The sequence below is a fragment of the Oscillibacter sp. PEA192 genome, from assembly GCF_003574015.1.
GTDB lineage: Bacteria > Bacillota > Clostridia > Oscillospirales > Oscillospiraceae > Oscillibacter > Oscillibacter welbionis.
In genome coordinates this window covers 739190-853649 of the sequence record NZ_AP018532.1, presented here as the reverse complement: position 1 = coordinate 853649, position 114460 = coordinate 739190, and the positions used below count along the sequence as shown (strand labels likewise).

Here is a 114460-nt window from a genome sequence, read left to right as displayed (position 1 = left end):
GGGGATTGCCGGTGGGGGTGCCGCGGCCGGTGGAGAACACCACAATCTGGGCGCCGCCGGCCACCATGGCCGCCACAGAGGAGGGGTCGTTGCCCGGGGTATCCATGATGACCAGGCCCTGCTTGGCCTCCACCTGCTTGGCGTAGTCATAGACCGCCATGACAGGGCTATGGCCGCCCTTGTGGATGCAGCCCAGGGACTTCTCCTCCAGGCAGGTCAGGCCGCCGGCCTTGTTGCCGGGAGAGGGGTTGCCCTCACGGACTTCCTCGCCCACCAGGCGCAGGGAGTCCTCATAGCGGTGGACGATCTCAAAGATGCGGTCGTGAACCTCCTTGTTGATGGCGCGGCGGGCCAGCAGGTGCTCGGCGCCGATGAACTCAGTGGTCTCAGACAGGATGGAGGTGCCGCCCTCCTTGACAATCAGGTCGCTGAGCTGGCCGATCAGGGGGTTGGCCGCCAGGCCGCTGGTGGGGTCAGAGCCGCCGCACTCCGTGCCGATAATCAGCTCGGACATGGGGAACTCCTCCTTCTGCAGCAGGGAGGCCTCCTCCACCATCTCCTTGGCGTAGCGGACGGCCATGTCGATGGCCTTCAGGGTGCCGCCGGCCTCCTGGATGATGACCTGCTTCAGGGGCTTGTTGGTGCGCTCCTGGATGGCCTTCACCACCAGGTCCATCTGGCAGTTCTCGCAGCCCAGGGACACCACCACGGTGCCGTAGACATTGGGGTTGGCGGCATAGCCGGCCATAACGTCCATGGTGAACTGCTGGTCGGGAGCCACCTGGGAGCAGCCCAACTGGTTGTTGAAGGTGACGGAGCCCACCACCTGCTGGGAGATGATACGGGTGGTATCAGAGGCGCAGACACTGGCAGGCAGGATCAGGACCTTGTTGCGGACGCCCACGCGGCCGTCCGGACGCTTGTAACCGTAGAAATTCATACTCGTATCCTCCTTCTCAGCCCTTGCTGTCCAGGTTTTCCCGGTGCTCTTCCAGGTTGTGGCAGTGCACGTGCTCGCCGGCCTTGATGTCCCGGGCCGCCAGGCCGATGTGCTCGCCGTACTTGACGATGGGCTGGCCTTTGGCGATGTCGCAGGCAGCCAGCTTGTGATAGATGGTGATGTCCTCCGCCGCAGTCAGGCGCTTCTCCTCGCCCGCGCACATGTAGGTGACGGTCTCGCCCTTCTTCACGGGCTCGATGGCGACCACCACGTTGTCCACGGGCTCAACGATCATGCCGTTCAACATAATGTAATACTCCTTTCGTTCCTCAACGAATATGTGTAATGGGGATCAGTGCTTCTCAAACAGGGCTTTCTGTGCCTCGTCTTTCGGGAACTTGGGGCAGCCGAACTTCTTGGCCCACCAAGAGGTAATGATGGGGACCAGAATGGCGGTCAGGATGGCAGACGCCGCCACCTGAGAGGTGGCCACATCCGCCCACTGCGCCCAAGAGGGATCCGCCTCGGCGATAACGGCGGGCACTGCCACGGCGTTGCCTGCGGTGGTTGCCACAGCCCAGCCGGCATAGCCGGGACGGCGGCTGATGAAGCGGTCGCACAGCACAATGAAGGCGCCGCCGATGAGGCAGGTGACAAGGCCCAGCAGAATGCCCTGCGCGCCGCCCTTGGCGATGTTGGTCAGGTTCATGCCAGCGCCCAGGCAGAAGCCCACAAAGGGCAGCAGGATGGTGCCGGCGGGGGCCAGGAAGTCAGACAGGTCCTTGTCGATGTTGCCCAGGATCATACCCACCAGGATGGGGCCGATAGCAGCCACAAGGGCCATGAAGGGGATATCGGCCAGGCCGCCGATGCCCATAGCGATCATGGTCAGCATGGGGCCGTCGTTGATGGCCAGCAGAGGCATGGCCGCCTGGTCCACGGTGTCACCGTAGGAGTTCATCAGGGCCAGATAGATGGAGCCGTTGGAGTTCGTGACGGCGGAGATGATGGCCAGAGAGCTCAGGCCCAGCACACCGGTGGGGCCGAACACCTTGCCCACCACAATGCCGATGGCGGCGCCGATGACGAACTTGGAGATCAGCAGCACACCGCCCCGCTTGACAACGCCGCCCATGTCCCGGACCCGCAGCGTGGTGCCCAGGCAGAACAGCTGGATACCGATGGCGGTGTTGGCGCCGGCACTGGTGAAGACGGCGGTGGTGAAGGAGCCGATGTTGGTGACCTCCGGAAGGAAGGTATTGATAATCGCGCCGAGCAGCATCGGGACGACCATCATACCTGCGGGGATCTTTTTCAGGAATCGCATGATCATGGTCTTTCTTCCTCCTCAATTTGTTTGCTGGGGGGGCAGAGGGCCTCTCCCCTGGCCATTTGCGAGCATTCCCCGCATGAGCGGCCGATCATGCGGGCCGTCACACCAAAGGGATTTATCTTAAAAAAGCCCCGTTGTCAGGGACTCTGGCCACGGATCCTGTCCCAGCCGCCGGACGGCTCTGGGACCGCACACAGATCTCCGTGCAAGAGGGACACCAAGACAGACTCTTGTCAGCGCGGCGCCCTTTTCTGTTCCTTATGTCGAACTCAGTTCTTATTTTGGAATTTTCGGTCGCATTATATCATGCCGTTCCCAGTTTGTCAATTCTCAGACAAGCCAAAGTTTCGCGTTTCGGCCAGCTTTTCGATCTCCGCCTGGGCAGTCAGGAGACTGCGGCGGACCAGCTCGATCTTCTCTTCCCGGCAGCGGAACAGCGGTACGGAGATGCTGAGAGCCGCGAACACCGTTCCCTTCCGCCGCAGCGGCGCGGCCCAGCAGGCCAGCTGGTCCGTGGATTCCTCCCGCTCCATAGCCAGTTCCCCGCGCCGGACCGCCTCCAACTGGGCCAGCAGGGTCTCTACATCCGTGATGGTCTGCTCTGTCAGCCGGGGCAGGCCCCCGGCATACAGCGCCCGCACCTCCTCGTTCGTCAGGCCGCTGAGCAGAGCCTTACCGACGGCAGTGGCGTTGGCCGGCAGGCGGGTCCCCACCCAGGAAATCAGCCGGATGGGCTGGGGAGAATCCTCCCGCGCCACATACAGCACCCTGTCTTGGTCCAGAATGCCCATCTGGCATGTCTCCTGGCATTTGGAAGCCACCTCCTTCATCACCTGGGTAATGGGTGCCAGCCCCCGGTCCGCCGAGAAGGCCGCTCCCAGCACCAGCGCCCGGGGACCCATAGTATACCGGCCCGTCCCATCGTCCTGCCGGAGGTAGCGCCGCTCCTCCAGCGTATGTACGATGGGAAACAGGCTGCTCTTCGGGGCATCCAGGGCCTGTGACAATTCTGTCAGCGTCAACCCCTCCTCTGAGCCGGACAGGCTCTCCAGAATATCCAAAACCCGGGCTGTGGCCCGATGCTGTCCCTGTGTCATATCATGCTCCTTCCACGCCGGCGCTCTCCGCCGCCGATTGATTTCTCCAGGCCGATCATATCAGATGCCGCTTCGTTTGACAAGCGGGCATGCGCCGCCGCCCTGTTTTCCAACCGGCGGGATTTTACCAGATCTTCTCTTGACATTCAGCGCCGTTTTGTTATACTAAAGCCTGTTTTTCGCGCCCCGCCCGTGCGTTTTCAAAATCTTACCCCGCAGGTTTGGAGCCAGCGGTCCCGGGGCCGTATGAAGGAGGACTTTTCTATGAACGCAGCATATCTGACGCCGGCCATCACACTCTTCAACGAGGATGGCACGCTGGACCTGGCCAGCCAGGAGCGTCTGTTCAACAATCTCATCGACCAGGGCGTAGACGGCATCCTGGTGGAGGGCAGCAGCAGCGAGTTTTTCGCCATGCCCATGAACCAGCGCCGGGAGATGGCCAAATTCGCCATCGAGAAGATCGACCACCGGGTGAAGCTGATCATCGGCACCAGCCACATGGTAGCGGACGAGATCATCAGCTTTTCCAACTTCTGCCTGGACGCAGGAGCCGACGCCGTTATGATCCTGCCGCCCTACTACTTCCACTTCGGCCCCTCCGCTCTGCTGCAATACTATGACCGCCTGGCCGAGCAGATTCACGGCGATATCTACATCTACAACTTCCCTGACAACACCGGCTACACGATCCCGCCTGAGACGGTGCTGGCTTTGGCCAAGATGCACCCCAACATCGTGGGCATGAAAGACACCGTTCCCGGCATGGACCACACCCGGGAGCTCATCAAGGTCGTCAAGTCCCAGATCCCCCAGTTCGAGATCTACTCCGGCTTTGACGACAACTTCGCCCACAATGTACTCTCCGGCGGCAACGGCTGCATCGGCGCCCTCAGCAACGTGGTGCCGGAGATCTGCGCCGCCTGGGTCCGCGCCTTCCGGGAGAACGACCTGGCCGGCATCGCCAGAGGCCAGCAGACCATCGACCGTCTGATGGACCTGTATGCCATCCGCAGCCCCTTCCTGCCCGTCATCAAGGAGGCCTGCCGCCTGCGGGGCATCGCCGCCACCAGTGCGGGCACCTTCCCCATGCCCAGCGCCACGGTGGAAGATGACGCCAGAATCCTGGAGCTGCTGAACCGGGAGGGCGTGCAGTAATCTGCTCCCCCCCTGAAGCCGCACCGCCCCAGCCGCCGTTTTCAAAACGGCGGCTGGGGCGGTCTCTTTTTTATCAGAGAACTCCTCATGGCAGCTCTATATGGACGGACGTGTGGAACACCGGCTCCACCAGGCCGGGGATCTCCACCGCATCGGTGAAATGGACATCTTCCGTGAATTCCTTCAGCAGGGAGACGATATAAGGATGGGGCCGCTCGTCCGGACGTCCGGCGGCCACGCAGACCACGGCGGCTTTCGGCTGGAGCAGCCGCAGCAGCTTCCGGGTGGTGGAGGACAGGGAGGCATGGTGGGGCACCTTCAGGATGTCGCAGGGGGTGGCGGTCTGCGTCTCCCACATGTGGGCGTAGGCGTCGCCCCCCAGAACGATCTCCTTCCCATGGTAGTACAGCCGCTGGCGCAGGCTGGAGACGTTCATGGACTTTCCCCAGTGAATCAGGTCATAGCCGTTCCGCTCCCCCCGGAAGGCGGCGTCGTACACCGCTCTCTGCCGGGGGTACAGGGCGGGCTCGCCGAACAGGATGTCCATGGTGAGGTCGTCCGTCAGCCGGAGACACTCCATCCGGTCCCCCGGCAGCTCCTTGATCCGGCCGATCCGGTCTCCGTACCGCCGCAGGGGGCCGGCGTACAGGTCCATACACCGCAGCACGTTCCGCGCTGCCTTGGGCAGGCCGTTGTCTCCGTCCGGGTCCAGCGGGCCGGAATCGGCGGGGGGCGCATAGGGGGTCAGCAGCTCGCCCACAGTGACGGTCTCCAGCACCCGGCCCAGACCACCGATGTGGTCCCGGTGGAAGTGGGTGACCAGCAGGATATCCAGATGCGCCACACCTTGACTTCGCAGGAAATCCCCGGCAAAGATCCGGCAGGAGCGGGGGTCCTCCACCGGCGGGTGGTCGTCCCGCTCCAGGCTGTCGTGGCCGCAGTCCACCAGCATGGAAAAACGCAGTCGTTCCCCCTCCATCTCCCGGACCAGGATGGAGTCGCCGTTGCCCACGTTGATGAAGTCCAATACCAGCATGTCCAGCCCCCCTGTTCGATTGTTGCTATTACAATATCACAAGGCGCCGCCCCAGGCAATCGAAACCGCAAACGATTGCCGCCAAATTTTTGTCTTAAATTTTGACGTTCTGATAAAAGGGACCCTGCGGCACAACGCCGCAGGGCCGCTTCTTCTCCAGTTCACAGGCTCCGCAAGGCGTCCACCAGGGCGGTCTTTCCCTCCGTCCGGGCGTCCTTCATCTTGATGATCCTGGCGGGGGTTCCGGCCACCACCGCGTTGGGAGGGACGTTCTCCGTCACAACAGCGCCCGCGGCCACCACAGCCCCGGCGCCGATCCGCACCCCCTCGATCACCACGGCGTTGGCGCCCACCAGGACGCCGTCCTCCACCACTACCGGGGTGGCGGAGGCGGGCTCCACCACCCCGGCCAGCACGGCTCCGGCGCCGATGTGGCAGTCGTCTCCCACCGTGGCCCGTCCGCCCAGGACAGCCCCCATGTCGATCATGGTGCGTTTGCCCACCACAGCACCGATATTGAGGATGGCCCCCATCATGATGACGGCACCCTCGCCGATCTCCACCTTCTCCCGAATGATGGCCCCGGGTTCGATCCGGGCCTTGAGATCTTTCAGGTCCAGCAGGGGCACGCCGGAGTTCCGGCGGTCGTTCTCCACCACGCAGTCGGTGATCTTCTCCCGGTTGTCCTCCAGGATGGGCGCCAGCTCGGCCCAGTCCCCAAAGACGATGCGGCTCTTTCCCTCACCGAACACTTCAGCGGATCCGAAGTCCACCGGAGCCGACAGGTTGACGTAAATCTTTACTGGGGTCTTCTTGGGGGAATCTGCGATATAGTTGATGATTTCCTGTGCATTCAAAGCCATCACGCTCCAAACAAGATTTTTTGCAGGTCATAGACCCCTTTGGGCCGCCCAGGCAGCAGCCGGGCGATGTGCAGGGCCCCGTTCACAAAGATCTGGCGGCTGGCAGCCCGGTGGGTCAGCTCCAGTTCCTCATCCGGCCCAAAGAAATGGACCGTGTGGGTCCCGGCCACGGTGCCGCCCCGGAGTGCGTGGATGCCTACCTCATCCTTCTCCCGGCGGCCGCAGTTCCCCTCCCGGCCATACACCGGCCGCAGGCGGTGCTGGGGATCGACAGCTTCCAGCAGCAGCTTTGCGGTGCCGCTGGGGGCGTCCGCCTTCTGGCTGTGGTGGGTCTCGGTGATCTCGATGTCAAAATCCGGCCCCAGCACCGGGGCGATGACCTGCAGGGCCCGGGCCAGCACCGCCACCCCCAGGGAGTAGTTGGCGCTCCACAGCACCGGGGCCGCAGAGCCCAGGGCAAAGAGACTCCCCTTCTCCGCCTCCGTATACCCGGTGGTTCCAGAGAGGAGTGGCGTCCCCGTCCGGCGGACATAGGAGGCGACCTCCGGCAGAGCCTCCGGGCGGGAAAAATCCATCACCACGTCCGCTACACGCCCCAGTCTGCCCAGCTGGCCCAGATCGTCCCGGCCGAAGACGGCCTCAATCTCATCCCCGGCGGCCGCAGCGGTCTCCCGGATCAGCGTCCCCATTTTGCCCCGGCCGATCAAAATGATCCTCACAGCAGTCCCGCCTCCTCCAGCGTCCGGCGGAGTGTGGCGGCGTTGGCCTCCCCCATCTCGCACAGGGGCAGCCGCATGGGACCCACGTCCAGCCCCATCATATTCATGGCGGCCTTCACCGGGATGGGGTTCACCTCCAGGAACAGGTCGTTCATCAACTGCAGGTACCGCAGGTGGTTCTCCAGGGCCCGGGCATGGTTCCCGTCCAGCCAGTCCGCCACGATCTGGCGGCACATGGCGGGCATCACGTTGGCGTAGACGGAGATGACGCCGCTGCCGCCGATGCTGAGGATGGGCACAGTGATGTCGTCGTTGCCGGAGTACAGGGCGAAATCCGGTCCCACGCAGCGAGCGATCTTCATGGCGTAGGACATATCGCCGCTGGCTTCTTTGATGCCGGCGATGTTGGGGTGCCGGGCCAGCCGTTCCACCACGGAAACCGGGATGGAGCAGCCTGTACGGCCCGGCACATTATAGAGGATGCAGGGAATGTCCACCGCGTCCGCCGTCTCGGCGAAGTGGCGGTACATCCCCTCCGCGTTAGCCTTGTTGTAGTAGGGGGAGATCAGCAGCAGGGCATCCGCCCCCATGGACTGGTACAGCCGGCTCTTCTCGATCTGGGTGACAGTGCAGTTGGAGCCGCTGCCCACCATCACCGGCACCCGGCCGTCCACCACCCGGATGGTGTGCTCCACCACAGCGGCATCCTCCTCATGGCTCATCGTGGAGTATTCGCCGGTGGTGCCCAGGGTCAGGATGCCGTCGGTACCGGCGGCGATCTGCCGCTCCAGCAGCTCTGTCAGCATATCGAAGTTGACGCTGCCGTCCTGGCGGAACGGGGTGACCATGGCGACAATGGAACCTTGCAGATGTTCAAATTTCATGTGAGTGTCCTCCGTCTTTCTTTTTGTCCGTTGGTTGAAGCAACAAAAAAGTCGGTAGAGACACGCCCCTACCGACAGCTCTTTCACACCTCTGCACCCATGCAAAAAGCGGAGTTCCCTGTAAGCGGATAGCGCCCCCGCGGAAAATTCCGCGGACAGTCCCGTGGGTATTCCCCACGGACCCACCCCCTGCCCATACCTGACCAGGGAGTTCGGCGGACTTGCCTCCCCCACGATCCTCGCCCGTCGGCTCCCATGGTCTCGTCGCATCCGCGCCTCTATCTCATTTTCTGGTATCATACCATTACATTCTCCCTTTTGGCAAGGGAAAAAACGGAAAAAAGCGCGTCTGGCAGTCCCGTTTCCTTGTCAAAAGGGACGAAAAATCCCGGTTCCTCTGGTCACCCGACCGTGTCTGTGGTATGATATGATTATTAATGTCATCTCAGAAGGGGAGGTCCTGTCCATGTCCGCCGTCGATTACCGCCGTGCCCTGCACCGCATCCCGGAGCTGGATAACCAGCTGCCGGAGACGGTTCAGCTGGTCCAGCGCATTTTGGCCCCGCTGCCCTGCCGGGTGTTCTCTCCCATCACCGGCAGCGTCTGCGCCTGGTTCGACGCAGGGAAGAGCGATGCCGTGGCATTTCGGGCGGAGCTGGACGCGCTTCCGGTGACGGAGGCCACGGACCTGCCCTACGCCTCTGTCCATCCCGGGCGGATGCATGCCTGCGGCCACGATGCCCACACCGCCATGGTCCTGACCCTGGCGGAGTATGCGGCGGAGCATCTGGCCGAGCTGCCCCGGAACGTGCTCTTCCTCTTCCAGCCGTCGGAGGAGACCACCGGCGGCGCCGGAAAGCTGTGTGAGAGCGGCGTGCTGGAGCGCTACCGGGTCCGCCGGATCTTCGGCCTGCACCTGTGGCCCGGCCTGGAGGCCGGGACCATCGCCTCCCGCCCCGGCCCGCTGATGGCACGGTCCAACGAGGTCACCGTCACCGTAGAAGGCCGCAGCGTCCACATGTCCCGGGCGGACGAGGGGCTGGACGCCCTGACGGCGGGCATCTCCTACCTCCAGCGGGCCTATGACATGATGGAACAGCTGCCCCCGGACCAGCCCCGGGTGCTGCGGTTCGGCAAGATGGTCTCCGGCACAGTCCGGAACGCCATCAGCGGCCGCACCGTGCTGGAGGGGAGCCTGCGCACCTACCGGGAGGACACCTTCCGTTTCTGCCGTCAGCAGCTGAAGGACATCGGCCGGTCCGTGGCAGCGGAGACCGGCTGCAGCCTGGACGTCCACCTCAGCGAGGGTTACCCCGCCGTGTGGAACCACGAAGAGCTCTATCAGAAGATCGCCGCCCAGCTGGGCGATAACGCGCCGACCCTCATGGAAAAGCCGGTGCTGGCGGCGGAGGACTTCTCCTTCTACCAGCAGTATGTGCCGGGGCTGTTCTTCTTCCTGGGCACCGGGGATACCCCCCAGCTTCACGCCCCGGACTTCACCTTTGATGACGAGGCCGTTCTGCCCAGGGGCGTGGAATTTTTGAAAAAGCTGCTGATGCTGCCGTGAGGACAGGCTCATACGCAAAAGGCCGCCGGAGGGGATCCCCTCCGGCGGCCCTGCTTTCTCTTTCCGCCCGCGGTCAGTTTGTTGTCTCCGCCTCGTAGCGGACATAGGCCATATAGGTGGTTCCGGTCCCCTCATCCCAGCAGCTCTGATAGACATAGATCTGCCCCGGCCGCTCCGGGTCGGCATAGTAGGGACAAAGCTCCCCGGTGTCCGGCAGCTCCGCCTCTCCAGCGTAGGAGAATCCCTCCGGGCACGCCTCTGGATGGCGGCCCACGCCGCCTGCCTGCACATACACCGTGCCATCCACCGTGACAGTGATCGCCGCTGTCTCCGGCTCAGAATCGTCTGTGCCGTCTGCTGCACCGTTCACCGTTCCGCCGGACTCACCGACCTCCGCCGTGTCCTCCGTGACGGCAGAGGCGCCGCCGCTTCCAGTGGCTCCGTCCCCCATGTTCATCTGTGACAGGAAGAATGTGGAGCCCACGATCATCAGCGCCAGGCAGGCCGCCACCGCGCCGGTCCAGGGGAATTCCCGCTGCTTGCGGTACGAGGCGGGCGGCGGCGCGGCCTCCCGGATGAACGCATCCCGGATATCTCCCACAGCATCCAGCAGCTGTTCCCTTGTCATAGGGTGAATCCCTCCCTCTCCAAGTGTTCCTGCAGGTCCTGCCGCAGGCGGAACAGCGCCGCGGAGACCGTCCCCCGCCGCCTGCCGCTCCAGGCGGCCAGCTCCTCCACGGAGCAGAGATACCAGTACCGACGGACAAACAGCACCCGTTTCTCCTGGGGCAGGGATTCCAAAAAGCGGTTCAGGCTCTCCGCCAGGGCGGCGGCCTCCACCTCCTGTTCCACGCCGCCGGAGGCGGGCAGGCAGTCCCCCAGCTCCGTCAGCGCCAGTTCCGCCTGTCCCTGCCACCGCTTCTGGGCCCGCAGGGCCCGCCAGCGGTCCAGGGACAGGTTCCGGGTGATCTTCCCCAGGAACGTATCCAGCCTGCCGGGGCGGCTGGGCGGCATGGCCTCCCAGGCCCGCAGCCAGGTGTCTCCCACGCACTCCTCCGCGTCCTCCCGCAGGGCCAGGATGCGGAAGGCGATCTGGTAGCAGTAGCCGCCGTACTTGGCGCTGCTCTCCGCAATGGCCGCCTCGTCCCGCTCCCAGTACAGCTCCACGATCCGGGCATCCTCCAATGCCGTCCCTCCTCTCCACTTCTCTACACGCAGTTTCCGCACAGAGCTTACATGTTGTTTTGATTTTACCATAATCTTTTCGGAATCGGAATGGTGTTCTGACGGGAAACCTTGATTTGTTCACACTTTTCCTGTATCATGGGTTTCAATTCGGCCCATCTGAAAAAGGAGGAATTGGGTTTTTATGCCATTTTCATTTGACTTCGGAGGCTTTGACCCCAGTGCTTTCGGCGGTTTCAGCGGCGGGGACGCCTCCCAGCCCCAGCGTCCCAAGCGGGAGCGGAAGCCCCGCAAGGCCATTGGCAACGCCTTCACGCGGACGCTCATCAATCTGGGCGTGACGCTGCTGTTCGGCCTGGGGTACTTTTACTTCGAGCTGCCCGCCCTGAACTTCCACGCGGAGGAGTTCTATGTCTTCGTGTTCCTGCTGTGCGCGGTGTACTGCGTGTGCGCCGTGCTCACCTCCGGCTTTCAGGGGGAGGGCGTGAAGGGGTACTTCGGCTTTGTGAAAAAGCAGTGCACCATCCCCTTCCTGGTCCTGGTGGCTCTGATCGCCGCCATCATCATCGGCGGCCTTACCTCTTGGGTGGTAATCCGGGCCGGAAGCTACAGCAAGCTGCTTTCCATCAAAGATGGTGATTTTGCTTCCGAGGTGGAGGAGATCTCCTACAATCAGATCCCCATGCTGGACGAAGACTCCGCCGCGCGCCTGGGCAGCCGCAAACTGGGCGAACTGGCGGATATGGTCTCCCAGTTTGAGATCCTGCCCTCCTACACCCAGATCAACTACCAGGGTCGCCCGGTGCGCGTGACTTCCCTGGCCTATGGAGATCTGGTCAAGTGGTTCACCAACCGCTCCGCGGGCCTGCCCGCTTATCTGATTATCGACATGGTGACCCAGGAGGCGGAAGTGGTCCGCCTGGACGAGGGGATGAAATATACCACCGCCGAGCATTTCGGGCGGTATCTGCCCCGCCACCTGCGGTTCCACTATCCCACATATATGTTTGCCGATCCGGTGTTTGAGATCAATGAAGAGGGCGAGCCCTACTGGGTCTGCCCCCGCATGGTGAAGACCATCGGCCTCTTCGGCGGCGCGGACATCCAGGGGGCCGTTCTGGTGAACGCCGTTACCGGGGAGAGCCAGTATTATGAGGAGGTCCCCAACTGGGTGGACCACGTCTATGACGCGAATCTGATTATGGAGCAGTACGATTATTACGGAATGTACCACAACGGCTTTATCAACTCCATTTTCGGCCAGCGGGATGTGACGCACACCACAGAAGGCTACAATTATATTGCCATCGGGGATGACGTGTATATGTATACCGGTGTCACCTCTGTGACATCCGACCAGTCCAACATCGGATTCATCCTCTCCAACCAGCGGACCAAGGAGACGCACTTCTATTCTGTCGCCGGTGCCACAGAGGCGTCCGCGCAGGCCAGCGCCATGAGTCAGGTCCAGCAGATGCGTTACGTGGCCACCTTCCCGTTGCTGCTGAACATCGCCGACCAGCCCACCTACTTCATGTCCCTCAAGGGTGAAGACGGTCTGGTGAAGATGTACGCCATGGTGAACGTCCAGCAGTACAACATTGTAGAGACCGGCAGCACCGTAGCGGAGTGCGAGGCCAATTACCGCCGGGCACTGGCCGACAGCGGCCTCATCTCCGACGGGGATGCGGAGGCTGTTCCCTCTGACCAGGAGGAGATCAGCGGCGCCATCGCTGAGATCCGCACCGCTGTGCTGGACGGCAATTCCTACTACTTCCTGCGGCTGGAGGGACAGGACACCTTCTACGCCGTCAACGCCGCGGAGAACCCCCTGGCGGTGATCCTGAATGCCGGGGATCAGGTGACTATCGCCTACACCGCAGGGGAGGGCGGCGGCATTCTCTCCGGCACCTCCGTCGCCCGGGCCGGAGAGACCCCCGTGACCTTCACCCCGGAGGAGGCGCCAGCTGATGCCCCCGCCGAAACGGGCCAGCCGGCAGAAGATGCTGCCTCTTCCAATCAGCCCACCTGAAAATGCAGTCTCCCAGCAGGCCCCGCCGCAGATTGCGGCGGGGCCGCTTTCTTTTCGGTGCCTCCCTTTTTGTGGAAACTGCCGTTGACATCCCTTTTTTATCCGGATATACTGAATTTCATGAACAAAAAGGAGCGTGAAAATCCATGGACCTGACTCTGAACAATGCCGTTATGGGCGTGGAGCTGTCCGGCATCCGGCAGTTCACCTATCTGGTGCGGGATACCCCCGGCGCCTGCGCCCTGACCATCGGCGAGCCGGATCTGAACACCCCCGACGTCATCAAGGAGGCCGCCAAGGCCGCTCTGGACGCCAACGATACCCACTATCCCCCCGGCAACGGCTATCCCTACGCGCTGGAGGCCATCTCCAAATTCGAGGCTGAGGCCCATGGCCTCCACTACGCCCCCAGTGAGGTCATCCTGACGGTGGGCGCCACGGAGGCGCTGTTCGCCTCCTTCTCCACCATCCTGAACCCAGGGGACGAGGTCATCATCCCCACCCCTGCCTTCGGCCTGTATGAGGCGCTGGTCCAGCTGCAGGGCGGTGTGCCCGTCTCCCTGCCCACAGAGCACAACCACTTCCAGATCGTGCCGGAGGAACTGAAGGCCGCCATCACCGACAGGACCAAGGCCATCATCCTGACCTCCCCCAACAATCCCACCGGCTGCGTCTACACCAAGGAGACCCTGGACGCCGTCCACGCCATCCTCCGGGACAAGCCCATCTTTGTCCTGTGCGACGATGTATACCGCACTCTGACCTACTGTGAGGACTACCACAGCTTTGCTGAGTACCAGGACATGCGGGACCGGATCATTGTGGTCCAGAGCTTCTCCAAGCCTTATGCCATGACCGGCTGGCGCCTGGGCTACTGCATGGCGGACGCCAAGCTGATGGACCGGATCCAGGTGTTCCACCAGTACTGTGTCACCTCCGTGCCCTCCTTTGTCCAGCGGGCTTGCGTCACGGCCCTGGAGACGGACACCAGCGATGTGGTGGAGATCTTCCGCAGGCGCCGGGACTACGTCTACCAGCGCCTGGTGGACATGGGCCTGGACGTGGAGAAGCCGGAGGGCGCCTTCTACATGTTTGTGGACATCCGGAAGTTCGGCATGGACTCCAACACCTTCTGCACCCGGATGCTGAAGGAGGGCCTGGTGGGCGTCATCCCCGGCATCCACTTCGGCACCGAGGGGTTCATGCGCCTGAGCTACTGCTACTCCGACGCGGACCTGAAAGAGGGATTGGACCGGATCGAGAAGTTCATCAAGAGCCTGTAAACGCGCAAGAAGAGCCGCGGGATCAAACTCCCGCGGCTCTTTTGATTGGTCAGAGCATCCAAGCCTCTCAGCCGGACTGAGCGCAAATCGCTCACTTCCGTTTCTTTTTCGCGTGGTGCATATTGTACAGGGACACGCAGATGGCGATGACACCGGCCATCAGTCCAACCCATACATTTTGCAGGCCGTGGCCCACAAGCCAGTTATACAGGAACGACAGAGGCGGAAAAGCCCCCAGGATCGTCATAATCACTCCGGCCGCACAGGCCAGTGCCACCACTTTGATTATATACAGAACATTCTTCATCTGAGCCTGCCCCCCAGTCTGTATCCGTCAGTTCCCTCCTGATTTCTGTATGGTATTATGCGCAGCGGATGTTGGCAAACGTTCCGCGGATTTTCCCTCCGGCCGCATTTCGCCTCCCCCATACACCCGGAGCACACACAGGATGGGAGATCACGATCCCCCGCCCCTTTCGCCGCCGCACATCACTTCTGCCGATTCGCCAGCTCTTTCCGGATGGCCTTGGTCAGGAGCTCCTGGCCCTCCGGCGTGCGGAGAGTATCCAGCACCGCGGTGCGCAGTGCCTCCTGGAATTTCTTGCTGGTGAGGAACGCGTCGAACATGGTGCCGCCCTCCCCGCCGGAGGACGCCGCCACCGCCGGCTTCACTGCCGCCCGCCTGGGGGCCGGAACCGGGGCGGGCTCGTCCAGAAACGCCCCGTCCATCCAGTCGGACATCTGGGTGGTGTCGTTGGTCTCTCCCCGGAGATAGAAGAGGGACACGCCGAAGTAGGACGCCAGCTTGTTCTGCTGGTCCTGGGTGGGGGTCTGGCGGCCCGTCTCAAACTTTTCAATCGCCGTGCGGGGGAAGCCCAGGGCGGCGGCAAGAGCCGGACGGCTCAGGCCCCTGGCGGTCCGCAGCTCCTCAATGCGCTGTGCCAAAGTTACCATAAAAATCTGCCTCCTTGCTGAATGTCTATTGTATCCGGTCCCCGCCGCTCTGTCAATGCGGCGGGACTTTTCTTTTGGCTGCGGCTGTGATATGATAGCGGTTCAGAGAAGGAGTTGATCCCATGGAGCAGGAGCACAAGCGCCGCCCCCGGTACAAGGGCACCCACCCCCGCACCTTTCAGGAGAAGTACAAAGAGCATGACCCGGAGAACTACCGCTCTGATGTAGAAAAGATCATCGAGAGCGGCAAGACCCCGGCAGGGATGCACATCCCCATTCTGGTAGACGAGATCCTGGAGGTCCTTCAGATCCAGCCGGGCCAGACCGGCTACGACGCCACGCTGGGCTACGGCGGCCACACCCGCCGGATGCTGGCACAGCTTCAGGGGCAAGGACACCTATATGCCACGGACGTGGACCCCATCGAGATGGAAAAGACCCGCGCCCGGCTGGCATCTGCGGGCTTCGGGCCGGAGCTCCTCACCATCCAGCATCGGAATTTCGCCGACGTGGACCAGGTGGCCCCCGGCGTGCTCTTCGACTTCGTGCTGGCGGATTTAGGCGTCTCCTCCATGCAGATCGACGACCCGACCCGGGGCTTTACCTTCAAGCAGGACGGTCCCCTGGACCTGCGGCTGGACCCCTCCTCCGGCGTCACCGCGGCGGAGCGGCTGCGGCAGCTGGACCAGGAGGAGCTGGAGAACCTGCTGGTGGAAAATTCCGACGAGCCCTACGCGGACCGCATCGCAAAGGCCGTCATTCAGGTGTTCCGCCGGGGCGGCACTGTGGATACCACCCGCCAGCTGTACGCCCTCATTGAGGGGGCGCTGTCTTTCCTCCCCGCCGGGGAGCGGAAGGAGGCGGTGAAGAAGTCCTGTCAGCGGACCTTCCAGGCGCTGCGGATCGACGTGAACAGTGAGTTCGAGGTGCTGTACGCCTTTCTGGAAAAGCTCCCCCATGTGCTGAAGCCCGGCGGGCGGGCGGCCATCCTCACCTTCCACTCCGGCGAGGACCGGCTGGTGAAGCAGGCCTTCCGCCAGCAGTACCGGGATGGGCTGTACAGCGACATCGCCCAGGAGGTCACCCGCCCCTCTCCCCAGGAGTGCCGCCGGAACCCCCGGGCCCACTCCACCAAGCTGCGCTGGGCTGTCCGGGCGGAGTGAATGCTGATTTTATGGAAAAGGAGTTGACATCCATGCTGCGGGATGAGACGATCCGTCGGGTGATCCAGTTCCGGGACGACCGGGAGTGGCGGCAGTTCCACACCCCCAAGGACCTGGCCATCTCCCTGTCCCTGGAGGCGGCGGAGCTGCTGGAGATATTCCAGTGGAGCGGCGCGGACCTGGAATGCCGGGACAAGCTGGGCCGCATCCGGGAGGAGCTGGCGGATGTGCTGAGCTACTGCGTCCTGATGGCCGATGTGTGCGGCCTGGATCTGGATGAGATCCTGAACGCCAAGGTGGATCAGAACGCCGCCAAGTACCCGGTGGAAAAGGCCCGGGGCAGCGCCGCCAAATACACAGAGCTGACCTGACTGTTCTCCGGATCCCGACCGCTCCGCGCCCTGCCGCACGGGGCGGTTTTTCCGCATCGACAGCTTTTCTCCGGAACGCACAAATTTCCTCGCCGAATTTTGGAAGACACTATGGTAAATGCAACTTTTCATCCCATATCTAGTGTGGTATGATAACAATGCTTACTAGATATATTACAATTGAGATTGATTCTACAAGAGAGGCGGAGAGTCCCATGAAAGTCATGAAGCGGAACGGCACGGAGGTCATCTTCGACATCACGAAGATCATCGCCGCCATCACCAAGGCCAACAACACTATCGAGGAGGACGCCCGGATGACCCCGGTCCAGATCCAGCGGATCGCGGAGTCCGTGGAACTCAGCTGTCAGAAGATGAACCGCTCCCCCTCTGTGGAGGAGATTCAGGACCTGGTGGAGTCCCAGATCATGGCTCACGGGGCCTATGAGGTGGCCAAGAACTACATCACCTACCGCTATGTCCGCTCTCTGGTCCGCAAGAGCAATACCACCGACGAGAAGATCCTCAGCCTCATCGAGTGCTGCAACGAGGAGGCCAAGCAGGAGAACTCCAACAAGAACCCGGTGGTGAACTCCACCCAGCGGGACTACATGGCCGGCGAGGTCTCCCGGGACCTGAGCGAGCGGCTGCTGCTGCCCGCCGACATCGTGGAGGCCCATCGGGAGGGCATCATCCACTTCCATGACTCGGACTACTACGCCCAGCACATGCACAACTGTGACCTGGTGAATCTGGAGGATATGCTTCAGAACGGCACCGTCATCACGGACACCCTGATCGAGCGGCCCCACAGCTTCTCCACCGCCTGCAACATTGCCACTCAGATCATCGCTCAGGTGGCTTCCAACCAGTACGGCGGGCAGTCTATCTCCCTGGCCCACCTGGCCCCCTTCGTGGATGTGAGCCGGAAGAAGATCCGCCGGCTGGTGGAGCAGGAGATGGAGGCCCTGGGCATCCGGCCCACCCGGGAGAAGATCGAGGAGCTGGTGGAGACCCGTCTGCGGGATGAGGTCCGCCGCGGCGTCCAGACCATCCAGTACCAAGTGCTGACCCTGCTGACCACCAATGGCCAGGCCCCCTTCGTGACGGTGTTCATGTACCTGGGTGAGGCCAAGAATGAGCAGGAGAAAAAGGATCTGGCCCTCATCATTGAGGAAACCCTGGAGCAGCGCTACCAGGGCGTGAAGAACGAAAAGGGCGTGTGGATCACTCCCGCCTTCCCCAAGCTGATCTATGTGCTGGAGGAGGATAACGTCCACGAGGATTCCCCCTATTATTACCTGACCAAGCTGGCGGCCAAGTGCACCGCCCGCCGGATGGTGCCCGACTACATCTCTGCCAAGAAAATGCTGGAGCTGAAGGGCGATGTGTATACCTGCATGGGCTGCCGCTCCTTCCTGACGCCGGACCGCTTCACAGATGCCGGCATCGGCAACATCGCAAACGCCGGCAATTATGAGCCTGGCAAGCACAAGTACTACGGCCGCTTCAATCAGGGCGTGGTGACCATCAATCTGCCCGATGTGGCCCTGTCCTCCGGCGGCGACCTGGACAAGTTCTGGAAGATCTTTGACGAACGCCTGGAGCTGTGCCACCGTGCCCTGATGTGCCGGCACAATCGGCTGAAGGGCACTCTCTCCGACGTGGCCCCGATTCTGTGGCAGTACGGCGCCTGCGCCCGGCTGAAGAAGGGCGAGACCATCGACAAGCTGCTCTACCACGGCTACTCCACCATCTCCCTGGGCTACGCCGGCCTCTACGAGTGCGTGAAGTACATGACCGGCAAGAGCCATACGGACCCCTCCGCCACCCCCTTCGCCCTGCAGGTGATGCAGTACATGAACGACGCCTGCAGGAAGTGGAAGGAGGAGAGCGATATCGATTTCTCCCTCTACGGTACGCCTCTGGAGTCCACCACCTATAAATTTGCCAAGAGCCTGCAGCGCCGCTTCGGCATCATCGAGGGCGTCACTGACAAGAGCTACATCACCAACAGCTACCACGTCCATGTGACAGAAGATATCAACGCTTTCGACAAGCTGAAGTTTGAGGCCCAGTTCCAGGCCCTGTCTCCCGGCGGCGCCATCAGCTACGTGGAGGTGCCGGACATGCAGAACAACCTGGAGGCGGTGCTCCAGGTGATGAAGTTCATCTATGAAAACATCATCTACGCCGAACTGAACACCAAGTCCGACTATTGCCAGGTGTGCGGCTGGGACGGCGAGATCCAGATCGCGGAGGAGAACGGCAAGCTGATCTGGAAGTGCCCCCAGTGCGGCAACACAGACCAGGACAAGATGAATGTGGCCCGCCGGACCTGCGGCTACATCGGAACCCAGTTCTGGAACCAGGGCCGGACTCAGGAGATCCGGGACCGGGTGCTGCACCTGTAAAATATTTCGTTCAAAAGGCAAAGCCTTTTGAACGAAGAGATTGCAGTTTGTGCGCGCACTCGCTTCGCTCGCACACTTACAAACTGAGCGGTGTTTTTCCCGAGGCGCATGTCCCCGGGAAAAACGATCAAACTCAAATGGGCGCCTGCGGGCGCCCATTTTGAGGAATAGCAGGAGGGCTGTCATGTACTACGGTGAGATCAAAAACTGCGACATTGCCAATGGCGAGGGAGTGCGGGTCACCCTGTTCGTCTCCGGCTGCACCAATCACTGCAAGAACTGCTTTCAGCCCCAAACCTGGGACTTCTGCTACGGCCAGCCCTTTACCACCGAGACGGAGGATTATTTGCTCTCCCTGCTCTCCCCTGTCTACATCAACGGCCTGACACTGCTGGGGGGCGAGCCCTTTGAACCGGAGAACCAGCGGGCCCTGGTGCCCTTTCTCCGGCGGGTCCGGCAGATGTATCCGGACAAGACCATCTGGGGCTTCTCCGGCTTCACCTATGAGGAGCTTACCTCGGACGGCACTCATCCCCGCTGCGAGGTGACAGACGAGATGCTCTCCCTGTTGGATGTGCTGGTGGACGGCCGCTTCGTAGAGGAGCTGAAGGACCTGACCCTCCGGTTCCGGGGCAGCTCCAACCAGCGGCTCATCGACCTGAACGCCAGCCGTCAGGCCGGTTGCCTCTGTTTCCTGCCGGACCGCCCCCGGGGCGGCCGCTGAACAGCAGCCTCCAACCCGTTTTTTCAGAGGCGCCCCGCCCTTCGGTGTGGGGCGCCTCCTTCTCTTTCGGTGCCTGCCGAATTTTAAAGGAAGACCCGTAGAAATTTTGGCAGATTGCTTCTTGACATTTGCTAGTTTGCTAACTAAAATATAATCCTGTTCAGTTGGAGGAGGTGTTTCCATGCAGCATGAGCGGTACGTCGGGTATGAGATCAAGGCACTGTCCAATCTCCTGCGCAGACGGCTTTGGGGGCCTGCCGACCATCCCCAGAGCATGCTGACGGAGATCGAGGGCGTTTTGATCGGTTATCTCTGCCACAGCCAGGGCCGGGAAATCTATCAAAAGGATCTGGAGCGCGCCCTCTGCATCCGCAGCTCCACCGCCTCCCGGCTGCTGAAGCGGCTGGAGGACGAGGGCCTCGTCCAGCGCTCTATGGGGGTCAGGGACGCCCGGATGAAGCGGATCACGCCCACACTCCGGGCGCAGGCGCTGAATCAGGAGGCAGAGCGGCGGATCGCCGCCACAGAGGCGACGCTGACCAGAGGCATCTCTCAGGAGGAGATTGACCAGTTCCTGGCCATCGCGGAAAAGCTGAAGCAAAATCTCATTTGACCAACCGGGCCCCGCCGGGAAGCGGCTCAATCGCTTCCCCCCGGCACAGCAAAGACACAAGGAGGTATTCTATGAAGAAAAAAAGGAGCCTGGCCAGCTGTATTCAGGAGTTCTGGCCAGCCACCATCCTGACGCCCATCTTCGTCATCGGCGAAGTGGCGTTTGACGTGTTGATCCCCCTGATGACCGGCAAGCTGCTGGACGAGGGGGTCAAGGCCGGCAGCATGCACCATATTGCCGCCTACGGCCTCACCGTGGTGGGAATGGCTGTTCTGGCGCTGATCTGCGGCGGACTGTCCGGCCGTTTCGGCGCCAAGGCCTCTACGGGCTTCGCGCGGAATCTGCGGCGGGAGATGTATCGGAATGTCCAGAAGTTCTCCTTTGCCAACATTGACAAGTTCTCCACCAGCGGCATCATCACCCGCCTGACCACAGACGTGACCAACGTCCAGATGGCTTTTATGATGGTCATCCGTATCGCGGTCCGGTCCCCCATCATGTTGATCTGCGCCTGGGTACTCACCCTGCGCATCAACCCCAAGCTGGCACTGATCTTCCTGGTGGTCATCCCGATCCTGGGCATCGGCCTGGCGCTCATCATGACCAGGGCCCACCCCATTTTTGAACGGGTCTTCAAGCGCTATGACCACCTGAACAACGTGGTGCAGGAGAACCTGCTGGGCATCCGGGTGGTGAAGTCCTTTGTTCGGGAGGACCATGAAGTAGAGAAGTTCGGCAAGGTCTCCCAGGAGATCTACATGGACTTCTCCAAGGCGGAGCGCATCCTGGCCTTCAATATGCCTCTGATGCAGATCTGTGTGTATGCCTGCATGATCTCCGTGTCCTGGATCGGCGCCAACCTGATCGTGGGCGGCAGCATGACCACCGGCCAGCTGACCAGTATGTTCAGCTACATCATGATGATGCTGATGAGCCTGATGATGCTCTCCATGGTACTGACTATGATCATCATGGCCCGGGCCTCCGCAGAGCGGATCACAGAGATCCTGAACGAGGAGAGCGATCTGAAGAACGGCTCCCAGCCCATCGAAGAGGTCAAGGACGGCTCCGTGGTGTTTGAGAACGTCAGCTTCTCCTACGCCAAGGACCCCAGCAAGGAGTGCCTGAAGAACGTGAACCTCACGGTGAAGTCCGGTGAGACCGTAGGTATCCTGGGCGGCACCGGCACCTCCAAGACCACCCTGGTCCAGCTGATCCCCCGTCTGTACGACGCCACTGAGGGCCGCGTCCTGGTGGGCGGCGCGGACGTCCGGGACTACGATATGGACGCCCTGCGGGACCAGGTGGCCATGGTGCTGCAGAAGAACGTGCTGTTCTCCGGCACCATCAAGGATAATCTCCGCTGGGGCAAAAAGGACGCCACTGACGAGGAGATGGTCCGGATGTGCCAGCTGGCCCAGGCGGACTCCTTTATCCAGGAGTTCCCCGACAAGTACGACACCTATATCGAGCAGGGCGGCTCCAACGTCTCCGGCGGGCAGAAGCAGCGGCTTTGCATCGCCCGGGCCCTGCTGAAGCACCCCAAGATCCTGATCCTGGACGACTCCACCTCCGCCGTGGACACCAAGACCGACGCCCTGATCCGCAAAGCGTTTCTGGAGGAGATCCCGGATACCACCAAGTTCATCATCGCCCAGCGGGTCTCCTCCATCGAGGACGCCGACAAGATCCTGGTGATGGACGGCGGACAGATCGTGGCCATGGGTACCCACGACGAATTGCTGAAAACCTGTGATATCTACCGCGAGACCTATGAGTCCCAAATGAAAGGAGGCAGTGACAATGAGCAGTAAGCAGATCCGCAGCGGCGCCAAGGCGCCCGGCCATCGCCGGCACATTGTCGGCCGCCTGATGGGCTATATCAAACGGGGGTACAAGGCCCGCTTCATCATTGTTCTGGTGTGCATTCTGGTCAGTGCCATCGCCAACGTGGCGGGCTCTCTGTTTCTGGGCAGTCTGATCGACGACTATATCACCCCCCTGCTGGGTGCGGCGGATCCAGACTTTTCCGGCCTGGTGCGGGCCCTGGTGATGATGGGTTGCCTGTTCCTGGTGGGTGCCCTGTGCGCTTACGCCTATAACCGGAACATGATCGTGGTGTCCCAGGGCGTACAGAAAACCATTCGGGACGACCTGTTCGGCCACATGCAGACCCTGCCTATCAAGTATTTTGACACCCACGCCCACGGCGACGTGATGAGCGTCTACACCAACGATGTGGACACCCTGCGGCAGATGTTCGCCCAGAGCATCCCCCAGGTCATCAACTCCTCTATGACCATCCTGGTCACCTTCCTGGGTATGCTGTTCACCAACGCCCTGCTCACGGTTGTGGTCCTGGTGTGCGTCTGCTTCGCCCTGGTGGTGACACGGTTCCTGGCCGGCCGCAGCGGCCGCTATTTCCTCCGCCAGCAGAGCACCCTGGGCGCCCTCAACGGTTATATCGAGGAGATGATCAACGGTCAGAAAGTGGTCAAGGTCTTCTGCCATGAGCAGGAGGCCCAGGACGGCTTTGACCGGGTCAACGACGAAATGTTCCACAGCGCGGACAAAGCCCACACCTACGCCAGCATCCTGATGCCTATCATGGTGAACATCGGCAATGTCCAGTACGTGATCGTGGCTATGGTGGGCGGCGCTCTGGCCCTCAGCGGGGTGGACACCACCATCACCCTGGGCGTTATTGCCAGCTTCCTGCAGCTGTCCAAGAGCTTTTCCAACCCCATCAACCAGATCTCCCAGCAGTTCAACTCCATCATCATGGCCCTGGCCGGCGCGGAGCGGATCTTCGCCCTGATGGACGAGGAGCCGGAGGAGGACCACGGCACTGTGACGCTGGTAAACGTGTCCTATGACAAAGAGGGCCACCAACTGGAGGAGTCCGAGAAGCGCACCAACCTCTGGGCCTGGAGGGTCCCCCACAGCACTGACATGGTGATGGTCCCTGTGCGGGAAGAGGCGGACGGCTCCTTCACGGAGCTGAAGGCCCCCGAGGCTGGAAAAGACGAGGCCTGGGCCTGGAAATACCAGGAGCACGGCAAGGCCTTCTACCGCCCCATCCTGGGCCCGGTCCGGAATGTCGAGAGCGAGGACTACTACCTCATCAAGCTCTCCGGCGACGTGCGGTTCGACCATGTGGACTTCGCCTATGAGGAGGGCAAGACCATCCTCCACGACATCAGCCTCTTTGCCAAGCCTGGCCAGAAGCTGGCCTTCGTGGGTGCCACCGGCGCCGGCAAGACCACCATCACCAACCTGATCAACCGGTTCTACGACATTGCCGACGGCAAGATCCGTTACGACGGCATCTCCATCAACAACATCCGCAAGCCGGACCTGCGGCGCAGCCTGGGCATCGTGCTGCAGGACACCAACCTCTTCACCGGCACCGTCCGGGAGAACATCCGCTACGGCAATCTGGATGCCACGGATGAAGAGGTGGAGGCGGCCGCCGCCCTGGCCAATGCCGACGACTTCATCCGCCGCCTGCCCCAGGGGTACGACACCATGCTCACCGGCAACGGCGCCAATCTGTCCCAAGGCCAGCGGCAGCTGCTGGCCATTGCCCGGGCAGCCGTGGCAGACCCGCCGGTGATGATCCTGGATGAGGCCACCAGCTCTATCGACACCCGGACGGAGGCCATCGTTCAGCAGGGCATGGACTCCCTGATGTATGGCCGGACGGTGTTCGTCATCGCCCACCGGCTCTCCACCGTCCGCAACTCCAACGCCATCATGGTGCTGGACCACGGCCGGATCGTGGAGCGGGGCGACCACGACGATCTGATCCGCCAGCACGGACTGTACTATCAGCTGTACACTGGTGCCTTCGAGCTGGAATAAGCGAACATCAAAGCCACCGGAGCATTTGCTCCGGTGGCTTTTTTTCTGTTCAGCGCCCCGCTCACGATTCCAGCATCTCCCCCACCAGCGCCTGGAAGGCCCGGCCCAGCTCCTTGGAATCCGCTCCTTCCAATGCCTCCGCCCGGGCCATGATCCGCCGCAGGGTGTCCAGGTCCTGCTGCAGGAACAGCTCGCAGAGATACCGCTTCATCCTGCCGTTGTTGTACCGCTCCAGCGCCACCGTCAGCAGGTCCGCCTTTTCCTCATACTCCGCCAGCCAGGCGGGCAGGCCCTCCGCCGCCACGGCCCGGCAGGTCCGCTCCTTCACGCGGCCCGTATCCAGGTCCCGGAAATCCCCCATCTTCCCCAGCTTCGGGCAGGGGAAGTCCCCGCACTGTCCGCAGTGGTCCAGTCCCTTTTCCCGGACGCAGCGGTGGACCTTGCAGGGCACGGTGTAGTATCCGTCGCAGGAGCAGCCGGGACACCGGCTGCTTCCCTCTGTCCGGCAGCGGGTACAGAGGGCGCAGGGCATCCCGCAGTATCCGTAGGCATAGTGGCTCATAGGTCCTCCTTCCCTTCCGGACCGGGAATCTCCGTCCCGTCCATCTCCCGGTCGATCAGCGCCAAGGCGATCCGGAACGCCCGGATGCGCCGTACCGTCAGCGTGTGGGGCGACGTGCCCGGTCGCAGCTTCTCCAGCGCCTTCTCACACTTGCGCAGGGTGGAGTCGATGGATCGCCGGGCCTCCGCCAGCTCTTCCCGTGTGTATCTCATCGCTTGCTCTCCGCAAAGTCCCATGCCTCCCGCAGCCAGCCCATCAGCTCTTCGTCGATCTGGTCCGCCTCTGTCACCAAGACATGGTGGGTCCAGCGGCCGGGATACGGCTCCGAGGCCGCCACCACCCGGGGCGAGTCCAGCCGGTACGGCAGTCCAACGGTCACCATCAGGCACATCTTCGGCCAGTCCTTCCGCCGCCGCACCGGCAGAGATGCCGCAGCGAACAGATGCCGGCCGTAAAAGCTGATCTGGCTTTTCTGCACCTTGACGGTTCCCTCCGGAAACGCCCCGTCCATCCGCCGGAACAGCGCTTCATACAGCGCCAGCTCCGCCGGATGGCCGTCGAAGAACATCCCCGCATCCGCTGTGCAGTGCTCTGGTACGCGCATAGTGCCTCTCCTCTTCCGGCCTCTTAATCTCCATCAGCGCCAGTTACAGGCCGTTGACCACCCGTTCCGGACGCTTGCCGTCCATCAGCTTTTCCAGATCCGCAAACACCATCCGCGCGGCCTCCCGGAACGCCGCATGGCTGATCCCGCCCTGGTGGGGGCAGAGGATCAGCCGGTCCGGGCACTCCGCCGCCAGCCGCACCAGCGGGTGCTCCGCCGTCACAGGCTCCGGGTCATAGGCGTCCAGCGCCGCCCCCGCCAGACGGCCGGAGCGGATAGCCTCGCACAGGGCCGCATCGTCGATCACCGCGCCCCGAGCGGTGTTCACCAGATAGCTCCCCGGCCGCATCCGGCCGAAGAACGCCCGGTCCAGCAGGTGGGTGCTCTCCGGCGTGGCGGGCAGATGGAGGCTGATGATGTCACAGGTCTCCGCCAGCTCGTACAGGGGCAGATACCGGGCGCCGTACGCCTCCTCCACAGCCGGATCCTGCCGGTGCCGGGCGTAGTAAAACACCTCGCTGCCGTTGGCCCGCAGCCGCTGCGCCGTAGCCTGGCCGATGGCGCCGAAGCCCACCAGCCCCACCCGGCAGGTGGACAGATCTTCCGGCACATGGGCTGCCAGCTCGTTCACCGCCTCATGCTGCTGCCCGGCCCGCACCATCCGGTCTCCCCACAGCGTCCGGTGCAGCAGCATGCTCATCAGCGTCACCGCCAGCTCCGCCACGGGGCCTGCGTTGCACCCGGCGCAGTTGCACACATAGATGCCCCCCTCCCGGGCCGCCGCCAGGTCAATCCGGTCGTAGCCCACCCCGTCGCTGTGGATCAGCTTGAGATGCGGCATCCGGGCGATCAGTTCCTCTGTCACCGGCGTCACCGGTGCGGCCACCAAAGCCTCCGCATCGCCGCCGGCTGCCAGCCAGCGCTCCTCCGGCCCCTCCCGGTCCGTGAACACCAGCTCCATCCGCCCCGCAGCGGGAATATCGGGCAGATACCGGTCATATCGGCTGCTGGGATGTAAGATCAAAACCTTCAACGCTCTTTCGCCTCCAAATCATTTGCCCGGCCCACTGCCTCCACATCTGCGGCGGTGATCCGCGTCAGGTCCTCCCGGTTGACGGACGCCTGTCCCGCCAGACGGCCCGCCTGCCGGACCAGGATCTGCTCAAACAGGTTTCGCACGCCCCGGGCGTTGCCGAAGGAGGCCGCATCCGCCATCCGCCTTTCCAGCAGGGAGCGCAGCGGCGCCTCCGCCTCCGGCTCCAGAATGTAGCACCCTTTTTCACACTGCATCCGGAAGATGGCCAGCAGTTCCTCCGCCGTGTAATCTGCAAAGTGGAGGAAGCGGTTGAACCTGGACTCCAGTCCCGGATTGGAGTGGATGAACTCGTCCATCAGCCCGTCGTAGCCCGCGACGATCACCACCAGGTCGTCCCGGTGGTCCTCCATGGCCTTCAGCAGCGTGTCGATGGCCTCCTGGCCGAAGTCGTTGGCCCCGCCGCCGTTGAGGGCGTATGCCTCGTCGATGAACAGCACACCCCCCAGAGCGGAGTCGATGACCTTCCGGGTCTTGATGGCTGTCTGTCCCACGTAGCCCGCCACCAGCCCGCTGCGGTCTACCTCCACCAGCTGCCCCTTGGACAAGATGCCCAGGCTGTGGTAAACCCGTGCCATCAGCCGGGCGATGGTGGTCTTTCCCGTGCCGGGATTGCCGGAAAACACCATGTGGAGACTCATGTCCGCTGTGGGCAGGCCGTGCTGCCGGCGCAGACGCTCCACCGCCGCCAGATTGATGAGGTCTTTCACCTCCCGCTTCACCGCACTGAGGCCCACATAGCTGTCCAGCTCCTTCTGCAGATCCTCGATGTTCTCTTTGGGGGGAGCTTTGGCGGTGTCTTCCTGTTTCTGTTCTGCCGCCTCTGGCGCCTTTTTCTCCCCGCCGTCTGCCGGCGGGATCCTTTTTTCTTTCTCCGGCAGCGGAGCCACAGGCACATGCTTCTCCGGTGTCGGAGTGCCCCAGAAGTCCGCGCCCATGCGGCTGAGGTTGTGCTCCGTCATAGAGCGGATCACCTCCAGCTGCCGCAGGATGATCTCGTCCTTTTTGCTCTGATCCCGCTTGTCCATCCGCTCACACCCCCCACAGTCTTGTATGTGCCAGCGCCCGGAACAGGCAGGCGGCGATCAGCCCCGTCAATGCCCCGGTAAAGAGGGACACCCCCAGCAGCACCGGCAGGTAGTACAGCGGCGCCGTGTTGCCCAGCGTCAGCACAGCTGCGGCCACCTGGCCGCAGTTGTGGGCCGCTGCTCCGCCCACAGACACTCCGTAGACGGAGAGGCGCTTCAGCCGGGAGAGGGCGATCATCACCCCCATGGCCGTCACGCCCCCCAGCAGGGAAAAAATCAGCGCGTTCATGTTTCCTGCAAAGACCGCCCCCAGCAGGCACCGGGCCAGCAGGATCAGCAGCGCCTGCCCCGGTCCCAGGGCGTACAGGGCGAACAGCGTCACGATGTTGGCCAGTCCCAGCTTGATCCCCGGAATGGGGATGGCCAGGGACAAGGGGAAGAAGTTCTCCAGATAGCTGAGCGCCAGCGCCATGGCCGTCAGCACCGCGCACAGCGTCAACTGTCTCGTCGTCAGTTTCATGGCGCCTCCTTATCCGATCACCAGATCCACGCCGTCATCCGCCGCCGCGCCGCCCTCCAGCTGCACGACGATCCGGGCGGGCAGGCACACGATGCTCTGTCCCCCGCGGGTGATCTCCCCCATGTGGACGCAGTCCTGGGTGGGGCAGTCGGACACCGTCACCTGGGCAGACTCTGGCCCAAAGGCCACCCGGAGGGTGTAGCCGTTGGACGTATAGGTCCGCTCCTCCGGTCCCGACAGGTCCGCCAGCACCACCCGATCCACCGGCTCGCCGTTCGCAGACACTACCGCCGTCAGCGGGCCTATTTCCTCTCCCCCAGTCCAGAACAGAGCCGCGCAGGCCACCGCCAGCGCCAGCACAGCGGCCGCCGCCAACGCATCCCAGCCGTTTGGCCGCAGCTTAGGAGACGATTTCATACGCATACCCCGCCGAATCGTCCGGACGGAACCGGTCCGCGATGCCCGCAGTCGCCAGCAGCCGGCCGTCCTCTGTCACCAAGATCAGGTCAAAGTCATAGACGCCGCTGCGCCAGAGCTCCAGCGCCCGGTCCTCCCCCATGACGAACAGGGCCGTGGAGAGGGCGTCGCACATCGTGCCGTTGCCCGCGGCCCCATCCGCCACCACGGTGACGGAGGTAAGTCCGCTCTCCGCCGGGCGGCCGGTGGCAGGATCAATGATATGGTGATAGAGCTGTCCATTTTCCTCAAAATACCGCTGATAGCCGCCGGAGGTGACGGCAAAGGCGTCCGACGCCTCCAGGATCCCCGCCAAAGCCCCCGCGGACCGGGCCGGGTCCTGAATGCCGATCTGCCAGGGCTCCCCCTCCAAGTTCCCGCCGCAGACCCAGGTGTTCCCACCCAGGTCCACGATGCCGTGGGTGATGCCGTGCTCCTGGTAAATCGCAGCCATCCAGTCGCTGGCATACCCCTTGGCAATGGCTCCCAGGTCAATCCGGGTGCCCTGGTCCAGCGAGACAGCAGTCCCCTCCTCCAGGTGGACATGCTCCGCCCCCACGCAGGGCAGCAGCAACGCCAGTTCAGCGTCCTCCGGCACCCGGTAGGTGTCCTCCGTAAAGCCCCAGGCAGAGGACACCGGCGCCAGGGTGATGTCAAAGGCCCCGTCTGTGGCAGCGCTGAAATCCAGGGCCCGGGCAATCAGGTCGCGGAGTTCCTCCCCCACATCCACCGGCGTCCCCCCCGCCGCGCTGTTCAACCGGGACACTGCGCTGTCCTCCCGGGTGCGGGAGAGCGCCTCATCCAGGCGGTAGATCTCGTCTTCCGCCGCCGCAAGCGCCGCCTCCGTCTCCCCGCCGCAGGCCCGCAGGCCCATCACCGTGTCCATGGCGAAGACCTGTATGCTCTGCATCTCCTGCGCCGCAGTGCCGCCGCAGGCGGTCAGGCTCCCCGCCAGCAGCAGTGACGCCAGCAGTGCGCCCAAACGTTTCATAAGCAAATTCCTCTTGTCATCAGTATTTTTCGCAAAAAATCTCATAATAGAGGAGTATACCACGCCCCCGGGCAAATCTCAACCGGCAATCCTGACTCCTGTTGGAAAAAAGGGAAAAGTCTGGCTCCTTCCCCTTGCAAAGGCACGAAATATCTGCTATACTATCATAGTATGCCAGCGGAAGCGCATGTTTTCCCGCGGCTATTTTCGGAACAAACACCCTGGAGGTTGTCCTATATGTCCAAAAATCCTGTCAGTAAATCCAAGCCGGTAAAGCGGAACGAGCCCATGCACAACGCGCTCAAGTTTTTTCTGGCCGGCTGCGTGGCGGAGATCTATCTGTTGGTCATCCGCCGCTTCTATGTGAACGGCACCGCCAATGAGCTTCTCGCATGCGACGCCGCACTGCCCTATCTGATGGCCGCGGGTGCGGCAGTGGCTGTGATCGGTCTGGTCCTGGGCATCGTCTGGCGCCAGCAAACCAAGCGCCGCTGGATCGGCTGGTCGGTGTTTGCCGCCGGCGTTTTCCTGGGCGGTTCCGCCTGGATGATCCGCACCTTCTACGACTCCGCTCTCACCTTCCTGTGCGTGGTGGTTCCGGTGGTCATGCTGCTGGGCATTCTGTGGAATCTGTACGATCGGGAGTGCTCCTGGTCCCTGACCATCCTGGGTGCCTCCCTGATCGCCCTGTGGGTCTGCCGGCGGGTGCTGGACAGCATCTTCCTGGGTACCTATGTCCGGATCGCTGCGGTAGTCTATATCGTGGTACTGATCGTAGCGGCTTTCCTCACCAACAAGGCGGACAAGAATGGCGGCAAGCTGGGCAATCTTCAGGTGTTGACTGCCGGCGCGGATCCCATGCCCATCTATGCGGCCTGCGGCCTGTCCGTCGTGGCGCTGGCCATCGCTCTGTTCAGCAGCACCATCGCCTATTACGCCATGTGGGCCCTGGCCATAGTGGTCTTTGCCCTGGCGGTGTATTACACGGTCAAGCAGCTCTGATAGATCCGCAGCCCCCCTTCGGGCATTCCGAAGGGGGGGCTGTTTTGTTCTCTCGCGTCCCGACAAAGGGAACCCCTTTCCGCCGCCTTGCAGCGCAGTATGTCCCGCAAGGCAAAAGCCGCTTTTCGTGGGAAGAAACCGCTCTGCCGCCCTAAACGGCTCAATACGCACGGCGGAAGAGGCGTATGGTATTTCTTATAAGAGCCAGCCGCCAAGGCAGACGGTTGTTCTTCCGGCGGGAGGGTCCGGACTTTGCGGCATGAAAACTGCGCATCGGTGAGCGGAAAATTCGTTATCAGCGATCCGAATCCCAAAGCAGCAGGCCACTCTTCCACCAACCGCCGCTGGGCACTGCCGGAATTATAAAAAGCTTCTTCTCTGGCTTGACGTCCCTTCCAGGTCAAGCTGGAACAGTCCGCCGCCCCGGCACATGTCTGTGAGCAGATTCCAGCCATTGGGGACTGGACAGGATGCTGAAGAGTGCGGCCCCATGATCTGCGCTGCAATAAACAAAAGAGGATTCCCCGTACGAGGAATCCTTCCGATAATCAAAGCAAAATCCGTCTGTGGTCAAGCCATAACCGCCGGTTAAGCCGGAGGCTTGCGTAGGCCCTATAAGAGCCTATTACCGGCAAGCGTCTCAAGATACATGGAAATTTATTCCGCTTGCATCACTTGCCATACAGCCCGTAAACGGGCAATCACCGTTCTAATAGCAGATTTCTATTAGTGGAAGGTTCATGTTAGCGGCTCACTTCACTCGATGTTTGATATTAAAGCTCTTTTTACGGGCCGCCCCACCGGCAGAGCTGATGGGGCGATCCAATGAGAAATCGCCGCAGTAAAAACTGCAGCGATTTCTAGTTTTGTATTGTGTGGACAAAAAAGATGCAGTTGCAAAGCATTTACCCCAAAATTCCATATCTTCATTATTGACCAAATCTTATAAATTTATTCAAAGCATTAGGAACAGTACACAGTTCATCACCTCCACTTTCAAAGGCGCAAGGATGTAACTCAATTCTGAACTTGAACTTCTGTTCTACAATGGTTAGGGGCACAATATGCCTTCCATCGTTTCTGGCAGTTACTTTATGAGCATGCAATGGTACAGTCATTTTCTATCTCTGTAACCCCCATAACAATGCAGTCGCCAAATCATTTTTCGCATCGTTCAAAACGGAATAACTTTATCGAAGGGATATGCCTCTGAAACAGGATTCAAGAGAGATTGACTCTTCCATCAAATCCTATATACAGGGCAACCTCATCGCATATTGAAAAACCGGATACCATATCAAATGGCGAAAGTGTATTAAAGGTGAGCCATGTATTCATGCTACATAGGGGTTCGGATTCCGAAAATTTCAGTTTTGAAAGCTGATTTCAAACTTTTTGTGCCTTTATATTTCATTTCCATCGTAAATATGAAAATGGCCGAAAACCTTGCTATGATAAATCTTTCAGTCATAAAACGCCCCACCTAATCCGTCAGTTTCATGGGAACTGTTCGGATTAGGTGGGGGTGTTCATAATCGCAGCCATTGGGTTACAAAATCAATATGCTCCTCCAATCCGCGGTAAAGTGCGGACTGCCATGAATTTAAGAACAACTGTTCCCTGCTAACCGCCTCGTCATGAAAGGATGCCGCAAGGAAATCTTCACCACATCTATCGAGAAAGACATGCCATATACCCGATCGGCCTGTAATTTCTTCGGCGGCATGCACTGCGTAGGATGTGTATAGATTATATAAAACCATATGATTCTCAACCCGCCTGAACAGCAAGTCGTTCCACGCTACAGGTTTCCGCACAAAATAGGTAGGAACTAACTCTTTGCCCGCAACTTCAAATCTCACGGACAGCCAGATATCCTGTTCAACATCGTCAAAATACGGATGTAACGGTTCCTCCTCTGAGTTCTGAGGAGAAAATGTCCTTTTCTTTCCCAAATTACAGTCCCGACAGGCCGGGATCATATTTTTAGGTGTGATTGCCAGTGCAGGATATTTGGATTTCGGCAAATAGTGATCCAACGTGCTCACAGTGCCAATCCCACAGAATGGACATTTTCCATTCGTGGGGAGCGACATATATTTATCGTAATATGGCCGGCCAGTCCCCTTTACAAACTTGGATTCATAAATGTCCAACATCTCAGCCTTGCTAACCACCCCGCCTACATTGTCCGCCGTTGGAATAGTATGGGTCTTTGATGTTAATACACAGTCTTCAAAGCGCGATGCCTCATCAGAGAGAACAGGAACTATCGATCTGAGCCGGTTTTTTAACGCGGCATCCCGATAGCTTTCAATACACGTCGAAAATACATCTTGAACCGAATCGCCGGGAGCGTTCAGTTTTCTCATTCGGTACCTCCATACTCTCTATTTGCAAGCAGGATGCGCAAAATCGATCTCGCTTCCATACCGACCCGAAAATCGAATTTATTTAATATTTCCTCGTATGTTAAGCCCGCTTCAACCATCTGAAGTAACATACCATGAAAGCCAGAATGGGTCACTTCAAGCCCAAAGACATCGTTTATGAGGACTCCAACATTCTCACCGAATGTTTCTCGCTCTGGTCGTACCGCACGCAGTATTGTGTTGTTTCTGTAAAGCTGCCAGATGCAGTTTTTAGGTACTTCCTGCAAAATAACAGGCGAGTGCGTAGAAATAATAGCCAGTCCGTTTTTTTGAATCAGCAACGCAGATAACGCCCGAACAAATGCAGAGAGCAACGGTGGGTGCAGATGATTTTCCGGCTCATCCATGAGCACAAGAGTGCGTTCCATCGTAATCACTACCAGACAGGTCAAGGTCAGCAAAATCACCTTATGGCCAGAGCTTAGACGGCTAAATAGCTCTTGCGCAGAGACAACCAGTTCACCTTCCTCTGTTCCTTGTGGAGACAGCAGCGCGGAGGCACCATTGTTCGCAAAAATGGGGTCTGAGTTCAGTAGCGTCATAGTAGCAATCCATAATGTGCGCTTTTCTTTATATTTATTACATGACCGCAGCGCCGCAATAAACTGCTCCTCCAGCCGCTGCATCCGTATCTCCTGCCCGCTGCCTAAACCAATGTATGTGTATTTTCCACTATATTCATCCTCTTCTATGTCATCCGGCATTGGGTAGGTATCAAACGGGCTAAAAGCTACACATACAAAATTTGAAAATTTTGTGCGATGCTCAAAGCTGAATTTTCCATATTGCCCATCCTGGTTGCCTGTTGAAAGGCAACGTATCATTGACGTAAGCATATGGGTCTTTCCGACGCCGTTTCTCCCAATCAATACATGGATGTTAGTCGGTGGGTTGGAATCCGGGACTACATGAAACTCCAGTTGGTAATCGGTTCCGACCTGACCTGGGAGCTTGTAGGATATATCAAAAGGGGTCAATTTCGCGCCCCCGTTAGCGATTCGATGAAATTGTTCCCTGATGATTCTGGAGCCAAGATCGCGCATAAGAGATTCACGCGTGACATTTTCCTGTTTCACTGCCTCAAAAATTGTCAGATTATACGCAATATCTCTTAACGCAGTTAAAATATCCTCTCGTAGTTCTCCGTGTTCCAGTTTTTTGACATTTTCATAATAATCTTCACTTTGCCCCAGTGTAAAAAACGAATCGGTTAACGTTTCAAAAGTTTTCGGCAAATCAGGGGTCCTCTGCTCCATTCCTATCTGACCGATCTTAATGCTCCCCAACTCCACTGTATTCCCTTTTTCATCAGAATAGGAAAGATAAAACATCGTCTCATATTTAAACCAGTCATTCCAACCGTCTTTGTGGAGGTATATCACATTTTTTGTAAAAACACGTTCGATTTGTCCTCGTTGAACTACTTCAAATCTCATATTCAACACCACTCCACTAAACTATCTGTCAAACTCTGGCACATACTGAGATTTCCAAATTTAGTTGTTTAAAATCGTTTTGTAATGATTTCTTTCACATTGGTAGATGGAGCAGCTGCTCCCTCCATAATTAACAAATAAGTAATGTATCAGCTTTTAGTATTTGAGACGTTCCTTTTATGTGATACTCTAATATCTTGTTCACTTGATAGTAGCGCGAAAATTATCTCAGCGTCTTCCAGTATAATGCGAATGGAAATACGCCGTTCTAATTCAGAGATATTACCCATATTTCACGCCTCAGTAATCCTGCGGATATGCATACCGGGCAATCGAATACTCACTGCTTAAGAAAAGTGCATTGTGGAAAAGAAGCAAATCGTACCCATACTCATAAGCAGGTGGAAGGAGTAAACTGGTTTGATACGAAACATACCATTCTCCATCCACTCATGCACTTTAATCAATTTCTGTTTTACATATGTTTCCTAACGATTGCCAACCGAACCTTCGGATCTATCCATAGCTGGAAGCCTGCAGCAATTTCAGGGTAAGCACTCACGCCTCCACCTTTACCTTGCTTTACCTGTATCCCAACAGCGTGAGTCTTTCGAATCCACAGAGATGGTGTAATGGTCAGTGATGTCGTATGTCCCTGATGAATCAGTTCCTCACAGGCCCTATCATCAAAACCTTCATTCATGTCATTTTCCCATTGGCGGAGAAACTCTAATGTGTTGCGGCTGCGCATCCAGCTTTGGATTACATATCCCGGCGACTCATCGGAATACTGCCTTGCCAATTCTGTCAGGGAGACCATGCCATCATAGGCCAGCATCCTCATATACAGGCTGATGGTCTCATGATAGTCCCTGATTTTTTGTGTGGTCCGCAGCTTTTCCTCATTCAATGTATCATAGAATCTCTCTTTTGCGGCGTCGGCCGCTTCTATATCGACCAATCCTTTTGTCAGAAGGGCATCAATGGCAGACTCATATTGAAATGCCAAGCGTATGTATCGCTCATGTAGTTCATTCTCGTTCATGGCCCATTCTCCTTTTTATTTAGTATAACAAGAGAAATGGGTTCTGTATAGTCTCATTTTGTATCAAAAACTGGAGACTGATACCTGACTGCCTTTCGTGGATACCCGGCTTTATCATAGTCTACATTGCAACGTCGAGCTTTCTCAAACTGAGTATCCATGTATATCTTAATACCAACCAGGGGGATATATTTTTTGTTCGCCAGAAGTTTATCCACGGCCGCCCTCGTCCATTTTACTTTTCCAGTTGGAGAAACCACCCCTTTTTTGAAAAGCAGATCAACAATCTTGCCTAAGCTGGCTCCGGCAAGGTAATCATCAAAAATGCTACGGACAACATCCGCCTTTTCTTCATGAATAACGATTTCCTTGCCAATCAAAACATAGCCATATGGAAGTTTCATAGTTGCCTCACTTTTTAAAACATAAATAAAAGCAGGTTTAAGGAAGATACCTTTTCCTTAAACCTGCTTGTTGACACATGTGATATGTAATTATAACTAATTTGTATCTCGCCATTTTGTGCTATATCGCCAAGTAAAAACAAAACCTGCGTATAACTATCGTTAAACGCAGGCTTTGTCTACAATGGAATGTGTAGACAAAAAAGATGCAGTCTGCACCAACTCCAAACTAGGGCCTAGCGTAGCGGGGCCGGTGTGGAAGTGAGGCGTAGTCACCTTTTCCCCCAAAAATAATATGATATGAAAAGCTAGCGCAAGGGGCGATCTAATATAGTGAGTCAATACTTTTTATACCCCATTTAAATCTCAATCGAAAGGTCATTCAACAATGCAACAAAGGATTCTACAAAAGCACCATCAAGGATCTTGCTTGGAGTATGAGATTGATAATTTATATGATTCACATCTGGAAGGTCGTCATATTTTCCTATCTCTTCATGCTTTAATGTTGTTGTCAGTATTACTTGCTTATCAATTGATTTTGAGATTTCAAGCACCGTATTTTCTTTTCCAGTCGATAAGTCTTCTGCTCGGAAGGAGTCAATTACTATTGGGAAACTGTGCCGCAACACAAATTGTAAGGCAAACAATTTCACCACATGAAAAATAGTCGCCTCGCTTCCAGAATACACCTCATTTCGCTGAGTAAATAAGCTTGAATATATTATATTACCATCCGGATCAATCTGATGGTAAAGTTCATTCATTTTGCCTATAATTGCTGATAACAAAGCTACTCTTTGCTCTTGCGTTTCAATCGATGCATTTTCACTGGCTAACAGTTGACTCTTTAATGTAGCGACTTCCATGTCTATCTCTTTAATTCTGGCTTCTGCATCTGAAGCCGAAAAAATATCTTTCTTGTAAGCGACAATAGATTCAAGAGAGACGCTTTCATCATCCATTAAAGATTGCAAACGTTCTTGCTCTATAATTATTTCTGCAGAAAGCCGTTCAATTTCTTCGCTATAAGCAGAAATTTTTTCTGAAATAGAATGAATGATTTCATTTCGCATTTCAACTGTAGACACATCAAACGAGTAGGATGTTTGAACTGACTCTCCAGTACTAAACGAGATATTTGTAGAGTTGCAATCCATGCATCGTAATTCTCCACACGATATTGTGCGATTTAAAGAGCGAAGTTCGTTAATCGTATGCTCCCATTTACTCTTACGAGTAGATACACTATTACGAGCCTTCCGTAATTCCGCAATTTTATTTTGGACTCTTTCAAGACTCTCTATTTTTTTACCAAATGCGAGGCGGTCACTCTCCGCGCTAAGATATGAAACAGGTGTTTTTTTCGATTTAAGTATTTTATGTTGTTGTAGCAATAGCTTTTTCTCGTCAGAAAGAGTTATTATATGACTCTTTATCTCATCAATCCTCTCTTGTGGAAGTTGCTCTCCAATTAAACCAGCATATGCGTAAAGCATATCGATAAAATCTTGTTTATTATAGAAGCCGTGATTGGCGATATTGGACGTGTCCTTCTTATCTTGTCCAATAAAGAAAAGCTGGACATATAGTACTGGATCTACAATCCTTAAAAGTTGATTTTTTGCTATTGACGGAAGTGGAAATATATTCCTGTTCCAATATCTTTTAAGTTCAGAAACATTATCAAAAATAAGTACAGTAGATTCACGCTTTAATACAAATCCATCGCCAGATCGGCAAAGTTTGAATATAATCCCAGCTTCTTCAAATTCGATATAGTAATAATACTTCTGAAATTCAAATGATGTAGGGAATGTTGGTTCATTTCCTAAAGCATACATCATTGATTGGATTACAATCGTCTTTCCCTTATTATTATCGTCGCTCGAAATGATGTTCACACCATTTGTGAAATTTCCTTCAATAAATGCTTCAGCAGCATTTCCTACAGCTACTTTCCGTATCTTCATTGTTGAACACCATCCTTGACTACAGAGATAAAGTACTTAAGTGATAGGGCGTCAAAGTCAGGACACCGAACAATACAATTAGGTATTGCCTGAATTTTTGTAAATAGAGACTGCACAGAGTCATCTGGATGTTCGACAATCAGTTGATATGTATTCTCAAATAGATACCAAAAACCATCTGCCGCATTTTTATTGAATAATGCCCTACATAAGGCACCTTGGCAATCTTCGAGCATTTCCCTCTGCCTTTCTGGTGGCCAAGTATTATAGATACTTACAAAAGATGGTGGTATTCCTTGACCCAGCGGATCTCTATTGATAATACGCTGTAAAGTCATTAAACGAATTTCATTATTAGTTAAGTGCCTGCAATAGTTTAACGCTTCATCAGTCGTTTCAATCACAATCCCCTCGACTGAAGAAATATTTTTTTTGCTTGCCTGTTTATCTCTTATCTCATTAAAAATAGCGTTAAGTATTTTTTCTTCTGGAATAATATTCGGATGTTGCCTTATAATTGCTTTTACATATTCACTTGGTTTTTTACCATCATCAATGACAAAAAACACTTTTCTCAGGAAACCATTAATGTTCTCATCGGTCAAGTCGGTGCTATCAATATATTCTTTTGCGGAACCTTCTTCATGTAAGCCTAACTTAATCTGTTCTATCGCTGCATCCTTTACATTTTCAATCCCAAAAGTTGTAAGAGAAGAATCTTTGCGAAGAGATCCGGTCACACTGCCAATAAATAGAATATATGCCTCAAAGGTTAATGGGCTCATATAATTCTTGAACAATGTGACAAGTTCTTTCCCGATAGCTTTGGGACTAACATGATGTGCGCCTTTTGATTGCACATCCCACAATCTGGATGCCATGTTGTCCATCCCAGTTAAGTCATTAAAGAAATCTACAACAAAGTAGTATATGTCATCACTATCGGGTCTGAAATTCATTAAATAAAGCAATGCCTTGGTTTCTGCCTCTGAACCAGATTTCCTTAATCTTTCAGATGATTTTACAGTGTATGACATATTCTCATCTCGCATTCATTTTCAGCTCATGCCAATCTAATGTTCTTTTATTTTTATATTATATCACAATTTTTCCACTTCTCAACAAAAAAGCAGGCACAGAGAGACACAGGCAGCACCCAAGCTGTCCACATTTTTCTGTGCCTGCTTCTTAGTAAGGAGATGGGTGATTTCAAAACTACAGACGAATCGGATGAAAATTTTTCTTTGGAGAGCATGCTTACTCGCTGAATCACCCTATATAACATGGATTCCAAATACTCCATAAGGTCGATATTTTTTGTAGAAATGAGTTCCATGATTTCCGTGACTTTGTTTTCTCGGCCTATATCGTGCCGGGCATCCAGTTCTGTACGCTTTTTATTTATCACAACAGGGCGTATTTCATTGATGATATCCTTGATTTGCAGGTTCACAACTTCACTCCCTGACACCAAAGCAGTCAGTCCAATTCCTTGACCAGTTCTTGAAGTTTGCTTTTTATAAAATAGACTGATTATAATAATTCCTTTGTCAATACCAGGCTCAAGTATTGTTAGCAGGGCAGGCGGCCTCTCTTCGTGTTAATCTTTTTCTACATGCTACACTAGTAGCATATTACAAGAAAGGGGCAAACATCATGACCTACACAGATCAAGAGAAAACCGATATCATCGCACAGTACAGGCAGGGCAAGCCAATCCAGGAATTATGCGCAGAATACAGTGTCTGCGTACGGACGATCTATCGCTGGGCAAAACTATACTGCCCAGCGGTTCCCGATGAAAGACGCACCTGCACCGTCAAAGAGTATGATGCACTTCTACACAAAGTCTCTAAATTGGAAAACATGGTCGCCGTTTTGCAAACCGTCGGCTGCACCGTCCATGCTCCGTTGAAGGAGCGACTGACGGAGCTAGAATTACTGTACGGCCAATATGATGTCCATACACTTTGTGAAGCTCTGAATGTTCCCCGCGGGACTTTCTATAACCACATTCTCCGAAATAAACGGAGCAACGCTTGGTTCGAAAAGCGGCGGGAGGAATATCGTATTCTGATTCAGAAGATATTTGATGAGTACCGCCAGGTGCTGGGTGCTGAAAAGATCCGCACAATACTTGTCCAACATGGCCATCAAGTCAGCACAGAATATGTGGCAAAACTGATGAGAGAGATGGGCCTAGCTAGTATCCGCAGCACTGCAAAACAGGACTACATGAAACTTCATGAACCGGAAAAGAAACGGAACATCCTCCAGCAGCAGTTTCAGGCGGACAAGCCCAACCAAATCTGGGTCAGCGATGTTACTTGTTTTAAGCTGGGGGAGTTCTATCTTTACACCTGTGTGATTTTGGATTTGTTTTCCCGCAAAATTGTCGCATACAAAGTATCCAGAAAGAACAGCACCCAGTTGATCACATCTACTTTCAAAATGGCATGGGCACAAAGAAACCCAGAAACAAAACTCATCTTTCACAGTGACCGAGGTGCTCAATACACCTCGCATCGATTCAAACAGCTACTACATGAGCACGCTGTGGTACAATCTTTCTCCAATTCAGGGCGGCCTCATGACAACGCTGTTGCTGAATCGTTCTTCGCTACACTCAAAAAGGAGGAGCTTTACAGGAAGGACTACACTTCCGAAACAGATTTCAAACGATGCCTTGCATCTTATATCGAGTTTTACAACACACAGCGGCCACATCGCACATTGAAAAACCGAACACCTTGTCAGGTAGAAGAGTTGTTCATGAACGGCAAATGAGGAGAGCAACTTACTGACATAACAGGGGTTCGAATCTCGTCGATTACACGTTTTGTGTTTTGATTTTACCCTGTTTGTATTTTTCAGGTGACACAAGACATGAAATACAGAAAGGCCTGAACCCCTTGCAATGCAAGGAGTTCAGGCATAAAATGACCCCACCCGTTCTGAACAACGACAAGCGTTTGTTCAAATTGGGTGGGGTCATTCATTTGGTGGACCCAATCGGGATCGAACCGACGACCTTACGGATGCGAACCGTACGCTCTCCCAGCTGAGCTATGGGCCCATATTGGCCATTTTCCATCGAAAAAAGTTATGAAAAACGGATTTTCAGGATATTCGATTTTGAGGGAAAATCATGGAAAACCAGACTAGTGAATGGGAAGAGAACCAGCGCTGCGGGATGTAGTTTTATATGGCTGCAAACGCAGCGCCCTCCCCGTTGAACTATGAGTCCATCATTCCTGTCATGCAACGGCAGATAATATTATACCATAATTTTCTCTGTTGTAAAGACTATTTTTTTCAGAAAGCGGAAAATTTTTTGTTGCCAATTTGCAGAGGATATAGTAAAATAAATAAGCTATAACGTTACAGTCCTCCGCATGCAGCTGCGGAGCCGGTCTCGCGCAATGGATGCCCGCGAATCATGTCAGGCGGGGAACCGAGCAGCATTAAGCGGGATGTTCCATGTGCCGCGAGGGCGCCGGTTCCGCAGCTGCATGCGGAGGACTTTTTTCGCTTGGAGGTGATTTCTTGTATCAGGCCCTGTACCGCAAATGGCGGCCCAAAACGTTTTCGGATGTCATCGGCCAGTCCCACATCACCCAGACTCTGCGTAAGCAGGTGGCGGAGGGCCGCACCTCCCATGCGTACCTCTTCACAGGCACCCGGGGCACCGGCAAGACCACCTGTGCCAAAATCTTGGCCAAGGCCGTCAACTGCGAGCACCCGATGGACGGCGATCCCTGCTGCCAGTGCCCCTCCTGCGTGGGCATCGAAAACGGCAGTTTTCTGGATGTACTGGAGCTGGACGCTGCCTCCAACAACGGTGTCGACCAGGTGCGGGCCTTGCGGGACGAAGCCATCTACGCCCCGGCCAATGTGAAGAAGCGGGTGTACATCGTGGACGAGGTCCACATGCTCTCCACCCCGGCCTTCAATGCTCTGCTGAAGATTCTGGAGGAGCCGCCGGAGCACCTGATGTTCATTCTGGCCACTACGGAGCTCCACAAGGTGCCCGCCACCATCCTCTCCCGGTGCCAGCGGTTTTCCTTCAAGCGCATCACGCCTCAGGACATCGCGGCGCGGCTGCTGTATGTGGCCGGACAGGAGCAGATCGACCTGACGGCGGATGGCGCGGAGCTGTTGAGCCGTCTGGCGGACGGCGCTCTGCGGGACGGCCTGAGCCTTTTGGACCAGTGTGCCGCCGTAGGCGGAACCGTGGACAGCCGGGCCGTGCTGGAGGCGCTGGGCCTGGCGGGAAACCTGCAGACGGCCCAGCTGATGGAGTTTATTCTGAGCCGGGACGCCAAGGGCGCCCTGCTGCAGCTGGACCAGCTGTACCAGGGTGGCAAGGATGTAGGCGCGGTGCTGGGTGAGCTCAGCACGCTGGTCCGGGACCTGCTGCTGCGACGTACAGCGCCGGAGGGGGGGGCAGCCCTGCTCTCCGGCGGCTATGACAGCGCCACGCTGGACAGGCTGGGCAGGGAGATTCCCGCTACCCGGCTGATCTACCTGGCCACTACGCTGCAAAGGGCCACGGCGGACCTCTATTACAGCTCCAACCGCCGCACGGATGCGGAGCTCTGCCTCCTGCGGCTGTGCGACGAGTCCCTCTCTGGGGACCTGACGGCCCTGGAGGCCCGGGTCCAGCGGCTGGAAGACAGTGCCCAACGGGGGCAGCTTCTGCGGGCGGCCGCCGCAGAAAGCGGCGGCACGGTGAAGCTGTCCTCCGGCCCCGTACCGCCCCCGGCACCTGCGCCGGAGGATGCCCCGCCTCGGGAAGAACCGCCGGCACGGGAGGAGCGCCCTCCGCTTCCCGAGGAGCCGCCTCTGCCGGAGGAGCCCGGAGCGCGGGTGTTCGACGTACCGGAGGCGCAGCCCGCCGCCCCCTCCCCTGCTGCGGCATCCGCTGTGGGGGGCAGTTGGTGGCGGGCGCTGGCAGAGGGTTGCAAGGGCCGCCTGCCGCCTATGTACCGGGTGTTTCTGGATATGTGCACAGGTGTTCTGGAGGGCGGCCTGCTGACGGTTTATGCCCCGGATGACATTACCTTGGGACGTCTGGACAATGACCGGGTGCGAAATGCCCTGATGGAGGAAGCCGCCAGCGGCGGCGTGACGGTGCGCCTGGTCTTTCAGGTGGGAGAGCCCCCCAAGGCCACGCCCCGGGAAAATCTGCAGAACCTGCTGAAATTCGGCAGTCAGTTCGATAATATCGAGATCAAGTAATACAAAGGAGAGACCAGTTATGGGATACAGCGCACGCCGTGGATTTACCAACGGCAGCATGAAGATGACCGGCGCTCAGCGCCAGGCGGAGATGCAGGCCCGCATCCAGCAGATGCAGGAGCAGGTGAATGCGGCCCAGGAGGCCGTAGAGGCCCAGGAGTTCACCGCCAGCGTGGGAGGCGGCGTGGTAGAGGCCAAGGTCAACGGCAAAAAGGAAGTGCTGGCCGTTACCATCAAACCGGAGGCCGTGGACCCGGAGGATGTGGAGATGCTCCAGGACCTGGTGGTATCCGCTGTAAATGAGGCCCTGCGCCAGGCCGGGGAGGCCATGGACAAGAGCATCGAGCAGGCCACCGGTGGGTTGGACCTGGGAGCATTCGGACTGTGAGGGAATTCGGAGGGGAGCAGGCTCCCCTCCGAGCCACCACGGCGGTCACTGGAGACGCCGCCCAAGGCGGCTGAGTCCATGTATTTTCGGCAGGCGCATATCCTGCCGAAAATGGTTTCAGATTCTTGAGCTGCCGGAGGCAGATCAACTGGGGAAAACCGAAGGTTTTCCCCTGCCCCTTTTCCCGTCCCGAGAGTGTGGGGCAGGACAGAACAGATGGAGCGGAGCCGATGGCTCCGCTCTTTTGGAAACAGGAGAACATACCATGAGAAGACGGATGTTGGCAGCGGCGCTGGCCTGTACGCTTCTGGCAGGGTGCGGGCCGGTGCGGACGGAGCCTGTGGAACAGGAGACCCCCCGGGCCGGTGCGCCGGTGATCGCCTACGTACCTCTGGATGACCGGCCAGACAACGCCGAGCGGGTGGTATACCTGGCGGAATCCTTGGGCTACGAGTTGGCCATGCCGGAGCGGGACCTGTACCGCACCCGGCTGGACGGCCAGCCCCCGAATGAGAACGGGACCCAGTACGGGGACCGGGGAGCACTGTACGAGTGGGTGGCTAAGCAGGAGGCCGCCGGGTGTGACCGGTACATCCTGTCCCTGGATCAGCTGCTCTCCGGCGGGCTGGTCAGCTCCCGGGCTATGACTGGGGAGAACCCGGTGACGCTTTCCTCCGGAGAGACACTGGTGGAAGCGGAGCTGCTGACGGCGGTGATCGACCTGCTGGCAGCGGATGAGAACAACCGGATCTGGTTGCTGGACACAGTCATGCGGCTGGCGGCCACCACCGGCTACGGCGGGTTCGGCCTCAACGAGTACAATGCCCTGCGGACTTACGGCATGGCACCCCGTCCCCACCTGGAGGGCACGGATCTGACCATCGGGAACATTGTGGCGGACTACCCCCTGGGGGCGGACGGAACCCCCGTCCCGGTGGAGGCGGAGGAGCCGCTGCCGGAGGGAGCCGTGGAGAACTATCTGGCCTCCCGGGAGCGGAAGCTGCGGCTTAGCGACGCCATGTTCCAAGCTCTGGAGGAGACGGCGGACGGGCAGTTCCGGGTATTGATCGGCATCGACGACTCCTCGGAGGAGGACAGCATCCAGAAAAACGAGATCGCCTATCTCCGGGCGCAGCTGCGCCAAGGGGACGCCCTGCTCTCCGGTGTGGACGACCTGGCCTTTAAGGCGGTGACGAAGCTCTGCCTGGAGGAGTGGGGCTGGGAGGGTGCCGCGGTATCCGTCCAGTATTTCGGCGGTACTGAGGACCGGCCTGCCTGCGCCTATGACTACCAGCCTCTGGAGGCCATCGTGGCAGAGCACTTCGACTTTTTCGACCTGACGATGGCGGAACCCGGCGGCGAGGAACTGGCAATGCTGGTGCTGACCCAGCCGGCAGACCCGGCAGCCCAGGAGACGTATATCAACGCACTGGTCCAGTGTCTGAACGACAACCGGGCTGCCGGGCTGCCTACCATCCTCATCGACGCGGGAAACGGCACCTACGGGACCGCCTTCCATAAGGCGCTGACAGATCAGGCAGAGCTTGGCTGGCTTTTGAGCTATGCGGGTTTTCTGGATATGGCCATCGTCACCGGCACGGCCCTGAGCCATGGTGTGGCCCGGTATGCCTTCCTCCAGCACGGTGAGCAAACAGATGCCACAGAACAGGCATTTCTCCGGACCTTGGCGGACAGCATTCTGAAGGACTTCTGCTACAAGAACATCGTGCGCAACGACATTCTGAGCTTTGTCCGGAACGACCTGTCGGGCAATGCCGACAACTTCTGGATGCCGGACATCGACCGGGTGTCCATCCTGGAGCGGCTGGAGGCCGGCATGGCAGCGGCCGTGGCCCCGGTGATCGAAAACCTGGAGCGGAGCAACTTCATCTCTTCCCTTTCCGCCACCCGGGAGTATGCCGAGCGGGGCTGGGGCGGCGTGGAGCTGACGGGATACGGCTTCCCCTGGGACCGGGCCTTCGAGATCAGCATGGAGATCCGGCTGGGGGCATTCACAGAGCCTCATAAGGCGCTATTGGGAATTTATTATAAGTAAGGTGCATGGATTCCCGGCGGAGCGCGGCAGGAAGCACGCGCAAAGCCGTGGAGCTTCCGGTCGAAACGGACATTGAGAACCTCATGGGCCCCGGTGCAGATTCCGCACCGGGGCCCTCTTTCGCTCGAAGGAAGCCACACGGTCTTCCGTCTCCTCTTTGCGTTTTGAATTTCTCTGCTCCAGCCGCTCACAGGGGCATCCTCCCTCCGAGAGGCCCTCTGGCAGTATGCAGGCCGCACATGGTCGGGGTTCTCGTTCACCAGCCCCGGCCTGCCGCCAGTGCGCGCAGATGCCTTAGGCAGCACAGGTTCTGCGCTCATCAATAACAACGATCCGGGCCGCCTCCAGCCGGAGATGCACAAGCTAAATGACAGTTGCTACCACATTACCACCGTTATACAACATTTCCAGAAAAAGAGAAGCCCCAAGGCCGTTGGACCTCAGGGCTTCTTTTGGAGCTAATGATGTGACTCGAACACACGACCTGCTGATTACGAATCAGCTGCTCTACCGACTGAGCTACATTAGCTTATCAATTCATGACATGGTGTTTTTGGAAAGGCACATCCAGAACAGGATATATTTTATCATATTTTTTGACCGACGTCAACAGATTCTTTTGATTTCCTGCCACACTCTCTGCATGGCAATTCCTGTATATTACATTTTGTATTTTGAAGGAATTCCTTCAAAATATTTTCAGGCGATTAGCCTATTTCCTACGCTTTTCCCCCGAATTCCGCCCATTACAACAGGAAATTCTGTTGTGATTTTCCCAAGAAACTTCGACAAATTCTGTCATTATTTTCTGTTGACTCCCTTCTTTTTGCAGTCTTCCGTTCTTTTCAGCATTTACATAATTTATTTGATAATTTCTTTTTACAAAGAGTTATTCACATTTTCCACATGATTTTCCACACGCGAATTTTCTATTTATTTTCAATATTTTTTTGTAAATTGTATAAATTTACCATCTTCTCTTTTTGCGCTTTTCCACCGCCCAAAAAAGCGTCTAAACTTTACATAATGTTTTGCCTTCAAAAACTTCTCCGTCTCTCCTGCCTGTTTTTCCAAAAGTGAACGGCAAATGAAGACCACCCGAGCTGCGCCTTCACAAAAAGCAAGGTATCTGGCTTTACAGATGCAGCCTGCATAAGCTCGTTATGCATTTTCCAATAAATCAGGCGGCCGCTGACGCGGCCGCCTGATTCAGTCTGCAATGTCCCGTGTAGCATAGGCGTTCAGCTCCATGCCAGCCGTATGCCCTGCCAGATATTCATAATACCCCTGGGCGCCGATCATGGCACCGTTGTCGCCGCAGAGTTTCAGCGGCGGCAGGTATAACCGGATGTCTGCCGCCTCGCAGGCCCGACGAAGATCCTCCCGGATGACGGAGTTGGCCGCTACGCCGCCGGCGGCGCAAAGCACAGTGCGGCCAGTCTGCTTTGCCGCCTCCATGGCCCGGGGCACCAGTGTATCGCTGACAGCCTGGGCGAAGTCCCGAGCCAGCGCTGCCCGGTCCAGAGACTCCCCCACCTGCTGAGCATGGTGGGCCAGGTTCACCACCGCCGTCTTGAGGCCGGAGAAGCTCATGTCCAGCTCTGCCCCGTCCACATGGGCGTGAGGCAGGGTGTACACCCCGCCCGGGGACTGCCGGGCCAGGGCGTCCATGGGGGCGCCGCCGGGATAGGGCAGGCCCAGCACCCGGGCCGCCTTGTCGAAGCACTCCCCTGCTGCGTCATCCCGGGTGGCGCCCAGAATCTCCATATCCGTGTAGTCCCGGACGTCCACGATCATTGTGTTGCCTCCGGAGATGGCCAGGGCCAGGAAGGGCGGCTCCAGTTCCGGAAAGGCCAGGTAATTGGCGGCGATGTGGCCCCGGATGTGGTGCACCGGGATCAGGGGCACCCCCAGGGCAAAGGCCACCGACTTGGCGAAGCTGAGGCCCACCAGCACCGCGCCGATGAGCCCCGGGGCATAGGTCACTGCCACCGCGTCGATGTCGGACTTCTCACAGCCCGCCTGCCGCAGAGCCTGGTCCGTCAGGGCGGCAATGGCCTCCACATGCTTGCGGGAGGCGATCTCCGGCACCACGCCGCCGTACAGGGCGTGGAGGTCCGCCTGGGAGGCGATGGCATCGGACAGGACCGTGCGCCCGTCCTCCACCACGGCCACCGCTGTCTCGTCGCAGGAGGACTCAAAGGCCAAAATTTTCATGATCTGTCCCTCTCTTTTCCGTCACTGCTGCCAGGATACTCTCTCGCCCGGCGTCCCATTTGGATCAAAGGGGATGCGGACATATCTGCGGAATTTATCCGGCGCAAAGGTACTGGCATAGACAAAGCGGTGCTCCTCCATCAGGGCGGACTCGTCCACTTTCCCCTCCGCCCAGTACAGGGTCTTGTAGGGTACGCCGAACATCTCCGTGTCATACCCGGCGGTCCGGGCGCCGTTGCGGGCATAGAAGCCCAGCCGCCGCTCTGCCATGGCCGGGTCCGGGGCGTAGCAAGGGATCTCACTCTCTCCGAAGATCACATTGCCCCGCTCCGCCTCCCGGAGCTTCTCCAGGATCACGGAGCCCAGGCCGCCGTTCCGGCGGTCTGCGGCCACGCACAGATAGTCCAGCAGGGCCCAGCCGGGGTGGCCCAGCCATAAAAATGCCTCGCCGGCGATGTCGTCCCCGTCAAAGAGGCACCAGGGGCGGTACCGCCCCTCGGCCCACATCTCCTCCATATTCTTCAGGGGCTTCAGCTCCGCTGCGGGAAATGCTGTCCGCAGGTCCCGGTCATAGACCGTCCGCAGCTGCTCCAGTGTCGGGATCCTCAGTTCCATCGGTAAACTCCTTTGTCATGATAATGGCATCCTCCTTCGGATGCTCGTAATAGTTTTTCCGCCTGCCCACGCTGCGGAAGCCCCGGCTGCCGTACAGGGCGATGGCCCCGTAGTTGGAGGCCCGGACCTCCAGCGTCAGAAACGCCAGCTTGTGGGCCTGGGCAAAGTCCAGGAACACTTGCAGCAGCTTCTGGGCGATGCCGTTGCGGCGGCACTCCGGCCGCACGGCCACATTGGTGATGTACCCCTCGTCCAGCACCACCAGCAGGCCGGCGTAGCCCGCCACGTGGTCCTCGTCATCCAGGGCCACCAGGAAGGCGGCGCAGTCGTTCTGCAGCTCCTCCACCAGCATGTTCCGGGACCAGGGGGTGGTGAAGCAGATCCGTTCCAGCTCCGCCACCTCGTCCAGATGGTCCCCGGTCATGGGGACGATGCGCACGTGCATCTGTTCTCTCATGGTTCTCTCTCCTCTCGTTTTCCGGCATCCCCGCCGATGGTACGGGCATACAGCCCCACGCCCAGAAGGACCGCCGCGCCTCCGGCAACCGTCAGCCAGCCCGGCCGCTCGCCAAAGAGCAGGAGTCCCCAGACAGAGGCGAACACCGGCTCCATCAGCTTGACCGTGGCGATGAAAGCCGGCGGCAGATATTTCAGCCCCCAGCTGAACACATTGTGTCCCAGCAGGGTGCAGCATACCGCCATGCCCAGGGCCGTCAGCCCGTTCACCGGACCGTAGCCGGCCAGCGGCGTTCCGCTCAGCAGGGCCGCAGCCAGCAGCGTGGCCGCGGCGGACGTATACACCAGAAAGGTGTACACTGACGTGGAGAGCCGCTGCCGGCAGACCGTTCCGATCATGGTATAGACCGCCATGGCGGCGGCGCCGGCCAGGGCAATCAAATCTCCCAGCAGCGCATTCGTCCCGGCGGCGCTGTCTGCCAGCGCCACCACCGCGCTGCCTGCAAAGGCAAGCAGGACCGCGGGCCAGGTCCGGCGGGGCAGCCGCTGCCCCAGAAACAACGCCGAGGCCGCTGCCACAAAGAATACCTCCGTATCCACCAGCACCACCGCCGAGGCGATGGAGGTGGCCCGCAGGGCCCCAAAATACGCCGCGAAGTGGATGCCCAGAAACAAGCCGCTGGCAAGGCACAGCAGCACGTCCCGCCGGGTCAGGGATTTCAGCTCCCGCCTTCGTCCCGCCAGTACCGGGACCGCCATCAGCGCCGCCGAAAAGGCCATCCGGTACAGCGCCAGGATCAGGGACGGCGCCGTGGACCACCGGACAAACACCGCCGACAGGGACACCCCAGCCACGCCCAGCAGGACGATCAGCCGCTTCATGCGCCGCCCTCCCTTCGGATGCACTCCGCCGTCTCCCGGGGCGTCAAAGCCGTCACATCCAGGTGCCGGATGTCCAGGGCATCATACAGCGGCAGGTAGGCCAGGCTCCGGTCCAACACATCCGGTATTCGCTTTCCGGCGCGGATATCTCCCTCCAGCCGGGACCGCAGGGTCTCCGGTGTGCAGACCAGGGAGACGGCCCGCAGGACATACGGCTCCGTCAGGCGGCGGAGCAGGTCTTCCCAGATTTCCCGCCGGTGCAGGACCCAGCAGAAAATCACATGGTCATAGGCAGAGCAGCGGAGGAAGCTGTTCAGGAGAAAAGAGATGTTCTCCAACACCATCTCCCGGGTCTCCTCCGTCACCTGGAAGGGGTGGGCATCCCAGCACCAGTCCCCGTCCAGGAACACGCTCCGGTCCAGCAGCTGCTGCAGCTGGCGGCAGGCGGCGGTCTTTCCCACGCCCATAGGACCGCCGATCATATACAGGCGCTTCATGCGCCCATCTCCGGCGCACTGTCCGCCCAGGCCTGGAGGCGGTTGAAGAACCGCCCCACGTGAAAGCCGTCCGTGACGCCGTGGTGGACCTGCATGGCCAGGGGCAGCAGGGTGCGGCCGTTCTCCTTCCGGTAGCGGCCCAGGGTAAAGATGGGCAGCAGGTAGTCGTTGGCCTCCGGCAGCTCCAGGTGCAAACTTCGGAAGGAGGCCCAGGGCACGGCGGAGATGTTGAAGAGTCCCTGTCCCGCCTCCGGCGGGCGGGCTTCAAAGGTGTGGATGTCCCCATAGCGGGCCCGGTCCGCCTCCCAGTCCTGGCAGAAGGCCCGCAGATCCGGCTGGTAGGCGGTCCAGAGGACGGAGAAGGTCTCATCGTCCTTGTGAAAAATCGTATAAGTGGGGTCCACCCGGTCGTAGACGCCGATGGCCCCCGTCTCGTCCATAGCCATGCGGAGGGCCGGGTCCGCGTTGACCATCCGGGAGATGCCGTGGATCACCGACGGATAGAACCGGAGTCCCGACCCCCGCAGGCGGGGCAGCAGGGCGGAGATGTCCACGTCCACCGTCATGCTGTACCAACAGGGCACGTCCCGGTGATAATGCTCAAAATACGGACGGCGGGGCCACGCGGCGTAGTCGATCTTCTGAAATCCCATCAGCCCTTGGCCTCCAGCCAGTTTCTGCCCCAGTGGGCGTCCGCCGTTAGGGGGACGGAGAGGGACACCACGTTCTCCATCTCCTCCTTCAGCAGCGCCGCGGCGGTCTCCGCCTGGGCCTCCGGGCACTCCACGATCAGCTCGTCGTGGACTTGCAGCACCAGACGGGCCTCCGGCAGTTCCTGCCGCAGGCGTTTCCGCACCGCCACCATAGCCAGCTTCATGATGTCCGCCGCGGTGCCCTGGATGGGCATGTTCAGGGCCACTCGCTCCCCGAAGGAGCGGAGGTTGAAGTTGGAGGACTTCAGCTCCGGCAGGTCCCGCCGCCGGTGGAACAGCGTCTCCACATAGCCCTGCTCCCTGGCCCGCTCCACAATGGCGTCCATATACGTCCGGACGCCTGGGAAGGTGGCGAAGTAGGCCTCCATATACGCCTTGGCCTCCGCCACGCTCACGCCGATGTCCTGGCTCAGGGAGAAGGCGGAGATGCCGTAGACGATGCCGAAGTTCACTGCCTTGGCCTGGCGGCGCATCTCATGAGTTACCTGGTCCGGCGCCACGTGGAACACCTTGGCCGCCGTCTCCGCGTGGAAGTCCCCGCCGGAGCGGAAGGCGGCGATCATGGCCTCGTCCCCAGCCATGTGGGCCAGCAGCCGCAGCTCGATCTGGGAGTAGTCGGCGTCCACTAGGACGCAGCCCTCCGCCGGGATGAACATCCGCCGGATCTCGCTGCCCAGGTCCGTGCGGGTGGGGATGTTCTGGAGATTAGGCTCTGTGGAGGAGAGGCGGCCCGTGGCCGTCACCGTCATCTGGAAGCTGGTCCGCACCCGGCCGTCCGGGTCCATGGCCTTCAAAAGGCCGTCGGCATAGGTGGATTTCAGCTTGGCGTACTGGCGATACTCCAGCACCGCCCCCACGATGGGGGCCTCGTACCGGAGCTTTTCCAGCACATCGGCGTTGGTGGACCAGCCGGTCTTGGTCTTTTTGCCATGGGGCAGGCCCAGCTTGCCGAAGAGGATCTCCCCCAGCTGCTTGGGGGAGTTGATGTTGAATTCCTCCCCCGCCATGGCGTAGATCTGCTGTTCCAGCTCGGCGCTCCGCCGGGCCAGCAGATCCCCGAAAGCACCGAGGGCCTTGGCGTCTACCCTGCATCCGGCGGTCTCCATCTCCGCCAGCACGGCGCAGAGGGGCATCTCGATCTCATGCAGCAGGTCCATCTGGCCCCGCTCCGCCAGTCTTTCCGCCAGGGCGCCGTACAGGGCGTCCACGGCGGCGGCGTAGCTGTCGAAGCTGGCCTCCGCCGCGGCGGCGTCCCCCAGCAGGGAGAATGCGTCCGGTTCCAGGTAGAGGGCCTTTGGCAGCTCCTCGTTGAAATAGGCGACGAACAGGCGGGCAAGGTCATAGCTTCCCGCCGTGGCGTCCAGCAGGTAGGCAGCCAGGGCGGTGTCGAAGACGAAGCCCTCCGCCCGCAGGCCGTTTTCCAGCAGCGTCCGCGTCAGGTCCTTGACATTGTGGGAGACCTTGCGGACGTCCGCCGCGAACAGGGCGTTCAAAAGGGCGTTCCAGTCCCCCTGATACTTGTCGAAGAACAGCTCCGCCGTGACGCCGGTGTCCGCCCCGGTCCGGCAGACCACAGAGAGGCCCGTCAGGTCCGGCAGGGCCAGCACCGATACATGGTCCGCCGCTCGCCAGAGGGCCAGCAGCCGCTCCGTCTGAGCAGGCTCTGTGACCTGCTCCACGGTCATGGTGAAGTCCGCCCTTTCCGCCGCTGGCTGCTCCGCCGGGGACAGGCCGAACTTCTCGATCAGCTTGGTGAACTCCAGCTTCAAAAACAGCGGGTAGGCGTCCGGGCCGGGCTTCCGGCACAGGTTCTCCTCGGGATGGAAGTCCAGAGGCGCGTCGGTAACGATGGTGGCCAGCCAGTAAGACTCCCGGGCGCTCTCCTCCCCCTCCGCCAGCTTGCGGATGGCGGCAGGCTTGGCCTCGATGTCCGGCATTTTGGCGTACAGGTTGTCGATGCTCTCGTACTGCTGGATCAGGGCCATGGCGGTCTTCTCCCCGATGCCGGGGACGCCGGGGATGTTGTCGGAGCTGTCCCCCATCAGGGCCTTCAGGTCGATCATGTGGATGGGGGCGAAGCCGTACTGCTCTTGGAAGGCGGTCTCCGTCATATCCTTGGTGGTGGTCTGCCCCATGCGGGTGGACACCAGCTTCACCATGGTGTGGTCGGTAATGAGCTGCAGGCTGTCCTTGTCGCCGGTGACCACCACGCAGTCCCAGCCGTCCGCCTCGCACTTGCGGGAGATGGTGCCGATCAGGTCGTCGGCCTCCCAGCCCTCCTGCTCATAACGGGGAATGTTCAGGGCGTCCAGCACCTCTTTCAGCACCGGCACCTGGACCCGGAGCTCCTCCGGCATGGGCTTGCGGGTGGCCTTGTAGGCCTCCGACGCCTGATGGCGGAAGGTTGGAGCGTGGACGTCGAAGGTGACGCACAACGCGTCCGGTGCCTCCTCCCCCTCCAGTCGAAGGAGCGTGGTGAGAAATCCGAAGATGGCGTGGGTGTAAAGCCCGTCCCGTGTGGTGAGAGGACGGATGCCGTAATAGGCCCGATTCAGGATGCTGTTGCCGTCGATGACCATGAGCTTCATGGGGAGTTCCTCCTGCCCGCAGGCTGATTTTTCCATAGAGATATAGTATATCCCAAATCCGGCGTTTACGCAAGGCGGGTTTGCCTTGCAATGGGCCGCCGTCTGTGATAGATTGATGGAGAGGCGGTCCTGTTTTCGGATCATGGAAAGGAGGGCTACATCATGATGAAGTGCCGTCTGTTTTCCGCCCTGCTCCTGCTCTTTACTCTCATGGCGGCGGGCTGTTCCGGCCAGCCGGCAGCGGTAACCGCCGACGACCTCGCCGACCAGGTCTACATCTACGAAAAAGAGGGGTTTGGGAGCGATTTCTATATCGCCCTCAACAGTGACGGAAGTATGCGCTGTTCCGAAGGAGCCCTGAGCAGCTATTTTGGGCTCGGCACCTGGAAACTGGACGGAGACACCGTGATCCTCACCACAGATGATGAAAAATTCGTCAACCGCTTTGCCGTCAAGGACGGTACGCTGGTGTACCAATCAGCGGATTCCACAGGCTTTATGTACCTGACAGTGTCCGACGGCGAAAAATTTCTGCCCTCCGGGGCTCCCGTCGGCAGCCTCGACATCGACGAGGGGTAACACGACGCCCCCACACCATTCCCGCCGGGCGGCAGATTGCCGCCCCTACATTTTTACGGGTTCTTCGCTTTTGCAAGTCCAAGGCCCAGGTAAAAGATTAAGAGATACTTCCCGGAGAGGTGCATCTCTTATCCCCTATCTTTTAATTCTTATCTTCACTCTGCCGTCCCGCGGCGCAAGGAGGCACCATGAATCGTCATCCCGCCCACATCCTGTTGTTGAAGGCCGCCCGTGCTTTGGAGCTGCTCATCGCCGCCGTGATCCTGCTGGTGATCGTCTGCGGGGCGGTATTTTTGTTCCGGGAGACTGGCCGGACCCTGCTCCTCTCCCCAGAGGCCTTCGCCCTGGGGGATTTCCTCTCCGCCACACTGCTGCTGGTGATGGGAATTGAGTTCGTGAAGATGCTGGCCCTGCACACCGCCGACGCGGTGGTGGACGTGCTGCTGTTCACCATCGTCCGGCAGATGATCGTCAGCCACACCGACGCGGCGGAGACGCTACTGGGCGTGGCAGCGGTGGCGGGCATCTTCGCTGTGAAGAAATATCTTCAGGCCAGGGAGAACGCCGCGTGAAGCCGCACGGACCGGACGGCAAGCCGTCCGGTCCGTTTTTTCCGCTATGCCCTGCGGCCCAGCCGCTCCCGCCTGCGGCGGAGGGCGTCTGCCAGCCGCGCGCCTGCCCAGCCTGCGGCGGCGCCCACCAGAATGCCCCCCAGCACGTCGGTGGGCCAGTGGACGTACAGGTACAGCCGGGAGAAGGCGATACCAGCCGCCAGTACCAGGGCAGGCTTCCACAGAGGGCTGCCGGAGGCCCGGAGGGCGAACACCGCCGCAAAGGACGCCGCCGTGTGCCCCGAGGGAAAGGATGCGTCCGCCGGGGGTGCTGTCAGCAGCTCCACCGCGGTATTCACCAAGAAGGGCCGGATCCGGCCGACCAGGGGTTTCAGAACGATATTGCAGCAGATCAGATCCAGAATCAGCGCAAAGGACAGGGACATCCCTGTCCAGCGGTGCTTCCGCAGAAGCAGCAGCACCGCCGCCAGCAGGATCCAAATCTCTCCGTGGTCGCAGATCCGGCTGATCCACGGCATCACCGCGTCCAGAAAATCGCAGCGCAGATGGGCCTGGAGCCAGTCCAGCACCGCCAGTTCCGCCGCCTGCATCATACTTCCACACTCCTCTCCCGGCGCTTGCGCCGTGTGTGCAGGGAGCATCATACCACATTTTCCCCACAGTGCGCAACGGTTTTGGCATTTTCTTCTATGATCTGCACAAATCTGCGGGATTTTTGGCATTTTTCTGGGAAGGGGCGTTGACATCTCCCCGAGAACGTGATAGGATACCTTCAAAATTGGATCGCTCAGATAGAGGCGCGGCGTTCATCAGTACCGCTCCGGCAAGGCCAGGCAGCCGCCGGACGGGGAAGGGTCCGCCGCCGAAGTGCCGGGACGATGCCTGTCCTTCTGGTGCTGGGCCGTCAGGGAATACCTGCCGGACTGTCACAAACCTTTGTGAAGCGCTATCAATGGCTGTTCGGGATCGTCCCTGCCGGGGGCTTCTTTCCGTATTTTCCATGGACCGCTTGACAAAGCGGTCCATTTTTTCTCCTCTCCGCCGGCGGCAGGCGCGGAGGAGGTCTGTGACCGCCGCGGAATCTTTTTTGAGATGAGAAAGGTGAAGAAACATGAAGAGATTGTTGACCTTGCTGATGGCTCTGGCCATGACAGCGTCCCTGGCCGCCTGCGGCGGCACTGGCAGCTCCGGCGACACTGCAGACTCCGGCAATTCCGGCACCACCGCTGAAGGCGGGGAGACCGCCGGCTCCTCCGGCGTGGAGGACGGCGTGCTGACCATCGCCATGGAGTGCGCCTACGCCCCTTACAACTGGAGCCAGAGCGACGACTCCAACGGCGCTGTGCCCATCTCCAACGTGCCCGGCACCTATGCCAACGGCTACGACGTGATGATCGCCAAGCAGATCTGCGAGGCCAACGGCTGGAAGCTGGAAGTGGTTCAGTCCGACTGGGACTCTCTGGTTCCCGGCGTGCAGACCGGTACCTTTGACGCCGTCATTGCCGGCCAGTCCATGACTGCCGAGCGCAGCGAGCAGGTGGATTTCGCCGGCCCCTACTACTACGCCTCCATCGTCTGTGTGACCAAGACGGACAGCCCCTATGCCAACGCCGCCGGCATCAGCGACCTTTCCGGCGGCACCTGCACCGCGCAGATCGCCACCATCTGGTATGACTCCTGCCTGCCTCAGATCGAGGGCGCCCAGGTCCAGACTGCCGCGGAGACCGCCCCCGCCATGCTGATGGCCCTGGAGACCGACGCCGTGGACTTCATCTGCACCGATATGCCCACCGCTATGGGTGCCGTGGCCGCCTATCCCGACATGAAGATTCTGGACTTCACAGACTCCGACGACAACTTTGAGGTTGACGAGGGCGAGATCAACATCGGCATCTCCGTGATGAAGGGCAACACCGAGCTGAAGGAGGCCATTGACAGCGTGCTCTCCACTATGACGGCGGACGATTTCAACACCCTGATGAACGAGGCCATCGCCATTCAGCCCCTGAGCGAGTAAACACTTTCCAGAATGACCCGCGGCGGGAGGACAGTCTGTCCTCCCGCCTGCTTCCCGCATATCAACTCTTTACCGAAGGGAGTCTGCCTCCATGGAGAAACTGTTCCAGCTGGCATCCGACATTGCCAAGCTCTGGTCGAACTACGGCGTGTCCCACTATCTGCCCGGCATCCGCAATACCTTGATTCTGGCACTGGTGGCCACCGCCATCGGCTGCCTGATCGGATTCGTCTGCGGCATTCTGAACACCATTCCCCACAGCAAGAACGCCCCGCCCGTCAAGCGGTTCTTTCTGGCGCTGATCCGGGCAGTGGTCCGGATCTACGTGGAGATCTTCCGGGGTACCCCCATGGTGCTGCAGGCGGTGTTCCTCTATTACGGCCTGCCCTATTTTACGGACAACGCCGTGCGGTTTGACAGCATCTGGATGGCCGCCATTCTGGTGGTGTCCATCAACACCGGCGCCTACATGGCCGAGTCCGTCCGGGGCGGCATTATCTCCATCGACCCCGGCCAGACCGAGGGCGCCAAGGCCATCGGCATGACCCATGTGCAGACCATGCTGCATGTGATCCTGCCTCAGGCCATCCGGAATATCCTGCCCCAGATCGGCAACAACTTCATCATCAATGTGAAGGATACGTCCGTCATGTTCATCATCGGCTTCCCCGATTTCTTCTCCGCCCACCGGGCGGCGGTGGGCGCCAGCTACCTGTACTTCCCCTCCGCCGTGGTGGAGATGGCCGGGTACCTCACCATGACGCTGATCGCCTCCTTCCTGCTGCGCTGGTTGGAAAAGCGAATGGACGGCAGCAGCGATTACAAGCTGGCACAGACGGACCATCTGACCATGGCCGCCGGCACATACAGCCACCCGGACCGGGGCACTCCCTTCGATGAGCGGAGCAAAGAGTACCGGGATCGGGTCCGTCAGGAATTGCAGCACGGCCGTACGAGAGGAGATCGCTGACAACATGGACGATATGATTTTAGAGATCCGGCATCTGAGCAAGTCCTTCGGCAGCCACGAAGTGCTGCGGGACATCGATTTCACCGTGAAAAAAGGCGATGTCACCAGCATCATTGGTGCCTCCGGCTCCGGCAAGAGCACCCTGCTGCGGTGCATCAACCTGCTGGAGACCCCCACCAGCGGCGAGATCCTCTACCGCGGCCAGAACGTCACCGGTCCCAAGGTCAATGCCCCCCAGTACCGCTCCCATGTGGGCATGGTGTTCCAGTCCTTCAACCTGTTCAACAACATGACCGTGCTGGAAAATTGCATGGTCGGGCAGATCAAGGTACTGAAAAAGGACAAGGAGACCGCCCGGAAGCGGGCCATGGAGTATCTGGAAAAGGTGGGCATGGCGCCTTACATCCAAGCCAAGCCCCGGCAGATCTCCGGCGGCCAGAAGCAGCGGGTGGCCATTGCCCGGGCCCTGGCCATGGAGCCGGAGGTGCTGCTGTTCGACGAACCCACCTCCGCCCTGGACCCGGAGATGGTGGGAGAAGTCCTCTCCGTCATGCAGGACCTGGCCCAGGAGGGCATGACCATGCTGGTGGTGACTCATGAGATGGCCTTTGCCCGGGACGTCAGCAGCCATGTGGTGTACATGAACCAGGGCGTCATCTGCGAGGAGGGCACGCCGGAGCAGGTTTTCGGCAATCCCCAGAAACAGGAGACGCAGGACTTCCTCTCCCGGTTCCGCAAGAATTGAATCCCGTCTTTCCCGTTCCCGGAGGCTGTGCCTCCGGGAACTTTTTTGTCTTTGTTGCGTCCACCACTTGTTCTTGTGGAAAAATCAGTTTAGAATAGCAACATCTTGTGCTTATGGAGGGATCCAGCCATGCACATTCACGGACTTCAGAAACTGGCCATGGTGGACTACCCGGGAAAGCTGGCGGCCACGGTGTTCACCGGTGGCTGCAACCTGCGGTGCCCCTTCTGCCACAACGCATTGCTGGTGACCCGGCTGGCGGAGACGCCGGAGATCCCGGAGCAGGAGGTGCTGGACTTCCTGGCCTCCCGCCGGGGGCTTTTGGACGGGGTGGTCCTCACCGGCGGGGAGCCGCTGCTCCAGCCGGACGCAGCGGATTTTCTGCGGAAGGTGCGGGAACTGGGCTTTGCCGTGAAGCTGGATACCAACGGCTGTGATCCTGCCCGGCTGGCGGAGATCCTGAACCAGGGCCTTGTGGACTATGTGGCCATGGACGTGAAAAACGCTCCGGCGCGGTATGCCGAAACCGTCGGCATACCGGGCTTCAACCCCGCCCCGGTGGAGGAGAGCATCCGTCTGCTGCGGAAAAGCACCGTGGACTATGAGTTCCGCACCACCCTGGTGCGGGAGCTCCACAGGCCGGAGGACCTGGACGCCATCGCCGCCTGGCTGGCAGGGGCGCCCCGGTACTATCTTCAGAACTTTGTGGACTCCGGCAATCTGATCGGCCGGGGATATCACGGCTTTACAGCAGAGCAGCTGCAGGGCTTTGCGGAGCGGGTCCGGCCGTTCTTTGGAGCTGTGGAGCTGCGCGGCATTGACTAGATATGGAAAAATTCAGCGTTTTCACAGAAAATGCATACAAGATATAGTGGCATTTCTAATTGACAAGCCCCCAGGAAGTGGTAGAATGGAAAATACGGGGCGCGTCAGCGCCCATTGACTTGTCAGGAGCAGGGAATTGAATTTATCATAGAGAAAGCAGGGGTTTCATGTATCAGGTCGTCAAGCGGGATGGAAAGATCGCCTCTTTCGACATCTCCAAGATCAGCACCGCCATCACCAAGGCCTTTGAGGCCACCCACATGGAGTACAATCCGGACATCATTGATCTCCTGGCCCTGAGGGTCACGGCGGATTACCAGGATAAGATCCATGACGGCAAGATCACCGTGGAAGACATTCAGGACAGCGTGGAGGACATTCTCAGCAAGGCAGGCTATGCCGACGTGGCCAAGGCCTACATTCTCTACCGCAAGCAGCGGGAGAAGATCCGCAACCTGAACTCCACCATGCTGGACTACAAGGAGCTGGTGGACAACTACCTGCATATCAACGACTGGCGGGTGAAGGAGAACTCCACCGTGACCTACTCCGTGGGCGGCCTGATCCTCTCCAACTCCGGCGCCATCACCGCCAACTACTGGCTCTCTGAAATCTATGACCAGGAGATTGCCGACGCCCACAAGAGCGGCGCCATCCACCTCCACGACCTCTCCATGCTCACCGGCTACTGCGCCGGCTGGAGTTTGAAGCAGCTGATCCAGCAGGGCCTGGGTATCCCGGGCAAGATCAACTCCACCCCGGCCAGCCACCTCTCCACTCTCTGCAACCAGATGGTGAACTTCCTGGGCATCATGCAGAACGAGTGGGCCGGTGCCCAGGCGTTCAGCTCCTTTGACACCTATCTGGCCCCCTTTGTGAAAGTGGACAACCTCTCCCAGAAAGAGGTTAAACAGTGTATCCAGTCCTTTGTGTTCGGCGTGAACACTCCCTCCCGCTGGGGTACCCAGGCGCCGTTCTCCAACATCACCCTGGACTGGACCGTGCCCCGTGACCTGGAGAACCTGCCGGCCATCGTAGGCGGCAAAGAGCAGGATTTCACTTACGGCGACTGCAAGAAGGAAATGGATATGGTGAACAAGGCGTTCATCGAGATCATGACCGAGGGCGACGCCGACGGCCGGGGCTTCCAGTATCCCATCCCCACCTATTCCATCACGCGCGACTTTGACTGGTCCGACACGGAGAACAACCGCCTCCTGTTCGAGATGACCGCCAAGTACGGCACCCCCTATTTCTCCAACTACATCAACTCTGACATGGAGCCTTCTGACGTGCGCAGCATGTGCTGCCGCCTGCGGCTGGATCTGCGGGAGCTGCGGAAGAAGTCCGGCGGCTACTTCGGCTCCGGCGAGTCCACCGGGTCCGTGGGCGTGGTGACTATCAATCTGCCCCGGATCGCCTACCTCTCCCAGACGCCGGAGGAGTTCTATGAGCGGCTGGACCACATGATGGACATCGCCGCCCGGAGCCTGAAGGTGAAGCGCACCGTCATCACCAAGCTGATGGATGCGGGATTGTACCCCTACACCAAATACTACCTGGGCACCTTTGACAACCACTTCTCCACCATCGGCCTCATCGGCATGAACGAGGTGGGCCTGAACGCCAAGTGGCTGCGGAAGGACCTGACCCATCCGGAGACCCAGGCCTTTGCCAAGGACGTGCTGAACCACATGCGGGAGCGGCTGATGGACTATCAGGAGCAGTACGGCGACCTCTACAACCTGGAGGCCACCCCCGCCGAGTCCACCACCTACCGGCTGGCCAAGCATGACGTGGCACTGTATCCCGATATCATCACCGCTGCCAAGAACCCCGGTGACACGCCTTATTACACCAACTCCTCCCACCTGCCGGTGGGCTACACCAACGACATCTTCGAGGCCCTGGCCATCCAGGATGACCTGCAGACCCTGTACACCTCCGGCACTGTGTTCCACGCCTTTTTGGGTGAGAAGCTGCCGGACTGGAAGGCGGCTGCCAATTTGGTGCGGAAGATCGCGGAGAATTTCAAGCTCCCCTACTACACCATGTCCCCCACCTACTCCATCTGTCCGGACCACGGCTATCTCTCGGGCGAGCACTTTACCTGCCCCAAGTGTGGGAAGACCTGCGAGGTGTGGAGCCGCATCACCGGCTATTACCGCCCTGTCCAGAACTGGAACGACGGCAAGGTCCAGGAGTTCAAGGACCGGCAGGAGTACCAGGTGGAAAACTCCCGGCTGGAGGGCCGCCGCCTCTGCGACCGGGATGCTGCGACGGAGCCCGCAGCCGGCACCGCGCCCAGCACACCGGCGGAGCGGGGCGAGGACGGCCTGTTCCTCTTCACCACCAAGACCTGCCCCAACTGCAGCATCGCCAAGCGGGAGCTGGAGAAGGCGGGCATCGCCTATCAGGTGATGGACGTGAACGAGCATCGGGAGCTGGTGGCCCGGTACGGTATCCAGCAGGCCCCCACCCTGATCGTCCGCCACGGAGAGCAGGTGGAGAAGCTGGTGAACGCCTCCACCATCAAAAAATTCGCCACTTCGCAGAGCGTGTAAACAACGAAAAAGGAGGGACTCTCGTCCCTCCTTTTCCGAGCTCCAAAATGCCGTCTCTGCGGAGCAGCACCCGCGGTACAGCGGTTACTATGCGGGGGGCTGCGAAGTCTCCCTTATCTTCTGTCAGTCATCAGAGAGGAACATCTATGGACCAGTATTTCGACATCATTATCGTGGGCGGCGGCCCGGCCGGGCTCACCGCCGCCGTCTACGCCCGCCGGGCAGGAAAGTCCGTTCTGCTGCTGGAGCGGGAGAGCTTCGGCGGGCAGATCGCCTCCTCCCCCAAGGTGGAAAACTTTCCGGGCCTGCCCGCCGTGTCCGGCGCTGAACTGGCGGAGCGGCTGTACAGCCAGGCCGAGGCCCTGGAGACCCGAATCGAACTGGAGGAGGCGCTGGAGATCCAGAGCGGCACGCCCAGCCGGGTGGTCACCGACTACGGTGCCTATACCGCCGGGGCGGTAATCCTGGCCGCCGGGATGCGGCGCCGGACCCTGGGCCTTGCGGGCGAGGATCGTCTGGCCGGCATCTCCTTCTGCGCTGTGTGCGACGGAGCCTTTTACGCCGGACAGGATGTGGCAGTGGCCGGAGGCGGCAGCACCGCCCTGCAGGATGCGCTGTATCTGGCAGACATCTGCCGCCATGTGACGGTGATCCACCGGCGGTCGGACTTCCGGGCGGATCCCATTCTGGTGGAGCGGGCGGAGAAGACCGCCAACCTCACGCTGCTGCGGTCCACCGTGGTGGAGGCCCTGGAGGGATCGGAACGCCTCACCGGCCTGACCCTGCGGAACACCGCTGTGGGAGAAGTCTCCCACCTGCCGGTCTCTGCGCTGTTCCAGGCGGTGGGTCTGCTGCCAGAGAGCCGGCTGGCCCGGTCTCTGGGGGTGCCGGTGGACGAAGCGGGCTTTATCGCCGCCGGGGAGGACTGCCTGACGCCGATTCCCGGCATCTTTGCGGCAGGGGATCTCCGCGCCAAGGAGGTCCGCCAGCTGACCACCGCCTGCGCGGACGGCGCTGTGGCGGCCCTGGCGGCCTGCCGCTTCTGTGTTTGACGCCGGGCCACCTTCTCAAGAATCCGTACAGGCCGCTGGGCGTTCCCGGCGGCCTGTGCTGTTCTCTTCACTCCTCCAGAAGAGGGGGAGATTTTTCGGTCTGGGCGGGATCGCAAGAAACCGTTCACCCAATGGAAAGGCGGCCGCCGGTTTTTCGGCGGCCGCCTGGCGTTTATTTGATGGCAAAGGTGACGGAGACGGTGACCTGCTGTTCTCCCAGCAACCCGCCCTGCGCCACGCAGTAGGTCCCGGCGGGCAGGACGCCGCCCCAGTCCAGCTCTCCCCAGCTGAGGGTAAGCTTCCGGCTCTCTCCCGGGGCCAGCTCATAGGCAATGGCGATGGTGTCCATTTCCTTGTTCATCTGATACCAGCCGCCGTTCACCTGCCGATAGAGACCGTAGTCCGCCCCATAGGAGAAGGTCTCCTCCGCCGCATTTTGCAGTACCACAACCGCGCCGGTGGTAGTGCATTGCTGCAGCTCCATCGTCAGCCCCTCCGGCGCCGCAGACAAGGCAGCCGCGGGCATCCCGCCCAGGAACAGCCGCTGGGTCAGAACGGTCAGCTCCTCCCAGGAGACGTTCTCCGCCGCCTGCAACTCCGTGGCGCTGCCGGAGAACCACAGGCCGTTCCGCACGGCCCATTGGACAGCCTCCCGACTCCAGGTTGGGATGGTATCCACGTCCCGGTATCCGGCCAGATCCCGGTCGCTCCCCTTCTCCAGCGGCAGGTCCGTGGTCTTGGCATAGCGGTACAGCATCACCGTCGCCTGCTGGCGGGTCACCGGTGCCGCAGGACGGAAGGCACCGCCTGCATAGCCCCCTGCGATGCCGCTGGCCTTAGCCCAACAGAGCGCCTCGAAATACGGAGACCAGGAGCCCACATCCCGGAAGGGTGCGGAGCTGCCCTCGCTGACCACAGGAGCGCCGCCGTGGGCCACATGGGCGTCATACAGGGCGTCTGCAAAGGCCCCGCGGCTCACCGCGTCCGGCGGTGTGCTTCCAGTCCCGCTGGCGGCACCGCACAGCAGCAGGCAGGCGCACAGGCACAATATCCAACCTCTCCAGATCCGACGTCTCATTCGGCGTCACGCTCCCCTTCTTTGTTTTTCCTGACTCCATGCGCCGTGCGGGCCATGAGAACAGGCAAGCCGGTTGGCGCATGAGGGTTTTCCGCATACAGACCCACAGCTCGCGCGCAGGACTTTCAAACCGCACATGGTCCTTCTACCATAGGTCTTTATAGGAATTAGACGATTTTTCCATAGGTTTTGTTTCATCTCCGGCAGAATTTTTTACCGTCGGCGAGCATCACAGGCCGTTGACGATGTTGTCCGGCCGCTCTCCCGCAGCCAAATGCTCCACATTTCGCCACATGTGGGCATGGGCCCGACGGAAGGATGCCTCTGTAATGCCGCCCAGGTGGGGTGCCAGGACCACTTTCCGCTGGACCTCCGGCGGCAGCGCCGTCAGGGGGTGCCCCGCCGGCACCGGCTCCGGGGACAGCGTGTCCAGCCCCGCTCCGGCGATTCGCCCCTCCAGCAGGGCCTGCCGCAGGGCCTCGTTGTCCACAAGGTCTCCCCGGGCGGTGTTGATGAGGTACGCTGTGGGTTTCATCCGCCGCAGCAGAGCGGCATCCACCAGATTCCGGGTCTCCTCCGTGACAGCGCAGTGGAGGCTGACGATGTCGCTCTTCTCCGCCAGCTCCTCCAACGGCAGGTAGGTGACGTGGTATTTTTTCTCCTCTTCCGGCAAGCGGCGGCGCTTGGTGTAGTAGTACAGCTCGCAGCCGAAGGGGACCAGCCGCTCCGCCGCGGCTCGCGCAATGTCTCCAAATCCCACCAGGCCCACCTTGCAGGCAGAGAGCTCCGTGATCCCCTCCACCATGCACCGCTCTTTCATCTCCATCTGCCGTCCCGCCCGGACGGCCTCGTCCCCCTCCAGGGCATGGCGCAGGAGCATCAGTATCAGCAGGACCGTCTGCTCCGCCACGGCCCCGGCGTTGCAGCCCTTGTTGTTGCAGACGTAAATGCCCCGCTCCCGGGCGGCGGAGAGGTCAATGCGGTCAAACGCCACCCCCTCCGAGTGAATCAGCCGCAGGCAGGGCATGTGTTCCATCAGAGCAGCGGACACCACCGTGATGGCATCCACGAACAGCACCTCCGCATCAGCGCCGGCGGCCAGAATCTCTGCCTCCGTGCTGTCCTTGTCCAGAAATACCAGCTCCTGCTGCTGGATGAAGGGCATCGCGGGCTGATAGGCCCGGTAACGGGCCTCCGCACCCAGGATCACAATCTTCACGGATAACGCCTCCCTCTTTCGTTCAACTCCATTATAACATCCCCCCGGCGGTTGTCCACGGTGAAAACCCACGAAATCCGGCCGTACAAACGCCTCCGGCCCGTGCGTCCTGCCGTCAACAGCAGACTGGATATGCCGGGGCAAAAAAGGAGGGCGGAATCTGTCAAATCTGCCAGTTGCGGCGCCGGAGAAAATCCGGTACAATAGGTATGACTTTTATGGTATTACCTATTTTGAAATCAGAAAGAGGTGTGACTATGAGCGGTCAGCCGGCCCAGACCAAGACCATCCGCTCTCAGCTGCTTGCCGACATGAAGGACGGTGCCTACGCCAGCTGCGAGCGCCTGCCCCGGGAGAGTATCCTGGCAGAGAAGCTGGGGATCAGCCGCACGCAGCTGCGGGACATTCTGGCCTCTCTGGAGCGGGAGGGCTTCATCACCCGCCGCCACGGAGTTGGCACCATCATCAACCGCCATGTGCTGAACGTCCAGACCCGCATGGACATTGAGGTAGAGTTCCTGGACATGATCCGCCAGAGCGGACATGAGCCGGCGGTGGCCTTTGTCCGGGTTTCCGATGGGACTGCCGATGCCCAGGTGGCCGCTCAGCTCCGCATTCCGGAGGACACCCCCATCATCCGCATCGCCCGGCTGTGCACCGCGGATGGCCGGCCCGCCATCTACTGCGAGGACGTGGTGGAAAAGGCCCTGGCCAAGGGGGATTACACCATCCAGGACTTCAAGCTCCCCATCTTCCACTTCCTCCAGCGGTTCTGCGGCATCTATCCCTATCTGGATCTGACAGACGTGCGGCCCGCCGCGGCGGATGCCGCCCTGGCGGAGATCTTCCAGGTGCCCATGGGCACGCCGCTGCTGAACATGGAAGAGGTGGACTATGACATCGACGGACGCCCCGTGTTCTGCTCCAGCGAGTATTTTGTGGACGGCATCTTCCGCCACACCGTCATGCGGAAAAAACTCTGAGCCGCAGAAAGGAGCGCTTGCGATGAAAAAAGTTGCCGTCATCATGGGCAGCGACAGTGACTGGCCCGTGGTCAAAGGGGCCTGTACCCAGCTGGACGCCCTGGACATCCCCTATGAGGCCCATATCCTCAGCGCCCACCGGACGCCGACCCAGGCGGCTGAGTTCGCCAAGTCCGCCCGGGAGCGGGGATTCGGCGTGGTCATCTGCGCCGCCGGCATGGCTGCCCATCTGGCGGGGGCCTTTGCCGCCAACACCACCCTGCCTGTCATCGGCATTCCCATGAAGGGGGGCGTCCTGGATGGACTGGATGCCCTGCTGGCCACAGTCCAGATGCCCGGCGGCATCCCGGTGGCTACGGTAGCACTGAACGGCGCGAAAAATGCTGCTGTGCTGGCCGCCCAGATCCTGGCGGTGGAGGACGAGGCCCTGACCCGGCGCCTGGAAGCGGAGCGGCGGAAGATGGCGGAGCAGATCGCCGAGAAGGACGCCAAGCTCCAGGAGGAACTCCTGAAATCGTGAGAAATCGGAAATGAGGAATCGGAAAGTCTTGAGTCCGTCCTGACCGGACGGCTCAAAGTTCCGTATCCGCGCCATCCCGCGGCCGGATTTCTGATTTCTCATTTCTATTTTCTCTTTCCCTTCCGTTTTTCTAATGGTTTATCAATTGCCTATTCAAATATCTAATCTCTCAACAGAAAGAAAGGACGAACGCACCATGCAGAAGCTGGAACAGCTCTATGAGGGAAAGGCCAAGAAGGTCTTCCGCACCGACGACCCGGAACTTTACATCGTGGACTACAAGGACGACGCCACCGCCTTCAACGGCCTGAAGAAGGGCACCATTGCGGGCAAGGGCGTCATCAACAACCAGATGACCAACCATCTGATGCGGCGGATCGAAAAGGCCGGCATTCCCACCCACTTCGTTCAGGAGCTGAGTGAGCGGGAGACCCTGGTGAAGAAGGTCTCCATCGTGCCGCTGGAGGTTATCATCCGCAACCTCTCTGCCGGGTCCTTCGCCAAGCGGTACGGTGTGGAGGAGGGCATCGTATTCGACGCTCCCACCATCGAGTTCTCCTACAAGAACGACGAACTGGGAGATCCCCTGCTGAACAGCTATCACGCCCTGGCGCTGAAGCTGGCCACAGCGGAGGAGATCGAGACCATCAAGAAGTACGCCTTTGCCGTCAACGACATTCTCAAGGCCTTCTGGGCAGAGTGCGGCGTCACGCTGGTGGACTTCAAGCTGGAGTTCGGCAGACTGACCGGCGGCACGATCGTTCTGGCGGACGAGATCAGCCCCGACACCTGCCGCCTCTGGGACGAAAAGACCCATGAGAAGCTGGACAAGGACCGCTTCCGCCGGGACCTGGGCGGCGTGGAGGGCGCCTATGCCGAGGTCATGCAGAGACTGCTTGCCCATGATGCCGACTGAGCTGAGCGCCGTGCTCCCGGCCCGCCACATCCAAGAGGAGTGCGGCGTGTTCGGCGTGTACGCGCCGGAGACGACGGATGTGGCCCCCCTGGCCTATTACGCCCTGTACGCCCTCCAGCACCGGGGCCAAGAGAGCGCCGGCATCGCGGTGAACGATGATGGCGTGTTCACCGCGTACCGGGATGTGGGGCTGGTGAACGAGGTGTTTCCGGCGGAGCGGCTCCGCTCCCTGGGCACGGGCACCATCGCCGTAGGCCACGTGCGCTACGGCACCACCGGGTCCGACAACAAGCGGAACGTCCAGCCCATCCTGGTGAACCACTACAAGGGCCGCATGGCCCTGGCCCACAACGGCAACCTCACCAACTCCCACGCATTGCGCCAGGAGCTGGAGAGCCAGGGCTCCATCTTCCAGACCACCACGGACTCCGAGGTCATCGCCTACATCATCGTCCAGGAGCGTTTGCGCGCCCCCTCCATCGAGGAGGCGGTCTCCGCCGCCATGGACCGGATCGAGGGGGCCTACTCCCTGGTGATCTCCTCCCCCACCAAGCTCATCGCCGTCCGGGACCCCCACGGCTTCCGGCCGCTGTGCATGGGCCGACTTCGGGACGGGGGCGTGGTGTTCGCCTCCGAGTCCTGCGCCCTGGACGCCATCGGCGCCCGGTTCGAGCGGGACATCCTGCCCGGGGAGATCGTGGTGGCGGACAAGTCCGGCGTCAAGTCCGACACCCGCCACTGCGGCAAGGCCCCCAAGCGGCTCTGCGTGTTCGAGTTCATCTACTTCGCCCGGCCGGACTCCGTCATCGACGGGTCCAGCGTCCACGTGGCACGGCAGCGGGCCGGGGCCTTCCTGGCCCTGGAGCACCCGGTCCAGGCGGACATCGTCATCGGCGTGCCGGACTCCGGCCTGGACGCCGCCCTGGGCTACGCCCGGCAGAGCGGTATCCCCTACGGCATGGGGTTCATCAAGAACAAGTACATCGGCCGCACCTTCATCTCCCCCACTCAGGCCATGCGGGAAAACGAGGTCAATATCAAGCTGAACCCCATCCGCTCCGTGGTGGAGGGCAAGCGGGTGGTGCTGATCGACGACTCCATCGTCCGGGGCACCACCTGCCGCCGGACCATCGACCTGCTGCGGAAAGCCGGGGCGAAGGAGATCCACATGCGGGTCAGCGCGCCGCCCTTTGTGGCCGCCTGCTACTACGGTACGGACATCGATGACCCCAGCAAGCTCATCGCCAACAACCACTCGGTGGAGGAGATCGCAAAGATCATCGGTGTGGATTCCCTGGGGTATCTGAGCCTGCAGGACGTGGTGAAGCTGGCGGACAATACCCAGTGCGGCTTCTGCACCGCCTGCTTCGGCGGGGGCTACCCCACCGCCGTGCCCCAGGACGGCGGCAAAGACCGATTCGAGTGCAAGATCAGTGAGAGGGAGAGGACCTGATATGGAGAGTTATTCGGAGAGCTACCGGAAGTCCGGCGTGGACATCACCGCAGGCTACGCCGGTGTGAAGCTGATGGCCCCCCACGTGGCCCGGACCAGGATCCCCGGGGTAGTGTCCGGCATTGGAGGCTTTGGCGGGTTGTTCGCCCCGGACCTGACCGGCATACGTGAGCCGGTGCTGGTGTCCGGCACCGATGGGGTGGGCACCAAAATCCGCATCGCCCAGCTGCTGGACCGGCACGACACCGTGGGCGTGGACTGCGTGGCCATGTGCGTCAACGACATCATCTGCTGCGGGGCAAAGCCCCTGTTCTTTCTGGACTACATCGCCATCGGCAAGAATGTGCCGGAGAAGGTGGCCGCCATTGTCTCCGGCGTGGCAGAGGGCTGCGTCCAGGCGGGCTGCGCCCTCATCGGCGGCGAGACTGCCGAGCACCCCGGCATCATGGCGCCGGAGGAATACGACCTGGCGGGCTTTTCCGTGGGCATCGTGGACAAGGGCGATATCATCGACCCGGACCGGGTCCGCTCCGGGGACGTGGTGCTGGCCCTGCCCTCCTCCGGCCTCCACTCCAACGGATTCTCCCTGGTGCGGAAGGTCTTTCACGTGGAGCATGCCAATCTGACGGTCTACTGTGAAGATCTGGGGGAGAGCCTGGGCGAGGCCCTGCTGACCCCCACCCGCATCTATGTGAAGCCGGTGCTGGCCGCCATCGACGCGGCAGAGGTCCACGGCATCAGCCACATCACCGGCGGGGGCTTTTATGAGAACATCCCCCGGTGCCTGCCGGATGGGATGACGGTGAAAATTGAGAAGGCTGCCGTCCGGACGCCACCCATCTTCAAAATGCTCCGGGAGACCGGCCACATCCCGGAGCGGGACATGTTCAACACCTTCAACATGGGGGTCGGCATGGCGGTGATCGTCTCCCGGGACACGGCGGACCAGGCCCTCTCCGCCCTGGCCCAGCACGGCTGCCCCGGCTATGTGATAGGTGAGGTGATCTCCGGAGAGGAACGGGTGATCCTATGCTGAACAAGGCCCGTATCGCTGTGCTGGTCTCCGGCGGCGGCACCAACCTGGAGGCGCTGCTGAACGCTCAGGAAGCAGGCGCCCTGCCCCACGTGGAGATCGTGCTGGTCCTCTCCAGCAATCCCGAAGCCTACGCTCTGGAGCGGGCAAAACGCCGCGGCGTGCCTGCCATTCCCCTGTCCCGGAAGCAGCTGGGGCAGGAGCCGTTTGAGGCGGCGCTGATGGAGGCGCTGACGCAGTACCGGGTGGATCTGGTCGTGCTGGCCGGGTTCCTGTCCATCCTGTCCGCGGACTTCGTCCGTCGCTGGCCGGACCGGATCGTCAACGTCCATCCCTCCCTGATCCCCGCCTTCTGTGGGAAGGGGTATTACGGGCTGAAGGTCCATGAGGCAGCCCTCCGCCGTGGCGTCAGGGTCACCGGCGCTACCGTCCATCTGGTGAACGAGATCCCGGACGGGGGGCGCATCCTGCTGCAGAAAGCGGTGGACATTCTGCCCGGCGACACGCCGGAAACCTTGCAGCGCCGGGTCATGGAACAGGCGGAGTGGGTGCTGCTGCCCCAGGCCGCAGAACAGCTGGCCGCCCACATCGCCACGGAAAAGGAGGAGCATCTGTGAAACAGGATTTATGTGCCCTGCTGCGGGGCAATCCCTATCCCGGCCGTGGGATCGTGCTGGGCATGACGCCGGACGGCAAGTCGTCCGTGGCCGTCTATTTCATCATGGGCCGCAGCGCCAACAGCCGCAACCGCGTCTTCGCGGAGGAGCCGGACGGCATCCGTACCCAGGCGGCGGACCCCGCCAGGATGGAGGACCCCAGCCTCATCATCTACCACCCGGTACGGCAGATGGGCCGGGGACTCATCGTCACCAACGGGGACCAGACGGACACCATCCTGGAGTTTTTAAAGCAGGGCCTTCCCATGGAGCAGGCCCTCCGCACGCGGGAATTCGAGCCGGACGGTCCCAACTGGACCCCGCGGATTTCCGGGCTGCTGGGGCCCAACGGCAGTTACAAGCTGTCCATCCTGAAAGCCGCCGACGGGACCGGCAGACGCTGCCTGCGGCAGACCTTCGAGTATCCCGGCCAGCCGGGGACCGGCCACTTCCTCCACACCTACGCCGGAGACGGCGATCCCCTGCCCTCCTTTGCCGGAGAGCCGGAGCAGGTGGCCGTGGAAGGGGACATTGACAGCCTCGCCAGCGCCGTTTGGGACGCTCTGGACGAGGCCAACAGGATCTCCCTCTTCGTCCGCTTCACAGACCTGGAGACCCGGGACTTCCAGCAGCGCATCGTCAACAAGTATTCCGGAAAGGAGACCCAGGCATGAACGAACTGGAACTGAAATACGGCTGTAATCCCAACCAGAAGCCCGCCCGCATCTTCATGCGGGACGGGTCCGACCTGCCCCTCACGGTGCTGAACGGCAAGCCGGGATACATCAACTTTCTGGACGCGCTGAACGCCTGGCAGCTGGTGCGGGAACTGAAAGAAGCCACCGGCCTGCCCGCCGCCGCGTCCTTCAAGCACGTGTCCCCCGCCGGGGCCGCCGTGGGCAACCCCCTCAGGGATGTGGAGCGGCAGATGTACTTTGTGGAGGAGGGCGCAGACCTTTCCCCCATCGCCTGTGCCTACATCCGGGCCCGGGGTGCGGACCGGCTGTGCTCCTACGGGGACTGGGCGGCCCTCTCCGACGTGTGCGACGCCGCCACCGCCCGGTATCTGAAATATGAGGTGTCCGACGGCATCATCGCCCCCGGCTACACCGACGAAGCCCTGGAGATATTGAAAACCAAGAAGAAGGGCAATTACAACGTCGTGCAGATCGACCCGGACTACGTCCCCGCCCCCCAGGAGTACAAGGACGCGTTCGGCGTCACCTTCCAACAGGGGCGGAACAACTTTGAGATCAATGAGGCGCTCCTCACCAACCTTGTCACGGAGAACAAGGACCTGCCGGAAGCGGCCAAGCGGGACATGATCGTGGCCCTCATCACCCTGAAATACACCCAGTCCAACTCCGTCTGCTACGTGAAGGACGGACAGGCCATCGGCGTGGGAGCGGGCCAGCAGAGCCGCATCCACTGCACCCGCCTGGCGGGCACCAAGGCGGACACCTGGTGGCTCCGCCACCATCCCAAGGTGCTGGGCCTGCAATTCGTGGAGAACATTCGCCGCCCGGACCGGGATAACGCCATCGATGTATATCTCTCCGACGAGTATGAGGACGTGCTGGCGGAGGGCATCTGGCAGAAGACCTTCGCCGTGCGCCCCGATCCTCTGACGGCGGAGGAGAAAAAAACCTGGATCACAGCCCTCACCGGCGTCACATGCGGCTCCGACGCCTTCTTCCCCTTTGGCGATAATGTGGAGCGGGCGAGAAAATCCGGCGTCCAGTACATTGTTGAGCCCGGCGGTTCCATCCGGGATGACCATGTCATTGAAACAGCCAACAAATACGGCATGGTGATGGCGTTTACAGGGATGCGGCTGTTCCACCACTGAGCGTCTTTGAAGAGAAGCGGGCCTGTCCGGCATCCTGCCGCCGGGTCTGCCGAGTCTGGGCCCGGATAGGGGCAATGAAGTTTCCTTTTCTGATTTGCGATGGCAAATCAACCGGGAAAGCCTGTCCGGTTTTCCCCGGTCTCTCTTCACACTGTTTTATACACGAAGCAAGGAGGACGATTCGATGGATCTTCTCGTAGTAGGCGGCGGCGGCCGGGAGCACGCCATCATCAAAAAACTGAAAGAAAATCCGGTGGTGGAGACGATTTACGCCCTGCCGGGCAACGGCGGCATCGCCGCTGACGCCGTTTGTGTGCCGCAGATCAGCGCCACAGACATCGGCGCTATTGTGGACTTCGCCGTCTCCCACGCCGTGGGGTTCGCGGTGGTGGCGCCGGACGATCCTCTGGCTCTGGGGTGTGTGGACGCCCTCCACGCCGCGGGCATCCCCTGCTTCGGGCCGGACGCCAGAGCCGCCCGGATCGAGTCCAGCAAGGTCTTTGCCAAGGACCTGATGAAAAAATATCACATCCCCACCGCCCGATATGAGGTGTTCGATACGCCCGCTGCGGCGCTCGCCTATTTGAAAACCGCCTCCTTCCCCATCGTCATCAAGGCGGACGGTCTGGCCCTGGGCAAGGGCGTGCTGATCTCCCGGTCCTATGAAGAGGCAGAGGATGCCGTCAGGACCATGATGGAGGACCGGGCCTTCGGGGACTCCGGCAGCCGGGTGGTGATCGAGGAGTTTTTGACTGGCCCGGAGGTCAGCGTCCTGGCTTTCACCGACGGCACCGCCATCGCCCCCATGGTGTCCTCCATGGACCACAAGCGGGTGGGGGACGGAGATACTGGCCCCAACACCGGCGGCATGGGCACCGTGGCTCCCAACCCCTGCTACACCGAGGACATCGCCCGAGTGTGCATGGACACCATCTTCCTGCCCACTCTGGCCGCCATGCGGGCGGAAAGCTGCCCCTTCAAGGGCTGCCTGTACTTCGGTTTGATGCTGACCCCGGACGGGCCCAAGGTCATCGAGTACAACTGCCGCTTCGGGGACCCGGAGACCCAGGTGGTGCTGCCCCTGCTGAAAACAGACCTGCTGACGGTCATGCAGGCGGTGGAAAGCGAGACCCTGGGATCGCTCACCGTGGAATGGCGGCACGCCTCCGCCGCCTGTGTGATCTTGGCCTCCGGCGGGTATCCAGGGCACTACGAAAAGGGTAAGCCCATCTCTCTGCCCGCGTCGGCACCGGGAAACGTGACCATCTACCACGCCGGGGACAGACTGGACGAGAATGGGCAGCTGGTCACCAGCGGCGGCCGGGTACTGGGCGTCACCGCCACCGGTCCCACTTTGCGGCAGGCTTTGCACGACGCCTACGCCGCCGCCAGGGCGGTGGACTTTGACGGCAAATACCTGCGCCATGACATCGGCCAGCGGGCTCTGGCGGCTCTGGCGGACTGAAACGCATATTTTGATGAGCGCCCAACCGGCGCCGGGAGGTCATACGATGGTAAGACGGATCTATGTGGAAAAGAAGCCGGGGCTCCGGCAGGAGGCCCGGGGCCTGCTGCACGAGCTGCAGACCGTGGTGGGCGTCTCCGCCTTGGAGGACCTGCGCCTGCTGAACCGCTATGACGTGGAGGGCCTGGACGAGGCCGCCTTCCGCCGGGCGGTGGGGACAGTGTTCTCTGAGCCTCAGGTGGACGATACTGCCGCAGCCCTGCCCGCCGGGGACTGCATCGCCTTCGGCGTGGAGCCCCTGCCGGGACAGTTCGACCAGCGGGCGGACTCCGCCGCCCAGTGTATTCAGCTGATGACTCAGGAGGAGCGGCCCACGGTCCGCACCGCCAGGATCTATCTGCTCTTCGGTCCCCTGACGGCGGCGGATGTGGACGCGGTGAAGCGGTATGTCCTCAACCCCGTGGAGTGCCGGGAGGCGTCTTTGGACCTGCCGGAGCGGCTGGCGGCAGAGACCGCCGTCCCGGCAGACGTGGAAACGGTCACGGGCTTCACTGCCCTGGACCGGGCGGGCCTGGATACCCTGCTGGCGCGGCTGGGTCTCGCCATGGACCTGGAGGACCTGTCGTTCCTCCAGGCATACTTCCGGGACACGGAGCGCCGGGACCCCACCCTGACGGAGATCCGGGTGGTGGACACCTACTGGTCCGACCACTGCCGCCACACCACGTTCTCCACCCATCTGGACCACGTGGAGATCAACGATCCGGCGGTCCAGGCCGCCTATAACCGGTATCTGGCCGCCCGGGAGGAGGTCTATGGGCCGGAGAAAGCTGCCCAGCGGCCACAGACCCTCATGGATATCGCCACCATCGGCGCCAAGGTGCTGAAGCGACGGGGGCTTCTGCCGGAAATTGACGAGAGTGAGGAGATCAACGCCTGCTCCATCCATGTCGCCGCCCAGGTGAACGGCAAGCCCCAGGACTGGCTGCTGATGTTCAAGAACGAAACCCACAACCACCCCACGGAGATCGAGCCCTTCGGCGGCGCGGCCACCTGCATCGGCGGCTGCATCCGGGATCCCCTGTCCGGCCGGGCCTACGTCCACCAGGCCATGCGGCTCACCGGCTGCGGCGACCCCCGGACGCCGGTGGCGGAGACCCTGTCCGGCAAGCTGCCCCAGCGCAAGCTCGCCCAGACCGCCGCGGCGGGCTACTCCTCCTACGGCAACCAGATCGGCCTGGCCACAGGGCTGGTCAGCGAGGTATATCACCCCGGCTACATCGCCAAGCATTTGGAGTGCGGCGTGGTGGTGGCCGCCGCCCCGGCGGAGAATGTGGTCCGCGAACGGCCCCAGCCCGGGGACGTGGTGATCCTGCTGGGGGGGCGCACCGGCCGGGACGGCATCGGCGGCGCCACCGGCTCCTCCAAGAGCCACAACAGGCAGTCTCTCACCACCATGGCCAGCGAGGTCCAGAAGGGCAACGCCCCGGAGGAGCGGAAGATCCAGCGGCTGTTCCGGGATGGGAATGTCACCCGGCTCATCAAGCGGTGCAACGACTTCGGCGCAGGCGGCGTATCCGTGGCCGTGGGTGAGCTGGCGGACGGCCTGGATATCGATCTGGACGCAGTGCGGAAGAAGTACGACGGCCTGGACGGCACAGAGCTGGCCATCTCCGAGTCCCAGGAGCGAATGGCAGTGGTGGTGGCCCGGTCAAACGCAGACCGATTCATCGCCGCCGCGGAGGCGGAGAATCTGGAAGCGTACCCCGTGGCGGTGGTGACGGCGTCCCCCCGGATGGTGATGCGCTGGCGGGGCAGGACCATCGTGGACCTGAGCCGGGACTTCCTGAACACCAACGGCGCCGTGAAGCACGCCCGGGCGGCGGTTCCTGCCCCCATTCCCGCGTCCCCGGTCTCCCAGGATGCCGAAAACTCCTCCCTCCGCTCCATAGCCTCCAGTCTGGCGTCCGCCTCCCGCAGAGGGCTGGCGGAGCGGTTCGATTCCACCATCGGCTGTGGCAGCGTGTTGATGCCCTTCGGCGGCAGAAATCAGAGAACCCCCGCCCAGGTGATGGCCGCCCTTCTGCCGGTGCTGCCGGGGCAGGAGACGGACCAGGCCAGCGTTATGGCCTGGGGCTTCGACCCGGAGGCTATGGCGGTGGACCCCTACCGGGGGGCCTATAACGGTGTGGTCACCTCCCTTGCCAAGCTGGTGGCCGCCGGGGCAGACTATCGAAGGGCCTACCTCACCCTCCAGGAGTTCTTTGAAAAGCTCCGGGAGGACCCCGCACGCTGGGGCAAGCCCTTCGCCGCCCTGCTGGGGGCTCTGGACGCCCAGCTGGACTTCGGCGCGGCGGCCATCGGCGGCAAGGACTCCATGTCCGGCACCTTCAACGATCTGGACGTGCCCCCCACCCTCATCTCCTTTGCCATCGCCCCCATCCGGGCCAGGGAGGTGCTCTCCCCCGAGTTCAAGGAGGCGGGACATCCGGTGTACCTCTTTGCTCCCGCCAACGGCGGCGCCCAGAGCCAGAGGGAAGCCTGGGAGACCTTCCACCAGCTTTGCCGGGCGGGCAGGGTGTGCTCCGCCTGGGCGGTGGAGCACGGCATCGCCGAGGGGATTATGCAGATGTCCTTCGGTAACTCCATCGGCTTTCAGGCCGAGGGGCGTGAGATCGCCTGGGACCTGCCGTGCCCTGGCGCCATTGTGGCGGAGCTGACGGAGGACACAGACCTCCTCTGCGCCGTCAGGCTGGGCACCACCACGGCGGAGCCGGTCCTCACCACCGGCGCTGACAGCGTCCCCATCGACGAGCTGCTCTCCCTGAACGAGTCCGTGCTGGAGGATGTATACCCCAGCCGAGTCCCTGCCGATCCTGCGCCGGTGCCGGTACTGGAGGCCCCGGCCTTCTCCCGCGCCGCTCCCCGGACAGGCACGGCAAAGCCAAAGGTGCTGATTCCTGTGTTTCCCGGCACCAACTGCGAGTACGACAGCGCCCGGGCGGCGCTACGGGCTGGCCTGGAGCCGCAGATCCTGGTGCTGAATAATCAGACACCGGACCATGTGGCGGCATCCGCCGCCCGGTTTGCCCAGGCAGCCCGGAGCAGTCAGATCCTCTTCCTGCCCGGCGGCTTCTCCGGCGGCGACGAGCCCGACGGCTCCGGCAAGTTCATCACCGCCTTTCTCCGGTCCCCCCAGGCCGCAGACGCGGTGATGGACCTGCTGCAAAACCGGGATGGCCTCGTCCTGGGCATCTGCAACGGCTTCCAGGCCCTCATCAAGCTGGGGCTGGTGCCCTTCGGAGAAATCCGGGACACAGATGCCGCCTGCCCCACGCTGACTTACAATGTCATCGGCCGCCACCAGTCCCGGATCGTCCGGACCCGGGTGGCCTCCAACCGGTCCCCCTGGCTGACCAAGGTCCAGGTGGGGGACATCGTCAGCGTCCCCATCTCCCACGGGGAAGGGCGGTTCCTCTGCCCGCCGGATCTCTTGGCACAGTTGGCGGAAAACGGCCAGATCGCCACCCAGTACGTGGATCTGGACGGCCATCCCACCATGGATATCGACGGCAACCCCAACGGCTCCGTCTGGTCGGTAGAGGGCATCACCTCACCCGACGGCCGGGTCTTCGGCAAGATGGGGCACGCCGAGCGGGTGGGGCCCTGCCTGTACCGAAATATCCCGGGGAATTACGATCTTGGCCTGTTCGATGCCGCAAAGGACTATTTTTCTCTCTAACGGTTGACAGACCGGCCGGAACCGGGTATCATATCTGAAACATCCGCCGGGAGGTGCTTGAATATGGATTCAACCGTTGTGATCGAACCGGCCTATAATGCCCTCTCAGACGTTCGGGCCCTGTTTGAGGCGTACACCGCCATGCTGGTGACGCACGACCCAGCTTTTCAAATCTATCTGGACATCCAGCACTATGCGGACGAGCTGCGCGCCCCCGCCGCCAAGTACGCCCCGCCGGACGGACGGCTGTACCTGGCCCGGGTGGACGGGCGGGCGGCGGGCTGTATCGCCCTGCGGCGGCTGGACGGCGAGCGATGCGAAATGAAGCGCCTGTACGTCCAGCCGCAGTACCGGGGCCGGGGGCTTGCCCGGCAGCTGATCCGCCGGATCACAGAGGACGCGCGGCAGATCGGCTACCGCTGTATGCTGCTGGACACCCTGCCGGTTCTGGAGGATGCCGTCCGCCTCTACCGGCAGCTGGGATTTTACGAGATCCCCTGCTACAACGACAGTCCTGTGGAGTCCACACTGTTTTTCCAGCTGGACCTGTAAATCCAGCTTCCACTTGAAATCTGATGAAATGAGGTGGCCCTATGGCTTATTTTTTCTCCGAGCCCTCCCGTACCTTCAGTGAGTACCTGCTGGTGCCCGGCTACTCCTCCGCGGAGTGCATTCCCGCAAACGTCTCCCTCAAGACCCCGGTGGTGAAGTACCGGCGGGGGGAGGAGCCCGCTCTCACCATGAACGTGCCCATGGTCTCCGCCGTCATGCAGGCGGTATCCGGAGAGCAGATGGGCATCGCCCTGGCGAAGGAGGGCGGCATCGCCTTCATCTATGTCTCCCAGCCCATCGAGCAGCAGGCGGAGATGGTACGGAGGGTGAAGAACTACAAGGCGGGCTTTGTCATCAGCGACTCCAATCTCCGCCTGGGGGACACGCTGGCGGACGTGCTGGCCTTGAAGGAACGGACCGGCCACTCCACCATGGCGGTCACGGATGACGGCACCGGCACCGGAAAGCTGCTGGGCCTCGTCACCAGCCGGGACTACCGGGTGAGCCGCATGGACCCGGCCACCCCGGTCAGCGAATTCATGACCCCGGCGGAGAAAATCGTCTCCGCCCCGGAGGGCACCAGCCTGAAGGCCGCCAATGATATCATCTGGGACCACAAGCTCAACGCCCTGCCCATCGTCTCCGCCGGCGGGCATCTGGTGAGCTTCGTGTTCCGGAAGGACTACGACTCCCACAAGGGCAACCCCCTGGAGCTGCTGGACAGTCAGAAGCGGTATGTGGTGGGCGCCGGTATCAACTCCCGGGACTATGAGGAACGGGTGCCCGCCCTGGTGGAGGCCGGCGCGGACGTGCTGGTGATCGACTCCTCCGAGGGCTACTCCGAGTGGCAGAAGCGGACCCTGGCCTGGATCCGCTCCCGCTATGGCGACACCGTGAAGGTGGGCGCCGGCAACGTGGTGGATGGCGAGGGCTTCCGCTTCCTGGCGGATTGCGGTGCCGACTTCGTGAAGGTGGGCATCGGCGGCGGCTCCATCTGCATCACCCGGGAGACCAAGGGCATCGGCCGGGGCCAGGCCACGGCGGTCATCGATGTGGCGGCAGAGCGGGACCGGTATTTTGCCGAGACCGGCGTCTACGTGCCCATCTGTGCCGACGGCGGCATTGTCCAGGACTACCACATCACCCTGGCCCTGGCCATGGGCGCGGACTTCTGTATGCTGGGGCGGTATTTCTCCCGGTTCGACGAGTCCCCCACCAGCAAGGTGCTGATCGGCGGCAGCTATATGAAGGAGTACTGGGGCGAGGGCAGCGCCCGGGCCCGGAACTGGCAGCGGTACGACCTGGGCGGAGCGGCCAAGCTCTCCTTCGAGGAGGGCGTGGACTCCTACGTGCCCTATGCCGGCAAGCTGTCGGACGGCATGGCCACCACCCTTTCCAAGGTGCGGTCCACCATGTGCAACTGCGGCGCGCTGACCATCCCGGAACTGCGGGAGAAGGCCAAGTTGACCCTGGTGTCCTCCGTCTCCATTGTGGAGGGCGGAGCCCATGACGTGCTGCTGAAGGACACCACCAATTCGGGGAATCAGCGGAGCTGAGAGATTTTTCCTGCCAGAAAATACGAGGCGGCTGGACGGAAGGCCAGCCGCTTTTTTATGGGTCCCACATAGGGGGATTCAGCCGCGATGACGGCTTGTCCCAATGCACATTCCAAAAGAACGCCTTTTGTCGCGCTCCGGCACGTGCATGCAAAGTTGCTGTATGGGGGCGGCATGAGAGGGTGCCTGCGGGTTTACGATGGCATCCCGGCGGGCGCGGCGGAGTGCCGCAGAGACTTGGCAGTTGATTCCCGCGGCGAAGTGCCGACCAAAATCAGGGTGTAAGGACGCCTTCGATCTGCCTCTGTTTTTCTGTCTCGCGCTGCGGCGCTCTCAGTATTTGCGACACCAGTGTTCCGCTGGTTTCCCTCCTTCTGCGCGCTCCGCTTGCCCGCATCGGGCACGCCGCAACCGTAAGGCGGCACAGCCGTCAACGGATGCGCAGTCGCTGCGCGCTCCCCTGGCGGTCGTAGGGGCCGCCCTTTTTGGGAGGGAAATAACGGGACGTTTCCGCATCAGCCCTTCCTGCGCCCTTACGGGGATAAGGTCTTTAATAGTTCTTCTCCTGTGACCCCCAGCTGCGCTTCATCACTTGCAAACGGGATCCGCAGCAGTGCTTCTCCGTCTACTTTATAAATATATATGTAAATGCCGGAACCGATGTCCTGGGTATCGCCCAAAAATGAAAGGACCTCTTCTCGCGTCATGGTCGGTGTCAATTCCCTGACCTGTTCTGATGTCACCTGTGTTGGCCTTTGTATCGGTTCTCCGCTATCTGGCAGCAGGTTCAGAATTTCTTCCGTCAGCAGGCTGCTTTCTCCCGCATCCATCGTTTTCACGGCCTCTTTGATTTCCGTGCGGGAGTAGTCGCTCAGATCTTCAACGGGGATCCCGAGGGAACGCAGATAATCCACTGCCGCATGATACTGAATGGTATCCATGGCGAATACGGTCAGCGGCGCCGCAAGCAGCAGGCATAAACAGGCCGCGATCACTTTCCACTTAAACCGCCTCCGCTTCTCGGCTTTGGGATTTGCTCCGGCCTCTTTCACATAGTTCTCATTGATGTCACCGAGGACTTCGCAAAATTCCTCTCTTTTCACAGGTCAAAGCCCCTTTCCTGAAGATAGTTGTGTAATTTCAGCCGGAGGCGATTCAGTGTTACGGATACATGGTTCTCCGTCATTCCAAACCGGGACGCGATCTTGGAAACCGGATCGAAATACCAGTACCGGCAGACAAAAATGCGCCTCTTATCCGCTGGAAGCCTCTCCAAAAAAGTGTCGATCGCCCTTACAAGTTCCCTGCGGTCCACTGCCCGCTCCACGTTGTCCGTGTCGGATACGAGCTCCGCAATTTCATCCAGCACAGCCGGGGCCTCTCCGCCGCCTCGTTTCTCCGCGATATGATGCTTGTATCGGTTCAGGGACAAGTTTCTCGTGAGCTTCCCCAGGAATGCGGACAGAACCCTGGGCCTGTGGGGCGGCATAGAGGTCCATGCACACAGATAGGTATCATTGACGCATTCTTCGGCGTCTTCCCGATTGCCCAGGATGTTCCAGGCGATCGAGTTACAGTAGTTTCCATATTTGCCGGATGTGGCGGGGATGGCCCGCTCATCTCGATCCCAGTATAACTGGACGATTGTTGTGTCATCCATCGGCTTTCACCTCGCTTCTTATTTACCCCTTCACTGATATACACAAGGTTTGCGATCAAATCTTACAGCTTGTTTCGGTCCCTTTTATCATATCATACGACCGCCGCGGCTGATGGGAAAAGGGACGCTTTGTCTCCCGGCCTTGCCATCCCGCGCCCGCTGTGGTATGCTGATAGCGCAAAGATAAAAACACGTCCCGGTTGGTAGTCCGGGAGCGGCCCATGTGCCGTCAGTAACCTGCCTCCTTGGTTGTCCGTTCTTTGTGCGAGACCTTTAAAGGAGGACACACGCATGGGCACAAGCAGGCTCACCATCCTGTTCGACGATCCCTTCTGGATCGGCCTGTACGAGCGGGAGGACGACACGGAGTACTCCGTCTGCCGGATCGTCTTCGGCGCGGAGCCCCGGGACCAGGAGGTCTACGCCTATCTTCTGGAACACTGGCGGACGCTGCGATTCAGCCCGCCCCGGCCAGGGACAGAGCATCTGCCCCCTCCCAAAAGCCCCAAGCGGCGCCAGCGGGAGGCCCGGCGGATGACCCAGGCCGCAGGGATCGGCACCAAGGCCCAGCAGGCCCTGAAGCTCCAACAGGAGCAGGGGAAGCAGGCCCGTCTCGCCCGCACCCGCCAACAGCGGGAGGCGGAGGAAGCGCGGAAGTTCCAGCTGCGGCAGGCGCGTCGAAAGGAAAAGCACAGAGGTCACTGACCTCTGTGCTTTTTTCGGGAACCGTTTTCATACGGGGGTTGCGAAGGCGGCAAACTCTGTTATAATAGCGGTGTTGAAAAATCGCCGCTCCGCTGGATACCGGGGCGAACTGGAAGGAGAACTGCGGGTATGAAGATCATCGACGCCCACCTGCACCTGTTTTCGGAAGATTCTGCCGAGGAGATGGCCCGGCAGGTGGGCCATCACAACAACGTAGACCATCTGCGGGAGGTCTATGGAGAACTGCACATTGCCCACGGCGTGGTGATGGGAAATCACAGTCTGGAGCTCCGGCGGCACGACTACCCCACAGACCTGTTCCACTACTGCGTGGGCCTGGACAGCAGCCTGCTGGAGGACGGGAGCCGGGTGATCCCGGACCTGGCGGACCGGGTGGAGGCGCACCTGCGGCGGGACAACTGCTGCGGCGTGAAGCTGTACCCCGGGTACAACAAGATCGCTCTGTCGGACCCCATGTACCAGCCCATCTACCGCCTGGCAGCCCGTTACGGTAAGCCGGTGGCCGTTCACATGGGGCTGACCGCCTTCTCCCGGGCCCATCTGAAATACTGCCACCCCCTGGCCCTGGATGAGGTGGCGGCAGACCATCCGGATACCCAGTTCGTCATGTGCCACTTCGGCAACCCCTTTCTGGAGGCCGCGGCGGCAGTGGTGGAGAAAAATCCCAATGTGGCCGCCGACCTGTCCGGCCTTCTGGAGGGGCGGGTGGACCTGGACGCCTATTTCCGGGAGCAGGCGGGCTACGTGTTCCTGCTGCGCACCTGGCTGACGGCCATCCAGTGCTGGGACAAGGTGATGTTCGGGACCGACTGGCCCATTGTCAACCTGGGAGAATATATCGGCTTTATCCGCCGGCTGGTGCCGGAGACACACTGGGAGCCGGTGTTCTTTGACAACGCCAACCGCATCTACGGCCTGGGGCTGTGAGACGGCAGCAAAAGAGGAGGCGCCGAAGGGCGCCTCCTCTTTTCTGATTTACGGATCGGATGCTCACTGATTCAGGATCTCCATGAACTCGTCACCGGTAATCGTCTCCTTTTCGTACAGATACCGGGCCAGCTCGTCCAGCTTCTCCCGGTTCTCCGAGAGGATTCGGTTGGCCTTTTCGTGCTGGCGCTTCACCAGCTCCACCACCTGCCGGTCGATCTCCGCCGCAGTCTCGGCGGAGCAGGCCAGGGAGGCGTCGCCCCCCAAGTACTGATTTTGCACTGTCTCCAGGGCCACCATGTCAAAGTCAGGGCTCATGCCGTACCGGGTAATCATGGCCCGGGCCAGCTTGGTGGCCTGCTCGATGTCATTGGAGGCGCCGGTGGAGGCGGAGTGGAAGACCAGCTCTTCCGCCGCCCGGCCGCCGGTAAGCGTGGCGATCTTGTTCTCCAGCTCCTCCTGGCTCATCAGGTAGTGGTTGCCCTCCTCCACCTGCATGGTGTAGCCCAGGGCGCCGGAGGTCCGGGGCACGATGGTGATCTTCTGTACAGGGGCGGAATTGGTCTGCTTGGCCGCGACCAAAGCGTGGCCGATCTCGTGGTAGGCCACCACCTTCTTCTCCTGGTCTGTCAGGATGGCGTTCTTCTTCTGGTAGCCTGCGATGACCACCTCGATGCTCTCTTCCAGATCTGCCTGGGCAGCAAAGCGGCGGCCGTCCCGGACAGCCCGCAGCGCCGCCTCGTTGACGATGTTGGCCAGCTCTGCGCCGCTGGCGCCGGATGCCATTCGGGCCACCTTGCCCCAATCCACGTCCTCCGCCACCTTGATCTTCTTGGCGTGGACCTTCAGAATATCCTCCCGGCCCTGTAGGTCCGGCAGCTCCACCGGCACCCGCCGGTCAAACCGGCCGGGCCGGGTCAGGGCGGGGTCCAGGGACTCCGGCCGGTTGGTGGCCGCCAGGATGATGACGCCGGTATTGCCCTCAAAGCCGTCCATCTCGGTCAGCAGCTGGTTCAGGGTCTGCTCCCGCTCGTCGTTTCCGCCATAGGCGCCGGAATTCCGCTTCTGGCCGATGGCGTCGATCTCGTCGATGAACACGATGCAGGGGGCCTTCTCCTTGGCCTGCTTGAACAGGTCCCGCACCTTGCTGGCGCCCATGCCCACGAACATTTCCACGAAGTCGGAGCCGGAGATGGAGAAGAAGGGCACGTTGGCCTCGCCTGCCACGGCCTTGGCCAGCATGGTCTTGCCGGTGCCGGGAGGGCCTACCAGCAGGATGCCCTTGGGCATGGTGGCGCCGATCTCCTGATACTTCTTTGGGTCGTGGAGGTACTCCACGATCTCCTTGAGATTGTCCTTGGCCTCGTCCTCTCCGGCCACGTCGGAGAATTTGATGCCCTCAGAGGACTTGACATACACCTTGGCGTTGGACTTGCCGAAGGCCATGGCGTTGGGGCCGCCCATGTTCTTCATCATGCGCCGGGAGAGATACTGCCCCAGGGCAACAAAGATGACGATGGGCAGGATCCAGGTCAGCAGAAAGCTGAGGATGGGATCCGTCTGCTGGATGACTTGGCCGGAGAACTCCGCGCCGGAGTCCTTCAGCATCTGTTTCAGGTCCGGATCCGGGATCATGCCGGTGGAGTAGACGGCGGTCTCATCCTTGTTGGTAAAGACGATCTGGTTCTCCTGCTCCTGGATCTCCACTTGGCCCAGATCCTGGTTTTCCGCCATGTCCATGAAGGTGCCGTAATCCACCTCCTGGATCTGCTGGCGGGCCATCCAGGGCATGGCCAGGAAGTTGAACAGCAGCAGAATCAGCATGGCCACGCAGTAGTAAAAAATCAAGGGCCGTTTCGGGGGTCTGACTTCTTTCATACGGGATGTTCCTTTCCTTGTTGTTCCTCACAGTTCATCTGTTGGTCCATGGCGGCCAGGGCCGCCAGCAGGGCGCTGCGCACGCCCTGGGCCGCGAAGTCGATGGCGTACTCCGCGAAAAGGGCCGCTGCCTCCGCCCGCTCCTCCTGCGGGTCCTCTTCCCCGTGCATCAGGCGGGGCAGCCTGTCCCGCAGCAGCTCCTCCATCCGTTTGGAGTAGTCCCGCTGGACGCCCGCCAGCTCCGCCACTGCCGGGGAGCGGCAGCCCTCCGCGCTCTGCTCCAGCAGCAGGGCGTTTTCCCGATAGTCATCCAGCACGTCCGCCAGCAGGTGCCGGATCTTCTCGTGGTCCGCCCCCTGGCACAGCTCCAGGCGGCTTCTCAGCAGGCCGTACTGATGCTCCAGCTCGCAGAGCTTCACGGCAAACATTCCATCTCTCAATTCCATGCGCGCACTCCTTTCCGGTCACTGCGCTGTCTCCGCTCTCATGCTGTGGTTATACCACGTCCGCTCCGTGCGCGCCACTGGCAGAGGAGGCTGTCTGTCCTGACAAAAATGCCCGCGTGTCAAGCTCTTTGACACGCGGGCACATCTGTCAGGTTTCCGGAGGGCGGACCATCTCGCCGGACAGCAGGCGGAACAGCTGATCCGCCAGCTCCTGCCGGTCCAGATCCCGCTGGCGGCAGTTCTCCAGCAGCAGTCCGGTCATCCCATAGGCATAGAAATCCAGGGCAATCTTCCAGTCCCCGGCCCGGAGGGCGGGCGTTCCCCGCCGCTCCCGCAGGCTGTCCGCCAGGTATGTACGGGTGGCGTCCACCATGATCCGCTCTATGGCCTCCCGCCGCTGGGAGTTCAGCAGCCGCTGAACCAGGGGCTGGGATTCTACGGCAAAATCCACGAAGACGCCCAGGGCCTCCTGGGGGGTGGCGGCGTTCAGGCTCTCGCGCACCAGTCGCTGGACTCCCTGCTGAGCCGCCCACTCCACCACATCCACAATGTCCTTGAAGTGGTAGTAAAACGTCTGACGGGAGATCCCACAGACCTCCACCAGGTCCTTCACGGTGATCTTGTCTGCATCCTTCCGGCGAATGAGCTCCAGCAGTGCATCCGCCACAGCGGCCTTCACATCCAGCGGCACGGTCTTTCCTCCCTTTCAGATCCTGTGTTTTATCATACCGGAAATCCGCCGCCTTTGGCAAGTCCTCTCGCTACAAAATTTCACCAGTAGACAGGAACGGGCTTCCTGTTCCCCCTACGGGGATTTTCCTCTTGATTTTTACGGTAGCATTCCATATACTAGGTTATATTGATATGGTGTGACGGAATGGGCACACCATATCATCCGATCCGGCGGACAGGTCTGCCGGCCCTGCATGAGAGAAAGGTTTGGAGATGTGACCATGACACCCCAAAAAATCGCCCTGCTCACGGATTCCTGCGCGGACCTCTCCCCTCAACTGGCGGCGGAAAACCAGGTCTTTGTCGTGCCCCTGCGGATCCTGTGCAAAGACGGAGAGTACCGGGACGGCGTAGACATCCACGCCGCCGACATCTATGCCCGGCTGCGGTCCGGAGAGCTGCCTCAGACCTCCCTGCCCGCCGCTCAGGACATTTCGGACGCCTTTGACGCCATCGCCGCGGCGGGGTATGACGGGGTCATCGCCCTGATGCTCTCCGGCGGCCTATCCGGCACCTACAACATGGTGCGGCTGCTGGCGGAGGAGCGGAGGGACCTGACCATTCGGGTGTATGACTCCGTCAGCGGGTCTCTGGGCACCGGTATGATGATCCTCCAGCTGGCAGAGGAGCTGCGGCAGGGGATGGACTGGCAGACGCTGACAGAGCGCCGGGTGCCTTGGTTGATCCAGAACACCTTCCCCTTTTTCTCCGTGGACACGCTGGAATATCTACAGAAAGGCGGCCGCATCGGCAAGGTGACGGCCATGGCGGGCACCATGCTCCAGATCAAGCCCCTCATCACCTTCGCCGCCGACGGGCAGCTCCAGTCCATTGCCAAGGTCCGGGGCCGGAACCTGGTGATCCGCAAGCTCATCGAGCTGGTGACGCAGTCCCACAACGGCGTGGCGCGGTACAATCTGGCGGTGGCCAACGGCGGCGCTCCGGCGGAGATGGAGATTCTGCAGGGCAAGCTCACCACCGCCCTGCCAAACTACGACCACATCTGGAGCGGCGAGCTGGATGGTACGTTGAGCGTCTACATCGGCGACGGCGTGCTGGGAGCCGCGGTACAGAGACTGGAATAGAGCGTGAAGATAAAGGATCGGAAACAAAAGGACCTGGCGGCCCAATGGCCCCGGGTCTTCTCAAAATATATCATATCTCTTTTATAGTTCTATGCTCAAGAAAAGAGGCAGTCCTGCGGCAAAAGCCGCAGGACTGCTTTTTTAAGGCGTGGCACATCCCATTGTCCCGCCGGATTCGGTCGTGCAGAGCTTTCGGAGACAGTGCTCCGGCAGGACTGAGGCCAGGGCCCCCGCCACGGCGGCGGTCTCTTCCCGGTCCAGGTCCAGGCCCAGGGCCGGCAGCCGCCGCTCCAGGTCCCGGAGGCCCGCTTGCAGCTGATGGGCCAGGGCCGCCCCTGTCTCCGTCAGGATGATCTTGCCGTAGCGTTCCTTGGTCACCAGGTCCTTTTCCGCCAGGACAGCCAGCATCCGGGTGACGGAGGGGCGGGACACCTGGAGGACCCGGGCCACCTGGGTGGAGCTGACCGCCGCCTTTCCCTGGGACAGCTCGCCAATGGCCAACAGATACCGCAGATGCGCTTGGCTCAGTTCCATGAAATGGAACGCCTCCTTCCGCCCGGTGGGGCCGGGCTTCCGCTCGTCAGGAATGACGGGTATTTCCGCAGTGGCATCCGCCGCAGGCCCCGCAGTCGCCGCCGCAGGAGCAGCCGCCCTTTCCGTGACGCCGGTTGTAGATGCCCTTGCCTACGATGGCCGCAAAGACCACCAGGACGATGAGGGCCGCGATGATAGTGGGTGCGTTCATTGGCTGCTTCCTTTCTTATTTCAGGGCGGCGCGGCGTCCGGCGGCATCCACCGAGCGGATGGTCAGCCGCTCGTCCTCGTACTTGTTCTTACGGAACAGCAGGTACACAATGCCCACAACCAGGACCACGGCCACCACAGTGCCGATGCCGAAGGAGACCTCGCCGGTGATGAGGCCGCCGATCTGATAGACAATCAGGGAGACCACATAGGCGAACACGCACATATAGCCGATGGCAAAGGCGGTCCACTTGGCGTTGTTCATCTCCCGCTTGATGGCGCCCATGGCCGCGAAACAGGGGGCGCACAGCAGGTTGAAGATCATAAAGGAGTAGGCGGAAATGGCGGTGTAGTCCTGTGCCACCAGAGCCCAAATCTCGTCGCCGTTCTCACTGAGCTCCCCAGCGAAGTTGTACAGCACGCCGAAGGTGGCCACTACGTTCTCCTTGGCGATCAGGCCCGTGACCACGGCCACAGTGGCCCGCCAGTTGCCGAAGCCCAGGGGCGCGAAAATGAAGGCCACGGCACTGCCGATAGCGGCCAAGACGGAGTTATTCATGTCCTCCACCAGGCCGAAGGCGCCGTTCTCCCAGCCGAAGCCCTGGAGGAACCACAGGATGATAGAGGAGGCCAGGATCACCGTGCCGGCCCGCTTGATGAAGGACCAGCCCCGCTCCCAGGTGGCCCGCAGTACGTTGCCCACGGAGGGGATGTGGTAAGCAGGCAGCTCCATGACGAAGGGCGCCGGGTCGCCGGCGAACATCTTGGTCTTTTTCAGGATGATACCGGAGATGACGATGGCCGCCACACCGATGAAGTAAGCGGATGCGGCCACCAGGCCGGAGCCACCGAACAGGGCGCCGGCGATCAGGCCGATGATGGGCATCTTAGCGCCGCAGGGGATGAAGCAGGTGGTCATGACCGTCATGCGGCGGTCCCGCTCGTTCTCAATGGTCCGAGAGGCCATGACGCCGGGGACACCGCAGCCGGTGCCCACCAGCATGGGGATGAAGCTCTTGCCGGAGAGGCCGAACTTCCGGAAGATCCGGTCCATGATGAAGGCGATTCGCGCCATGTAGCCGATGTCCTCCAGAATGGCCAGCATCAGGAACAGCACCAGCATCTGGGGCACGAAGCCCAGCACCGCGCCGACACCGGCCAGGGCGCCGTCGCAAATCAGGCCCACGACCACTTCGTTGACGCCCCAGCCCTCCAGGGCGGCACGGGGGATCTCCACCAGCCAGGCAGTGCCCAGCACATCGTTGGTCCAGTCCGTCAGGAAGGTGCCGAAGGGACCCATGGCGATCCAATACACCGCGAACATCACCACGGCGAAGATGGGCAGGGCCAGGATCCGGTTGGTGACGATCTGGTCGATCTTGTCGGAGGTGGAGAGGCGATGTTTCTCGCCCTTCTTCTTGACGGCCTTCGTCACCAGATCGTTGATGTACGCATACCGCTGGTTGGTGATGATGCTCTCCGCGTCGTCATCCAGCTCCTTCTCGCAGTCCACGATGTGGTCCTCCAGGTGGGCCCGGAGGTCTGTGCTCAGGTTCAGGTCCGCCAGGACCTTCTCATCCCGCTCAAAGACCTTCACCGCGTACCAGCGGAGATATCGGTCGTCCACCATACCCTGGATGGACTCCTCGATGTGGGCGATGGCGTGCTCCACGCTGCCCGTGAACACGTGGGGCAGTTCAGCGGCGCGCTTCTGCTGGGCCATCTTGGCAGCCAGCTCCGCAGCCTCCACGCCGCCCTCGCCCTTCAGGGCGCTGATCTCCACCACCTGGCAGCCCAGGGCGTCACTCAGCTTCCTGGCGTCGATCTGGTCGCCGTTTCTGCGGACCAGGTCCATCATGTTCACCGCCACCACCACGGGCAGGCCCAGTTCGATCAGCTGGGTGGTCAGGTACAGGTTCCGCTCGATATTGGTGCCGTCCACGATGTTCAAAATGGCGTCGGGCTTCTCCTTCACCAGATAGTTCCGGGCCACCACTTCCTCCAGTGTATAGGGGGACAGGGAGTAAATGCCGGGCAGGTCCTGGATGACGATATCCTTGCGTCCCTTCAGCCGGCCCTCCTTCTTTTCCACTGTGACGCCGGGCCAGTTGCCCACGTACTGGTTGGAGCCGGTCAAGTCGTTGAACAGCGTAGTCTTGCCGCAGTTCGGATTGCCGGCCAGTGCGATCTTCATGTCCATCGTTCTCTCCTTCCAAAGTGTTAGTTTAGGCTAACTTTCATCCTGAAAAACAGCGGCAACAGCCGCCATTGATATTTCCACCGTCCCCGCATCATCCGGGAAAGGGGGGCCAGGGGAAACCTCCGGCTTCCCCGGTTCTTTCGCCAGTGGCGAAAGAACAAAATGAAATCATTTTAGGCAGGGCGTGTACCTGCCGAAAATCCCCCGACCCGTGCGTCCCTGGGGCGCACACACCAGTGACCAACGTCACTGGTGAGGGGGAATAGTGGAGGCAGACCGCAGGTCTGCCGGAGCGTAAAGGGGGACGCAGTCCCCTCTTTAAGAGACCTCGATCTTCTCCGCGTCGGCCTTCCGCACACTGAGCTCATAGCCCCGCACATTCAGCTCCATCGGATCGCCCAGAGGCGCAACCTTGCGGACGTGGATCTCCACGCCCTTGGTAATGCCCATATCCATGATCCGGCGCTTGGTAGCGCCCTCTCCGTGGAGTTTGACCACTGTGGCGGTCTCCCCCACCTTGACATCTTTCAGGCTCTTCATATTCTTCCTCCTACTCTGCTCTCAAATCATGATCCGGTTCGCCATGGTCTTGTCCAATGCCACCCGGCTGTCCTTCACCTGCAGGATCAGATTGCCGGCCAGCTGGCTGACCACCGTGACATCACTGTTCACCACGAATCCCAGCTCCGCCAGATGCTGCCGGACCTCATCCCTGCCGGTGATCTTGCGGATCGTAACAGTCTCTCCCGGCCGGGCCATTGTCAGAGGCATCATAAAACCTCCCTCCTCTGCAAGACACTTCTTCCACTTGGATCTGTTCTGTGGTTAGCTTTTGCTAACCTTCTTTCGGTTTTGTAGTTTATCATGGCTAACCATGGCTGTCAAGCCCTTTTTCGGAAAAATTTGAAAGCCGTGAAAAAGGAGTCGGCCCCCGCGCGGCAGGCACACCGCGCGAGGGCCATGTTGAGGGGAAAAAAGGAGATAAGTATCAAAGAAAGATCTTTGATGAGCAAATGTTACCAGGCCGCCAGCTTGCGGCCCAACTCCCGGCAGGCCTCTCGGGCCTCTTCATTGGGAGAATCATTGGCGATCAGGCCCGCTTCGTCATACAGGTTGGCGCCCGCCGCCTCGCAGCGGCTGCACCACTCCCGCATCCATTGGCCGTCGCCCCAGCCGTAGGAGCCGAACAGGGCGATCTTCTTTCCGCCCAGAGAGTCCTCCAATCCGGCGAACATGGGTTCCACTTCGTCCTCCTCCAGCTGCTCGGCGCCCATGGCGGGGCAGCCGAAGGCCACGACACCAAATTCAGAAAACCGGGCGGCAGAGAACTCCCCAGGGGGCAGCATGGCGACCTCCGCACCGGACTCCCTGGCGCCGTCTGCGATGCAGTTGGCCATGGTCTCCGTGTTGCCGGTACCGCTCCAGTATACGATGGCTAATTTGTTCATAGCATTGCTTCCTTTCCAGCTTGTGTTGGAGCTCACGCTGCGATCAGCTGCGTGATGGCCGTGCCCTTCCGGAACTGCTCACAGCAGGCGGCAGTGCAGCGGCGGTATTGATCGAAACGCTTTTGTGCCGCCTCCGGGTCGCCGTAGGCCTTCCAGTATCCGCAGCAGGTGTAGTTCCTGCCCCGGTTCCGGATGAAGCCCACCACATCCTCCAGGGGGTAGCCCAGAAAGACGCCGATCTCATGGGGGAATTCCCGCTCCAGGCACAGCCGCCTGGAAAGCTGCCTCAGCAGCTCCTGACAGCTCTGATCCGCCCCATACCCCTGCCCCGCCAGAAAGGCGCGGGTGGATGGCTCCGAGAGGATCGACCGAAGCCATCCGGCCCGGTACAGGTAGATCAGACAAGCACCCGTCTGCGGACAGTATTTCAGGACCCGGATGGTGATGCCGTAAGGGGCCAGCTCTTTGGCCCAGCGGGCCGCGGCCTCCCGGGGCTGCCGCTTGTCAGCGCCCTGATACCGGAACAGGCTGGCCGGCTTCACACCCGCCAGCGTGGTGGCACATTGTTCCACCAGCACCGCTTCAAAGCTCCGTTCCATGACTGCCCTCCGTTCCTGCCGCCGAAGTTAGTTTTAGCAAACCCCGGCGTTGAAAGTATGGGCCGCTCCCGGCCCGCGCCGTTAGTTAGTTTTAACTAACCACAGGTAGAATATACCATAGCCGCTCTGCTCTGTCAAGCCCCTTTTTCAATTTTTCCGCATCCGGGAAAGCGCGCCGGGGATCCACGCAAAAAATTTGCAAAATCTGCCGCCGTCCTCTATACTGAACCAAAAGACCTCTCCGGAAAGGAAATGCCTATGAAAATTCTGGTACTCTCGGATTCCCATGGCGCCGTCAGTCCCATGGAGCAGGCCGTGGAGCAGACCTCCCCGGACCTGATTCTGCATCTGGGGGACTGCTGGCGGGACGGGGAACGGCTCCACGACAGGTTTCCCTCCATCCCCCTGGAACAGGTTCCGGGCAACTGTGACTTCCGTCCCACAGAGCCGGCGGAACGGCTGCTGGAGCTGCGGGGCAAGCGTATTCTCCTGTGCCACGGCCACACCTACGGCGTGAAGCAGTCCCTGGTGACCGCGGGGTTTGCCGCGGAGGAACAACAGCTGGACCTCTTCCTCTTCGGCCACACCCACAGACCTCTGGTGGACCGGCGGGGCCGGACACTGTTCCTGAATCCCGGCAGCATCGGTGCCCCCACCCGCCCCTCCTATGGCGTAGTGACCATCCAGGACGGACAGTTGGACGGCCGGACATGGTGGCTCGCGTGAACACCCCTTGTCAAACCGGCGGTTTTCCTGTATAATGATCGTACTCAGTTGGACATGGGAGGAGAACCCTGCATGGATATCGCCTCAATCGCCCTCCATTTTCTGTGCGCGGCTGTCGCCGGTTTTCTTATCATGAGCATCTTCGGCGTTCAGGCCCTGGTGGCGCTTTGCTCCTCCATCTCCCTGGCCAGACGCCGGAAGCACCAGGTCCCGGCCTTTGATCTGGCGCTGGCACTCCGCCGGATCGCCTGGCGCACGGTGATCGGCTTTCTGGGCGTGGCCGTGATTTCCGCGCTGATGATCTGGCTCACCGCCGCCCCCGGCACCTTTGGATATCTCTTCGGTATGATTTTGTCCTTTCTGAAGAATCTGAATCGGATGACGCCCAACGACCGGAAGAATCAGCGCCGGTTTGAGAAGATGTTCGCGGACTGCTACCCGTACGAGGACGAGCTAGACGGGGACGATGATTTTTGATTGGGAGAAACAACGCCCCGGAGCATTGCTCCGAGGCGTTTTCTTAATGTCCGCAGGTATCGCAATGTCCTTCGCAAGCCCGCAGTTCCTCTCCGTAGGGGATGCTGTTCCGGTCGTAGTAATCCCGGATAGCAGCCCGCACCGCCTCTTCCGCAAGGACAGAGCAGTGGAGCTTATGGGCCGGAAGGCCGTCCAGAGCCTCCACCACTGCCCGGTTGGTGAGCTGCAGGGCCTCGGAAACAGGCTTGCCCTTGATCATCTCCGTAGCCATAGAGCTGGTGGCGATGGCACTGCCGCAGCCGAAGGTGTTGAACTTTACATCGGTAATCACTTGGGTCTCCGGGTCCACCTGGATATACATCCGCATGATATCCCCGCACTTGGCGTTGCCCACCTCGCCCACGCCGTCGGCGTCGGGCAGCTTCCCCACGTTCCGGGGATGCTGGAAGTGGTCCATCACTTTATCACTATATAAGGCCATAGTCATTGTCTCCTTTCAGATCAGATGCGGCCGCAGGCCGGTCTCCAGCTCGTCCCACACAGGGGACATGCCCCGCAGATAGGACACGATCCCCGGCAGGACCTCCAGGATATAGTCGATCTCCTCCGGCCGGTTCTCATGGCTCAGGCTCAGCCGGAGGGAGCCGTGAGCCACCTCGTGGGGCCGCCCCAGGGCCAGCAGCACATGGCTGGGGTCCAGGGAGCCGGAGGTACAGGCGCTGCCGGAGGAGGCGGCGATGCCCTTTTCATCCAGCAGCAACAGCAGGGACTCCCCTTCGATCCCCTCGAAGCACACGTTCACATTCCCCGGCAGCCGCCGGGCCGAATCGCCGTTCAGCGCGGTGTGGGGGATGGCGGTAAGGCCGGCGATCAGCCTGTCCCGCAGAGGCGTGAGGTAGGCGGCGTTCTGTTCTATGGTGGCACAGGCCTCGTCAAAGGCGGCCGCAGCGCCGCAGATGCCGGGGATGTCCTCCGTGCCGCCCCGCTTCCCCCGCTCCTGGGCACCGCCATGGATCAGCGTAGCCAGAGGAATACTGCGCCGGGCGTACAGCACTCCCACGCCCTTGGGCCCATGGAACTTATGGGCGGAGAGGGACAGCAGGTCCACCTGCATCGCCTCCACATCGATGGGCAGGTGGCCTGCCGCCTGGACCGCGTCCGTGTGAAACAGGACCCCCGCCTGGCGGCAGACGGCGCCGATCTCAGCAATGGGCTGGATGGTGCCGATCTCGTTGTTGGCAAACATGACGCTCACCAGACAAGTGTCCGGCCGGATGGCATCCCGGACCTGCTCCGCCGTCACCACGCCGTCCGGCGGAATGTCCAGCAGGGTTACTTCAAAGCCCTCCCGCTCCAGGGCCTGGAGGGTATGGAGCACGGCATGGTGCTCGAATTTCGTTGAGACGATATGACGTTTGCCCCGCTTCTCCCCCAAGGCCGCCGCGGTACGGAGGGCCTGGTTGTCCGCCTCGCTGCCGCCGGAGGTGAAGGTGATCTCCCGGGGATCCGCATGCAGGTTCCGTGCAAAGATCGCCCGGGCGGCCGCCAGCTTCTCCGCCGCCCGCTGTCCCGGCGTATGAAGGCTGGAAGGATTGCCGTAGATCTCCTGAAAGCAGGGCGTCATGGCCGCCAGCGCCGTGTCGCTCACCCGAGTGGTGGCCGCGTTGTCCGCGTAAATCTTCATCTGGTTCACTCCTTTTCCCAGTTAATTACTATGGTATAGTTATCTCACAAAAAATCCTATTTGTCAAGTAGGAATTCAGGGAAAATATACACGGCGGGTTTCCCCGCCGTGTATGTGGATGCAGTTTCAGATGGCCGCCGCCCCCTGCGGCGCGGTCTCCATAGAGCCGGATGCCGGGGCCGCCTGCCGGATTGTCTGCGCAGGCGCCAGCTCCGCCTCCGGCCCCTCCTGGCTCAGATACTCCTCCAGGCAGACGCCGGTGCGGTAGATGTCCGCTGCCGCCGCCTTGCCCACGTAACGGTAGTGCCAGGGCTCGTACCCGATGCCTGTGATGTCGCTCTTCTCCGAAGGATAACGGAGGATGAAGCCGTACTTCCAGCTGTTCTCCATCAGCCACTTCTGCTCCGCCGTGTCCTCCTGTTCCTCGTCCAGGATCTGATAGCCGGCGGCTACAATGTCCAGAGCCAGGCCGGTCTGGTGCTCGCTGGTGCCGGGCTTGGCCACCCACCGGGCGGCCTCCGCCTCCACCCGGTCCTCCGGCACACCGGAGGCCCGGACCCGCGCCACCTTGTTCCGGTACAGCCGGGTCTGGGTGGCCTCTGTCCGGTAAGCGGAGCAGACGATGGGGTTCAGGCCCGCCTCCCGGCAGTCGGAGAGCATGTCATCCAGATCATCATAGATCCGTTCGTCCACCTGGAGTCCATTGGATAACGTGGCCAGCTTGATCTCATATCCCTCCGGCACCGTGTGCCAAGGGTTCACCAGCAGCAGCTGCCAGTCCTCCTGCCCCCTCTGGTCTGCCGGAGCAAGCTGGGCCGCCGGGACAGTCTGGGGGATGTACGGTATCTCAGCCTCCGCCGCCAGGGCGGTTGGGGCCAGCACCAGAACCGCCGTCAGCAGGGCGCCGCAGCGAGTCAGGATTTTCTTTCGTATGTTCATATCGTTCCTTTCCGGCCGCGGACGGCCGTCTGATCTTCTTTGTTCTGTTTTTATGGTACAGCCTTCCGACCGCGAAAACAAGGGAGATTTTGTGAACGATTGGAAACAAAAAGAAACAAGTCCTCCAACAGAGCAAAACGTGAGGGGTGGAAATCAGAGATACGAAGAGGCAGCTTCTATCCAAACAGCAGCGCTCTTCGTTCTCAACTCTCGACCCTTCACGCTTCCCAGGGGATCCCCGCAAAAAGGCCGCCCGGGAGGGCGGCCTTTTTGCGCTTGATTTTGCAGATTACTTGTACATTTCCGGCTTTTCCATGGTCTCCACCTTCAGGAACTGAGAGGTTCCGCGGGAGGCGTTCAGAGCGTCGCCAGCCACGCAGGCCACGTAGCCGTCCCAGGAGGAGGGGCCGGTGAGCTTGCCGGCATGGACGGACTCCACCCACTTGCAGAACTCAATGTCATAAGCCTCGATGAAGCGCTCCTTCCAGTCGGTCATGATGGGCATGGACTCGGCGGGCTTCACGCTGTCCCAGCCGGCGGGACGGGAGCGGCACACCACGGCGTAGGGATCGGGCAGCTTGACGGTGCCGTTCTCGCAGACCACCTCGCACTGGATGTCATAGCCGTAGCCGTCGGCCACCTGGACCTCCACATCGATGAAGCAGCCCTTCTTGGTGCGCATCAGCATCACCTGGGGGTTATCATAGCCCTTGTCGGAGTTGGAGGACTGGCGGACCTTCACGCACTGCACGTCCTCATACTCGTCATCCAGCAGCCAGCGGCAGATGTCCAGCTCGTGAATGGCGACGTTGGTGACACCGTTCTCGGTCTTGAAGCCCGGGCCCTGGGAGACGTTGCGGTGGCAGGCCTTGATGATGAGGGGCTTGCCCAGCTCGCCGGAGGCGATGATCCGCTTCATCTCAGCGTAGCCCCGATCATAGTGGCGCATGAAGCCCACCTGCACCAGCCGCTTGCCGATCTCCTGCTCCCGGCGGATGATCTCCTCGCAGTCCTTGGCGTTCTGGCTCAGGGGCTTCTCACAGAAGCACCACTTCTCCTCTGCCAGAGTCTTCATGACGTAGTCGTGATGGGTAGGATCGATGGAGGTGATGACCACGGCCTCCACCTCAGGGTCCTTGATCATGCCGTCGCAGTCGTTGCCATAGGACTTGATGCCGTACTTGGCGGCAGTCTCGTCGGCGGCAGCAGCCACATAGTCGCTGACGGCCACGACCGTGGCGCCGGGGACCGTCTCGATAATGCGGCGGCAGTGATCCTTGCCGATGGCGCCGCAGCCGATGATGCCGATTTTCAGAACCTTATCCATGATTGTGTACCTTCCTTTATTTGAAAATGAGGATATGCAGTTGTAAGGCCGCCCGTTTCAGCGGGGAAAGGCAGCTATGATGATGTCTGGCAGATGCGCCCCCCATTTTCTTTTTGAGACATCAAAAAGAAAATGCGCCGCGCCCGGTGGAAAAGAAAACATGTTCGGCGGGTCGGTCTGCGCAGGCGCAGACCTCCTGCCGCCGGCGGGGGATGGTTGACGGTCCCTTGCGGCAGTCAGGGACGGAAACGCGCTACCCTTGGGGAAACCACCAGCCCGGGGAAGTCAGGGATACATCCTGCGCCGCTTTTCGCTGCCGCTCTCCTGGCAGTTCGGGAAAGCCCGGAGATCTTCCTGTAGGGGCGGTTATCAACCGCCCGCCGCACCGTGGCCCGGACGGTCATAGACGTGCCGACCGGGGCGGCAGCTCAGTAATCAAGAATAATCTTCCGGCACTTGGTACAGCGGGAGGCTGGGATATAAGGTGGCGTAATAAGCGGGGTATCCTGCCTGCTCAAATGCTCTGCATCCTTAGACAAGTCCGGTGGTCCGGCTTTCCGAGGCTTTGGCAGCCAATAGATTCCATAGTTGCTTTGCAAAGCGCCGCTCCCCATTTCCGCGCCGCAAAAAGGACAATTCAAACGAATCTCCTCCTCTTTCGATACCCGCAGGAAAGGGACTTGGGGAAACCAAGTGTTTTCCCAGTTCTTTCGCCAGCGGCGAAAGAAGATCTTTCAATCATTTTCGGCAGGACATGCGCCTGCCGAAAATTCCCCGCCCCAGGCGCCTGGGGCGCCGTTCACCAGTGACCGATGTCACTGGTGGTAGGGGAGGTCGAGGGGGAGCAAGCTCCCCCTTGAGAGGATCAATACTTCCGGGCGTCCCTCACGTGGTCCAGGTGATCCTGATAGGCCGCCAGGTTCTCCGGCCGCTCGGACACCTCCGTGTCGCCCACGCGCCACCAGGAGCCGTAGCCGTCGGTCATGGTCTTGGGCAGCACCTTGATGTCGAACAGCACCGGGCGGTCCTTCACCTTCTTGGCGTCCTCGAAGGCCGCCGCCAGCTCCTCCATGGTGCGGATGGAGTAGCTCTTGCAGCCGTAGCCCTCCGCTACCTTGGCGTAATCGATGTTCAGGAAGTCACCGAACAGGCCGTCCTTGCTGCGGTACCGCAGCTCCGTGCAGAGCGTCACGTTGCCGTGGCCCACCTGCAGGTTGTTGATGCAGCCGAAGGAGGCGTTATCGAACAGGCAGATGTTGATCTTCTTGCGCTCCATAACAGCGGTGACCAGCTCGCCGTGGAGCATGTTGAAGCTGCCGTCACCGCACATGGCGTAGACTTCCCGCTTGTCGCCAATGGCCAGCTTCACGCCCAGGGCACCGGCGATCTCATAGCCCATGGTGGAGTAGCCGTACTCCATGTTATAGCAGTCGATGCCGGTGGGCCGCCACATCCGCTGCATGTCGCCGGGCAGGGAGCCGGCGGCGCCGATAGCCACGTCGCCCTCGCTCATCATGGCGTTGATGGCGCCCAGCACGGTGGTCTGGCACAGGCCTGCGTCCAGGTCCTTGGCGAACCGCTTGGCGGAGTCGGCGTTGGCGTCGTTGATGATGGGTTTCCAGCTCTTCTTGTCCTCAAAGGTGATATGATCCAGGCGCTCCAGCTCCTTGGCCCACTTCTCGCGGGCGGCGGACACCTCAGTGGTGTAGGGAGCCTTGTAGCCGTCCAGCTTCGCCAGCAGGCGGGGCAGGGCATCCTTGGCGTCGGCCACCACGGGCACGGCGTCCATCTTCAGGGCCTGGAACTCGGACACATTGATGTTGACGAACTTGCAGGTGTCCTTGAACAGCCACTTGGAGGCGGTGGTGAAGTCGGTGTAGCGGGTGCCCACGCCGATGACCACGTCCGCCTTCTTGGCAATATCGTTGGCGGCGGAGCAGCCGGTGACGCCCAGGCCGCCCAGGTTCAGGGGGTGGGTCCACTCGATGGCGCTCTTGCCGGCCTGGGTTTCGCCGAAGGGGATGCCGGTGGCCTCTGCGAAGGCCCGGAACTCCTCGTGGGCCTCAGAGTAACGGACGCCGCCACCGCAGACCAGAATGGGCCGCTTGGCCTTCTTGATGACCTCCGCCGCGTCGGCCAGAGCGGCCTCGGTGGCGGGACGGCGCTCCAGACGCCAGACGCGCTTCTTGAAGAAGCTCTCGGGATAGTCATAGGCCTCGCCCTCCACGTCCTGAGGCATGGCGATGCAGACGGCGCCGGTGTTGGCGGGGTCCGTCAGCACCCGGAAAGCGGAGATCATGGCGCTCATCAGCTGCTCCGGCCGGACGATGCGGTCCCAGTAGCGGCAGACGGCCTTGAAGGCGTCGTTGGTGGAGATGGAGAGGTTGTTGGTCTGCTCCACCTGCTGGAGCACGGGGTCCGGCTGGCGGCAGGCGTACACGTCGCCGGGCAGCACCAACAGGGGGATGTTATTGGCGGTGGCGGTGCCGCAGGCGGTGACCATGTTGGCCGCGCCGGGGCCCACGGAGGAGGTGGCCACGCAAATCTGCTTGCGCTTCATCTGCTTGGCGAAGGCCACGGCTGCCTGGGCCATGCCCTGCTCATTCTGGCCGTGCCAGATCTCCAGGTGCTTGGCCTCCTGGCTCAGGGCCTGGCCCAGGCCCACCACGTTGCCGTGGCCGGGGATGATGAATACACCGCGGACGAAGCGGCTCTGTTCGCCGTCCACTTCGATATACTGGTTCTCAAGGAAACGGACCAAAGCCTGCGCCATGGTCAAACGAACGGTTTTCATGGGGTGATTACCTCCTGTCAGTGATTGGGATAGATGTGGTCGTTGGCATCGGCCTTCCACAGCCAAGCGTGCTCCGGATCGTCGATGCGGGTCTTGTCCCAGGGATCCCCCTCCAGGTGCCGGATGCCCCAGGCGTAGCACATGGCATAGCCCGGCGCGGCGGTCTGGGAGTGGAAGCCATGGTTGATGACGGCGCAGCCATTGTGCTGCGTCTTGAAGATCTCGCCGTTGGCAAAGCCCGCGCCGAAGCCGTCGGGATAGTCGAAGCGGTAGAAGTACACCTCCGGCTGGGGATGGTGGTGGGGCGGATAGGAGCTCCACTTGCCGGGCAGATTCAGCACCTCGCCCAGGACCATCTTGGAGAAGGGGGCGTTGTCCAGGTCGAAGAAGGTCTTGATCTCCCGGGACATGCAGCCCATCAGCTCGCCGCCAAAGCCCTTGTGCTCCACCTGGACCTTGTCCGGGGTGTACATGACGGCCTCATAGGGCGTCTCGTTGACAGTGGCCTGGATATACAGCTCACTGTGGGCCTTGGCGGTGATGGTCACCTTCGTGCCGCAGCCGGCCAGCAGGCAGTAGGCATCGTGGTGGAAGCAGTCCGGCCGGTCGGCCTCCACCTTCTTGCCGTCCCACTCATAGGTGACAGAGCCGGAAAACAGGAGGATTGCCACCTCTTTTTTGGCATCCTCATAGACGTAGGTATCCCCCGCCTCCATCAGCAGCAGGCCCACGTCCATCTGGGTGCCCATGTCGTCCACAGAGGAGTCAATATAGGCATTGTACCCGTTCTTCAGCTCGGCGTTCTTGTTCATATAGGCCATTGGAGTCATCTCCTAAATAAAGATTGTTGCTCAAATTCCATTCGCGCCAGCGGCGCGATGCATTTCAACCATTTTCGGCAGGACATGCGCCTGCCGAAAATACATTGACTTAGCCGCCCTGGGCGGCGTCCCCAGTGACCGACGTCACTGGGGAGGGGGGCGGTCGAGGGGGGACGCAGTCCCCCTTCGAATTAGAGTCCCGTATGCTCCCGGATGTACTTCCGTGCCTTCATGGCATACTCCAGCGGATTGGCCTTGGCAGGATCCTGTTCCGCCTCCACCAGCAGCCAGCCCTGGTAGCCGGCATCCGCCAGCACCTTGAACACAGGATCGAAGTCCACGTCGCCGTCACCGGGGACGGTGAAGGCGCCATTGCGGACGGCCTGCAGGAAGGACCAGTCATTCTTCCGGGCCTCTTCCACCACGGGCAGCCGCATATCCTTCAGGTGGACGTGGCCCACCCGGTCCACGTACTTCTTCAGCATAGCCAGGGGGTCCTCGCCGGCGAAGGTGAAGTGGCCGGTGTCATAGCACAGGAACACATACCGGGGATCGGTGTTGGCCATCATGCGGTCCGTCTCCTCGCTGGTCTGGACCACGGTGCCCATGTGGTGGTGGAAGCACAGCTTGAAGCCCCGGTCCGCAGCGATCTTGCCCAGCTTGTTCAGGCCGTCGCACAGGAGCTTCCACTCGGCGTCGTCCATCACATGCTTGTGGCCGCCGGTGAGCACGGGTACGTCCATCTTGCCCTGGATGGAGTAGCTCTGCTCGCTGACGTTGATGCGGTTGGCGCCCACAGCAGCCAGGAAGTCCAGGTTGGCGATAAAGTCCTTCTCCTCCTCTTCAAAGGGGCGGGTCAGGAGGAAGGATGAGTACCAGCGGCTGGCGATGCGCATGCCGCGCAGGTCCAGGGCCTTCTTCAGCTCGGCAGGATCCTTGGGATACTTGTTGCCGATCTCGCAGCCGGTGAAGCCCGCCAGTGCCATCTCGCTGACGGTCTGCTGGAAGGTGTTCTCCCCGCCCAGCTCCGGCATATCGTCGTTGCACCAGCCGATAGGTGCAATGCCCAGGAATACGTGGTTGGAATCAAACATTGGAATTTCCCCCTTGTGAAGCCTCAGAATTTTTCCAGCGGTCCCGTAAGAGCGGGGCCGCATGTTTTGCACACTTCTCTCCATTCTGTGTTCGTTCACAGAAATACGGAAAGCAATCACACGCCTCTCTGCGTGCTCTCTTACAAACTATCATTTTTAGGGAGAAAAATCAACTTCTTTTCCAGGGCCTCCGCCATTTTTTCTATTTTAGCCAAACGGCTCCTCTCTTTTTCGTAGATATAACCGTACTGTCTCCAACCCCCGCAGCGGATGTGCCCGATTTCTCCCTCGTTTCGTCCACAAAAGACTCCGTCCGCCGGAAATCCGGCCCCCAAAACATCATGGAGAAATTGCAGCTGGCTGTACGCTCCCGGAAAAAGGCATCGGCGAAATCGACACTCTGAAAACCGGAATGTCACCCGATAGTCGGCGGCACATTCGCGCCATACCCCCGAAAGATTGCTGTCCCCAAGAGTACGACAGGCACGGAAAACAGTGAATGAAGGCCACCCGTCCGGAGCCTTTCTCTGTTCAGCAGAATCTACGTTTTCTCTATGGAGTAATAAATTTTTCTAAAATCGGAAATGACTTCTATTTTGCGGTAATGTGCATAAACTAACAATGGCCTCTTGTCATTTGCCGCTGCCAAAATATAGCCATGCAGCTCATCTAAAGACGCTTTCCCGCAAGGTTTCCGACATCACGTTGCCAGTCCGCATACTGGAGAAATCAAACGGAGCTGCCCGAAAAATCCTCCATACTGCAGTTCCGATTGGCCACTGGCCTTGAGTTTGTGGCCACGCGCACGAGGTTCTTCACGAATACCTTGGCAAGGAGCTCCGTCATCCGCATACCGGATGGGAACTGTTGTTTCCGGCGTTCAGCATTGTGCATGCCTAATCAGGGAGGATGGGAAACGGATAATTTTTTTGAGGGGGACGTATCATGCAGCTGCTTTGGCATATATTCCGATGGTTCTGCGGCGGAGTCGTTTTCTGCGCTTTACAGCTTCTTTTGACCGGAAACTGCCATTGGACCGATCTTGCCGTATTCTCCCTCCTGTGTATCCCTTTGGACGCTGTCAACGAACGAATGCCCTGGACATTTCCGCTGTGGCTCCAGGCAGTTTTGGGAGGGATCGTGCTGATTGTTTCCCAGTTGACCGCCGGGCTGGTTTTCAATGTCTGGCTTGGTTTGGGGCTTTGGGATTACACTTCTCTTTTCGGCAATTTTTTGGGGCAGATTTGTCTCAGATATGCGCTTTTATGGCTGCTGTTGGCCGGCCCGCTCTTGATTCTGTTTGATATGATCGGATTCCGATCTGGCGGTCCCTGGCCGCACTATAAGCTTATTTGAAAGAGCACGAAGCCCGTTGGGGCTTCGTGCTTACATCTGGAATTCTTTATGGAGAAGCAGCGCTTTGCTTTTCACAATTAAAATGCAGCTGGCCCAAACCATGCTTCCCAGAAGGACACTCATGGCTATAGATAAAAGTCCCGGGATCAAGCAGCAACTATGCAGCCCCGCAAAGAAGACCGCTGCCAGCGCAGCAGTTGACACCGATACCGTGATCGAGCGCAGCAGCGGCCATCCCCGCATTGCCAGCGTCAGGATAGTCATCAGCCCCAACAGCCCCGCTGTTCCCGCATATAACATCTCCTTCATAACAGGAGAGATCCCCTCTAATACAGCGATCTTTCCGGCTGCGTCAAGCGTTTCCCAATTTTCCAGGAACCGCTGACAGAGGCGCTCAAAAACCGGATGGCTGAAGGCGGATTGTGTAAGGTGCGGCAGAATACAGGCACTGAGAAGGCCAATCCCTGCGGGCATCCATGTTCGGATTGCAGACAGCCGGCGCCGGTCTCTTCGCGCGGCTCCTACCCATCGCAGTAGAAACCAAATACCATACGCGATTGCGGCTCCCGCCAAATCGACCGCCACATCTCGTGCAGCTCCACTGCGCCCTGGAACAAACGTCTGATGAATCTCATCCAGGGCTGCCAGGACGGCACAGAAAACTCCCGCGGCAGCAGACCGGCGCAGGATGTTCCGGACAAAGGGCGCAAGCGCCGCTAACAACAGGATGACCAAAAGGAAATACAAAAACATGTGGGCGGCTTTTCTCTCAAAAAACGAGAGCACCTCAACAGCTGCCCCCTGAATATCGGCCTCGGACCGGGCATACGCAGGCGACAGCACAATTAAGATGCGATGCAGAAGTCCATCAGATACTTTCCCGGAGGCAGACGCTGTCTGGGCGGAAAATCCCCAAATGATTCGATACCAGAGCAATGGAGGAATCCAGAGCAGGAATCTGGCAAGGGAAAAATGATTGGTCATAGAACTCTCCTTATATCGTGTAGGAAATCTGTCCTGAAAAAACCGCCATGCGCTGACATTTCGCATGGCGGTTTTTTGAAAATTCTGATCTTTATCTGAAAGCAGCCTGTTGCGGAATGCGGACCTCGGCGCCTTGCCCGCAGTTCACCTCTTCCGGCTCATGGAAAGTTGGCACAACCCTGTGCAGCGCCTCCCGAATGCAGGAGGAATCATCCTTCTCCAGGGCCTCCTGGAGAATCTCCAGCTTCTCTCTCAGCTCACCGGGAGTAATCGCCGGCTGCCGCTCGATAAAAATCTGGCTGTTCTCCGTCTGCTCAATGTCCCGGCTGGCAATCAACAGCTCCTCGTACAGCTTTTCGCCGGGCCGCAGCCCCGTCTCCACAATGTCAATGTCCCGATACGGCACATACCCGGAGAGTCTGATCATATTTTCCGCCAAATCCAGGATTTTTACAGGTTGTCCCATATTCAGAACAAACAGCTCGTTCTTCCGGGCCATGGCACCGGTCTGCAGCACCAACTGCGCAGCTTCCGGAATTGTCATAAAATAACGGATAATGCGCTTGTCTGTTACCGTGATCGGTCCCCCCGCGGCGATCTGCCGCTGGAACAGCGGTACTACGGAGCCGTTGGAGCCCAGGACATTTCCGAATCGAACCGCCACGAAATCTGTGCCGCTGTGTCCTTTCATGGACTGAAGAATCATCTCGCAAAGCCGTTTGCTGGCGCCCATTACAGAGGTGGGATTGACCGCTTTGTCTGTGGAGATCAGCAGGAACTTCTGAACACAGAACTCATCCGCGGCCCGCACGAGGTTTAGTGTGCCAAATACATTGTTGCGGATCGCCTCCTGAGGGCTGTTTTCCATAAGCGGCACGTGTTTGTGCGCAGCGGCATGAAAAACCACATCCGGCCGGTATGTAGCGAAGATCTGCCGCATCCGCCTCCTGTCCCGTATAGAAGCGATCTCCACTTTCAGATTGAGCCGCCCACCATACTGGTACAGCAGTTCCTGCTGAATATCATAGGCGTTATTCTCATAGATATCCACGATCACCAGCTCTTTGGGATCGTGCTTGACAATCTGTCGGCACAGCTCTGAACCGATAGAGCCGCCGCCTCCAGTGACCAATACGGTTTTTCCAGAGAGATATGCATCCACAGGCGCTGGGTCCAAGTACACCGGCTCACGGCCCAATAAGTCCTCAATGCGGACCTCGCGCAGTTGAGAGCGCATCGGCTTTTGGCGGATCATGTCCAGTGTACTGGGCAAAACAGAAATTTTGATCCGCTCGAGGCCGGACAGTTTCTGTAAAATCTCGTGGCGGCGGTTTTCCCCCGCAGATGGAATCGCCACAATGATCTCCTGAATATCCATCGCGCGCAGGCGCTCCTGCACTTGGCTGATCGTCCCCTTCACTTCCACGCCATGGATTCGTTTTCCCAGCTTGCCAAGGTCGTCATCAAAAAAGCATTGCACACTGTATCGGCTGTCTGGATTGCTCTGGAGCTCATCCAGCAGCTGAACGCCAGCTGCTCCTGCACCGACAATGGCCACAGGGATTTGATGGCTGCCCTTACTAAATAGTACCCGACTGCGGTAAACACGGTAGGCAAAGCGCAGCAACAGCATTCCCAAGACCCAGAGGCTGGCCACACAAGTCAGGAGCATAAAGGAAATTATGCTCTGTAGAAAAATGCGGCTCAAGACCTCGTAGAGGAAAAATCCGCAAAATGCAGCCATGAGCAGCGACAGGTATTCCTTACTCTCAGCGTACCGCCAAAGGCTGTCATACGTGCGGAATAAAAGTTGGAAAAGCACTGTGCAGGCATAAAGCAACGCAAAATTTTGAATCAGCTGAACGGATTGTCCAACTGCATCCGTCAGATTATATCGCAGAGAAAACCACGAGAAAAAAGTCGAAAAAACAATTAAAATCAGACTGTCACACAAAAAGAGAATCTGTTTTCGCAGATGATTCATCTTGCCCATACGCTCCTAATTGCATTATGTGTCGTTCCCCGCTTAATTTAGGTTACGATCATATAACAAATTATACAGCGTTATGGCCGAAATTTAAAGTGGCAAATATATCTTTCTGCCATCTATTTTTTCAAATCCATTTTTCGGCTAGATTTTTTTAATTTTGTGTTTGTCATAGAAAAATGGATAAAATGGCGCAAAAAATCAAGTGTAAGCAACTCCTGCTATCGGAGTGCGCACAGGAGGACGTGAGTTTGTTTAGCGCCCCAGCGTGGAACTTTTCATATCCATTTTCAATTAACAAAAGTTCCTAGGCGCCACTCATTTTTTGCTTTTTTACCGCTAAGGACATCCTGTAATTCTGTTTCTACACTTCTGTAGTCAGTAACTTATTTTTACTTTTAACACAGGTCATGCGGATCTCCCCTCTTGTTTGTCCGGATGCGAATATATATCAATATTCGCACCAAAAAGCGAAATAGCCTCCACCACCCGAAAAACTATATCAAAGCAGTTTTCCCCTGTAATGTCCCATACTTATGACACATCAAACTGCCGTGCAAAAAGTTCAACCGCGAGAAATTCATAGATAGACGGTTCCGCTTGATTGCGGGTTACCATCTGTGCAAGCGCCTCTTTTTTGAAGTACTTCTCTGTACGGCAATCCTCAATGTACGCCAACAGATAATCCCGCGAAAACCTCCTGCCCCACTGTGTCACAGGCGCTCCAAAGCCCATTTTATTCGTGCGCCAGGTAACTTCCCGAGGCATTCTTCTGTCAAATGCCTGCCGCATCAGATACTTGGTGTAACCATTTTTGATCTTGTACTCAGGTGGAATCCGACAGCACAGTTCCACGAACTGATAGTCCATAAAAGGAATCCGGCTTTCAATTGAAGCCGACATATACAACCGGTCGTCATAGCGTACAATATGTGTCAACTGGGTTGCCGTCAACTCCGTGTATTGGAGATTTTCCAGTATTTTTGGATACAGCAACTCCCGCAACTCCACACGATTGCGCTGGTCTAACAGGTCGGGGTTGATGAACCGGCCGGCACGATGAAGCTGCCGTGAGTCCCGCACCACTGGCTGATTAAAGTAGAGCGCATAAGCGGCCAGATCTCTCACAGATAATTTGGAATGGCGACTGGCCTGACGAAATTCTGACACCAGAGTCTTCCACTGCTTTCTCTTGATCAGGGATGCGAAAAAGAATGCATAATAACGCTCGTAGCCAAGCATCAATTCATCACCACACTGGCCATTGAGAATCACCTTATAGCCGCGGCGATTGATTTCATCCAACAAAAATTTGCTGCCTAAAAGAGAGAGTCCACAGCTCCCTTCTACATGCCACACCAAATTCTCAAAACGCTTTTCAATGTCCTCGGCATCCGGTAGGATCTGGTTACCTGTACAGCCGCAGGAACGGTTGATAAGATCGGCAAAGAACCACTCGTCACAGGAGTTGTTACCAGGATAACTGGTAGTAAACGTTTGCAACCGTGAGGGGTCTTCCATCTGCGAACACATCTCAGTAACCATGCAGGAGGAATCCAGCCCTCCGGACAAAAGCGCCCCCAGGGGGGCGTCGCTACGCATACGCCAGCGGCAAGACCTGGAAAACTCCTCTGTCACCAACCGCACCCACTCCGCCTCGGTTTTACTGTTATCATAATGAACATGCAACGTCCAATAGGAAGAAATGGTAAAGGAGTCGATGGTGTTATGACCGGCCCCCAGCTGCACAACAAGCTTATGGCCAGGTCGGAGGGTCTTCATGCCTTCAATCAGAGTCTGATCGTTATAATCACTGATATGATATATCAGGTTAGCTGCCAAATAAGAGGTGTCAAACCGCCGTTGTACGGCACCATCCTGACAAAGCTGCTTCAGTTCTGATCCAAACATGATACGGTTTCCCTGGCGCCAGTAATGGAACGGTTTGGCTCCCAGCCGATCTCTGGCGCAAAACAGCTTATTTTCCTGTCCATCCCACAAAGCAAACCCCCACATGCCGTTGAACTGTGTGAGACAATCTTCACCCCATTCGCAGTAGGCATACAGTAAAACTTCCGTGTCGCTGGTGGTGTGGAAGGTATACCCCAGAGCTTCCAGTTGGGCGCGAAGTTCCATGTAGTTATATAACTCCCCATTGTAGATGAGGGTGATATCCCGTTCCGGCAAATACATCGGCTGATGACCACCAACGCTCAGATCCAAGATGCTCAGGCGGCGATGACCAAATCCCAAAAAGGAAGCGGTCCCCACGGCAGTTTCCAGCGGAGGGACCTCCAGCCCTTTTACTGTATCGTTCCCCCCGAAAAAAGATGTCCCACCGGGGCCAATCAAAGCATATCCCTCGTCATCCGGCCCCCGGTGACGGATGACATCCGTCATACGCCGCAAGATTCCAATATCCACTCCACGGTCTAGATCCAGATAACCACTGATGCCACACATAAAATAATTCCCTTCATTTGATATTCGTTGCCCGTGGCAATGCACACAGAGATACAACTGCTTTCTGCGAAGATAGCCCCAAATTGAGGCCAGCATTCGAGGCAGAATGCCTGCACGGCTCCAAAAAAGCTGAGTGGGGACAGGCAAAGAATCATAGCGTGAGCGCGCTAGCAGACCACTCAAAAAAGAGGCTACTCTGCATATGGGACGCGCCGCTTTCTTTCTGATCTCTGCAGAGCGTCCTTCCTCGGACTATAAAAATTACCAGCCGCTAATAGAAGGCTCCTCTTCAGTAGCGATATTTTTCCTGCTCATCTTTGTTTGCGCGAAAAATGACATGGCTTGATAAGCCCGGTTTTCCATACCGCAGGGATGACCAAAACACTATATCCAGAGAACACAAAGAAAGTGGTCAAGCACAGCCGAATCAGCAGCGGCAGTTCTGCAAGCCATTGCTTGCAGCCCCACGTCAAAAGGATGGACAGGATTCCACCTATCAATATGTTCGGTGTTAAGTTCCAAAGAGATTTCAACGACAGGAATGATGCGGTCCGGCGAGCAGACTGCACATTCAGCATGCCGATTACTAGGGTGGCTACGCTGCTGGCAAGGGTCACTCCAAATACACCGAACTTTCGACAAAGCAAAATGCTCAATGTAACATTGCAGGCGATGCCGATGACACTGTTTACCGCGGGGTGCTTAGAGTCCTGATATCCGTATTGGACCCGGCTATATACCTCACGTAACGCCAAAGGGATAAAACTCAGGCTGTAGCCCATCAATGCCTGGGCTGTCATAGCCGCCGCTTCCGCGTCAAATGCGCCGCGGCCATATATGAGCAGGACTATGTCTTCCGCCTGGCTTACTGCGATCACAGTGACAGGCAGCAGCAGAATCACCAGAACCAAAATCGCCCGTTCTGTCAGTTGGGCCACAGCCTGTTCCTTTTCCTGCGAAATATATTCTGTTACATGGGCATAAAGCACGGAGCAGAGGGAGCAAATCAGTGTCCCTACCAGATTGGAAAGTGTAGCGGCATAGCTCATGGCAGTGACCGTCCCATCCGCCAGTCCGGATACCAGGATTTTGTCTACCATTTGGTTGATATAAACTGCACCATAGCCGATAGAAAGTGGTCCAACCATTGCGAGAAGCGAACGGACCTGCGGATTACGGAACGGATTTCTACTGCTCTTCCTCAAATAAGTCCGCGCCTGATAACCCAGAAACCCGGCGCTGAAGGTTGCATACAACCAATATCCAATGACTAGGGAGTCCACGCCCAGATAGGGCGCTCCCAAAATAATCACGATAACCAGGATCACGCTTTGGTACAATCCCTCCAGTTGACCTGGGATAAAGCGTTTGTTGGAGTTGAGAAGTGCATGAAAAACCGCCATCCAAACCAATGGAATGAGGATCGGGGAAAATAGGCGAATATAGCCCCCGAGCTGGCTACTCAATTCCTGGGAATAGCTTGGGGCCAGCAATTTTGAGATCCAGGGGGAAAGCATAAAAATGGTCGCTGAAATCGCCGCTACAACGATGGTGCCTGCGCAAAGGGTGTCGCTGGCAAACTGCCCGGCTTCATTCTGGGTCTCTTCCTTCACATGAATATAAACAGATACCACTGCGGTAAGCATCACTTGAACCAGCAGATATTGGATGTCGCCGATAAATCCATAGGACAGATTGATCAGGTCAGTCTCGGCATTGGCGCCAAAAATGCCGGCGATTACCATCTGCTTGAAAAAACCCAGCGCCTTGACCAAAATCAGCACGCCACTGACAGAGAGAATATTTTTCAGCAAACGAGACTGCATCCCAGAGTATCCTTTCAAATCTTCAAATCACTGCTGCAGAGACTCCTTTTTGTAGGAAGAAGTCTCCCGGCATAGGACAAAAAAGCCGCCAGCACAGATACCCACAAGTCCAAAGAAGATCACAAAGGCCGTAAATGCCTCCTGTCGGGTGGCGGGCCGGGTAGTGTGGCCGATCTGGACCGTCACGTCCTCCTGCTCCGCCGAGAAGGTGATATTCAGATGGTTTTCCTGCGCAATCTCCTCCAGCAGGGCCACTGCCTCTTCCGCCCGCGCATCCAGCGCCCGGGCGGCGTCATCGAGGCGCTGCGCCATTTCTTCACTGGCCTGGCGCAGCGCGGGATACTCGTTTTCCAGCAGATTCAGCCGGGTATCCAGCTGTTCCAGATCCAGCTGCAGCTGGCGGTATTCCGCTGCCTGGGAAAGAATGGAGGCGTAGATCTCATTGACGGCGGCGTCGCTGGTACTCAGGCCGCCCACGGTATCCAGCAGAGATCTGGCATACTCGGATTTGCTGATATTTTGCAGCAGCGTCTCCCGCTCCCGCCGATACTGAGCCAGAGTGCTCTGACGTAGCTCATCGGGCAGGTAAAACGCATCCGGGGCGTTCAGATCCCAGTAGATAGGAACAAGCTCGTCCTCATCAAAGATCAGGATTTCTTCTTTCATCTCTAGGAGCTGCTCTTGCTGCGATTCCGTAATGGAGGAATCGTTCCGCACACCGTCAATATACGAACAGAGGACCTTGCGCTGCTCTTTGATGTAGTCGTAACAGTCCACATAATAGGTGATGCCCATGGGGACCTCCGCAAAATCCACCGGCTCCCATGCCTGGGCGCTGCCGGACCCTTCCGCCGAGGCCCGGCCGGAAAAGAAGAATCCAGCAGCAAGACCCAGCAGGAGGAACCCGCCCACAATGACCAAAAATAGTTTCCAATCGCGCCGGAACCCGGAAACAAGGTCCTGAAAGCGCAGTTCACGATTGTTCATTCTTTACGTGCTCCTCTTTTTGTACAGGAAATAGATACAGGAAGATACAGGCCATCAGGAATCCTCCGGACAGCAGGACGGTACTCCAGGAACCGTTGCAGAAACTCATAGCAAAAAACACACACAGCCCGATATAGATCTTTTGGGGGATGTCTCTGGCTGCCGCATCCAGCAGCCGGAACAGGATCACCAGGATCAGCGGCATCAGGAAAACCCCCAGCACGACCGGCAGATTGGCATACATATCACCCACCAGACCGTTGTTGGCGCTGGATCCGGTCCCCATATATTCTCCGATCACCTTGGAGATCTTAATAGAATAGACCGGGTCGTAGGACAGCTTCCCCAAAATCCCGTCCCGGAACAGATTCAGCGGGTGCTCCCGGAAAAATTGGGCGTACACCTCGCTGAGCTGGACAGGCACGTACATGAGCCTGCGCACAAACAGGGACATGGGGGTGAGGAACTGGGCCCCGGCCTCCAGCACCCAGCAGCCCATGACTCCCAGGGACAACAGCCCGGCGCACCAGCGGTACATCCATCTCCGGTACAGCAGGTAGCAGAACAGCAGTAAAAAGAGAAACAAAAACACGGACTTCTGTGCGCTGATGGAGTAATAGAACAGATAGACTACCACCAGCACGCCTACCGCAACGTACCGGCGCTTTTGCAGCCAGTACAGGATCAGCACGGACAAAATGACCGTCATCCAGGAGAGAATGTAGGAAAAAAGACCGGGAATATCATAGGCTGCGGCCTCTGCCCGGATCCCATAGACATCCGAAATGTTCAGCTTCAGCCGGAATCCGGTATAGAGTCCCGAGATCCCCATAACGAACAGGCACGCCCCCACACTCACGAGAAAAAATAACAAGGAGGTATGCCGGTGGGGCAGTTTGGGCACCAAGATGGTGGGCATACGCAGCTGCACCGCCAGCAGCACCAGCCAGTACACCGCCACTGCGCAGAAGAAGCCCAGATCACTTCCCTTGCATCCCAGATAGGACGTCATCGGGAGAAAGTAAACATAGTTCATCAGCGTCACCAGGATGGAGGAGGGACGTTCCTCCTGTCCCTGGAGCCCCACCACCAGGGGCAGACACACCAATACCAGCAGCCAGGAAAGGGCGTATTTGATCCACACCAGATCCGTGGTAAAGCCGCTGTAGGCGTAGATGGGAGAGAGCTGCGTAAGGTACATGAAGTCCAGCACCAGCCGGTAGAGGAGGATCAGTCCGCACTGGAACAAAAACTGATGCCTCCGGCTTACGCGGGAGAGCTTCTCCAGGGATTGGGCCGCCCGGCTCCCACGCAGTTTTTCTGTGACAGATGGCAGCTTCATTTACCCGTTTGTCTCCTCTTTTTTGTCAAACCGGCCTGTGAAGTCCAGGGAGGCCACGTCCTTGAGCGGCAGTTTCACCGGCATTCCGGTGGCCGCGGACTGATACATGGCAAGGATCATCTCCAGCGCCCGGCGCCCGGCCTGAGCGTCGATATACGGGGCCCGGTCATGGACGATGGCATCCATCATATCCGCGTAAACGGAGGTATGGCCGTTGCCGTAGACATTGCTGGTGGCCTCCTGAAGCCCCTGCAGGGCTGCGTCCTCCTCCCGTTGGTCGGCAAACTGCCAGACATCGATGTTATTGGTGGAGGTACCGCCAATCTTCACCGTTCCCGTCTCACCGAAGAGATACAGCGTCTCTTCCAGGTTTTTGGGGTAGACGTTGGTGGTGCCCTCGATGGTGCCGATGGCGCCGTTGGCGAATTTCACCACCGCCATGCCCACGTCCTCACATTCCAGATAGTGATGGAACTGCTGAGCCGTCTGGGCATAGACCTCCACCACATCATCCCCCATCATCCAGCGCAGAAGATCCACGCCATGGATGCACTGGTTCATCATGCAGCCTCCGTCCTGGGCCCAAGTGCCGCGCCAGGGGGCCTGGTCGTAATAGCCCTTGTTCCGGTTCCAGCGCACATGGATGGAGCCGTGGGAGAGCTTGCCGAACCGGCCCTCCTCCAGGGCCTTCCGGGTGGCCTGGACCGCCGGATTGAACCGGTTCTGGTGGCAGGCGCACACCTTGACATGGTGGGCCTGGGCAGCCTCCACAATGGCGTCGGCATCCGCCATGGACATGGCCATGGGCTTTTCGATGATGACGTTGACGCCGTGGGCGATGCAGTAGAGGGCGATCTCCGCGTGGATTCCGCTCTCCGTGGCAATGGCCGCCAGAGTGGGCTGCTCCGCCTCGATCATCTCCCGATAGTCGGTATAGCGGCGGATGGAAGTGTCCTTCTCCAGGCCGTGCTTGGCCAGGAGGGTCTCCATGGCCTCCGGCTTGACGTCGCACACAGCGGCCAGTTCCAGGTGGTTGTTCAGCACGGCTTTGATGTGGTTGACGGCGATCCGGCCGCAGCCGATGAGCACGTATTTCATGTTGATGGTCCCCTTTTATTCCTTGAAAATTTCCTCGTACAGGGCCAGAAGCTTTTTTTCCTCCACGCCCCAGTTGAATTCTTCCCGCACGGCCTGACGGCCATTCTCTCCCCTCTGCCGGGCCTCCTCCGGATGATCCAGCAGATACCGGATAGCGGAGGCGATCTCCTCCACGTTCTCCGAGTCCACACAGATGCCGCAGTGCCAGCGCTCTACGAATGCCCGGTTGTAGGCAGACCCGTTCATCACCACCGGCAGCCCCATGGCCAGATACTCACAGATCTTGGTGGCCAGATTCTCAGCCTTCCAATACTGGCCCTGGTTCAAAAGCGGAGAAAGGCCCACCCGGCTGGTCTGCAGAAGCG

At 59.7% G+C, this 114460-nt stretch carries 107 protein-coding genes, 2 tRNA genes, 1 other RNA gene and 2 riboswitches (2 of these 112 cut by a window edge); of the genes, 43 read left to right on the top strand and 67 right to left on the bottom strand.

Features of this window, described 5'->3' with window-relative positions; all coding sequences use genetic code 11:
• The 4 genes from DN611_RS04090 to DN611_RS04075 all read right to left on the bottom strand — a co-directional run.
• Positions 1-940 carry the 5' portion of a UxaA family hydrolase gene (locus DN611_RS04090; RefSeq protein ID WP_021749725.1) on the bottom strand. 224 nt of this gene lie to the left of the window's left edge, so the window shows 940 of its 1164 coding nt (coding positions 1-940); its start codon is at positions 938-940; its stop codon lies beyond the left edge, outside the window.
• A gap of 16 nt (positions 941-956) precedes the next feature.
• On the bottom strand, positions 957-1247 hold the full coding sequence (locus DN611_RS04085; protein ID WP_021749724.1) for a UxaA family hydrolase: 291 nt from the start codon (positions 1245-1247) through the stop codon (positions 957-959).
• Positions 1248-1292: 45 nt separating this feature from the next.
• Positions 1293-2273: a 2-keto-3-deoxygluconate permease gene (locus DN611_RS04080; protein ID WP_021749723.1), complete on the bottom strand. Its 981-nt coding sequence runs from the start codon at positions 2271-2273 to the stop codon at positions 1293-1295.
• Between the two features lie 323 nt (positions 2274-2596).
• Positions 2597-3370: an IclR family transcriptional regulator gene (locus DN611_RS04075; protein WP_021749722.1), complete on the bottom strand. Its 774-nt coding sequence runs from the start codon at positions 3368-3370 to the stop codon at positions 2597-2599.
• A 264-nt stretch (positions 3371-3634) separates the two neighbouring features.
• Between DN611_RS04075 and DN611_RS04070 the strand changes: the two genes are divergently transcribed.
• The gene (locus tag DN611_RS04070; RefSeq protein ID WP_025544502.1) at positions 3635-4528 is read left to right on the top strand and encodes a dihydrodipicolinate synthase family protein; all 894 of its coding nucleotides are present in this window, start codon (positions 3635-3637) and stop codon (positions 4526-4528) included.
• An 85-nt stretch (positions 4529-4613) separates the two neighbouring features.
• On the opposite strand, the gene DN611_RS04065 is transcribed toward DN611_RS04070, so the two are convergent.
• The 4 genes from DN611_RS04065 to dapA form a co-directional block, all read right to left on the bottom strand.
• Complete coding sequence (locus DN611_RS04065; RefSeq protein ID WP_021748597.1) at positions 4614-5564, bottom strand: ComEC/Rec2 family competence protein; 951 nt, start codon at positions 5562-5564, stop codon at positions 4614-4616.
• A gap of 161 nt (positions 5565-5725) precedes the next feature.
• Positions 5726-6427, bottom strand: a complete 702-nt coding sequence (gene dapD / locus DN611_RS04060; protein WP_021748598.1) for a 2,3,4,5-tetrahydropyridine-2,6-dicarboxylate N-acetyltransferase — start codon at positions 6425-6427, stop codon at positions 5726-5728.
• A complete protein-coding gene (dapB, locus tag DN611_RS04055) occupies positions 6427-7146 on the bottom strand; it encodes a 4-hydroxy-tetrahydrodipicolinate reductase (protein ID WP_021748599.1) in 720 nt (239 codons plus the stop codon). The genes dapD and dapB overlap by 1 nt, the downstream gene beginning before the upstream one ends.
• Complete coding sequence (gene dapA, locus DN611_RS04050; protein WP_036629911.1) at positions 7143-8030, bottom strand: 4-hydroxy-tetrahydrodipicolinate synthase; 888 nt, start codon at positions 8028-8030, stop codon at positions 7143-7145. The genes dapB and dapA overlap by 4 nt, the downstream gene beginning before the upstream one ends.
• Before the next feature lie 121 nt (positions 8031-8151).
• Positions 8152-8319: riboswitch (Lysine riboswitch) on the bottom strand.
• Between the two features lie 177 nt (positions 8320-8496).
• Here dapA and DN611_RS04045 point away from each other — a divergent pair.
• Positions 8497-9597, top strand: coding sequence for a M20 metallopeptidase family protein (locus DN611_RS04045; protein WP_036628267.1), 1101 nt, complete (start codon positions 8497-8499; stop codon positions 9595-9597).
• Positions 9598-9670: 73 nt separating this feature from the next.
• Here the strand turns inward: DN611_RS04045 and DN611_RS04040 are convergent, their stop codons facing one another.
• Positions 9671-10225 carry a hypothetical protein gene (locus DN611_RS04040; RefSeq protein WP_025545012.1) on the bottom strand — a complete coding sequence of 185 codons (555 nt, stop codon included), beginning with the start codon at positions 10223-10225 and terminating at the stop codon, positions 9671-9673.
• A complete protein-coding gene (locus tag DN611_RS04035; RefSeq protein WP_025545013.1) occupies positions 10222-10782 on the bottom strand; it encodes an RNA polymerase sigma factor in 561 nt (186 codons plus the stop codon). Before DN611_RS04035 ends, DN611_RS04040 begins: the two co-directional genes overlap by 4 nt.
• Positions 10783-10966: 184 nt before the next feature.
• Between DN611_RS04035 and DN611_RS04030 the strand changes: the two genes are divergently transcribed.
• Together DN611_RS04030 and DN611_RS04025 are read left to right on the top strand one after the other, a co-directional pair.
• Positions 10967-12814: a CvpA family protein gene (locus DN611_RS04030; protein WP_119310708.1), complete on the top strand. Its 1848-nt coding sequence runs from the start codon at positions 10967-10969 to the stop codon at positions 12812-12814.
• A 146-nt stretch (positions 12815-12960) separates the two neighbouring features.
• Positions 12961-14097 carry a pyridoxal phosphate-dependent aminotransferase gene (locus DN611_RS04025; protein WP_119310707.1) on the top strand — a complete coding sequence of 379 codons (1137 nt, stop codon included), beginning with the start codon at positions 12961-12963 and terminating at the stop codon, positions 14095-14097.
• A 91-nt stretch (positions 14098-14188) separates the two neighbouring features.
• Here DN611_RS04025 and DN611_RS04020 read toward each other — a convergent pair whose 3' ends face one another.
• Entirely contained in the window at positions 14189-14404 is a 216-nt protein-coding gene (locus tag DN611_RS04020) for a hypothetical protein (RefSeq protein ID WP_021748608.1), read from the bottom strand.
• Between the two features lie 182 nt (positions 14405-14586).
• Entirely contained in the window at positions 14587-15051 is a 465-nt protein-coding gene (locus DN611_RS04015) for a helix-turn-helix domain-containing protein (RefSeq protein WP_021748609.1), read from the bottom strand.
• 122 nt (positions 15052-15173) lie between these two features.
• On the opposite strand from DN611_RS04015, the gene rsmH reads away from it, so the two are divergent.
• The 7 genes from rsmH to DN611_RS03980 all read left to right on the top strand — a co-directional run bounded on the left by rsmH (position 15174) and on the right by DN611_RS03980 (position 24200).
• Positions 15174-16214 carry a 16S rRNA (cytosine(1402)-N(4))-methyltransferase RsmH gene (gene rsmH / locus DN611_RS04010; protein ID WP_119310706.1) on the top strand — a complete coding sequence of 347 codons (1041 nt, stop codon included), beginning with the start codon at positions 15174-15176 and terminating at the stop codon, positions 16212-16214.
• Positions 16215-16246: 32 nt separating this feature from the next.
• Entirely contained in the window at positions 16247-16585 is a 339-nt protein-coding gene (locus DN611_RS04005) for a nucleotide pyrophosphohydrolase (RefSeq protein WP_036628054.1), read from the top strand.
• Positions 16586-16800: 215 nt separating this feature from the next.
• The gene (gene nrdD, locus DN611_RS04000; RefSeq protein WP_036628056.1) at positions 16801-18999 is read left to right on the top strand and encodes an anaerobic ribonucleoside-triphosphate reductase; all 2199 of its coding nucleotides are present in this window, start codon (positions 16801-16803) and stop codon (positions 18997-18999) included.
• A 184-nt stretch (positions 19000-19183) separates the two neighbouring features.
• Positions 19184-19723, top strand: a complete 540-nt coding sequence (gene nrdG, locus DN611_RS03995; protein WP_021748614.1) for an anaerobic ribonucleoside-triphosphate reductase activating protein — start codon at positions 19184-19186, stop codon at positions 19721-19723.
• A 181-nt stretch (positions 19724-19904) separates the two neighbouring features.
• Positions 19905-20336 (top strand): MarR family winged helix-turn-helix transcriptional regulator, encoded by a 432-nt coding sequence (locus tag DN611_RS03990; protein ID WP_021748615.1) that lies wholly within the window; start codon positions 19905-19907, stop codon positions 20334-20336.
• Positions 20337-20407: 71 nt separating this feature from the next.
• Complete coding sequence (locus tag DN611_RS03985; RefSeq protein WP_119310705.1) at positions 20408-22150, top strand: ABC transporter ATP-binding protein; 1743 nt, start codon at positions 20408-20410, stop codon at positions 22148-22150.
• Entirely contained in the window at positions 22140-24200 is a 2061-nt protein-coding gene (locus DN611_RS03980) for an ABC transporter ATP-binding protein (protein ID WP_021748617.1), read from the top strand. The genes DN611_RS03985 and DN611_RS03980 overlap by 11 nt, the downstream gene beginning before the upstream one ends.
• A 61-nt stretch (positions 24201-24261) precedes the next feature.
• Here DN611_RS03980 and DN611_RS03975 read toward each other — a convergent pair whose 3' ends face one another.
• From DN611_RS03975 to DN611_RS03940, 8 genes are read right to left on the bottom strand one after another with little or no spacing between them, the layout of a single operon-like run.
• Complete coding sequence (locus tag DN611_RS03975) at positions 24262-24762, bottom strand: DUF3795 domain-containing protein (RefSeq protein ID WP_119310704.1); 501 nt, start codon at positions 24760-24762, stop codon at positions 24262-24264.
• Positions 24759-24974, bottom strand: coding sequence for a hypothetical protein (locus DN611_RS03970; RefSeq protein ID WP_021748619.1), 216 nt, complete (start codon positions 24972-24974; stop codon positions 24759-24761). Before DN611_RS03970 ends, DN611_RS03975 begins: the two co-directional genes overlap by 4 nt.
• Positions 24971-25366 (bottom strand): DUF5655 domain-containing protein, encoded by a 396-nt coding sequence (locus DN611_RS03965; protein WP_119310703.1) that lies wholly within the window; start codon positions 25364-25366, stop codon positions 24971-24973. The genes DN611_RS03970 and DN611_RS03965 overlap by 4 nt, the downstream gene beginning before the upstream one ends.
• 43 nt (positions 25367-25409) lie before the next feature.
• A complete protein-coding gene (locus tag DN611_RS03960; protein ID WP_145985061.1) occupies positions 25410-26390 on the bottom strand; it encodes a 2-hydroxyacid dehydrogenase in 981 nt (326 codons plus the stop codon).
• A 5-nt stretch (positions 26391-26395) separates the two neighbouring features.
• Complete coding sequence (locus tag DN611_RS03955; RefSeq protein WP_119310701.1) at positions 26396-27487, bottom strand: AAA family ATPase; 1092 nt, start codon at positions 27485-27487, stop codon at positions 26396-26398.
• 4 nt (positions 27488-27491) lie between these two features.
• Entirely contained in the window at positions 27492-28007 is a 516-nt protein-coding gene (locus DN611_RS03950) for a Gx transporter family protein (RefSeq protein WP_119310700.1), read from the bottom strand.
• 9 nt (positions 28008-28016) lie between these two features.
• Positions 28017-28424 carry a NusG domain II-containing protein gene (locus DN611_RS03945; RefSeq protein WP_021748624.1) on the bottom strand — a complete coding sequence of 136 codons (408 nt, stop codon included), beginning with the start codon at positions 28422-28424 and terminating at the stop codon, positions 28017-28019.
• A complete protein-coding gene (locus DN611_RS03940; RefSeq protein ID WP_160117403.1) occupies positions 28408-29454 on the bottom strand; it encodes an FAD:protein FMN transferase in 1047 nt (348 codons plus the stop codon). Before DN611_RS03940 ends, DN611_RS03945 begins: the two co-directional genes overlap by 17 nt.
• Positions 29455-29691: 237 nt before the next feature.
• On the opposite strand from DN611_RS03940, the gene DN611_RS03935 reads away from it, so the two are divergent.
• Complete coding sequence (locus DN611_RS03935) at positions 29692-30456, top strand: hypothetical protein (RefSeq protein WP_021748627.1); 765 nt, start codon at positions 29692-29694, stop codon at positions 30454-30456.
• Between the two features lie 1529 nt (positions 30457-31985).
• On the opposite strand, the gene DN611_RS03930 is transcribed toward DN611_RS03935, so the two are convergent.
• The 7 genes from DN611_RS03930 to DN611_RS03900 form a co-directional block, all read right to left on the bottom strand.
• Complete coding sequence (locus DN611_RS03930; protein ID WP_119310698.1) at positions 31986-32828, bottom strand: HNH endonuclease; 843 nt, start codon at positions 32826-32828, stop codon at positions 31986-31988.
• On the bottom strand, positions 32825-34324 hold the full coding sequence (locus DN611_RS03925) for an AAA family ATPase (protein ID WP_119310697.1): 1500 nt from the start codon (positions 34322-34324) through the stop codon (positions 32825-32827). The genes DN611_RS03930 and DN611_RS03925 overlap by 4 nt, the downstream gene beginning before the upstream one ends.
• Positions 34325-34799: 475 nt before the next feature.
• The gene (locus DN611_RS03920; protein ID WP_119310696.1) at positions 34800-35369 is read right to left on the bottom strand and encodes a KilA-N domain-containing protein; all 570 of its coding nucleotides are present in this window, start codon (positions 35367-35369) and stop codon (positions 34800-34802) included.
• A gap of 53 nt (positions 35370-35422) precedes the next feature.
• Positions 35423-35773 (bottom strand): recombinase family protein, encoded by a 351-nt coding sequence (locus DN611_RS03915; RefSeq protein ID WP_119310695.1) that lies wholly within the window; start codon positions 35771-35773, stop codon positions 35423-35425.
• A 359-nt stretch (positions 35774-36132) separates the two neighbouring features.
• Positions 36133-37746 carry a hypothetical protein gene (locus tag DN611_RS03910; RefSeq protein ID WP_119310694.1) on the bottom strand — a complete coding sequence of 538 codons (1614 nt, stop codon included), beginning with the start codon at positions 37744-37746 and terminating at the stop codon, positions 36133-36135.
• Positions 37743-38798, bottom strand: a complete 1056-nt coding sequence (locus DN611_RS03905; RefSeq protein WP_249390700.1) for a hypothetical protein — start codon at positions 38796-38798, stop codon at positions 37743-37745. Before DN611_RS03905 ends, DN611_RS03910 begins: the two co-directional genes overlap by 4 nt.
• A 38-nt stretch (positions 38799-38836) precedes the next feature.
• Entirely contained in the window at positions 38837-39199 is a 363-nt protein-coding gene (locus DN611_RS03900; RefSeq protein WP_119310693.1) for a hypothetical protein, read from the bottom strand.
• Between the two features lie 203 nt (positions 39200-39402).
• On the opposite strand from DN611_RS03900, the gene DN611_RS03895 reads away from it, so the two are divergent.
• Positions 39403-40533, top strand: a complete 1131-nt coding sequence (locus tag DN611_RS03895; RefSeq protein WP_119310692.1) for an IS3 family transposase — start codon at positions 39403-39405, stop codon at positions 40531-40533.
• A gap of 213 nt (positions 40534-40746) precedes the next feature.
• On the opposite strand, the gene DN611_RS03890 is transcribed toward DN611_RS03895, so the two are convergent.
• Positions 40747-40822, bottom strand: a tRNA-Ala gene (locus DN611_RS03890).
• A gap of 330 nt (positions 40823-41152) precedes the next feature.
• Between DN611_RS03890 and ffs the strand changes: the two genes are divergently transcribed.
• The 4 genes from ffs to DN611_RS03870 all read left to right on the top strand — a co-directional run bounded on the left by ffs (position 41153) and on the right by DN611_RS03870 (position 45431).
• Positions 41153-41252, top strand: an RNA gene (ffs, locus tag DN611_RS03885) — signal recognition particle sRNA small type.
• 40 nt (positions 41253-41292) lie between these two features.
• Positions 41293-42987 carry a DNA polymerase III subunit gamma/tau gene (gene dnaX, locus DN611_RS03880; protein ID WP_119310691.1) on the top strand — a complete coding sequence of 565 codons (1695 nt, stop codon included), beginning with the start codon at positions 41293-41295 and terminating at the stop codon, positions 42985-42987.
• A 19-nt stretch (positions 42988-43006) separates the two neighbouring features.
• Entirely contained in the window at positions 43007-43375 is a 369-nt protein-coding gene (locus DN611_RS03875; protein ID WP_025544956.1) for a YbaB/EbfC family nucleoid-associated protein, read from the top strand.
• A gap of 265 nt (positions 43376-43640) precedes the next feature.
• The gene (locus DN611_RS03870; RefSeq protein WP_158629806.1) at positions 43641-45431 is read left to right on the top strand and encodes a DUF4127 family protein; all 1791 of its coding nucleotides are present in this window, start codon (positions 43641-43643) and stop codon (positions 45429-45431) included.
• Positions 45432-45884: 453 nt separating this feature from the next.
• Here the strand turns inward: DN611_RS03870 and DN611_RS03865 are convergent.
• From DN611_RS03865 to polA, 8 genes are all read right to left on the bottom strand, one after another.
• A tRNA-Thr gene (locus DN611_RS03865) sits at positions 45885-45960 on the bottom strand.
• A gap of 680 nt (positions 45961-46640) precedes the next feature.
• Entirely contained in the window at positions 46641-47648 is a 1008-nt protein-coding gene (gene tsaD, locus DN611_RS03860; RefSeq protein WP_025544958.1) for a tRNA (adenosine(37)-N6)-threonylcarbamoyltransferase complex transferase subunit TsaD, read from the bottom strand.
• Positions 47649-47669: 21 nt separating this feature from the next.
• Positions 47670-48263, bottom strand: a complete 594-nt coding sequence (locus tag DN611_RS03855) for a GNAT family N-acetyltransferase (protein WP_021749325.1) — start codon at positions 48261-48263, stop codon at positions 47670-47672.
• The gene (gene rimI, locus DN611_RS03850; RefSeq protein ID WP_021749326.1) at positions 48217-48720 is read right to left on the bottom strand and encodes a ribosomal protein S18-alanine N-acetyltransferase; all 504 of its coding nucleotides are present in this window, start codon (positions 48718-48720) and stop codon (positions 48217-48219) included. The genes DN611_RS03855 and rimI overlap by 47 nt, the downstream gene beginning before the upstream one ends.
• On the bottom strand, positions 48717-49601 hold the full coding sequence (locus DN611_RS03845; RefSeq protein ID WP_025544961.1) for a DMT family transporter: 885 nt from the start codon (positions 49599-49601) through the stop codon (positions 48717-48719). Before DN611_RS03845 ends, rimI begins: the two co-directional genes overlap by 4 nt.
• Positions 49598-50098, bottom strand: a complete 501-nt coding sequence (locus DN611_RS03840) for an AAA family ATPase (protein ID WP_021749328.1) — start codon at positions 50096-50098, stop codon at positions 49598-49600. Before DN611_RS03840 ends, DN611_RS03845 begins: the two co-directional genes overlap by 4 nt.
• Entirely contained in the window at positions 50095-50751 is a 657-nt protein-coding gene (locus DN611_RS03835) for a chloramphenicol acetyltransferase (protein WP_021749329.1), read from the bottom strand. Before DN611_RS03835 ends, DN611_RS03840 begins: the two co-directional genes overlap by 4 nt.
• Positions 50751-53399 carry a DNA polymerase I gene (gene polA / locus DN611_RS03830; RefSeq protein WP_119310688.1) on the bottom strand — a complete coding sequence of 883 codons (2649 nt, stop codon included), beginning with the start codon at positions 53397-53399 and terminating at the stop codon, positions 50751-50753. The genes DN611_RS03835 and polA overlap by 1 nt, the downstream gene beginning before the upstream one ends.
• 162 nt (positions 53400-53561) lie before the next feature.
• Between polA and DN611_RS03825 the strand changes: the two genes are divergently transcribed.
• Both DN611_RS03825 and DN611_RS03820 read left to right on the top strand, forming a co-directional pair.
• The gene (locus tag DN611_RS03825; protein WP_119310687.1) at positions 53562-53978 is read left to right on the top strand and encodes a hypothetical protein; all 417 of its coding nucleotides are present in this window, start codon (positions 53562-53564) and stop codon (positions 53976-53978) included.
• 188 nt (positions 53979-54166) lie between these two features.
• Positions 54167-54550: a hypothetical protein gene (locus DN611_RS03820; RefSeq protein ID WP_021749332.1), complete on the top strand. Its 384-nt coding sequence runs from the start codon at positions 54167-54169 to the stop codon at positions 54548-54550.
• 44 nt (positions 54551-54594) lie between these two features.
• Here DN611_RS03820 and DN611_RS03815 read toward each other — a convergent pair whose 3' ends face one another.
• Entirely contained in the window at positions 54595-55143 is a 549-nt protein-coding gene (locus DN611_RS03815) for a phosphatase PAP2 family protein (RefSeq protein ID WP_309452633.1), read from the bottom strand.
• Between the two features lie 191 nt (positions 55144-55334).
• Positions 55335-55507: riboswitch (Lysine riboswitch) on the top strand.
• 154 nt (positions 55508-55661) lie between these two features.
• On the opposite strand from DN611_RS03815, the gene DN611_RS03810 reads away from it, so the two are divergent.
• The 6 genes from DN611_RS03810 (at position 55662) to DN611_RS03785 (ending at position 62723) form a co-directional block, all read left to right on the top strand.
• Positions 55662-56567 (top strand): transporter substrate-binding domain-containing protein, encoded by a 906-nt coding sequence (locus DN611_RS03810; protein ID WP_119310686.1) that lies wholly within the window; start codon positions 55662-55664, stop codon positions 56565-56567.
• 91 nt (positions 56568-56658) lie between these two features.
• The gene (locus tag DN611_RS03805; protein ID WP_119310685.1) at positions 56659-57537 is read left to right on the top strand and encodes an amino acid ABC transporter permease; all 879 of its coding nucleotides are present in this window, start codon (positions 56659-56661) and stop codon (positions 57535-57537) included.
• Positions 57538-57541: 4 nt separating this feature from the next.
• Positions 57542-58282 (top strand): amino acid ABC transporter ATP-binding protein, encoded by a 741-nt coding sequence (locus tag DN611_RS03800; protein WP_021749337.1) that lies wholly within the window; start codon positions 57542-57544, stop codon positions 58280-58282.
• A 129-nt stretch (positions 58283-58411) separates the two neighbouring features.
• On the top strand, positions 58412-59107 hold the full coding sequence (locus DN611_RS03795; RefSeq protein ID WP_021749338.1) for an anaerobic ribonucleoside-triphosphate reductase activating protein: 696 nt from the start codon (positions 58412-58414) through the stop codon (positions 59105-59107).
• 167 nt (positions 59108-59274) lie between these two features.
• Positions 59275-61671 carry a ribonucleoside triphosphate reductase gene (locus DN611_RS03790; RefSeq protein ID WP_021749339.1) on the top strand — a complete coding sequence of 799 codons (2397 nt, stop codon included), beginning with the start codon at positions 59275-59277 and terminating at the stop codon, positions 61669-61671.
• 146 nt (positions 61672-61817) lie between these two features.
• A complete protein-coding gene (locus DN611_RS03785) occupies positions 61818-62723 on the top strand; it encodes an NAD(P)/FAD-dependent oxidoreductase (RefSeq protein WP_119310684.1) in 906 nt (301 codons plus the stop codon).
• A 172-nt stretch (positions 62724-62895) separates the two neighbouring features.
• On the opposite strand, the gene DN611_RS03780 is transcribed toward DN611_RS03785, so the two are convergent.
• Both DN611_RS03780 and DN611_RS03775 read right to left on the bottom strand, forming a co-directional pair.
• Positions 62896-63801: an S-layer homology domain-containing protein gene (locus DN611_RS03780; RefSeq protein WP_119310683.1), complete on the bottom strand. Its 906-nt coding sequence runs from the start codon at positions 63799-63801 to the stop codon at positions 62896-62898.
• Between the two features lie 229 nt (positions 63802-64030).
• Positions 64031-65020: a 2-hydroxyacid dehydrogenase gene (locus DN611_RS03775; RefSeq protein ID WP_119310682.1), complete on the bottom strand. Its 990-nt coding sequence runs from the start codon at positions 65018-65020 to the stop codon at positions 64031-64033.
• A 257-nt stretch (positions 65021-65277) separates the two neighbouring features.
• On the opposite strand from DN611_RS03775, the gene DN611_RS03770 reads away from it, so the two are divergent.
• The 12 genes from DN611_RS03770 (at position 65278) to DN611_RS03715 (ending at position 79745) form a co-directional block, all read left to right on the top strand.
• A complete protein-coding gene (locus DN611_RS03770) occupies positions 65278-66003 on the top strand; it encodes a GntR family transcriptional regulator (protein WP_119310681.1) in 726 nt (241 codons plus the stop codon).
• A 22-nt stretch (positions 66004-66025) separates the two neighbouring features.
• Positions 66026-66523, top strand: coding sequence for a 5-(carboxyamino)imidazole ribonucleotide mutase (purE, locus tag DN611_RS03765; protein WP_021749346.1), 498 nt, complete (start codon positions 66026-66028; stop codon positions 66521-66523).
• 196 nt (positions 66524-66719) lie between these two features.
• Entirely contained in the window at positions 66720-67439 is a 720-nt protein-coding gene (gene purC / locus DN611_RS03760) for a phosphoribosylaminoimidazolesuccinocarboxamide synthase (RefSeq protein WP_036630378.1), read from the top strand.
• Positions 67429-68892, top strand: a complete 1464-nt coding sequence (gene purF, locus DN611_RS03755; protein ID WP_119311884.1) for an amidophosphoribosyltransferase — start codon at positions 67429-67431, stop codon at positions 68890-68892. The genes purC and purF overlap by 11 nt, the downstream gene beginning before the upstream one ends.
• A 1-nt stretch (position 68893) precedes the next feature.
• Positions 68894-69928 (top strand): phosphoribosylformylglycinamidine cyclo-ligase, encoded by a 1035-nt coding sequence (purM, locus tag DN611_RS03750; protein ID WP_119310680.1) that lies wholly within the window; start codon positions 68894-68896, stop codon positions 69926-69928.
• The gene (purN, locus tag DN611_RS03745; protein WP_119310679.1) at positions 69922-70542 is read left to right on the top strand and encodes a phosphoribosylglycinamide formyltransferase; all 621 of its coding nucleotides are present in this window, start codon (positions 69922-69924) and stop codon (positions 70540-70542) included. Before purM ends, purN begins: the two co-directional genes overlap by 7 nt.
• Positions 70539-71255, top strand: a complete 717-nt coding sequence (locus DN611_RS03740) for an IMP cyclohydrolase (RefSeq protein ID WP_025544891.1) — start codon at positions 70539-70541, stop codon at positions 71253-71255. Before purN ends, DN611_RS03740 begins: the two co-directional genes overlap by 4 nt.
• Complete coding sequence (locus tag DN611_RS03735; protein ID WP_119310678.1) at positions 71252-72430, top strand: phosphoribosylaminoimidazolecarboxamide formyltransferase; 1179 nt, start codon at positions 71252-71254, stop codon at positions 72428-72430. The genes DN611_RS03740 and DN611_RS03735 overlap by 4 nt, the downstream gene beginning before the upstream one ends.
• Positions 72431-72614: 184 nt before the next feature.
• Positions 72615-73895, top strand: coding sequence for a phosphoribosylamine--glycine ligase (gene purD, locus DN611_RS03730; RefSeq protein ID WP_025544890.1), 1281 nt, complete (start codon positions 72615-72617; stop codon positions 73893-73895).
• Between the two features lie 46 nt (positions 73896-73941).
• The gene (locus DN611_RS03725) at positions 73942-77637 is read left to right on the top strand and encodes a phosphoribosylformylglycinamidine synthase (RefSeq protein WP_119310677.1); all 3696 of its coding nucleotides are present in this window, start codon (positions 73942-73944) and stop codon (positions 77635-77637) included.
• Positions 77638-77700: 63 nt separating this feature from the next.
• A complete protein-coding gene (locus DN611_RS03720; protein ID WP_021749356.1) occupies positions 77701-78189 on the top strand; it encodes a GNAT family N-acetyltransferase in 489 nt (162 codons plus the stop codon).
• Positions 78190-78230: 41 nt separating this feature from the next.
• A complete protein-coding gene (locus DN611_RS03715) occupies positions 78231-79745 on the top strand; it encodes an IMP dehydrogenase (RefSeq protein ID WP_021749357.1) in 1515 nt (504 codons plus the stop codon).
• 533 nt (positions 79746-80278) lie between these two features.
• On the opposite strand, the gene DN611_RS03710 is transcribed toward DN611_RS03715, so the two are convergent.
• Both DN611_RS03710 and DN611_RS03705 read right to left on the bottom strand, forming a co-directional pair.
• On the bottom strand, positions 80279-80848 hold the full coding sequence (locus DN611_RS03710) for a hypothetical protein (protein WP_021749358.1): 570 nt from the start codon (positions 80846-80848) through the stop codon (positions 80279-80281).
• Complete coding sequence (locus tag DN611_RS03705; protein WP_025543485.1) at positions 80845-81405, bottom strand: RNA polymerase sigma factor; 561 nt, start codon at positions 81403-81405, stop codon at positions 80845-80847. The genes DN611_RS03710 and DN611_RS03705 overlap by 4 nt, the downstream gene beginning before the upstream one ends.
• A 291-nt stretch (positions 81406-81696) precedes the next feature.
• On the opposite strand from DN611_RS03705, the gene DN611_RS03700 reads away from it, so the two are divergent.
• Together DN611_RS03700 and DN611_RS03695 are read left to right on the top strand one after the other, a co-directional pair.
• Entirely contained in the window at positions 81697-82110 is a 414-nt protein-coding gene (locus tag DN611_RS03700) for a YjdF family protein (protein ID WP_025543487.1), read from the top strand.
• Between the two features lie 129 nt (positions 82111-82239).
• A complete protein-coding gene (locus DN611_RS03695) occupies positions 82240-83058 on the top strand; it encodes an amidohydrolase family protein (protein WP_021749362.1) in 819 nt (272 codons plus the stop codon).
• Positions 83059-83121: 63 nt separating this feature from the next.
• Here DN611_RS03695 and ftsH read toward each other — a convergent pair whose 3' ends face one another.
• From ftsH to DN611_RS03680, 3 genes are all read right to left on the bottom strand, one after another.
• Positions 83122-84936: an ATP-dependent zinc metalloprotease FtsH gene (gene ftsH / locus DN611_RS03690; protein ID WP_021751877.1), complete on the bottom strand. Its 1815-nt coding sequence runs from the start codon at positions 84934-84936 to the stop codon at positions 83122-83124.
• Entirely contained in the window at positions 84933-85382 is a 450-nt protein-coding gene (locus DN611_RS03685) for a hypothetical protein (protein WP_136891535.1), read from the bottom strand. The genes ftsH and DN611_RS03685 overlap by 4 nt, the downstream gene beginning before the upstream one ends.
• A gap of 148 nt (positions 85383-85530) precedes the next feature.
• A complete protein-coding gene (locus DN611_RS03680) occupies positions 85531-86073 on the bottom strand; it encodes a TetR family transcriptional regulator (protein WP_021749366.1) in 543 nt (180 codons plus the stop codon).
• A 262-nt stretch (positions 86074-86335) separates the two neighbouring features.
• Between DN611_RS03680 and DN611_RS03675 the strand changes: the two genes are divergently transcribed.
• Positions 86336-87199 carry a DegV family protein gene (locus DN611_RS03675; RefSeq protein WP_119310675.1) on the top strand — a complete coding sequence of 288 codons (864 nt, stop codon included), beginning with the start codon at positions 86336-86338 and terminating at the stop codon, positions 87197-87199.
• 141 nt (positions 87200-87340) lie between these two features.
• Here DN611_RS03675 and DN611_RS03670 read toward each other — a convergent pair whose 3' ends face one another.
• The 7 genes from DN611_RS03670 to DN611_RS03640 all read right to left on the bottom strand — a co-directional run bounded on the left by DN611_RS03670 (position 87341) and on the right by DN611_RS03640 (position 92190).
• Positions 87341-87733: a metal-dependent transcriptional regulator gene (locus tag DN611_RS03670; protein ID WP_119310674.1), complete on the bottom strand. Its 393-nt coding sequence runs from the start codon at positions 87731-87733 to the stop codon at positions 87341-87343.
• A gap of 46 nt (positions 87734-87779) precedes the next feature.
• Positions 87780-87944 (bottom strand): FeoB-associated Cys-rich membrane protein, encoded by a 165-nt coding sequence (locus DN611_RS03665; protein WP_021749370.1) that lies wholly within the window; start codon positions 87942-87944, stop codon positions 87780-87782.
• Positions 87945-87959: 15 nt separating this feature from the next.
• Positions 87960-90143, bottom strand: coding sequence for a ferrous iron transport protein B (gene feoB, locus DN611_RS03660; RefSeq protein WP_021749371.1), 2184 nt, complete (start codon positions 90141-90143; stop codon positions 87960-87962).
• 318 nt (positions 90144-90461) lie between these two features.
• Complete coding sequence (locus tag DN611_RS03655; protein WP_021749373.1) at positions 90462-90683, bottom strand: FeoA family protein; 222 nt, start codon at positions 90681-90683, stop codon at positions 90462-90464.
• Between the two features lie 21 nt (positions 90684-90704).
• Entirely contained in the window at positions 90705-90917 is a 213-nt protein-coding gene (locus DN611_RS03650) for a FeoA family protein (RefSeq protein WP_025543494.1), read from the bottom strand.
• Positions 90918-91159: 242 nt separating this feature from the next.
• Positions 91160-91591 (bottom strand): flavodoxin, encoded by a 432-nt coding sequence (locus DN611_RS03645; RefSeq protein ID WP_119310673.1) that lies wholly within the window; start codon positions 91589-91591, stop codon positions 91160-91162.
• A gap of 32 nt (positions 91592-91623) precedes the next feature.
• A complete protein-coding gene (locus DN611_RS03640) occupies positions 91624-92190 on the bottom strand; it encodes a DUF3793 family protein (protein ID WP_021749377.1) in 567 nt (188 codons plus the stop codon).
• A 258-nt stretch (positions 92191-92448) separates the two neighbouring features.
• Between DN611_RS03640 and DN611_RS03635 the strand changes: the two genes are divergently transcribed.
• Together DN611_RS03635 and DN611_RS03630 are read left to right on the top strand one after the other, a co-directional pair.
• On the top strand, positions 92449-92916 hold the full coding sequence (locus DN611_RS03635; protein WP_025543495.1) for a metallophosphoesterase family protein: 468 nt from the start codon (positions 92449-92451) through the stop codon (positions 92914-92916).
• Between the two features lie 72 nt (positions 92917-92988).
• Positions 92989-93393, top strand: a complete 405-nt coding sequence (locus tag DN611_RS03630; protein WP_021749380.1) for a hypothetical protein — start codon at positions 92989-92991, stop codon at positions 93391-93393.
• 43 nt (positions 93394-93436) lie between these two features.
• On the opposite strand, the gene nifU is transcribed toward DN611_RS03630, so the two are convergent.
• From nifU to iolE, 8 genes are all read right to left on the bottom strand, one after another.
• Positions 93437-93874: a Fe-S cluster assembly scaffold protein NifU gene (gene nifU / locus DN611_RS03625; RefSeq protein ID WP_025543496.1), complete on the bottom strand. Its 438-nt coding sequence runs from the start codon at positions 93872-93874 to the stop codon at positions 93437-93439.
• 15 nt (positions 93875-93889) lie between these two features.
• The gene (locus DN611_RS03620; RefSeq protein ID WP_119310672.1) at positions 93890-95077 is read right to left on the bottom strand and encodes a cysteine desulfurase family protein; all 1188 of its coding nucleotides are present in this window, start codon (positions 95075-95077) and stop codon (positions 93890-93892) included.
• Positions 95078-95203: 126 nt separating this feature from the next.
• Entirely contained in the window at positions 95204-95737 is a 534-nt protein-coding gene (locus DN611_RS03615; protein WP_394802910.1) for a M15 family metallopeptidase, read from the bottom strand.
• A 568-nt stretch (positions 95738-96305) separates the two neighbouring features.
• Positions 96306-97343 (bottom strand): Gfo/Idh/MocA family protein, encoded by a 1038-nt coding sequence (locus DN611_RS03610; RefSeq protein ID WP_021748895.1) that lies wholly within the window; start codon positions 97341-97343, stop codon positions 96306-96308.
• 428 nt (positions 97344-97771) lie between these two features.
• Positions 97772-97984: a PF20097 family protein gene (locus tag DN611_RS17235; RefSeq protein WP_353733894.1), complete on the bottom strand. Its 213-nt coding sequence runs from the start codon at positions 97982-97984 to the stop codon at positions 97772-97774.
• Positions 97985-98208: 224 nt separating this feature from the next.
• Positions 98209-100137, bottom strand: a complete 1929-nt coding sequence (iolD, locus tag DN611_RS03605; RefSeq protein WP_119310671.1) for a 3D-(3,5/4)-trihydroxycyclohexane-1,2-dione acylhydrolase (decyclizing) — start codon at positions 100135-100137, stop codon at positions 98209-98211.
• Positions 100138-100154: 17 nt separating this feature from the next.
• Complete coding sequence (locus DN611_RS03600) at positions 100155-100958, bottom strand: 5-deoxy-glucuronate isomerase (RefSeq protein WP_021748900.1); 804 nt, start codon at positions 100956-100958, stop codon at positions 100155-100157.
• Between the two features lie 191 nt (positions 100959-101149).
• Entirely contained in the window at positions 101150-102052 is a 903-nt protein-coding gene (gene iolE / locus DN611_RS03595) for a myo-inosose-2 dehydratase (RefSeq protein WP_021748901.1), read from the bottom strand.
• A 945-nt stretch (positions 102053-102997) separates the two neighbouring features.
• On the opposite strand from iolE, the gene DN611_RS03590 reads away from it, so the two are divergent.
• On the top strand, positions 102998-103408 hold the full coding sequence (locus tag DN611_RS03590) for a putative ABC transporter permease (RefSeq protein ID WP_025543501.1): 411 nt from the start codon (positions 102998-103000) through the stop codon (positions 103406-103408).
• Between the two features lie 30 nt (positions 103409-103438).
• Here the strand turns inward: DN611_RS03590 and DN611_RS03585 are convergent, their stop codons facing one another.
• The 8 genes from DN611_RS03585 to DN611_RS03550 all read right to left on the bottom strand — a co-directional run.
• The gene (locus DN611_RS03585) at positions 103439-104392 is read right to left on the bottom strand and encodes a VanZ family protein (protein ID WP_025543503.1); all 954 of its coding nucleotides are present in this window, start codon (positions 104390-104392) and stop codon (positions 103439-103441) included.
• Between the two features lie 91 nt (positions 104393-104483).
• Positions 104484-106376, bottom strand: coding sequence for a polysaccharide biosynthesis protein (locus DN611_RS03580; RefSeq protein ID WP_025543504.1), 1893 nt, complete (start codon positions 106374-106376; stop codon positions 104484-104486).
• 537 nt (positions 106377-106913) lie between these two features.
• Entirely contained in the window at positions 106914-108842 is a 1929-nt protein-coding gene (asnB, locus tag DN611_RS03575) for an asparagine synthase (glutamine-hydrolyzing) (RefSeq protein ID WP_160117402.1), read from the bottom strand.
• 311 nt (positions 108843-109153) lie between these two features.
• On the bottom strand, positions 109154-110668 hold the full coding sequence (murJ, locus tag DN611_RS03570) for a murein biosynthesis integral membrane protein MurJ (protein ID WP_025543509.1): 1515 nt from the start codon (positions 110666-110668) through the stop codon (positions 109154-109156).
• Positions 110669-110695: 27 nt separating this feature from the next.
• Complete coding sequence (locus tag DN611_RS03565; protein ID WP_119310669.1) at positions 110696-111655, bottom strand: hypothetical protein; 960 nt, start codon at positions 111653-111655, stop codon at positions 110696-110698.
• Positions 111642-112997 (bottom strand): hypothetical protein, encoded by a 1356-nt coding sequence (locus DN611_RS03560; RefSeq protein ID WP_025543513.1) that lies wholly within the window; start codon positions 112995-112997, stop codon positions 111642-111644. The genes DN611_RS03565 and DN611_RS03560 overlap by 14 nt, the downstream gene beginning before the upstream one ends.
• Positions 112998-114095 (bottom strand): Gfo/Idh/MocA family protein, encoded by a 1098-nt coding sequence (locus DN611_RS03555; protein WP_025543515.1) that lies wholly within the window; start codon positions 114093-114095, stop codon positions 112998-113000.
• Positions 114096-114110: 15 nt separating this feature from the next.
• Positions 114111-114460, bottom strand: partial view of a glycosyltransferase family 4 protein gene (locus DN611_RS03550; protein WP_119310668.1) — the final stretch only. It continues 766 nt past the right edge of the window; 350 of the gene's 1116 nt are visible here — the last part of the coding sequence; its start codon lies off the right edge, out of view — the gene reads right to left on this strand; its stop codon occupies positions 114111-114113.

Bases quoted from the DNA above. Each gene is read 5' to 3' on its own strand.
- DN611_RS03715 (WP_021749357.1), top strand. From the start codon at position 78,231: ATGGCTTATTTTTTCTCCGAGCCCTCCCGTACCTTCAGTGAGTACCTG.
- tsaD (WP_025544958.1), bottom strand. From the start codon at position 47,648: ATGAAAATTTTGGCCTTTGAGTCCTCCTGCGACGAGACAGCGGTGGCC.
- DN611_RS03815 (WP_309452633.1), bottom strand. From the start codon at position 55,143: ATGATGCAGGCGGCGGAACTGGCGGTGCTGGACTGGCTCCAGGCCCAT.
- DN611_RS03640 (WP_021749377.1), bottom strand. From the start codon at position 92,190: ATGGAACGGAGCTTTGAAGCGGTGCTGGTGGAACAATGTGCCACCACG.
- DN611_RS03805 (WP_119310685.1), top strand. From the start codon at position 56,659: ATGGAGAAACTGTTCCAGCTGGCATCCGACATTGCCAAGCTCTGGTCG.
- DN611_RS03895 (WP_119310692.1), top strand. From the start codon at position 39,403: ATGACCTACACAGATCAAGAGAAAACCGATATCATCGCACAGTACAGG.
- DN611_RS03840 (WP_021749328.1), bottom strand. From the start codon at position 50,098: ATGAAGCGCCTGTATATGATCGGCGGTCCTATGGGCGTGGGAAAGACC.
- feoB (WP_021749371.1), bottom strand. From the start codon at position 90,143: ATGGACATGAAGATCGCACTGGCCGGCAATCCGAACTGCGGCAAGACT.
- asnB (WP_160117402.1), bottom strand. From the start codon at position 108,842: ATGTGTGGCATCAGTGGTTATCTGGATCTAGACCGTGGAGTGGATATT.
- DN611_RS03945 (WP_021748624.1), bottom strand. From the start codon at position 28,424: ATGAAATCGTCTCCTAAGCTGCGGCCAAACGGCTGGGATGCGTTGGCG.
- DN611_RS03580 (WP_025543504.1), bottom strand. From the start codon at position 106,376: ATGAATCATCTGCGAAAACAGATTCTCTTTTTGTGTGACAGTCTGATT.
- rimI (WP_021749326.1), bottom strand. From the start codon at position 48,720: ATGAGAGAACAGATGCACGTGCGCATCGTCCCCATGACCGGGGACCAT.
- DN611_RS03770 (WP_119310681.1), top strand. From the start codon at position 65,278: ATGAGCGGTCAGCCGGCCCAGACCAAGACCATCCGCTCTCAGCTGCTT.
- DN611_RS04030 (WP_119310708.1), top strand. From the start codon at position 10,967: ATGCCATTTTCATTTGACTTCGGAGGCTTTGACCCCAGTGCTTTCGGC.
- DN611_RS03970 (WP_021748619.1), bottom strand. From the start codon at position 24,974: ATGAGATACACACGGGAAGAGCTGGCGGAGGCCCGGCGATCCATCGAC.
- DN611_RS03630 (WP_021749380.1), top strand. From the start codon at position 92,989: ATGGATATCGCCTCAATCGCCCTCCATTTTCTGTGCGCGGCTGTCGCC.
- dapD (WP_021748598.1), bottom strand. From the start codon at position 6,427: ATGGCTTTGAATGCACAGGAAATCATCAACTATATCGCAGATTCCCCC.
- DN611_RS03800 (WP_021749337.1), top strand. From the start codon at position 57,542: ATGGACGATATGATTTTAGAGATCCGGCATCTGAGCAAGTCCTTCGGC.
- DN611_RS03590 (WP_025543501.1), top strand. From the start codon at position 102,998: ATGCAGCTGCTTTGGCATATATTCCGATGGTTCTGCGGCGGAGTCGTT.
- DN611_RS03845 (WP_025544961.1), bottom strand. From the start codon at position 49,601: ATGAAGCGGCTGATCGTCCTGCTGGGCGTGGCTGGGGTGTCCCTGTCG.
- DN611_RS04040 (WP_025545012.1), bottom strand. From the start codon at position 10,225: ATGACAAGGGAACAGCTGCTGGATGCTGTGGGAGATATCCGGGATGCG.
- DN611_RS03835 (WP_021749329.1), bottom strand. From the start codon at position 50,751: ATGGGATTTCAGAAGATCGACTACGCCGCGTGGCCCCGCCGTCCGTAT.
- purN (WP_119310679.1), top strand. From the start codon at position 69,922: ATGCTGAACAAGGCCCGTATCGCTGTGCTGGTCTCCGGCGGCGGCACC.
- nrdD (WP_036628056.1), top strand. From the start codon at position 16,801: ATGAAAGTCATGAAGCGGAACGGCACGGAGGTCATCTTCGACATCACG.
- DN611_RS04005 (WP_036628054.1), top strand. From the start codon at position 16,247: ATGCTGCGGGATGAGACGATCCGTCGGGTGATCCAGTTCCGGGACGAC.
- DN611_RS04025 (WP_119310707.1), top strand. From the start codon at position 12,961: ATGGACCTGACTCTGAACAATGCCGTTATGGGCGTGGAGCTGTCCGGC.
- DN611_RS03665 (WP_021749370.1), bottom strand. From the start codon at position 87,944: ATGAACGCACCCACTATCATCGCGGCCCTCATCGTCCTGGTGGTCTTT.
- DN611_RS03790 (WP_021749339.1), top strand. From the start codon at position 59,275: ATGTATCAGGTCGTCAAGCGGGATGGAAAGATCGCCTCTTTCGACATC.
- DN611_RS04080 (WP_021749723.1), bottom strand. From the start codon at position 2,273: ATGATCATGCGATTCCTGAAAAAGATCCCCGCAGGTATGATGGTCGTC.
- purE (WP_021749346.1), top strand. From the start codon at position 66,026: ATGAAAAAAGTTGCCGTCATCATGGGCAGCGACAGTGACTGGCCCGTG.
- DN611_RS03735 (WP_119310678.1), top strand. From the start codon at position 71,252: ATGAACGAACTGGAACTGAAATACGGCTGTAATCCCAACCAGAAGCCC.
- DN611_RS03655 (WP_021749373.1), bottom strand. From the start codon at position 90,683: ATGAAGAGCCTGAAAGATGTCAAGGTGGGGGAGACCGCCACAGTGGTC.
- DN611_RS03980 (WP_021748617.1), top strand. From the start codon at position 22,140: ATGAGCAGTAAGCAGATCCGCAGCGGCGCCAAGGCGCCCGGCCATCGC.
- DN611_RS03635 (WP_025543495.1), top strand. From the start codon at position 92,449: ATGAAAATTCTGGTACTCTCGGATTCCCATGGCGCCGTCAGTCCCATG.
- DN611_RS03975 (WP_119310704.1), bottom strand. From the start codon at position 24,762: ATGAGCCACTATGCCTACGGATACTGCGGGATGCCCTGCGCCCTCTGT.
- DN611_RS03560 (WP_025543513.1), bottom strand. From the start codon at position 112,997: ATGAAGCTGCCATCTGTCACAGAAAAACTGCGTGGGAGCCGGGCGGCC.
- DN611_RS04020 (WP_021748608.1), bottom strand. From the start codon at position 14,404: ATGAAGAATGTTCTGTATATAATCAAAGTGGTGGCACTGGCCTGTGCG.
- DN611_RS04070 (WP_025544502.1), top strand. From the start codon at position 3,635: ATGAACGCAGCATATCTGACGCCGGCCATCACACTCTTCAACGAGGAT.
- DN611_RS03670 (WP_119310674.1), bottom strand. From the start codon at position 87,733: ATGGAACTGAGCCAAGCGCATCTGCGGTATCTGTTGGCCATTGGCGAG.
- rsmH (WP_119310706.1), top strand. From the start codon at position 15,174: ATGGAGCAGGAGCACAAGCGCCGCCCCCGGTACAAGGGCACCCACCCC.
- DN611_RS04015 (WP_021748609.1), bottom strand. From the start codon at position 15,051: ATGGTAACTTTGGCACAGCGCATTGAGGAGCTGCGGACCGCCAGGGGC.
- DN611_RS03610 (WP_021748895.1), bottom strand. From the start codon at position 97,343: ATGGATAAGGTTCTGAAAATCGGCATCATCGGCTGCGGCGCCATCGGC.
- DN611_RS03820 (WP_021749332.1), top strand. From the start codon at position 54,167: ATGAATCGTCATCCCGCCCACATCCTGTTGTTGAAGGCCGCCCGTGCT.
- purM (WP_119310680.1), top strand. From the start codon at position 68,894: ATGGAGAGTTATTCGGAGAGCTACCGGAAGTCCGGCGTGGACATCACC.
- DN611_RS03720 (WP_021749356.1), top strand. From the start codon at position 77,701: ATGGATTCAACCGTTGTGATCGAACCGGCCTATAATGCCCTCTCAGAC.
- DN611_RS03600 (WP_021748900.1), bottom strand. From the start codon at position 100,958: ATGGCCTATATGAACAAGAACGCCGAGCTGAAGAACGGGTACAATGCC.
- DN611_RS03795 (WP_021749338.1), top strand. From the start codon at position 58,412: ATGCACATTCACGGACTTCAGAAACTGGCCATGGTGGACTACCCGGGA.
- DN611_RS03810 (WP_119310686.1), top strand. From the start codon at position 55,662: ATGAAGAGATTGTTGACCTTGCTGATGGCTCTGGCCATGACAGCGTCC.
- iolE (WP_021748901.1), bottom strand. From the start codon at position 102,052: ATGTTTGATTCCAACCACGTATTCCTGGGCATTGCACCTATCGGCTGG.
- DN611_RS03925 (WP_119310697.1), bottom strand. From the start codon at position 34,324: ATGAGATTTGAAGTAGTTCAACGAGGACAAATCGAACGTGTTTTTACA.
- DN611_RS03565 (WP_119310669.1), bottom strand. From the start codon at position 111,655: ATGAACAATCGTGAACTGCGCTTTCAGGACCTTGTTTCCGGGTTCCGG.
- DN611_RS03615 (WP_394802910.1), bottom strand. From the start codon at position 95,737: ATGCTCTCCGACTGCCGGGAGGCGGGCCTGAACCCCATCGTCTGCTCC.
- DN611_RS03870 (WP_158629806.1), top strand. From the start codon at position 43,641: ATGAGAAGACGGATGTTGGCAGCGGCGCTGGCCTGTACGCTTCTGGCA.
- DN611_RS04085 (WP_021749724.1), bottom strand. From the start codon at position 1,247: ATGTTGAACGGCATGATCGTTGAGCCCGTGGACAACGTGGTGGTCGCC.
- dapA (WP_036629911.1), bottom strand. From the start codon at position 8,030: ATGAAATTTGAACATCTGCAAGGTTCCATTGTCGCCATGGTCACCCCG.
- DN611_RS04045 (WP_036628267.1), top strand. From the start codon at position 8,497: ATGTCCGCCGTCGATTACCGCCGTGCCCTGCACCGCATCCCGGAGCTG.
- DN611_RS03905 (WP_249390700.1), bottom strand. From the start codon at position 38,798: ATGCGAGATGAGAATATGTCATACACTGTAAAATCATCTGAAAGATTA.
- murJ (WP_025543509.1), bottom strand. From the start codon at position 110,668: ATGCAGTCTCGTTTGCTGAAAAATATTCTCTCTGTCAGTGGCGTGCTG.
- DN611_RS03910 (WP_119310694.1), bottom strand. From the start codon at position 37,746: ATGAAGATACGGAAAGTAGCTGTAGGAAATGCTGCTGAAGCATTTATT.
- nrdG (WP_021748614.1), top strand. From the start codon at position 19,184: ATGTACTACGGTGAGATCAAAAACTGCGACATTGCCAATGGCGAGGGA.
- DN611_RS03955 (WP_119310701.1), bottom strand. From the start codon at position 27,487: ATGGACAAGCGGGATCAGAGCAAAAAGGACGAGATCATCCTGCGGCAG.
- iolD (WP_119310671.1), bottom strand. From the start codon at position 100,137: ATGAAAACCGTTCGTTTGACCATGGCGCAGGCTTTGGTCCGTTTCCTT.
- DN611_RS03920 (WP_119310696.1), bottom strand. From the start codon at position 35,369: ATGAACGAGAATGAACTACATGAGCGATACATACGCTTGGCATTTCAA.
- DN611_RS03965 (WP_119310703.1), bottom strand. From the start codon at position 25,366: ATGCGCGTACCAGAGCACTGCACAGCGGATGCGGGGATGTTCTTCGAC.
- nifU (WP_025543496.1), bottom strand. From the start codon at position 93,874: ATGGCCTTATATAGTGATAAAGTGATGGACCACTTCCAGCATCCCCGG.
- purF (WP_119311884.1), top strand. From the start codon at position 67,429: ATGCCGACTGAGCTGAGCGCCGTGCTCCCGGCCCGCCACATCCAAGAG.
- DN611_RS03935 (WP_021748627.1), top strand. From the start codon at position 29,692: ATGTCCAAAAATCCTGTCAGTAAATCCAAGCCGGTAAAGCGGAACGAG.
- DN611_RS03855 (WP_021749325.1), bottom strand. From the start codon at position 48,263: ATGGAACTGAGGATCCCGACACTGGAGCAGCTGCGGACGGTCTATGAC.
- purD (WP_025544890.1), top strand. From the start codon at position 72,615: ATGGATCTTCTCGTAGTAGGCGGCGGCGGCCGGGAGCACGCCATCATC.
- DN611_RS03645 (WP_119310673.1), bottom strand. From the start codon at position 91,591: ATGAACAAATTAGCCATCGTATACTGGAGCGGTACCGGCAACACGGAG.
- DN611_RS03585 (WP_025543503.1), bottom strand. From the start codon at position 104,392: ATGACCAATCATTTTTCCCTTGCCAGATTCCTGCTCTGGATTCCTCCA.
- DN611_RS03950 (WP_119310700.1), bottom strand. From the start codon at position 28,007: ATGAAACTGACGACGAGACAGTTGACGCTGTGCGCGGTGCTGACGGCC.
- ftsH (WP_021751877.1), bottom strand. From the start codon at position 84,936: ATGAAAGAAGTCAGACCCCCGAAACGGCCCTTGATTTTTTACTACTGC.
- DN611_RS03915 (WP_119310695.1), bottom strand. From the start codon at position 35,773: ATGAAACTTCCATATGGCTATGTTTTGATTGGCAAGGAAATCGTTATT.
- DN611_RS03685 (WP_136891535.1), bottom strand. From the start codon at position 85,382: ATGGAATTGAGAGATGGAATGTTTGCCGTGAAGCTCTGCGAGCTGGAG.
- DN611_RS04075 (WP_021749722.1), bottom strand. From the start codon at position 3,370: ATGACACAGGGACAGCATCGGGCCACAGCCCGGGTTTTGGATATTCTG.
- DN611_RS03555 (WP_025543515.1), bottom strand. From the start codon at position 114,095: ATGAAATACGTGCTCATCGGCTGCGGCCGGATCGCCGTCAACCACATC.
- DN611_RS03650 (WP_025543494.1), bottom strand. From the start codon at position 90,917: ATGATGCCTCTGACAATGGCCCGGCCGGGAGAGACTGTTACGATCCGC.
- DN611_RS03695 (WP_021749362.1), top strand. From the start codon at position 82,240: ATGAAGATCATCGACGCCCACCTGCACCTGTTTTCGGAAGATTCTGCC.
- DN611_RS03930 (WP_119310698.1), bottom strand. From the start codon at position 32,828: ATGAGAAAACTGAACGCTCCCGGCGATTCGGTTCAAGATGTATTTTCG.
- DN611_RS03940 (WP_160117403.1), bottom strand. From the start codon at position 29,454: ATGAAACGTTTGGGCGCACTGCTGGCGTCACTGCTGCTGGCGGGGAGC.
- DN611_RS03725 (WP_119310677.1), top strand. From the start codon at position 73,942: ATGGTAAGACGGATCTATGTGGAAAAGAAGCCGGGGCTCCGGCAGGAG.
- polA (WP_119310688.1), bottom strand. From the start codon at position 53,399: ATGAAGCTCATGGTCATCGACGGCAACAGCATCCTGAATCGGGCCTAT.
- DN611_RS03875 (WP_025544956.1), top strand. From the start codon at position 43,007: ATGGGATACAGCGCACGCCGTGGATTTACCAACGGCAGCATGAAGATG.
- purC (WP_036630378.1), top strand. From the start codon at position 66,720: ATGCAGAAGCTGGAACAGCTCTATGAGGGAAAGGCCAAGAAGGTCTTC.
- DN611_RS03620 (WP_119310672.1), bottom strand. From the start codon at position 95,077: ATGAAGATTTACGCGGACAACGCGGCCACCACTCGGGTGAGCGACACG.
- DN611_RS03705 (WP_025543485.1), bottom strand. From the start codon at position 81,405: ATGGATGACACAACAATCGTCCAGTTATACTGGGATCGAGATGAGCGG.
- DN611_RS03985 (WP_119310705.1), top strand. From the start codon at position 20,408: ATGAAGAAAAAAAGGAGCCTGGCCAGCTGTATTCAGGAGTTCTGGCCA.
- DN611_RS03700 (WP_025543487.1), top strand. From the start codon at position 81,697: ATGGGCACAAGCAGGCTCACCATCCTGTTCGACGATCCCTTCTGGATC.
- DN611_RS03780 (WP_119310683.1), bottom strand. From the start codon at position 63,801: ATGAGACGTCGGATCTGGAGAGGTTGGATATTGTGCCTGTGCGCCTGC.
- DN611_RS04065 (WP_021748597.1), bottom strand. From the start codon at position 5,564: ATGCTGGTATTGGACTTCATCAACGTGGGCAACGGCGACTCCATCCTG.
- DN611_RS03675 (WP_119310675.1), top strand. From the start codon at position 86,336: ATGACACCCCAAAAAATCGCCCTGCTCACGGATTCCTGCGCGGACCTC.
- DN611_RS03785 (WP_119310684.1), top strand. From the start codon at position 61,818: ATGGACCAGTATTTCGACATCATTATCGTGGGCGGCGGCCCGGCCGGG.
- DN611_RS03825 (WP_119310687.1), top strand. From the start codon at position 53,562: ATGATGAAGTGCCGTCTGTTTTCCGCCCTGCTCCTGCTCTTTACTCTC.
- DN611_RS03990 (WP_021748615.1), top strand. From the start codon at position 19,905: ATGCAGCATGAGCGGTACGTCGGGTATGAGATCAAGGCACTGTCCAAT.